This window comes from Variovorax ureilyticus (genome assembly GCF_050632185.1).
Taxonomy (GTDB): domain Bacteria; phylum Pseudomonadota; class Gammaproteobacteria; order Burkholderiales; family Burkholderiaceae_C; genus Variovorax; species Variovorax ureilyticus_A.
Genome location: NZ_CP192579.1, coordinates 798,097 through 910,117, shown reverse-complemented (window position 1 = coordinate 910,117; position 112,021 = coordinate 798,097). Strand labels below are relative to the sequence as shown.

The following is a 112,021-nucleotide window of genomic DNA, read 5'->3' as shown; positions in this document are numbered from 1 at the left end:
GCCGTCGAACAGGCCCGCATGCACACGCGCGTCCTGCCGCACCGCGAGCGATCCATCGGCGCCGTCGGGCGAGATGATCAGGCGCAGGCGGCCGCGCTTCTCGGCGTCGTCGAAGCGCTTCTGCTGGTAGCGCGGCTCGGCGCCGCGTTCGCTCGGCACGATCCAGATCTGCAGGAAGTGCACCGGCTCGTCCTCGGAATGGTTGAACTCGCTGTGTTGCACGCCGGTGCCGGCGCTCATCATCTGCACGTCGCCGGGACGGATGACCGAGCCGGTGCCCATCGAATCCTTGTGCGCCAGGGCGCCTTCCAGGACGTACGAAAAGATCTCCATGTCACGATGGCCATGGGTGCCGAAGCCCTGCGACGGCGCGACCCGGTCGTCATTGATCACCAGCAGGTCCGAGAAGCCGATCTGCTGCGGATCGCGGTAGTGGCCGAACGAGAAGGTGTGGCGGGAGTTCAGCCAGCCGTGGTTGGCGTGGCCCCGGTGGCTGGCTTTGCGGACTTCGATCATGTTGCTTCTCCTTGCAGGATTCGATGGAATTCACGCTGGTGGATGTGGAAGAGAAAGCTCTTTTCCTGCAACCACTTAGGCGTTGCGATGGACGAAGTATCGAAGCCCGGAAGCGGCTTCATGTTGAAAGGTTTCGGCGCTCATCATCGATAATTTCGACGATGCTGAAACTCACTCTCGAAGCCATCGAACTGGTGGATGCAATTGCCCGCCACGGCTCCTTCGCGGGCGCGTCCGAGCGCTTGCACAAGGTGCCTTCGACCATCTCCTATGCGGTCGCCAAGCTCGAGGAGCACCTTGGGCTGGCGCTCTTCACCCGCAACGGGCCGCGCGTCACGCTCACGCCCGCCGGCGAGGAACTGATCAAGGAGGGCCGCTGGCTGCTCGCTGCGGCGCGGCAACTCGAATCGCGCATGCGGCAGATCGCCACCGGCTTCGAGACCGAGCTGCGGCTGGTGCACGACTCGCTGATCCCCACCTCCGCATTGAACGAGGACGTCCGCGCCTTCGAGGACCTGGATTGCGGCACGCGGCTGCGCATCGGCTGCGAGGCGCTCACCGCCACCTGGGAGGCGCTGCGCGAAGGCCGCGCCGACATCGTGATCGCGGCAGGCGAAGGACCCGCGGGCGGCGGCTACAAGGCGGTACCGGTGGGCACGCTCGATTTCGTCTTCTGCGTGACGGCCACGCACCCGCTGGCACGCCTGCAACGCCCGCTCACGCGCGGCGACCTGCTGGAACACACGGCCATCGTGGTCGGCGACGGCGCGCGTTCGCTGACCGACCGCACCGTGGGCCTGCAGTCGGGCCAGCGCCGCATCACGGTGCCCTCGATGCAGGCCAAGATCGCCTGCCGGGCCGCAGGCCTCGGCCATGGCTTCGTGCCCCGGGCCTGCGTGCGCGTGGAGCTGGAGACCGGCATCCTGGTGGAACTCCAGGTCGATGAGCCGCGCCCGCCCGAGACCTTCTGGCTCGGCTGGCGCACCGAGCACATGGGGGAGGCGCTCAAGTGGTGGCGCCACCGGCTCGACCGGCCGCTGCTGCCGGGCATCCTGCCGTACTGAGCGCGTCGCGGCGGCACGTCCGGCTCACAGCGCCATGCGGATGATCGTGAAGTCGTCATCCAGCGCGCCCGGCCCGTGCGCCTCGCGCGCCAGTTCCAGCAGCGCGTCGAGCTCGGAATGCCCCTCGGCCACCGGCCGCGCGAGGAGATCGCTCATCGCCGAGAACGGCTGCATCGAGCCGTCGGGCCGGGTGATCTCATAGGTGCCGTCGCTGAAGACGAAGAGCCGCGCGGGCGATCGCAGCGTACAGGCTTCCTCCTGGTAGCGCGCCGCCGGCATGATGCCGATGCACGGGCCGCCGGCCGGCAGCGAGTGGCCTTCGCAGGCGCAGCCCGCCGGCCCGTTCACCAGCAGCGCCGGCGGATGGCCGGCCGAGGCGTAGCGAAGCTGCCCGCTCGCCCGGTGGTAGACGCCGTACCAGACCGTCGAGAACAGCTCCCCGTGGCGCTCCATCTGGTAGGCCCGGTTGAGCGCCGCGAGCACTTCACCGGGATGATGGAAATCGGTGCGCGAGAGCGCCTCCGAGCGCAGCGTGTTCGCCACCGCCACCGCCAGCAGCGACGAGCCCACGCCATGCCCGCACACATCGACCAGGTAGATCGCGAAATGCTCGTCGTCCACCCAGTGGTAGCCGAAGGAATCGCCGCCGAGCTCGGTCGAGGGCACGAAGCGCCAGTCCACGTCCAGCGGCGCGGACAAGGGCTCCGGCAGCGTGGCGCGCACGTAGCGCTCGGCGTCGCGCAGCTCGTGCTGGAGCCGGTCGTGCGTCGCCTGCAGCGCCTCGCGCGATGCCGCGAGATCGCGATGCGCGCGCGTCAGCTCGTCGTTGGCCGCTTCGAGCTGCGCGATGAGCCGTGCCTCGCGCTGGCTCAGCAGCGTCATGTCGTAGGCCTTCTGCTGCACGAGGCGGGCTTCCTCCCACTCCGCCGTCACGTCGAGAAGCAGCACCCAGACCCGGTCGTCGTCGGCAAAGAAATGGACGTCCGCGACGCGGCCGCTGGGCATCGCAAGCGAGCGGATCAGAAACGGCGTCTCCACGAGCGGCAGCAGTCCCTCGATGAACGGCAGCTGGTCGGAAGCCGGACTGCCGGCCTGCAGCCCGTCCAGCCCATAGTGCGCCAGATGGCCGCCGGACTGCACGAGGTTCTGCGCCTCGTCGATGACCAGATGCGCGAGCACGCGCTGCCCTTCGAGCAGTTGCAGCAGCGAATCCGCGACGCGGGTCGGCAGGTCGAGCATGGCTATCGCGCGAGGCGGGCCGCGAGTTCCTGGAAGGCTTCTTCGACGCCGATGCCGGTCTTCGCGCTGGTGCGGCGGAAGGTCCAGCCTTCGGCCTCCAGCGCCTCGATGCGCGCGGGCGAAAGGGCCCAGTCTTCCTGCAGGTCGGACTTGTTGAGCAGCACGAAGAACGGCACCTGACCCAACTCCGCGACGATGCGCCGCTGGATCGACTCGGCGGTGTCCAGTGTCTCGGGCCGCGTGCCGTCGACCACGAGCAGGTAGCCGGCCGCGCCGCGCAGGTAGGTCACCCGCACTGCGGCGACCTCGTCCTCGCCCGCGATGTCCCAGAGGATCAGCGCCATTTCCTCGGCGCCGACGGTCACCATCTTCTTGTCGATCTTCACGCCGACGGTGGTGAGGTAGGTGTCCGAGAAGATGGTGTCGACGTAGCGCCGCACCAGGCTGGTCTTGCCGACGCCGAAGGCGCCGAGCAGGCAGATTTTCTTTTGCAGCATGGGCGCCTGGGTCTCCTAGTCTCCGGTGCTCACGCCGAACGACACGCGACGGTTCATCGAGAGCTCGTCCTCGCTCGCGCCGGGGCTCAGCGGCTCCAGCGGGCCGGCGCCGCGCACGAAGAGCACCGTCGGGTCCACGCCGCGCGCGCGCATCATGGAGCGCACGACCTCCGCACGGCCAACGCTGAGCGCAAGGTTGGACATGTCCCTGCCGGTGGCATCGGCGTGGCCGACGATCGTCACCTTCACCGGGAAGCCATGGTCGCGCGCCACCTGCACCAGCTCGCGCATCTGCGCGGCGATCTCGTCGATCTTGCCTTCCTGCCCCGCAGCGGGCCGCGGCACGCTGAAGTCGAAGTGGATGAGCTGGGCCTGGATGGCATCGCGCAGGCGCACGTAGTCGGGGTCCTGCACATCCTTGACCGCGCTGAGGTCCACCTTGGGCGCACCCGCGGGCATGCTCAGCAGGTAGGCGCGGGCCTTGTCGAGCCAGCGCTGCGAGGCACTGCCGGTGACGCGGATGCTGCCCGCCTCCTGCACCATGCCGATGGTCTCCGGCGGGTCGAGGGTCGCCTGCAGGCGCTTGAGCACCAGCGCCGGATGCAAGGCCTGGTAGGGCTCCCATCGGCCGGTGACGTGCGAGGGGTCCAGCTTGCTCGGCAGCAGGGTTTCGGGCACCACCGCCAGCGGATCGCGCAGGCCCGACACCACCCACTTGCCGTCGCGCCGCTCGAAGCCGGTGACGACGATGCCGGGCTGGTCCTGCAGCGCACCGACGTAGGCATTGACGCGGGTGCGCTCGATGAGGCGTTCGCCGACCCACCAGCCCAGCGCAGCCAGCAGCGCCAGCGGAATGAGCCACATGAACGGCGAGAGCTTGCGGTGCGCGTCGGCGGTCTGCGAGAGCAGGCATGGCCGCAGGCGCGATTCGACTTCCTCGAAGGGCGCGGTGTCGCCGTTGAATTCCTCCAGCGGCAGATGCCAATGGTCGTGGATCTGCCCGAGCGCTTCGCCCAGGCGCGTGCGCACCATCGGCGGAGGACTGCCGTGGATCACGGCGGCGAGGAACGCCGACGGGCCTTCCTCGCACCACAGCAGCAGGTCGCCCAGCCGCAGGCTGTCGACGCTGCGGCTGGCCGTGTCGCCGGCGCCGGACTCCTCGAAGGAATCGCGCACGAAGTCCTGGATCGCGGACAGCATCGCCGAGACCAGTTGGGGATCGCGCGTGGTCGCGTCATCGCGCGCCACATGCGCGATCAAGAGGCCGGTCTTGCGATGGATCAGGAACAGGTGCTCGACACGGAATTCCGCCGTGTGCTTGAGCACCACGTCGGCGAAGCTGCTGCCGGTACGCCACGCCTCGATGCGCCACTTGAGCCCGCGCCACGACAGGCTGTGCTTGAACGCGAGATTGAGTGACTGGAAAGTACCTTCGAGCGTCTCGGCAATGGCCTTGCGGATGGCCGGCCCCATGACCGGATACAGGATGTCGACCATCGTTCGCGGGTTCTTCTGGATCGACGCCTGCGTGGCGCGCTCCATCGCGGGCGCGATGGAGTGGCCGAGCCGTTCGTCCCGCACCGCCACCGAGAAGGCTTCGGGCAGCACCGCGCCGATCGCGTCGGCGAATTCCTGAGGGTCGTCGACCTTGCGCTGCAAGCGCGCGAGCGTGACCTGTTCGCGCTCGAACAGCATGTCGCGCATCGCATCCAGCCGCGGATCGGCCTGGAGGCGGCTCGGGATCTCCGCCGCCACCGTCGGATCGACGCAGCGCGCCAACTCCAGCAGCAACCCGGCGAGCCGTTTGCTCGGGTCCTCCTCGTTGGCGGCGTCGCCGGGCGCGCGCGTCGCGACCGGCGACAGGCGGGCGTTCACCCTGCCCTCTCGCCGGCCGTGATGGCGCCCGATCGCACAGAGCGGCTCGCCCGCCCTTTCAGCCGCTCTGGCCGCCGTTGACGCCCTTCGGCGCTACGTCCTGATTGAGGCATTTGGCAATCTCCACAAACAGGCCGGCGAGCAGGTTGCGATCGGTCTTGACGTTGCTGAGCTCGGCGAACATGCGCTCCGTGGTCGCGCGCATGTCGTCCTGCCGGCGCCGCATCTCGTCGCGCAAGGCCTGCACCTCGTGGTTCAGTCGCTCGGTGAAATCACGCTCCTGCCGCGCAAGCTGATCGGAGACCTGCGCGAGCCGCTTCTCCAGGGCCTGCGTGTGGTCGCGCAGGCTGCGCTCGAGCTCCTTGTCGGCATCGGCACGCAAGTCCTTTTCCTCGCGGAACTGGCCGGCGACCGATTCGAGCTGCTTCTTGATGGTGCTTTCGAGGCCACCCAGGCTGCGCGAGGACTCCGACTCGAGGTCGCGCAATTTCAGCTGGAAGCGTTCCTCCATGACGGAGAAGCGCTTGTCGTAGTCCTGCATCTGGTTGCCGAACAGCAGTTCGCGCATCTTGTCGACACCGGAGGTGTCGGCAGAGCCGTTGCCACGGGTTGCCAGTGCCGCCTGCGCTGCCAGCGCGGCTTGAGGATCAATGCTTGGTACGGGCTTGGCTGTAGTTCCCATCGACGTATCTCCTCGGTTGTGTATTGAACGGATCGAAAACGGATCGAACGGCCGACGATCAGGGCGGCGCCGCGGCGCGGAAAAGAAGCGTGAGGCGATTGCGGCCATCCTCGTGGCGGTAGCGCACGCCGTCGGAAAAATGCCGGACCATCGGAATGCCCCAGCCGCCGACCTTCGCGTCGCGCAGGCTGGTGGCGCGGGCGGGTTCGGGAACCTGCCGCAAGTCGAACGCGCGCCCTTCGTCCACGACTTCGAGGGCCACCTCGTCGCCCTGCCAGCCCAGGCGCAGCAGGATGCTTTGCGCGCCGTCGCCGGCCGCGTGCGTCATGATGTTCGTCACCACCTCGGTCGAGCAGAGATCGAGGTTGTGCGCCACCCGCTCCGGCAGGTGCTGGCCCTCGGCCCAGTCGTGCACCCAGGCGCTGATGCGCGGGAGTTCGCACAGGGCGTTGTCGACGATGAGGGAAGCGCGAGGCTCCCCGGCGGCGGGTGTCATCAGCGGCTTTCGGCAGACGACGCCATCAGCGCGCTGAAGGCGGAGTCGACGTCGGGGTACACCGGGATGATCGAATCGATGCCTGCCATCTTGAGCACCTCCGCCACCACGGGCTGTGGGTTTGCCAGCGCCATCACGCCGCCGCGCAGCGACTGCGCCCTCGCATTGACGACAAGCGTGCGGATACCGATGGAGGCCAGGAACGAGACTTCCGACATGTCGACCACCGCAAACAGCTTGCGGCCCGCCACGAGTGCGGCCAGACGGGTGTTGATGTCGTGGCCGCCGACGCTGTCCATGCGGCCGACGAGACTGATCTTCTCGACGCCCTCGGCCAGTTGTTCGCTCCTCAGATCCATACACGCTCCGCGGTCGATATCGATGGTGCTGAACCGGTCTGCCGCCGCAGGGTTGAGCTGCTTCGCAAGTTCCTCTTGTTCGCCTAAGAGAACAAGCACGCCTTGCTGTCCGGGGTAGAACCTTTTTCTAGCTTACGCTCAAATTTCCGGCGCGTATACCACCCCTTTAGGGGAGGAACCAAGGGGAGTGGCGTCAGCGCTCGTTGCGGGCCGGCGCGTTGCCCAGCGCCTCGACCAGCCGGTCCACGCGGATCGGCTTGGTCAGGTAGTCGTCCATGCCGGCGGCGATGCAGGACTCCCTGTCGCCCTGCATCGCGTTGGCGGTCATCGCGATGATGTGGGGCCGCTGGCCGGGGCCGAGCAGCGCGCAGATCCGCCGGGTGGCGTCGAGGCCGTCGAGCTCCGGCATCTGCACGTCCATCAGCACCACGTCGTAGACCTGCCGCTGCACCGACTCCACCGCCTCGATGCCATTGGAGGCGAGGTCGGCGCGGTAGCCCATCTGCTGCAAGAGGCGCAGTGCGAGCTTCTGGTTCACCACGTTGTCTTCGGCCAGCAGGATGCGCAGCGGATGGCGCTGCGCCATCGACGCATCGATCTGCGGCTTGGGCGCGGCGCTTGCGACCGGCCGCGCCGGTGCCTCGTGCGCGAGCAGGTTCACCATCGTGTCGAAGAGCTGCGACTGGTGGATCGGCTTCGAGAGGTAGGCGTTGAAGAGCGATCCGGTGTCGCCCGCCTCGCGGCGGCCCAGCGAGCTGAACAGCACCAGCGGCAGCCCGGCATGGTTGACCCGGATGCGCCGCGCGAGATCGATGCCGTCCATCTCCGGCATGTGCATGTCGAGGATCGCGAGGTCGTAGCGCTCGCCGGCGTCGAGCCAGCGCAGGGCTTCGACCGGCGACTCGGTTTCGCGCGGGCGCATGCCCCAGCGGCCGGCCTGGAGCGAGAGCACGCGGCGGTTGGTGGCGTTGTCGTCCACGATCAGCACGCGCTTGTCCTGCAGCTCGTGCTGCACGCCGGCGGAGACGGAGCGCTTGCTCGGCGGCGCCTCGGCCACCGGCGCCTCGATGGTGAAGAAGAAGGTGGACCCGGCGCCCGGCCCGGCGCTCTCGACCCACATGGTGCCGCCCATCAGCTCGGCCAGCCGCTTGCTGATCGCCAGTGCCCAGTCCGGTGCCGCCGTACTTGCGCGTGGTGCTCGAATCGGCCTGCGAGAACGACTGGAACAGCCGGCTCTTGCCTTGCTCCGACAGGCCGATGCCGGTGTCGCGCACCGCGAAGGTCAAGCGGACCTCGCCATTGGGCAAGCTTTCCGAACTGACCGCGAGCACCACCTCGCCCCGCTCGGTGAACTTCACCGCGTTGCTCAGCAGGTTCAGCAGCACCTGCCGCAACCGGGTGAGATCGCCGGACACGCCCACCGGCACGTCGCCCTCGAAGACATAGGCGATCTCGAGCTTCTTCTCCGTCGCGCGCGCGCTCACGAGGTCGAGCGCCGATTCCACGCAGTCGCGCAGATCGAAGGGATGCGATTCGACATCCATCCGCCCGGCCTCGATCTTCGAGTAGTCGAGGATGTCGTTGATGATCGTCAGCAGCGCATCGCCCGATTCGCGGATGGTGGAGACATAGTCCTGCTGCTCGGCATCGAGCGGCGTATCGAGCAGGAGCCCGCTCATGCCGATCACCGCGTTCATCGGCGTGCGGATCTCGTGGCTCATGGTGGCGAGGAAGGCGCTCTTGGCCTCGTTGGTGGCCTCGGCGGCGGCACGCGCTTCCTTGGCCTCGTTGAACAGGCGCGCGTTCTGGATCGCGATCACCGCCTGGTCGGCGAAGGTCTCCAGGAGCTTGATCTCCTTGTCCTCGAACGGCCCCGGCGGCTGGCGCGCGACGTGGATCGAGCCGATGTAATGGCCCTCCCAGATCAGCGGCGCCAGCATGACCGCGTAGTTGCCGATGCGCTCGGCCAGCTCGCGCATGAAGGGTGGGAGTTGCGGTTCTGCGAGCGCATCCGGCAGGTGAAGAACCTCCGGGCCGGCCATGGCCTCGCCCATCGGCGAGTGGTCGATCGGCCGCGGGTAGTAGCGCTCCAGCTCCGCGCGCGCCGAACCGCTGTGCGCGGCCAGATGCATCATGCCGTCGCCACCGACCAGCGAGATGCCGAGCTGGGTGCCCGCGAAGAGGCGCTGGCAGCTCTCGAGGATCTTGTCGAACACCGGCTGCGCGTCCTCCATCGATTCGCTGATCACCTGCAGCACCTCCGCCATGGCGGTCTGGCGCTCCAGCGTCTCGCGGGTCTCGTTGGCGAGCCGCGCGTTCTCGATCGCGATCACCGCCTGCTCGGCGAAGAGATCGAGCAGGTCGATCTGCCGCTGCGGCGACTTGCCCGGCTGCGGCCACGCGGTGGTGATCGCGCCGATCGGCACGCCGTCCCTGAGCAGCGGCGCGGCGATGATCCGCCGCCGCACCTCGACGTCCGCGAGCGCCGGGTCATAGTCGGGGTCCGCCCAGGCGTCGTCGTTGCTCAGCGACCGGCGCTCCAGGATCACCCGGCCGTTCATCTGGTGCGGATCGGGTGGCGCGGGCCACACGGTGCGGGCCACTTCCAGCGCCCTTGCCGACCAGTTGCGTGTCGCGGCGAGATGCACCAGCCGTCCATCGAAGGTGAAGATCGCGGAAGCCGGGCCCTCGAAGAGCCACATGGTGCAATCGAGAATGGCCTCGAACACCGGCATCGCATCGGTGGGCGACTCGCTGATCGCGCGCAGCACGTCGCTCACCGCCGTCTGGTATTCGAGCGACTCGGTCAGCTCGGCGGTGCGCTCCTCGACCTTGTGCAGCGCCGCCTGCGTCTCGTTGAACAGCCGTGCGTTCTGGATCGCGATGACCGCCTGGTCGGCGAAGGTCTTGAGCAGCGCGCGCTCGCTCGGCCGGAACGGGCCGGTCTGGGCGCGCTGCATGCTCAGGATGCCGATGCCACGGCCTTCCCAGAGCAGCGGCGCCGCGAGATTCGCGAAACTGGTGCCCGCCAGTTCGGCATTGCGGCGCAGGACCGGTGGCACGCCGGGATCGTTCGCGACGTCGGCGAACTCCACGACCTCGCCCGTGCGGAAGCAGATCTCGGCCGAAGTGCCCGCGATCGGCATCGGATAGCTGGCCTGCATCGCCGCGACGAGCCCGGCCGAGCGCTCTTCGCCGATCGCGGCGCGGCCGGCCGCCGTCACCAGCCAGCGGGTCAATGCGAGCCTGCCGTCGGCGCCCTGCATCATCAGCGCGAAGGAGCTGCCTTCGAACAGGCGCTCGCAGCACTCGAGGATCTTGTCGAACACCGGGGCGGGATCGGCCACGGAACTGCCGATGACCCGCAGCACCTCGGCGGCCGCCGTCTGGTGCGCCAGCGCCTCCTCCATCTCGCGGCTCTGGCGACGCGTCTCGTCCATCAGGCGCGCGTTCTCGAGCGCCAGCCCCAGGCTGCCGGCGACGGTCTCCAGGAGGCGGATCTCGTCGGCGCCGAAAGCGTATTCGCGCTCGTGGTTCTGCAGCACGATGACGCCGAGCGCCCGTTCGCTGCCGATGATCGGCACGGCCACGATCGAATGCGCCCAGTCGGTTCCGGGTGCGGGACGCACGCCGGCCCGCGTCTGGTCCTCGCGGGTGTTGGCCACTGCCGTCTCACGCCGCTTCAGGATGCCCGAGAGGAACCCGTCCGGCTTCAGCGGCCATGCCGGCGGCAGCGGAAGCGGCAGGTTGTGCTCGTAGCGGTAGAACACCTGCACGAGGTTCGTCTTGTCGTCCCACCAGAGAATGTTGAGGTCGCCGGAGCCGAACAGCTCGCGCAGCTTGTCGCCCACCATGTCGACGATCGCCTGGAACTCCATCCGGGCCGCCATGCCCTTCTGGATGCCATTGATGAGCATGACCAGCAGCTTGCCGTCGAATGGTTCGCGCAGGGCGCTGCCGGCGCGCGGCGCGTCTTTCAACAGGGGGCGAGACCGGGACGGGGCCATGGGGATCTGCCTTCTGCAACCAGCGGTTGGATGCGCGGCGGGGCGCACACGGCGTGGAGTCTAGCGGTGATGGACGAATCGCGGCGGACGGAGAAATCCGGAGCCCCGCGCCCGAGGACCGCCGGCGACCGCCATGGCCATCCCCGGAGGTCGGACGCCGGAGTCTCGCCACTCGTCGATCTGAGCGTGGCAGCCATCGAGTCCTTCCGCCTCAAGCCGGATTTTCAGTGGATGCATTCGTTCGGCTGGACAACAATGTCGGCGAACGCGGGTTCTGACTGCCCCGGGGCCCGCGGGCTAGCGGAACCTCCCCTGTGCGGACCTGCGGTTGCACAACGGCCGGGACGAGGAGATCTGCATGGCGGGCAAGCGGCCCACGGAAATCGCAAAGAGTGATTCGGACCCTTCAGCGTCTGAAGGCCGAATAGCCTGCCATGCCTGCAGGGCACTGAACCACCAGAGCCATCGCTTCTGCCTGAATTGCGGGCTGCCGCTCCAGTGGAAATGCGCACGTTGCGGAGAGCTCGTGCAGGGCGGGGCCAGGTACTGCGGGGCGTGCGGCACACCGGTCGCCTCGCAGCCGGCGACCGATCTTGAGGTTCCGGCGGCCGAGTTCAAGCAAGCCACGGTGCTCTTCGCCGACGTGGTGAGCTCGACGCAATTGGTGTCCGCGATGGACGCGGAACAGACGATGCAATTCCTCGCTCCGGTCGTGGAGGCCATGACACGGGCGGCCGTACGTTACGAAGGGACCATCGCTCGCACGCTCGGCGACGGAGTGATGGCCGTCTTCGGCGCTCCTTACGCCCACGAGGGCCATGCGCTTCTCGCCTGCCAGGCCGCGATCGAGATGCATGCAGCGACCTCGCATTTCACCGGCATCCAATTGCGCATCGGCCTCCATTCCGGCGAAGTCGTGTTCGATGCACTCGCGGCCGGCGGCGAGCGCGAGCGGCAACTGCATGGCGTTGCGATCCACCTCGCGAGCCGGATCGTGAACATGGCGGAGCCGGGCGCAACCTACCTGACCAGCCACAGCTTCGCGCTCGCCTGCGGACGCTACGAAGCCGTCAGCGTCGGCGTCAGACAGGCCAAAGGCTTCGACACACCCGTGCAGGTCTACCAGCTGCTCGGCTCCAAGGCTCAGGTCGGTGTAGTGCGGCGCAGCGCACGTCAGGCGGCTCTGCGCGGCCGAAAGCGTGAACTGGAGGCGCTGCGCAAGGCGCTCGACGAGGTGGAGTTCGGGACCAGCCAAATCGTCGGGATCGTCGGGGAGCCCGGCGCCGGCAAGAGCCGGCTTTGCCATGAATTTGCACTGGGGTGCCGTGGCCGCCTGATCCCGGTCCTGGAAGCCCGCGCGCAACTTTACGGACACGCAACGCCGTTGCAGCCGGTGCTCGAATTCCTTCGCTCGGCCGTCTTCCGGATCACGCCCAGCGATGACGCCTCGACGGTGCGCAAGCGCATCGCGCAGTACGTCCAGGAGATGGGCGAGACGTTCCAGCAAGACCAGGCGTTGCTCAACGAGTTTCTCGGCGTGCCCGAAGACGACGCCGAGCCTTCGAGGCTCAGCGGCCCGGCACGGCGTGACCGGCTTCTCGAAGTCGTGGGCCAGATGGTCCGTCATCTGGCCGCACGAACCACGGTGATCCTCATCGAGGACCTGCACTGGCTCGACGCGGCCAGCGCCGACTTCCTCACCACCCTCGTCGGTGCGGTTGCCGGAACACCGACGCTGCTGCTCGTGAACTATCGGCCCGGCTACACGGCGCCATGGATGAAGTCTCCCGCGTTCACAGAGATCGCCCTGCGCGATATCGAAGAGGGCAGCATGGTCGAACTCGTCGAAGAGCTCATCGGCGCCCGCACGGAAGTTCACGAGCTCGCCGTGCGCGTCGCGCAGCGCAGCGGCGGCAACCCCTTCTTCGCGGAAGAGCTGGTTCGCGTCCTGACGGCCGGCGGCACGCTGGCGGGCGCGTCGGCGCGGTTCTCGCTCGGCGAAAGGGCGCCGTCCGCGGCACTGCCGGCCACGGTACAGGCGGTCATCGGCGCACGGATCGACCAGCTCAGCGACACGCGCAAGGCACTTCTTCAGCTGTGCGCGATCGTCGGCAAGGACTTCCCTCGGCCGTGCTCGAGCACGTGATGAAGATCAGGCCGAAGGACCTTCACGGACAGCTGCGCGAACTGTGCGCCCTCGAATTCCTGGTGCCGCAAGCGGATGCCGATGGCGACTGGTATTCCTTCCGCCACCCATTGATCCAGGAGGTCGCCTACCGAACGCAGTTGAAGCTGCGACGCGCGCCGTTGCACGCGCTGGTGGCCAGCGCCATGGAGACGTTCTACGAGCATCGGGGGATGAGTTCGCGGGCCTGATCGCCTACCACTACGAGGCGGCCGGGCAGGCGCTGAATGCGGCCCGGCATGCGGCCCGGGCGGCGACCTGGATCAGCGCGACCGACACGTCCCAGGCGATCAGGCACTGGCAGAGCGTGCGACAGCTCATGCAGGACCAGCTCGACTCGCCCGAGAACAACGTGCTTCGCAGCCGGGCCAGCACACAGATCGCCTGGCTCGGATGGCGCCAAGGCGTCACCGTCGATCAAGCGAGGCCATTGATCGACGAAGCGCTTGCGTGGGCACGCCAGAGCGACCCACGGATGATTCCGATGCTGCTGTTCCTGGAAGGCCGCATTCTTGTCGCAAGCGGTGGGGCTGCCGACGACTACGTCGAGCGCGTCAAGCGGGCGCTCGGCATGCCCGGGGGTCACGACCATCCAGGCCGGGTTGCGACACTCAATGCCGCGCTTTGCCATGCGTTGGGCTGGGCGGGGCTTCTGAACGAGGCGCTTGCGGCCAGCACGGCGGCTCTGGAGAGGATCGGTGAAATCGAACTATCCGACCAGCAGTTCCTGGGCTACAGCGTCGAGCACTGGTCCACCAGTCTTCGCGGGCGCATCCTCGTGCGGATGGCTCGATTCGGCGAGGCGCAAGGCTGCCTGGACCGGATGTTCGCGGTGCCCGACCGCGATCTCGATCCGACGGTCCGTTTCATTGCCCACATGGGCTCGCTCGAGATCGCGGCAGCCAAGGCCCGGATGGATGTCGCCGCCGAGCACGCCCGCCGGATCGATCAGATCGCCCAGCATCACGGCAGTCCCTACTTGCGCGTCTTCGCGCTGGCCTCACGGGGCATGGCCGCCGCCGTCGCCGGCGACTTCAAGGGAGCCATCGCTGCTCACGGCGAAAGCCTGGCCTTGTTGCGCACATCGCGCGCCGCGATGGAGTATGAGTCGGAGCTGCTGGCGAGCCTGGCCGAATGCCACCTGCGGCTCGACCTTCGTGGCGATGCCCGCGAAGCGGCGACGCAGGCGCTGGCGGTTGCGCGCAAGCAAACCGCCCGGCTGCCACAGTGCCGCGCGTATCTGGTGCTCGCGGAGCTCGCCATGCGGTCCGGGCCCATCGATGATCTGGCGATTGCGTCCCTTCTGAGCCAGGCCGAACAATTGATCGAGCGCACCGGCGCCGCGCTCTATCGTCCTCAACTGGACGCGCTGCGCGCCCGCATTTCCGCACGCTGATCGAGAGAGGGCTTCACGAGGAGCGTGAACTCCCGAAGCCCGTAGTCCTCGACGAGCTGCGCTTCGCAGCCGAGTTCCGAACGACAGTGCTCCATCCAGCGCTCCGGCTCCGTCACGTAGAGTCCGCCTGCCGCCGCAGGTCGATCCGACAGGGCGCCGGGCGTCATGAAATTGACCGCGAAGCCCCTTCGGCTTCCGCCATGCATCGCTGCAAGGGTCAGTGCCACGTGACGCTCCCAGGCATCCCGCGCATGATCGAGCTTGACGTTGAAGATCCCGCTCGCAACGCAATAGTCCGAGACCGGCGTCGAGGCCGGTGCCACCACAAAATCGACATTCTTGCGACGCCGCCACCGACTGCGCGCACGCCGGATCATCTCGCCGGACACATCGGAGCCGATGTAGCGGATGTCCGCATCGGCATGCCGATCCGCCAGATGCGCCAGCAAGGCCCCGTAGCCGCAGCCTACGTCATGCAACGAGAACGCCGAGCGCCAGTCGATCACCTTGAGCAACTGCACGAACCGGAGGCGCTGGCTCATCACCGAAATCCAGTCGACCCCTTCCGGCGTAGCGCCGTACTTGCGCACCTTGGCGGTGTAATAGTGCTCGATGCTTTCGAGGGGAGCGGGCGCTTCCATGCACAACGCCGTGCCCGGCTAGATTCGTGCCTTCATGGGAAGGGAGATCACCAGGAAGTCCCTCCGGATGTAGTAGACGGGGCGCTGGCTGGGATGGATCAGCACCCTCGCGCCGCCGTCCTGGGTCGACGAGTCATGCGCCTTGAAGTAGACCGGATCAGGATCAAGGGTCTTGGCCGTATCGAGATGGCTGATCAGAGCAGCCACGATCGCCACGCCGCCAGTGAGGCCGACAACGTTGGAGGGATAGTCGTCAAGACGGGCCAGAAGCTTGTACCACTTCTTCTTCATGGGGTGGTTCCAAACGCCACCCACGCCGAGCGCTCTCAGACTTTGAACCAGAGGCCTGCCGGCCTTGAAGAGTTCGAACTCCGTCTGAATGGCCTGGATCTCCCGGATCCCATTGACACCCAGCCTCATGTTGGTCTCGGCCGGCGTCAATGGATGCGTTTCACCCTGTCCATCCAGAACATCCGGGTACGTACCGAAGTAGAGATTCATCATCTCCAGCAGTCCAGGAATGTAGGAATCGTCTTCCTTCATCAACATGCCCATGGGGTCCTCCAGTTGTTGGTGTTTCGCGAGGCGCTGCCGAAATCGGCGCGCAAGAATACCTGTGCGCTACCTCATCCGCAAGCGCGGTCGAAGTGCACAGTTTCTCCTCCGAAAAACGTTCTGCGCCATCACCAACCTGTTGGTTGACAGGCACGGCCATTGCAGTTTCCAGCCCCGGGAATACCCCCAGAGCAAACAGCCAAATCTTGCCTACATTGCTTGTATGCAAGAAAGCGAATGTCTTGCATGCAACTCAACACGGAGAGCCTCCATGCCCCGATTCGCCAAATCCTTTTTCGGTCAGGTCGTCATCGCACTGGTGCTCGGTGTGATCGCCGGCCTCTTCTTTCCCGACTTCGCCATCAAGCTCAAGCCGCTGGGCGACGGGTTCATCAAGCTGATCAAGATGATCATTCCGGTCCTGGTGTTCTGCGTGGTGGTGCACGGCATCGCCGGCGCGGGCGACCTGCGGCGCGTGGGGCGGGTCGGCGTCAAGGCGCTGATCTACTTCGAGGTGCTCACCACCGTGGCGCTGGGGCTGGGCCTGTTGCTCGCCTTCGTGTTCGAGCCCGGCGTGGGCATGAACGTCGATACGTCGAAGCTGGACGCCAACGCCATGAGCGCCTATGCGTCGACCGCCGACAAGCTCACCGGCGGCGGCACGGTCGACTTCATCATGAAGCTGATCCCGACGACGGTGATCAACGCCTTCGCGACCGGCGACGTGCTGCAGGTGCTGCTCTTCGCGGTGCTCTTCGGCTGCGCGCTGACGCTCCTGGGCGATCGCGGCAAGCCGGTCGCGGCGGTGGTGGATGCCACGGCCCTCGTGATGTTCAAGATCATGGGCATCATCATCAAGCTCGCACCGCTGGGCGTGCTCGGCGCGATCGCGTTCACCGTGGGCCAGTACGGCGTCGGCTCGCTCAAGCAGCTGGGCATGCTGGTTGCGCTGTTCTACGTCGCGGTGCTTCTCTTCGTGTTCGTCGTCCTCGGCATCGTCATGCGGCTTTCGGGCTTCAGCCTCCTCAAGCTGCTGCGCTACCTGCGCGAGGAACTGACCATCGTCTTCGCGACCACCTCGTCGGACAGCGTGCTGCCGCAGATCATGGGCAAGCTGCGCCACATGGGCATCCGCGATTCGACGGTCGGTCTCGTGATTCCGACCGGCTATTCGTTCAACCTCGACGCCTTCTCGATCTACATCACGCTGGCCGCGGTGTTCATCGCGCAGGCGACCAACACGCCGGTCTCGATGACCGACCTCTTGACCATTCTCGCGATCGCGCTGGTCACCTCCAAGGGCGCGCACGGCGTGCCGGGCTCGGCGATCGTGGTGCTCGCGGCGACGCTGCACGCCATTCCGGCGATTCCAGCGATCGGCCTGGTGCTGGTTCTGTCGGTCGACTGGTTCATGGGCATTGCCCGCGCCCTCGGCAACCTGATCGGCAACTGCGTGGCCACCGTCGCGATCGCGGCATGGGAGGGCGATATCGACCGCGAGCGCGCCCACGCGGTGCTCAACGGCACGCACTCGCCCGAGGACGAGCCGCTGCGCGAAGCGGGAACGGCCGCGGGGGACACGGCAGAATCCCCAGCCGTCATCCAGCCAGCGAACTGAACACCACCATGACCGACGTCACGCCCACCACCATCGCCGAGCGCGTGGTCGAAGCCATCCTCGCGCAGAAGCTTGCGCCCGGCGAGCGGCTCGGCGAGCAGGCGCTGGCGGAGAACTTCGGGGTGAGCCGCACCATGGTGCGCGAGGCGCTCATGCAACTCCAGGCGCGCGGCTTCGTCGAGGTGCAGTCGCGCCGCGGCTGGTTCGTGGTGGAGCCCTCGCCCGAGGACGCGCGCGACGCCTTCGCCGCGCGCCGCATCGTCGAAGCCGGCATCCTCGCCGAAGCCGGCCGGCCATTGTCGAAGGTCATCCGCAAGCTGCGCGAACACATCGCCGACGAGAGGCGCGCCATCGCCGGCGCCGATGCGGCCACCCGCGCCTTCCTGCTCGCCGACTTCCACGTGTGCCTCGCCGACCAGATGGGCCACCGCCTGCTGTGCGACGTCCTGCGCGACCTCACCGCGCGCACCACGCTCGCAGCGACCCTCTTCCAGTCGAAGCACGAGGCCGCCCAGTCCTGCGCCGAACACGCGGCCATCGTCGCCGCGCTGGAAGACGGCGACACCGTCCGCGCGCGCCAGTTGATGCTGGACCACATCGGCAACGTCGAAGAGGCCCTGCAGGTCGAGGCCGCCGCCGACCCCACGGAGAACGAGCGCCTGCGCGCCACCCTGGCCCCGGTCGCCCTGCCCCGCGCCGCGCGCTGAACGCCGCGGCTTTCGGGTGGTACGCTGGCCGCACCATGGAATCAGCTGCAGCCTCCACCTTCGACGAAGCCTATTACCAGCGCTACTACTTCAACAAGAAGACCCGCGTGGTCGACCCCCGGCACGTGGAGCAGCTGGGTGCCTTCGTCTGCGCATACCTGCAGTACCTGCGCGTGCCGGTGCGGCGGGTCCTGGACGTGGGCTGCGGCATCGGCCTGTGGCGCGACATCATCGCGCGGCACTTTCCGCAGGCCAGCTATCACGGCATCGAGTTCAGCGAATACCTGTGCGAACGCTACGGATGGGAGCGTGGCTCGGTGGTCGACTACCGCGCCAGGAAGCCCTTCGACTTCGTCATCTGCCAGGGCGTGCTGCCGTACCTCGCCGTGGCCGACCTCAAGCAGGCGATGCTCAACCTGGGCTCGTTGAGCCAGGGCGCGCTGTACGTGGAGGCCGTCACGCGCGAGGACTACGCGCGCGACATCGTGGACGAAGACCTGACCGATCCGCGCATCTTCCGCCACCGCGCCGAGGTATACCGGCGCGGGTTGTCGGAATCCTTCCTGGAGATGGGTGGCGGGCTGTGGCTCAGTCGACGGTCCGAGGTGCCGGTGTTCTCGCTGGAATGCACGGGGTAAGAGCGAGGCTGGGAGAGAATTTCACGATGAACTCGCCCGCCCTCCAACGCGCCGTCTTCCTCTTCCTGCTCGCGGTCGTCACGCTCGCATTCGGCTGGATCCTTCTCCCCTTCTTCGGCGCGGTCATGTGGGCGGTCGCGCTGGCGATCCTCTTCACGCCGTTCTACCGCTGGATGCTCCTCAAGGCGAAAGGCCGCCGCAATCTCGCCGCGTTCGCCACGCTGCTGCTCGCGATGATCCTCGTCATCATCCCGCTCGTGGCGATCACCCTCGCGTTGATCGACGAGATGGCCCTCGTCGCGCAGAAGGTCCGCTCCGGCGACATCAGCTTCGCCAACTACTTCCAGCAGATCGTCAACGCCCTGCCTCACTGGGCGATCGAGCAGCTCAACCGCTTCGGCCTGACCAACATCGAGGGATTCATCAGCCGCTTCTCGGCCTCGGCCCTGCGGGGCAGCCAGGTCATCGCGACGCGCGCGGTCTCCATCGGCCAGAACGCCTTCGAGTTCATCATCGCGTTCGGCCTGATGCTCTACATGCTGTACTTCCTGCTTCGCGATGGCCGCGAGCTGTCGAAGACGGTGCGCGCGGCGCTCCCGCTCGCCCGGGCGCACACCAATCACCTGTTCGCCAAGTTCGCCACGGTGATCCGCGCCACCATCAAGGGCAACGTCGCGGTAGCCGTGGTGCAGGGCTTCCTCGGCGGCGTGACCTTCTCGCTCCTCGGCGTGCAGGGCGCGTTGCTCTGGGGTTCGCTGATGGCCTTTCTCTCGCTGCTGCCGGCCGTCGGCGCGGCACTGATCTGGATCCCGGTGGCGATCTACTTCCTCGCCACCGGCACCATCGTGAAGGGACTGGTGCTGATCTTCGTCGGCGTCTTCGTGATCGGGCTGATCGACAACATCCTGCGGCCGATCCTGGTCGGCAAGGACACGCAGATGCCCGACTACATCGTGCTGATGTCCACCATCGGCGGCATCGCGCTGTTCGGCATCAACGGCTTCGTGATCGGGCCGGTGATCGCGGCGCTGTTCATGGCGGCGTGGGATCTTTTCGCTTCCTCGAGCGTCGAAAATGACGCCCCGCCTTCGCCGCACTGAATAAACGGCGCCATGGCGCAACCATCCGGAATCCAAGTTCAATGAATCGAAGCGGACGCAGCGTCCAGTACGCGACCAGCCCCCTGCTCACGAGCAAGACACCTGTCTGGCGCAGCAGACTCATCGTGGCCGGCATCGCAGCGGGCTTTCTCGTGCTGGCCGTGCGCGCCTTCTATGTCCAAGTGATCGACAACAAGTTCTTCCAGCACCAGGGCGAAGTGCGCTTCGCCCGGACGCTCGAGCTGCCCGCCAACCGCGGCCGCATCCTCGACCGCAACGGCGACATCCTCGCATCCGACATTCCGGCACCGAGCATCTGGGCGATTCCGGAAGACGTGGACCCCGCCGACCCGGCCGTGCAGCCCAAATTGAAGAAGCTGGCCGAATTGCTCGGAATCCCGCAGGCCGAGCTCACGCGCAAGCTGGACGACGACGACAAGAGCTTCGTCTGGCTCAAGCGGCAGGTGGACGAACCGGTCGCCAAACAGATCGCCGCGCTCGACATCAAGGGCATCTACCAGCGACGCGAATACAAGCGCCAATACCCCGAGGGCGAAGCCGCCGCGCACGTGGCCGGCTTCACCAATGTCGAGGATGTCGGCCAGGAAGGCATCGAGCTCGCGTTCGACAAGGAACTCGCCGGCAAGGCGGGTTCGCGCCGCGTGATCAAGAACCGCCTGGGCGCCGTGGTCGAGGACGTGGGCGAACAGATCCCGCCGGTCGAGGGCCACGACATCCAGCTCAGCCTGGACGACCGCATCCAGGCCGTGACCTACGAGAAGCTGCGCGACGCCGTGGTCGCGAACAAGGCCAGGGCGGGCAGCGCGGTGGTGGTCGACGCCAACAGCGGCGAGTTGCTCGCGATGGCCAACTACCCGAGCTTCAACCCCAACGACCGCCACAACCTCAACGGCGAGCAGCTGCGCAATCGCGCCATGACCGATGTCTTCGAACCCGGCTCGACGATGAAGCCCGTGACCGTGGCCACCGCGCTCGAACTCGGTCGCGTCACGCCGCAAACGATCATCGACACCAACCCCGGCCGGATCACCGTGTCCGGCGCGACCATCCACGACGACGAGAACTTCGGCGTGCTGACGGTCGAAGGCGTGATCCAGAAATCGAGCAATGTCGGCGCAACCAAGATCTCGCAGCGCATGACGGCCAAGGAGATGTGGGATTCGTTCACCTCGCTCGGCTTCGGCCAGAAGCCGCAGACGGTCTTCCCGGGCGCCGTGACCGGGCGGCTGCGGCCGTACAAGTCGTGGCGTCCGATCGAGCAGGCCACGATGTCCTACGGCTACGGCCTGTCGGCGTCGCTGTTCCAGATCGCCCATGCCTACACGGCGTTTGCCAACGGCGGCAAGGTCATTCCGATCACCCTGCTGAAATCGAGCGAGCCGCCGGTGGGCGTGCCGGTGTTTTCATCGGTGGTGGCGAGCGAGGTGCGCAAGATGATGCACATGGCCGCCGCGCCCGGCGGCACCGCGCCGCTCGCGCAGACCGAAGGCTATTCGGTGGGCGGGAAGACCGGCACCGCCCACAAGCAGGTCGGCAAGGGCTACGCCAGCAACAAGTACCGCGCCTGGTACACCGGCATGTCGCCGATCGACAAGCCGCGCGTCATCGTCGCCGTGATGATCGACGAACCGAGCGCGGGCAAGTACTTCGGCGGGCTTGTGGCGGCGCCGGTGTTCAGCCAGGTGGTGCAGCAGACGCTGCGGATTCTCAATGTGCTGCCGGATCTGCCGGTGGCGTCGCAGGCGCATTGAATGTTGCTCGCCCCCAGGTTGGCTCACTTCGTGTAGCCGCCCACCCCTGCCGGGGGCGCAGTCAGCGGCCCGGCGAAGCCGGTTCCGCGACTGCCCGCGAACGGGCCTGCGCTGCGCGCGGCCGGCGCGACTTTCGCGGCGCGCCTATTTCTTCCACCATTGGCCGCCGAACCGCCCTTGCAGGAAGGCGACGAAGCTCGACACCTTGCCGGGCACCAGCTTCGGCGAGGGGAACACCGCGTGGATTTCCTGCTCGGCGAGGCCGTGGTCGGACAGCACTTCCACCACCTGGCCCGCCGTGAGCGAATCGCTCGCCACATAGCGCGGCATCAGGGCAATGCCGAGCCCCGCGCGCGCGGCGGCCAGCACCGCCGACACGTTGTTCGAACGCAGCCGGCCCGATACCGGCACCGAGACCGGCTCGCCCTTCGGCGTGTGCATGTGCCACACGTCGTCGCCCACCACGCTGCTGTAGATCAGCGCCACATGCGCGCTCAGGTCCTGCGCCTTCTTCGGCGTGCCGTGCTTCTTGAGATAACCGGGTGCCGCGACCATCACCCACGGATTCATTCCCAGGTAGCGCGCACCCAGCGATGAATCCGCCAGCTTGCCCATGCGCACCGCCACGTCGATGCCCTGCGCGACGAGGTCCACGTAGCGGTCCTCGAAGCTGAGATCGACCTGCACCTGCGGATGCCGTGCCATGAACTCGAGCGCCAGCGGCACGATGATGCGGCGGCCGAACGCGGTCGAGGTGCCGATGCGCAGCAGCCCCTGCGCCTGCGACTGCCGCAGCTTGACGATGCTGTCGGCCTCCTCCGCGTCGCGGACGATCGATTTGCACTTCTCGTAATAGAGCGCGCCCGCTTCGGTGAGGCTCACACCGCGCGTGTTGCGGTTGAGCAGCCGCACCTTCAGCCGCGCCTCGGTCGCCGCGACCTGCTTGGTCACGGTGGGCTGGGTGGTGTTGAACTCGCCGGCGGCTTTCGAGAAGCTGCCGGTTTCCACCACGCGCACGAACATTTCCATTGCAAGCAGACGGTCCATAGGGCCGGATCGTAGTCCGACTTATTCCGCCATGGAATAGGCTTTATGGCCCCATGCCGTCTTCTGCCGAGTGGCCCCGATTCCTACAGTGGAGTCCATCCCAAGGAGACTTCAAATGGCAAAGATGACTGCGGCCCAGGCCGCCGTGCTGGTGATGGAAAAAGAAGGCATCACGCAGGCCTTCGGCGTGCCCGGCGCCGCCATCAACCCGCTGTATTCCGCGCTGCGCAAGCAGGGCAGCATCGCCCACATCCTCGCGCGCCACGTCGAAGGCGCATCGCACATGGCCGAGGGCTACACCCGCGCGGTCGCCGGCAACATCGGCGTGTGCATCGGCACCTCGGGCCCCGCGGGCACCGACATGATCACGGGCCTGTACTCGGCATGGGCCGATTCGATCCCGATCCTCTGCATCACCGGCCAGGCGCCGCGCGCGCGTCTCTACAAGGAAGACTTCCAGGCGGTCGACATCGAGTCGATCTCCAAGCCGGTCACCAAATGGTCGGTCACGGTGCGCGAGCCCGGACAGGTGCCGCAGGTCTTCCAGCAGGCCTTCCACCTGATGCGCTCGGGCCGCCCGGGCCCGGTGCTCATCGACCTGCCCTTCGACGTGCAGATGGCGCAGATCGAGTTCGACATCGACACCTACCAGCCGCTCCCGGCCTACAAGCCCGAGGCCACCCGCGCCCAGGTCGAGAAGGCGCTTCTGATGCTCAACGCCGCCGAGCGCCCGCTGATCGTGGCCGGCGGCGGCATCATCAATGCCGATGCGAGCGACCTGCTCGTGCGCTTTGCCGAGGCGACCGGCGTGCCGGTCATCCCCACGCTGATGGGCTGGGGCACGATCCCCGACGACCACCCGCTCATGGCCGGCATGTGCGGCCTGCAGACCAGCCATCGCTACGGCAACGCGACGATGCTCGCGAGCGACTTCGTGCTCGGCATCGGCAACCGCTGGGCCAACCGGCACACGGGTTCGGTCGAGGTCTACACCAAGGGCCGCACCTTCGTGCACGTCGACATCGAGCCCACGCAGATCGGCCGCGTCTTCACGCCGGACTTCGGCATCGTCTCGGATGCCAAGGCCGCGCTGAAGCTCTTCGTCGAGGTGGCCGAGGAGATGAAGGCCAAGGGCCAGCTGCCCGATCGCGCGAAGTGGGCCGGCGAATGCCGCGACCGCAAGAAGACCCTGCTGCGCAAGACCAACTTCGGCGACGTGCCGATGAAGCCGCAGCGCGTGTACCAGTGCATGAACAACAACTTCAGCCACGACACCTGCTACGTGAGCACCATCGGCCTGTCGCAGATCGCGGCGGCGCAGTTCCTGCACGTCTACAACCCGCGCCACTGGATCAACTGCGGGCAGGCCGGCCCGCTGGGCTGGACGATTCCCGCGGCCCTCGGCGTGCGCGCCGCGGACCCCGCCCGCAAGATCGTCGCGCTCTCGGGCGACTACGACTTCCAGTTCATGATCGAAGAGCTCGCGGTGGGCGCGCAGTTCAAGCTGCCCTACATCCACATCGTGGTCAACAACTCCTACCTCGGCCTCATCCGCCAGGCGCAGCGCGGCTTCGAGATGGACTACTGCGTGCAGCTCGGCTTCGACAACATCAACGCTGGCGAGGACGCGGGCGTCGAGCGCAGCTACGGCGTGGACCACCTCAAGGTGGTCGAAGGCCTCGGCTGCAAGGCGATCCGCGTGACCAGGCAGGAAGAGATGACGCCCGCCATCCAGCAAGCCGAGCGGCTCATGGCGCAATTCCAGGTGCCGGTGGTGATCGAGGTGATGCTCGAGCGCGTGACCAACATCGCGATGGGCACAGAGATCGACGCCATCAACGAATTCGAGCCGCTGGCCGAGAGCGTCGCGGACGCACCCACGGCCATCGCCGCAGCGATGCTCGACTGATTCCCGAGGAGACAAGCAACATGCCCAAATTTGCAGCCAATCTGACGATGCTGTTCAACGAGCTGCCGTTCATGCAGCGTTTCGAAGCCGCCGCCAAGGCCGGCTTCAAGGCGGTGGAGTATCTCTTCCCTTACGCCTACAACAAGAAGGAACTGGCCGCCGCACTGAAGGACAACGGCCTGATGCAGGTGCTGCACAACCTGCCGGCCGGCGACTGGGACGCCGGCGAGCGTGGCATCGCCTGCCACCCGGATCGCGTCGGCGAATTCCGCGAAGGCGTGGGGCGTGCGATCGACTACGCGACCGCGCTGGGCTGCCCGAAGGTCAATTGCCTGCTCGGCAAGCTTCCCGCGGGCGTCACCGCTGCCGATGCGCGCAAGGTGGTGGCCGACAACCTGCGCTTCGCCGCGAAGGAGCTGCAGAGCGCCGGCATACGGCTCTTGATCGAGCCGATCAACACCTTCGACATTCCCGGCTTCTATCTGAATCGCACCGACCAGGCGCTGTCGATCCTCGACGAGGTCGGCTCATCGAATCTGCTGGTGCAGTACGACATCTACCACGCGCAGCGCATGGAAGGCGAGCTCGGCAACACGCTGTCGAAGCACATCACGCGCATCGGACACATCCAGCTCGCCGACAACCCCGGCCGCGGCGAGCCGGGCACGGGCGAGATCAACTACCCGTGGCTCTTCAGGCACATCGATTCGATCGGCTACGACGGCTGGATCGGCTGCGAATACAAGCCGCGCGGCACCACCGCCGAAGGCCTCGGCTGGCGCACCGCGCTCACGCAATAACGAAGTCACACACCAGGACAAAAGGAAAGCTCGCAACATGTCGAACACGAACGTACAGAAGATCGGCTTCATCGGCCTCGGCATCATGGGTGCGCCGATGGCGGGGCACCTGCTGGAGGCCGGTCACCAGCTCCATGTGAACACGCGCGGCCGGGTCCCGGAGCCCTTCGCTTCGAAGGCGTTGGTCTGCGCGACGGCCACCGAGGTGGCCAGGCAGGCGGACGTGATCTTCCTGATGGTGCCGGACACGCCCGACGTGGAGAAGGTGCTGTTCGGCGAAGGCGGCGTCGCCGCCGGGTTGACGAAGGGCAAGGTGGTGGTCGACTGCAGCTCGATCGACCCGATCGCGACGAAAGAATTCGCCAGGCGCATCCTCGACCTGGGCTGCGGCTACGTCGATGCCCCGGTCTCCGGCGGCGAAGTCGGCGCGAAGGCGGCGAGCCTCACGATCATGTGCGGCGGCGACGAAGGCACCTTCGCGCGCGTGCGGCCGCTGCTGGAGAAGATGGGCAAGAACATCACGCTGGTCGGCAACGTGGGCGACGGGCAGGTTTGCAAGGTCGCGAACCAGATCATCGTGGCGCTCAACATTGCGGCCGTGGGCGAAGCGCTGGTGTTCGCCTCCAAGGCCGGCGCCGATCCGGCCAAGGTGCGGCAGGCGCTGATGGGCGGCTTCGCATCGTCGCGCATCCTGGAGGTGCATGGCGAGCGGATGATCAAGCGCACCTTTGCGCCGGGTTTCCGCATCGCGCTGCACCAGAAGGACCTGAACCTGGCGTTGCAGGGTGCCCGCTCCCTGGGGGTCGCATTGCCCCAAACCGCGAGTGCCGCCCAACTCATGAATGCGTGCGCGGCCTTGGGATACGCACAGGAAGACCACTCGGCTTTGGTTCGCGCGCTAGAAGCAATGGCTGCCCACCCCGTAGCCCAGGGGTAATCTGCGCGAAGTCGAAGACGAGTCCCCCGCTTGATCGGCCCCCGAGCCCGGTTGGCGGTGCGGGGCTGGGGGCGCCTCTACGCCGCCGAGGAGCGCAGCCCCCAGCCCCGCACCGCCAACCGGGCGGACGTCCCACAGAAAAAACAACCCATGCCTCCCGCCAGCCCCATCCATGAAAATCCCGCATCGATTCAACAGCCAATCCAAGCGCTTCACCCTCGTTCAAGCCACGACTTTGCGTTAGCCTCTCTCCTGAGCCAGGAAGCAAGGAGACACTGATGGCCAACAAAGAACTTTCCCCCGCCGAACAGGCACTGCGTGACGCGGCTCGCGAATACCACCGCTCGCCGGTCAAAGGCAAGATCTCGATCTCGCCCACCAAGCCCCTTCTCAACCAGCGCGACCTGTCGCTGGCCTACTCGCCCGGCGTCGCCTACCCCTGCCTCGACATCGAGGCCGACCCGGCCCTCGCTGCCGAATACACCTCGCGCGGCAACCTCGTCGGGGTCGTCACCAACGGCACCGCCGTCCTCGGCCTCGGCAACATCGGCCCGCTCGCCAGCAAACCGGTGATGGAAGGCAAGGGCTGCCTCTTCAAGAAGTTTGCCGGCGTCGACGTCTTCGACATCGAGCTGGCCGAAACCGACCCCGACAAGCTCGTCGACATCATTGCCTCCCTCGAGCCCACCCTCGGCGGCATCAACCTCGAGGACATCAAGGCGCCCGAGTGCTTCTACATCGAGAAGAAGCTGCGCGAGCGCATGAACATCCCCGTCTTCCATGACGACCAGCACGGCACCGCCATCATCTCGGCCGCCGCACTCCTCAACGGCCTCGAACTCGTCGGCAAGAAGATCGAGAACGTCAAGATCGCCGTCTCCGGCGCCGGCGCCGCCGCCATCGCCTGCCTCGACGTCATGGTCGGCCTCGGCGCCAAGGCATCGAACATCCACGCCGTCGACTCCAAGGGCCTGATCTACATCGGCCGCCCTGGCGGCTTCGACGATTCGAAGACCCGCTACGCCCAGAAAGACACCGGCGCCCGCACCCTCGCCGACGTCATGAAGGACGCCGACGTCTTCCTCGGCTGCTCCGCGCCGGGCGTGGTCACGCAGGACATGGTCAAGAGCATGGCCAGCCAGCCGATCATCCTGGCGCTCGCCAATCCCGAGCCCGAGATCCGCCCCGAGTTGGCCAAGGCGGTGCGCCCGGACTGCATCGTCGCCACCGGCCGCTCCGACTACCCGAACCAGGTCAACAACGTCCTGTGCTTCCCGTACATCTTCCGCGGCGCGCTCGACTGCGGCGCCACCAAGATCACGGAAGAAATGAAGCTCGCCTGCGTGCGCGAGATCGCCGACCTCACCAAGGCCGACATCAGCGAGGAGGTTGCCACCGCCTACGCCGGCCAGGAACTGGCCTTCGGCCCCGACTACATCATTCCCAAACCCTTCGATTCGCGGCTCATCCTGCGCATCGCACCGGCCGTTGCCAAGGCCGCGCAGGACTCGGGCGTCGCCACCCGGCCCATCGAGGACCTCGAGGCCTACCGCCAGCACCTCACCCGCTTCGTCTACCAGACGGGCATGTTCATGCGCCCGGTGTTCACCGCCGCCAAGTGCGCGACCCGCAAGCGCGTCGCCTTCGCGGAAGGCGAGGACGACCGCGTACTGCGCGCCGCCCAGCTCGCGGTGGATGAAGGCCTCGCCAAGCCCATCCTCGTCGGCCGCCCCGCGGTCATCGAGGCGCGCATCAAGAAGGCCGGCCTGCACATCCGTCCGGGCACCGATGTCGAATGCGTGGACCCCGAAGACGATCCGCGCTTCCGCACCTACTGGGAGGCGTACCACAAGATCATGGGCCGCCGCGGCATCACGCCGGAGGCATCGAAGGCCATGGTGCGCCGCTCGAACACCACCATCGCTTCGCTGATGGTCCACCTTGGCGACGCCGATGCGATGCTCTGCGGGCTGGTCGGCCGTTTCGACAGCCACCTGCGCATCCTGCAGAATATCCTCGGCCAGAAACCCGATGCACCGGGCTTCGCGACACTCAACGCGCTCACGCTCGAGAAGTACACCCTCTTCATCGCCGACACCAACGTGCATGAAGACCCGAGTGCCGAAACGCTGGCGAAGATCGCGGTCATGGCCGCCGAGGAAGTACGCCGCTTCGGCCTGCCGCCCAAGGTCGCCTTCCTGTCGCACTCGAACTTCGGCACGTCGGAGCGCGGCTCGGCCCGCAAGATGCGCCAGTGCCCGCGAGCTGTTCGCCAAGATGGCGCCCGACATCGAATGCGACGGCGAAATGCACGGCGACGCCGCCCTGTCCGAGGAAGTGCGCCGCAAGGCACTGCCCGACTCCACGCTGACCGGCGAAGCCAACCTGCTGATCTGCCCGAACCTCGATGCGGCCAACATCCTCTTCAACGTGCTGAAGATGACTGGCAGCAACGGCGTGACTGTCGGCCCGATCCTGATGGGCGCGGAAGGCCAGGCGCACATCCTGACCCCCTCGGCGACCGTGCGGCGCGTGGTCAACATGACCGCGCTCGCGGTGGCGAACGCGAACTCGGCACGCTGATTTCACGCACCAGAAAACGCCCCGCCGCGGTGCACGCGACGGGGCGTTTTTCATGTTCCGCCTTGCGGACGAGGGATGCTCGCAGGCGGCGTCATGCACCTCATTGGCACATCGGAAGGGTTCGCACCAAGTGCGTGCGGGCACCTTTTTTGCTTGAATTCGTTACACCTTTGAACGGAATCCGAATGAACAAGCGCCAACTGCTCCAGTCCTTCCTTGCCGCATCGGCCCTCAGCTTCGGCCTCGGCACCGCCTACGCCCAAACCACGCCGATCAAGTTCCAGCTCGACTGGCGCTTCGAAGGACCCGGCGCGTTCTTCACCCACCCCGCCGCCAAGGGCTACTTCAAGGCCGCCGGCCTCGACGTGACGGTTGACGCGGGCAACGGCTCCGGCGGCGCGGTCACGCGCGTGGCCTCGGGTGCGTACGACATGGGCTTCGCCGACCTCGCGGCGCTGATGGAATTCCACGCCAACAACCCCGACAGCCCGAACAAGCCGGTGGCGGTGATGATGGTCTACAACAACACGCCGGCCTCGGTCATGGCGCTCAAGAAGAGCGGCATCACCAAGCCCGCCGACCTCACCGGCAAGAAGCTGGGCGCCCCGGTGTTCGATGCCGGCCGCCGCTCGTTCCCGATCTTCGCCAAGGCCAACAACATCGGCGCCGTGACCTGGACCGCGATGGACCCGACCCTGCGCGAAACCATGCTGATGCGCGGCGACATCGATGCGATCACCGGCTTCACCTTCACCTCGCTGCTCAACCTCGAAGCGCGCGGCGCGAAGGCTGCCGACGTGGTGATCCTCCCCTACCCCGACTACGGCGTGAAGCTCTACGGCAACGCGATCATCGCGTCGCCCAAGCTGATCAAGGAGAACCCGGCGGCGGTGAAGGCCTTCCTGCTGGCTTTCACCAAGGGGGCGAAGGAAGTCATCGCCAATCCCGCCGTGGCCATCGAGTCGATCAAGGCGCGCGACGGCATCGTCAACAGCGAACTCGAAACGCGCCGCCTGAAGCTCGCGATCGACACCGTGGTGAACACGCCCGACGCGCGGGCCGAAGGCTTCGGACAGGTTAACGCCGGGCGTCTCGCGCTGATGGCCTCGCAGGTGTCCGACGCCTTCGGCACCAAGACGCGCGTGAATCCGGATGCGGTGTGGAACGGATCGATGCTGCCGAGCGCCGCCGAACTGAACATCCTGCGCAAGTAATGCGGGAACAGCAGGACAAGACGCCCTTCGTCGATTTCCAGGACGTCTGGCTCGCCTACAACGAAGAGCTGCTGCGCGCGAACCACTTCGCGGTCGAGGCCATCGACCTCCAGGTGAAGCGCGGCGAGTTCATCGCGATCGTCGGGCCCTCGGGCTGCGGCAAGTCGACCTTCATGAAGCTCACGACGGGCCTGCGCATGCCGTCGATGGGCAAGATCCGCATCGACGGCCAGCCGGTCACCGGGCCGCTGAAGATCTCGGGCATGGCGTTCCAGGCGCCGTCGCTGCTGCCCTGGCGCACCACCGTCGACAACGTGCTGCTGCCGCTGGAGATCGTGGAGCCCTATCGCTCCACCTTCAAGGCCAGGCGCAAGGAGTACGTCGAACGTGCCCGCCGCCTGCTGCAGAAGGTCGGCCTCGGCGGCTACGAGGACAAGTTCCCGTGGCAGCTCTCGGGCGGCATGCAGCAGCGCGCGAGCATCTGCCGCGCGCTCATCCACGAGCCCAAGATGCTGCTGCTCGACGAGCCCTTCGGCGCGCTCGACGCCTTCACGCGCGAGGAGCTCTGGTGCATCCTGCGCGACCTCTGGACCGAACAGCGGTTCAACGTGATCCTGGTCACGCACGACCTGCGCGAATCGGTGTTCCTCGCCGACACGGTGTACGTGATGAGCAAGAGCCCCGGCCGCTTCGTCGTCAAGCGCGAGATCGACCTGCCGCGACCGCGCGAGCTGGAGATCACCTACACCAAGGAATTCACCGACATCGTGCTCGAGCTGCGCAGCCACATCGGCGCGATCCGCAGCCAGGGCGCCAACTCCGCTGCCACCGCGATCCCGCAGTAAGCCCATGAAGAACAAGAAGCTCATCGAACGCTGGTCGCCCTGGCTGCTGCTGGTCGCCGTCATCGTGCTGTGGCAGATCATCTGCTCTGCCTTCGAGGTGTCGGAGTTCATCTTCCCGAGCCCGTGGCGCATCTGGACGCAGTTCTGGGAATTCAAGGAAGTCATCGCCGGCCACGCCCGGCGCACCTTCTGGGTCACGATGGCGGGCTTCGGCATCGCGATCGTGGTGGGCGTGCTGCTGGGCTTCGTGATCGGCAGTTCGCGCGTGGCCTACGCGGCGGTGTATCCGCTGATGACCGCCTTCAACGCATTGCCCAAGGCGGCCTTCGTGCCGATCCTCGTCGTGTGGTTCGGCATCGGCATCGGGCCGGCGATCCTCACCGCCTTCCTCATCAGCTTCTTCCCGATCATGGTCAACATCGCGACCGGCCTCGGCGACGCTCGAACCCGAGCTGGAAGACGTGCTGCGCGTGCTCGGCGCCAAGCGCTGGGACGTGCTCGTGAAGATCGGCCTGCCGCGCTCGCTGCCGTACTTCTACGGCTCGCTCAAGGTCGCGATCACGCTCGCCTTCGTCGGCACCACGGTGTCGGAGATGACCGCCGCCAACGAAGGCATCGGCTACCTGCTGATCTCCGCGGGCTCGTCGATGCAGATGGGCCTCGCCTTCGCGGGGCTGATGGTGGTGGGTGCGATGGCGATGCTGATGTACGAACTCTTCAGCGCGGTCGAGAAGCACACCACCGCCTGGGCGCACCGGGGCTCGCAAGGTGAATGACGAACAGAAGCTGAAGGCCCTGCGCCGCGCCAACGAGGTCGCGCGGCGTGCGATGGCGATGGGCCGCCACCCCTTCGGCGCGGTCCTGGTCGCGCCGGACGGAGAAACGGTGCTCGCCGAGCAGGGCAACATCGACACGGTGCATCACGCCGAGGCCACGCTCGCGCGCACCGCATCGCTGAACTACCCGGCCGACTACCTCGCGCAGTGCACGCTGGTCACCACCTTCGAGCCCTGCGCGATGTGCGCGGGCACGATCTACTGGGCCAACATCGGGCACGTGGTCTATGGCGCGGAGGAGAGCGCGCTGCTCGCACTCACCGGCGACCATCCCGAGAACCCGACGCTGTCGCTGCCCTGCCGCGAGGTGTTCGCGCGCGGGCAGAAGAACATCACGGTCGATGGCCCGGTGCCCGAGGTCGCTGAGGAGATGATCGCGACGCACCGCGGTTTCTGGGAATCCCGCGGCCGCTGAATCCGCCGCGCCTTGTTCGCGGCTGCGCGTTCTCCTATGCTCTGGCGCTTGCCACAAGGAGACGCAACATGATCAAAGTCAGCGTGATGTACCCGCACACACCCGGGGCCCGCTTCGACCACGACTACTACCGCGATTCGCACATGCCCCTGCTCAAGCGGCTGATGGGCGAAGCGTGCAAGTCCTACACCATCGACAAGGGCCTCGGCGGCGGCGCCCCCGGTGCGCCACCGGTGTATGTGGGCATGTGCCACGTGTTCTGCGATTCGGTCGAGGCCTTCCAGGCGGCGTTCGGGCCACACGCCAAGGAAATCCTCGGCGACATCGCGAACTACACCGACATCAAGCCGGTGATGCAGATCAGCGAAGTGGTGGTGGGCTAGAACCTCGTGGCGTAGCCTACCGTCAATCCGCGCGGAAGAATCTGGACGAAGAACGGCGTCTCGTACCGCGTGGCGAAATAGCCGGTGGCGGTGCCGAGCGCCCAACCCGCGAGCACGTCGGTCTGCCAGTGCGCCTGGCCTTTCATGCGCGCGACGCCGTCGTACAGAGGCAAAAGCTCCAGCGCCCAGACCCAGGGATTGCGGTCGGCATAGTTGACGATGATGGGTGTCACGAAGCTGGCCTGCAGCGCCACTTCGCCACTCGGAAAGCTGTTGTTTCCGCGCCCCTTGAACCATGCATCGGGGCCCTCGCCGCTGATGGGCCGGGGCCGGCCCGTCGTCTCCTTGAGCACCTGCGCGGCCACGCCGGATGCGACCGACGCATCGATCGTCTGCCATAGCGTATGGCCGAACTCGTCGTCATTGCCGAGCCAGACGGCGCCCGCCACCTCGAAGAGGATGACCCCATACTGCAGGGCCTCCTGGTTGCTCCGCGACCAGATGCCGCTCTGGTTGTACTTCAGCACGCTGTCGATGCCGAGCGGTCCGCCTCCGGCATCGGCGCCGAGCGCAACGAGCCCCGGCACCAAGGCACCGATGAGTTGTCGGACGCGGCGAGCCAGCATGACGACACCGTAGGCGGCCTCGATGAGCGGAAGCTGAACGCAACGTGAAACAACGGTATCTCTATCGCTCAGACCAGCTTCGTCTCGATCTCGGTCTTCACCTCGGTCATCAGCTTGTGCACCGGGCACTTGCCCGCCACGCGCAGAAGCTCCTGGCGCTGCGCTTCGCTGAGGTTGCCCGTCACGCGCAATGAGGTGCCGAGCCGGTAGGTGCCTTTACGCTCCTCGCTGTCGTCGCGGTCGACCACGACTTCGATCTCTTCGACCGGAATGCCCTTGCGCCTGGCATAGACCAGCACGGTGAGCGCCTTGCAGGCGCCGAGCGAAGCGTCGTAGAGGTCATGCGGCTGCGGGCCGGCGTCGGCGCCGCCGCCCGCAACGTCCACGTCGACCGGAATCTCGTGGGCGCGAATGCGGACCGTGTGCCGCGTGCCGCTGACGTCGTCGCGTCGGACCGTGATGCTCATGCTATCTCCTGGCGATGGGCCACGATGGTAGCCGTCAGCGATGAATCTCGCTTTCGCCGTGCTTTGCGAGCAACTGCATCAAGTGCTTGCGGATCAGCATGCCGGGACGGTCTGACTCCATCGAATACTCCACGCCGCGCCGACGTGTGTCGACCAGCGCATCGGGGTCGGTGGATTCCAGGATGTCCTTGTCCTCGCGCGTGATCTCCTCGTCGAAGTCGATCAGCATCTGAGCCGCGCAATCGGCCTCGGTGTCGTTGCGGAACAGCCATTGGCACAGCTGGATGCGCCCATCGTCGATCGGCGTGAAGCAGTTGATGATGATGTGGCGGATGCCCGAGGGGTATTCGATGTCGAGCCGCCGCGAGAACGGCAGAAAGTAAGCATTGCGCATGTGCCGCGTGGTGATCGGGTCCGCCACGCCGCTGATCGCGCGAAACCTGGCGGGGTTCGCCGCATCGATCACCGTCTCGGCGTAGAAGCCGTTGTCGTTCTCGATCAGCTCGTACTTGCTCGGCTTGGGGCTGGCGGCCACGCCGAAGGTCGCGCGGTGCACGAAGCTGAAGTGCGAGTTGTCGAACGAGTTCTCCAGCGCGCGCATGGGGCTGGTCTGCCACTCCTCGTAGAACTGATGAATCGTGCGGAAGGCCGGATCGTCGTATTCCGGAACCGCCGGGATGCCCGCGATCGGTTCTTCCAGCGCCACCCACGCATAGCCGTAGCGCGCGGTGCAGTGATAAGCCGCCGTCTTGTACTCCGGCGAAATCGTGCGGTCGGGCTCGTATTGCGGGATCCGGATCACCTGCCCGCTGCGGTCATAGGTCCAGCCGTGGTAGCCGCACTGGATCGCTCCCTGGCCGCAGGCCTTGCCCTCGGCATCGACGCACCAGCCCTTCGAGAGCTTCGCGGTGCGGTGGCAGCAGCGGTCGCGCAGCGCCGCCGGCTGGCCGTCGGCATCGAGGAACAGGACGATGTTCTCGCCGAGCAGCGTGAAGGGCCTGGGCCCCTGCTGCAGATCGGCGAGCGGCATGACGGCATGCCAGAACTTGCGGAACACGGGTTGCTGCGTGACGAGCATGAGAAAAGACTCCTTCGGATGTGCGTGGGGACGACCATGAAAGAGCAATTTCCCACCGCGGACGGGGCCGGGCTGAACGCTTCTACTCTGTCCCGGAACCCATGCAAGTTGCGCGCCCGATGCGCTGGCATGCCGCCTGCATCACGCCGGCGGACCGTCGAGGCGTTCGGCGGCGCGCGCTGAACGTAGCATCCAGGCATGACCACCCTTCCCCCCGATTTCTTCCCGGCCGAATCCCCGCTCGACGAACGCGACGGACGCTACCTGCGCAAGGCCATCGTCTGGTCGCACGCCGCCCGGCGACGGGGCAACCGCCCGTTCGGCGCGGTGATCGTCTCCGCCGCCGGCGAGGTGCTGGCCGAGGCCTACTGCAACACCGGCGAGACGGGCGACGTGACCGGTCATGCCGAAACCAATGCGGTGCGGATGCTCGCCGAACGCAGGCTCTCGCGCGAGGAGCTGGCCGGCGCGACGATCTATTCGTCCGGCGAGCCCTGCGTGATGTGCGCCGGCGCGATCTTCTGGGCCAACATCGGCCGCGTGGTGTTCGGCATCGACGCCGTGCGGCTGCGGCTGTTCCGCGGCGAGCGGAGCGACCAGCGCGATGCAGAGCTGTCGTGCCGCGACGTGTTCCGCGCGTCGCCCCATCCGATCGAATGCATCGGCCCCGCGCTGATCGACGAGGCCGCCGCGGCGCACGACGGCGCCTGGAAGACCTGAGCACGCATCTCACGATATATTCGTTCTGACATGACGTGATCGGCCGCGATCTGCGCCCGTCGCCGGATCGTTTAACCTCCGCGCCATGAAATCCAAAGTGCAGTTCCGCCTGCGCATCTACCGCGATGAGAGCATCGCCATCGGCCCCGGCAAGATCGCGTTGCTCGAAGCCATTGCGGAGACCGGCTCGATCTCCGCCGCCGGCCGGCAGCTCGGCATGTCGTACCGCCGCGCATGGATGCTGATTGACGAAATGAACCGAGCGCTCAGCGCACCGGCAGTCAGCACCGCCACCGGCGGCACGCACGGCGGCGGCAGCGCGCTGACGCCGGTCGGCGAGCAGATCGTGCGCCACTACCGCGCCGTCGAGAGCACTGCACGCGTCGCGGCGGCGGCGGACATCACCGCGTTGACCCGCCTGCTCGCACCGTGACCATCGATCTGCGGTCCATCGGCATCGTCCACAGCCCCTTCAGCGACGTGGCGGGCATGCCGATCCAGACGGCCGGCGCGACCGACGAGCCGGGTCGCGTCTCGATCAGTTGCCCATGGTGCGGTCCGACGACCGCATGGGCTGATCCGCCGCGGGCAGCTGTCCGATCCACCGCGAGAGCACCGACTGCGAGAGCCGCTCCCGCTCCCGCGCACGCGGCGGCGGCTCCGCGATAGTTCCGACACTGACGAAGCCCGCGAGGTACTCCCCCGTTCGATACCTAGCTGCCCGGCGAGGATCGGATCGAAGCAGCGCTCTCCGCTGAGCACGATCGCCCCGTAGCCCAGCCGGTGCGCTGCCGCCAGGAGGTTGCCGAGCGCCGCACCCGCAGCGAGCCACTGGTCGCGCATCGGCACCCGGGTCCGGCGGCGCGGACAGACGACGAAGCCGAGCAGCATCGGCGCACGCTGGGCGTGCTCGCGCGCCCGCCTGAGATCGGACTCGCCGGCCAGCGGATCGCGCCGGAGCTTCTCCTGCTCGAAGCAGCGGGCCAGCATGTCGCGCGTCTCCGGCCGGAACTCGATCAGGCGCCAGGGCATCAGGCCGCCGTGATCCGGGGCGCGAAGGGCCGCCTGCACGATGGCTTCGAGCTCGTCGGCATCGGGACCGGGCGCCCTCAGGCGCTTCGGTGAAATGGATTGCCTCGACAGAAGGTCCGCCAGCCTTTGCTCGGCGAGTGTCAGCGCATCCAGCATGTCGCTCATCCTCCGCAGGCGGCGCCTGCTTTTCTGCTCAAGACGTCGCCGATGTCCTGCGCATCCGCGAGCGCGACCAGGAACGATTGCGCCTCGCCGCCGGCGGTCACCATCGAGATGACGAGGCGGCTGGAGTCCAGCTCCTGCTCGATGCGCCATTCATGGACCTCCGCAACGCGACGAAGCTCCGGCCTTCCATCGACGGAACGAACCACGGTGTCGTACTCGGGATGTCGCATGGTGTGTCTGCGCTCGGGTTCTTTGCGATATTGGCATCTTGCCGCATCGCTGTATCTGTGAGTATATGAAGATTGATCTTTTCGGGATCGCAGCCACCATCTTCGAATTCCAGATTCCCTTGTAACCATGATCTTCGGCACGTCATCTTTTCCATGTGTAACAATACCGTAATTCCTTTCAGTGCATGACGATCGCCTTCCTTTCCTCGATGGACTGGTCACCTCTGGTGCTCTCGGTCAAGGTCGCGACCTTTGCGACGCTGCTCGCACTGGTGGCCGGCGTCGTGCTGGGCTGGCTCTTCGCGCGCCGGCCGTTTCCGGGCTCCCCGGTGCTCGAATCGCTGTTCATGCTGCCGCTGGTCCTGCCCCCCACCGTGATCGGCTATGCCATCCTCGTCGCGGCCGGACGGCGCAGCCCGCTCGGCGGATGGCTGCGCGAGCATTTCGACTACACGATCATCTTCAGCTGGCACGGGGCGGTGGTGGCCTCCGCGGTGGTGGCGCTGCCGCTGGTGCTCAAGTCGGCCAGCGCTGCCTTCGAGCATGTGGACCGCTCCCTCGAAGCCGCGGCCAGCACGCTGCGCCAATCGCCCCTTTCCGTCTTCCTGCGCGTGACGCTGCCGCTCGCGTGGCCGGGCATCCTCGCGGGCACGCTGCTCGCCTTCGCGCGCGCCATGGGTGAATTCGGCGCATCGCTGATGGTCGCCGGCTCGATTCCCCAGCAGACCCAGACCCTGTCCATGGCCATCTACGACGCCGCGCAGGCCGGCAACGATGACCTCGCGCTGGTGCTGGTGGTCGTCACGTCACTGCTCTCGATCACCGTGCTTGTTCTGTCGAACCGGTTCTTCTCACTCCGCTGACGCCCAGGAGCCTCTTCATGCGCACACCCCGCCTCGCTTCCCGCCTTGCCTCCATCGTTCTCGCCCTTGCGCTGCCGGTCGGCGCGACGGCGCAGCAGCTCACGGTGTCGGCCGCGGCGAGCCTGACGGATGCCTTCAAGGAGATCGGGGCCAAGTTCGAGGCGAGCAAGCCGGGCGCGACCGTGCGCTTCAACTTCGCCGCCTCGGGTGTGCTGCTGCAGCAGATCAGCCAGGGCGCGCCGGTCGACGTCTTCGCCAGCGCCGACCAGGAAACCATGGACCGCGCCGTGCACCAGAAGCTGATCGACACCGCGACGCGCAGGGACTTCGCGACCAACAGCCTCGTGCTGATCGAACCCGCCCAGGGCGGTGCCGGCATCAAGACGCTGCAGGATCTCACCGGCCCCAACGTGAAGAAGATCGCCGTCGGCAAGACCGCCACCGTCCCGGTCGGCCGCTACACGCGCGAGGCGCTCGAGGCCGCCAAGCTCTGGGCCCCGCTCGAACCCCGCTTCGTGCAGGCCGACAGCGTGCGCCAGGTGCTCGACTACGTGAGCCGGGGTGAAGCGGAAGCCGGCTTCGTGTACCGTACCGATGCCGCCGTCATGGGCGACAAGGTGCGCGTGGTGCTCACGGCGACCGGCCACACGCCCGTGTCTTATCCGATCGCCGTGGCTGCCGGGAGCAAGGAGAAGACGTTGGCGAAGGATTTCATCGCGTTCCTTTCGACGGAGCAGGCGCAAGCGGTGCTGGTGCGCTTCGGCTTCGGCAAGCCGTGATCGACGTCGATCTGCAACTGACTGTCACCGACGGCACGCGCCGCTTCGATCTCGCGGCGCGCTTCGCCACGAACGTTCCCTTTGCCGCGCTCTACGGCCCTTCCGGCGCCGGCAAGTCGCTGACCTTCCAGGCCATCGCCGGGCTGCTGCACCCTCGGCGGGGCACGTGCGGCTCGATGGCCGGACGCTGTTCGATTCCACACAGGGGATCGACGTACCAGCACCCGCGCGGCGCATCGGCTACTTGTTCCAGAACTACGCACTGTTCCCGCATCTCTCGGTGCGCGAAAACGTCGCCTTTGGCCTCACCTCCTGGCGCAAGCGGCGTCTTTCTCGCGAAGACGAAGAGCGGGTCGACGCCCTGCTGTGCAGCTTCGACCTCGGCGCCATGGCCGACAGCCGCCCGCGCACCTTGTCCGGCGGCCAGCAGCAGCGCGTGGCGCTCGCCCGTGCGCTGGCGTGCCGCCCGCAGGTGCTGCTGCTGGACGAGCCCTTCGCGGCGCTTAACCCCATGCTGCGCAGCGCCGTGCGGCAGGACCTCGCGGCGATGCAGCGCGAATGGGGCATTCCGGTGTTGATGATCACGCACGACATCGACGACGTGCTCGAGCTCGCGGACGTCGCCTTCGTCTACGAGGCAGGCCGGGTGGTGCGGGAGGTCGACCTCCGGGACGGCACGAGCCGCTCGCTCATGGCGCAGCAGCTCGGCGTGCCTGTGCAGCACGAGGAAACGCCCGAGCGCGGCAGGCTGCGCCGTCTGCTGCAGGGCGGGTAGGCGGCAGGCCTGCCAGGGGCTGCGACCGCCGGGCGCGGCGAAGTCCCTAAACTCCAGCCATGCCCTGGCACGCGCAACTCGATCTCGACTACCGTCTCGAACAACTACGCAGCACCGCGCGATTCCGCCATGACGGCCCCTTGCGCATTCTCCAGAGCCTTTACCCGGAAGGCGACGCGGTGTGTCACAACGTGCTGGTCCATCCGCCGGGCGGCCTGGTCGGCGGCGACACCCTGGACATCCGCGTGCGCGCCGCGCCGGGGAGCCACGGGCTGATCACCACGCCCGGCGCAAGCCGCTTCTACCGCTCCGAGGGTGAGCTCGCGCAGCAACGCACCGATCTCACGCTTGAGCCCGGCGCGCGCCTCGAATGGCTGCCGCTCGAAGCCATCTGCTACAGCGGCTGCCGCGCCGAGAACCGGTTGACCCTGCGCGTCGCGCCCGGCGCCGAGCTCATCGGCTGGGACGTGACCGCGCTCGGGCTGCCCAACGCCGGCAAGCCCTTCGCGCACGGGACGCTGCAGCAGCACATCGAGGCGCCCCGCGTGTGGCTGGAGCGCGGGCGCATCGATGCCGGCGATGTCCGGCTGCTGCAGAGTCCGCTCGGCTTCGCGGGGCATCGCTGCATCGCGTCGATCTTCTTCATCGCCGGTTCGCCGATCGCGCGCGAGCGGCGCGAGGCCGCGCTCGACGCGGCGCGCTCGCTGATCGACCGCGATGCGCTGCAGGACAGCGCGGGCGTCACCAGCCCGCACGCCGAGGTCATCGTGCTGCGCGCGCTCGCGCCGGTGGTCGAACCGGCGATGCAGCTGCTGCGCCAGGTGTGGATGGCCCGGCGTGCCGAACTCTGGAAGCTCCCCGGCCAGCCGCCGCGCATCTGGGCGATGTAGCGGGGCCCGGGCGGAGCCGACATGCGCATCGAACGAAGCGACATCCCGGCCCGCCTCGATCGCCTGCCCTGGTCGCGCTGGCACTGGCGCGTCGTCCTCGCGCTCGGCGTGGCCTGGGTGCTCGACGGGCTGGAGGTCACGCTGGTCGGCTCGCTCGGCGGCGTGCTGGAGCGGACGGACACGCTGGCACTCACCGCGACGCAGGTCGGATGGTCCGGCTCGCTCTACATCGCCGGGGCGGTCGCTGGCGCGCTGATGTTCGGCCGGCTCGCGGACCGGTTGGGCCGCAAGCGGCTCTTCCTGCTCACGCTCGCGGTCTATGCGATCGCGACGCTGGCGACCGCGCTGTCGACGGGCTTTGCGTTCTTTGCCGTCTGCCGCTTCGCGACCGGATTGGGCATCGGCGGCGAGTACGCAGCCATCAACTCCGCAATCGACGAGCTGATCCCGGCGCGCGTGCGCGGACGTGTGAACCTCGCGATCAACGGCAGCTTCTGGGTGGGCGCGGCGCTGGGCGCGGGGGTGAGCCTGTGGCTGCTCGATCCGCGCGTGCTGGGCCCGGTGGCGGGCTGGCGCGTCGGCTTCGCCTTGGGCGCGCTGCTGGCGCTGGCGATCCTCCTGGTGCGGCGTGACGTGCCGGAGAGCCCGCGCTGGCTGATCGCCCACGGCCGCGCCCACGAAGCCGAAGGCATCATGGGCCGCATCGAGGCGCAGGTGGCGGCGCAGCACGGCCCGCTGCCGTCGGCGGCCGGCCACGTGGCCTTCGGCGCGCCTGCGCAGCCCGGCTGGCGCGACGTGGCGCATGTGCTGCTGCGGCGCTATCCGCAGCGCAGCATGGTCGCACTGGCGCTGATGATCTCGCAGGCCTTCTTCTACAACGCGATCTTCTTCACCTATGCGCTGGTGCTCACGCGCTTCCACGGCGTGCCCGAAGGCAGGGTGGCGCTCTACATCTTCCCGTTCGCGCTCGGCAACGTACTCGGGCCATTGATCCTCGGACCGCTCTTCGACCACGTGGGGCGGCGGCGGATGATCGCGCTGACCTACGTCTGCTCGGGCATCGGGCTCGGGCTGACGGGATGGGCCTTCATGCTCGGCCTCCTCGACGCGCGCGGCCAGGCGCTTTGCTGGTCGGCGGTGTTCTTTCTGGCGTCGGCCGCGGCGAGCTCGGCCTATCTCACGGTGAGCGAGGTCTTCCCGCTGGAGATGCGCGCGATCGCGATCTCGATCTTCTATGCGGTGGGCACCGGCGCGGGCGGCTTCGTCGCGCCGGCGCTCTTCGGCGCTCTGATCGAGACCGGCAACCGGGGCGCGGTGGCGATCGGTTATGCGATCGGCGCGGTGCTGGTCGTCGTGGCCGGGTCGATCGCATGGCGCTGGGCAGTGGATGCCGAGCGCAAGCCGCTCGAGGAGATCGCGCCACCGCTCGGATCGGCGACGCGCGAAGCGCCCGGGCCGCGCCGGTGATTCAGGCCGTCTGGGTCGGGTGGCCGGCCTCGACCCACGCATCGAGCCCGCCGGCGAGCGGCCGCGCGCGCTTCATGCCTCGCGAAGCCAGCGCCTGCGCGCCCAGCGCGGCCGACACCTCGTTCGGGCAACTGCAATAGAGCACGATCTCGCGATCGGTGCCGTCGAAGGGCAGTTCGACGCGCCTCTGCTGAATGTCCTTGAGGGCAATCGGCAAGGCACCGGGAATGCGCCGGGGATCGACCTGCACGCCAGCCTCGCCGCGCACGTCGATCACGATCGGCGGCGGCTCGCCGTCCATCAGCGTGAGCAGCTCTCCGACCGTCACGCGCGGCATGCCGGTCAGGCGCATGAACGTCCGGCGCCGCCAGTAGCGCACCGCGAGCATCGCGGCGAGCACGACGACGAGCGCCACGATCGCGAAGCTGCCCGCCTCCGACAGGACATCGAGCACCGCCTGGATCTGGTCGCGGAAGAGCCAGCCCAGCGCGAGGAAGATGCCGGTCCACAGCAGCGCGGCGAGCGTATCGAACGCGACGAAGCGCCACGACGACATTCCCAGCGCACCCGCCATCGGCGGCGCGATCACCGACACGCCGGGCACGAACTTCGCCAGCACCAGCGACATTCCGCCCCACCGGCCGATCAGCGTCTCGCTGCGCCGCACGCAGGAATCCGGCGACATCGAGATCTTGCAAAGCAGCCGCATGAAGCGGTAGCCGTAGGTCCGCCCCGCATAGAACCAGACCGCGTCGCCGAGCAGGTTCGCGAGCCACGACGCAGCCACCATCGCCACCAGCAGCGCTGGCTGCGCGATCGCCGCCAGCGCGCCGGCCACCACGAGCAGCGGCGACGCCGGCACCGGGAGGCCGACCCGCGCGCAGAAGGTGACGACGAACACGACGGCGACGGCGTGCTCCACCAGCAGCAGACTCAGTTGCTCCACGCGAGGCTCCCGGTTGGCAATGGAGGAACGACGGGAGGGATCTGCATGGCGGGCGGCTCTGGCGGTTGGAGTGGCCAGAGCGTACAGCCTTCCGGCCGACCACGGCGGCCCGCTTCGGGGAGGGCGCCTTGACGGATCGGAAAGGAACAGAATCGCCCTGTGCTTGACCGACGCCGGACGCCACTTGTTTCCCGCGCGCCGGGAATAAGGCAGCGATGCGCCGCGTCATGCAGGGGAAGACCGCCTTGAACGACCGCACCCGCCAATTCGAAACCGCGGCCCTGCCGCACCTGCACGCCGCCTACAACCTGGCGCGCTGGCTGCTGCGCGACGACCAGCAGGCCGAAGACGCGGTGCAGGAGGCCTATTTGCGCGCGTTCCGTTTCTTCGACGACCTTCGCGGCGACGATGCGCGGCCGTGGCTGCTCGGCATCGTGCGCAACGCCTGCTACGACGCGATGCGCCAGTCGCGCCATCTGGCGGATCAGGTCGAGTTCGACGAACTCCGAGACGTCGGCGCCGAGGAGGCCGGCATCGGTGCGGCGCAGCGCGACGGCGGGGACCCCGCCGCGGCATGGGAGCGGCGTGCGCTGGGCGGGCGCATCGATGCGGCCATCGAGGCGCTCGCACCGCCGTTCCGCGAGGTCATCGTGCTTCGCGAGATGGAAGACATGTCCTACGAGGAGATCGCACGCATCGCCGGCATCCCGGTCGGCACGGTGATGTCGCGCCTCTCGCGCGCCCGCGCGCTGCTGCGCAATGCACTGCGGGAGGTCGCGCCGCCCGACAACCCAGGAGCCCATCGCGATGCGACCCACTGAAGCGGACGATCTCGGCACGCTGATCCGGCAGGAAGCCACGCGCCATGCGCCGCCGCCCGCGCTGGCCGAGCGCATCCGCGCCGGGCTGCTGAACGGGGGCGACGCGCCGACCTCCGCGCCGCCGCCGCGGCCGAAGGCCCGCCCGCGGTGGCTGCAGGCACTGGCGTTGTTCGGCGCGGGCGCCGCAACGGCGTGGGGCCTCTCGTTCGTCCTGCTGCTGGGCACGGCGAGCCACGCGCTCGGCGATGCGGTCACCGACAGCCACATCCGGTCGCTGATGGCCGGGCATCTGACGGATGTGGCGTCGTCGGACCATCACACCGTCAAGCCATGGTTCACCGGCAAGCTCGACTTCTCGCCGCCGGTCGTCGATCTGGCCGCCGATGGCCATCCGCTGATCGGCGCCCGGCTCGACTACATCGAAGGGCGCCCGGTGGCGGCGCTGGTCTACCGCTCAGGACAACACATCGTCAACCTGTTCGTCTGGCCGGATTCGCGCGATGCCGCGTCCGCACCGCAACTGCTGGTGCGACGCGGCTACAACATGGTGCACTGGACCGAAGGCGGCATGCAGGCCTGGGCGGTGTCCGACCTGAACGCGGCCGAACTGCAGGCCTTTGCAAAGCTGGCGCGGTCGCAAATGGCCCCCACACCTCCCTGACGCAGCATGAAGCCAGAAACACCGTGGATCCGGCTCCGCCGGTCCACCGGTGTTGCCCCCGGGCGAGGGGGTGGGCGGCCACACGAAGTGGGCAAGCCTGGGGGCGAGCATCAGATCGCGACGAGCTGGCGCACCCCTTGCGCCTCCATGTCTTTTCCCAGCCCGCGCGCAATGATTTCGCCGCGCTCCATCACGAGGTAGTCGTCGGCCAGCTCCTGCGCGAAGTCGTAGTACTGCTCGCACAGCACGATCGCCATGTCGCCGCGGTCGGCCAGCATGCGGATCACGCGGCCGATGTCCTTGATGATGCTTGGCTGGATGCCTTCGGTGGGCTCGTCCAGGATCAGCAGCTTGGGCTTGGGCGCCAGCGCGCGGGCGATCGCGAGTTGCTGCTGCTGTCCGCCCGAGAGATCGCCGCCGCGGCGGTTGAGCATCTGCTTGAGTACCGGAAAGAGCTCATAGAGCTCCGGCGGCACCGGCGTACTGCCGGACTTGTAGGCGAGGCCCATGCGGAGGTTTTCCTCGACCGTGAGCCGCGCGAAGATCTCGCGGCCCTGCGGCACGAAGCCCATGCCCGCGCGGGCCCGTTCGTAGGGCGTGCGCTTGTGGATCGGCACGCCATCGAACTCGATGCTGCCGCTCTTGATGGGCACGAGGCCCATCAACGACTTGAGCAAGGTCGTCTTGCCGACGCCGTTGCGGCCGAGCAGCACGGTGACCTTGCCGAGGCGTGCCTCGAAGCTGACGTCGCGCAGGATGTGCGAGCCGCCGTAGTACTGATGGATGTTCTTGACCGTGAGCATGCTCAGATTCCTTACCGACCGAGGTAGACCTCGATGACGCGCTCGTCGGCCTGGACCTCGTCCAGGGTACCCTGCGCGAGCACCGAGCCGTCGCACAGCACGGTCACGATCTCCGAGATGGCGCGAATGAAGCTCATGTCGTGCTCGACCACCATCAGCGAATGCTTGCCCTTGAGCGACAGGAAGAGCTCCGCGGTGCGCGCGGTCTCCTCGTCGGTCATGCCGGCCACCGGCTCGTCGAGCAGCAGCAGCTTCGGGTCCTGCATCAACAGCATCCCGATCTCCAGCCACTGCTTCTGGCCATGGCTCAGGTTGCCGGCCATTCGCAGCACGCTGCCTTCGAGATGGATGGTCTGCAGCACCTCGGCCAGACGGTCGCACTGCGCCGAATCGAGCTTGAAGAGCATCGACGACTTCACGCCCTTGTCGGTCGCGAGCGCCAGCTCGAGGTTCTCGAACACCGTGAGGTGCTCGAACACCGTCGGCTTCTGGAACTTGCGGCCGATGCCCAGCTGCGCGATCTCGGCCTCCTTGTGCCGCAGCAGGTCGATGGTGCTGCCGAAGTACACCGTGCCTTCGTCGGGCCGGGTCTTGCCGGTGATGATGTCCATCATCGTCGTCTTCCCCGCGCCGTTCGGGCCGATGATGCAGCGCAGCTCGCCGGGCGCGATGTCCAGCGACAGCTTGTTGATCGCCTTGAAGCCGTCGAAGCTCACGCTCACGTCTTCGAGGTAGAGGATGCGGCCGTGCGTCACATCGACTTCACCGGGCGTCATCGGCCGGCCGTAGCCTGCGGCGCGTCCACCGGATTCGGTGTGCAGCGCTTGCTCGAAGGCGACATGCCGGGCGACGCGTTCGGCGCCGGCGTCCATCAGGTCGGGGGTCATGCGCGTGCTCCCTTGGGTTCGACGGCGAGCGGCGGGGTCAGCGATGCAGTCTCGACGCCCTGCTCGGCTGCGACCGAACGCTGCACCTCATGGCGGACTTCGCCGGGTTCCGCGCCGGCCTTCTTGCTTTCTCTCGACGCCAGCCTCTTCACCAGCCCCACGATGCCGTCCGGCAGGAACAGCGTGACCGCGATGAAAAGCGCGCCGAGGAAATACAGCCAGTATTCCGGATAGGCCACGGTCAGCCAGCTCTTCGCACCGTTGACGATGAAGGCACCGATGACCGGCCCCACCAGCGTCGCGCGCCCGCCAACCGCGGTCCAGATCGCGATCTCGATCGAGTTGGCCGGGCTCATCTCGCTCGGGTTGATGATGCCTACCTGCGGCACGTAGAGCGCACCGGCCACGCCGCACATCACGGCCGAGATCACCCAGATCGTGAGCTTGTAGCCCAGGGGGTTGTAGCCCGAGAACATCACGCGCGACTCCGCATCGCGGATGGCCTGGAGCACCCGGCCGAACTTGCTGCCGATGAGCCACTTCGAGAAGAGGAAGAAGGCGAGCAGCGTGAGTCCGGTGAGCGCGAACAGGAACATGCGCATCTCCTGCGTCTGGATCGGAATGCCCAGGATGCGCTTGAAATCGGTGAAGCCGTTGTTGCCGCCGAAGCCGGTCTCGTTGCGGAAGAAGAGCAGCATCGCCGCGAAGGTCATCGCCTGCGTGATGATCGAGAAGTACACGCCCTTGATGCGCGAGCGGAACGCGAAGAAGCCGAACACGAAGGCGATCAGGCCCGGCACCAGGGCGATCAGGATCAGCGTGGCGATGAAGCTGTCGCTCACCGCCCAGTGCCACGGCAGCGTCTTCCAGTCGAGGAAGACCATGAAGTCCGGCAGGTCGCTCTTGTAGTTGCCGTCGCGGCCGATCTGGCGCATGAGGTACATGCCCATCATGTAGCCGCCGAGCGCGAAGAAGAGGCCGTGCCCGAGCGACAGGATGCCGGTGTAGCCCCAGATGAGATCCATCGCGAGTGCACAGATCGCGTAGCACATGATCTTGCCGACCAGCGCCACCGCGTAGTCGCTCATATGCAGCGCGCTGCCGGCCGGCACCATGATGTTGAGCACCGGTGCGAGTGCGCAGACCACGATCGCCGCGACGAAGAAGACGGTCCAGCCCTTGCCGCTCAGGAGCGGGCCTTTGGAGGGAAGAGAAACTGAAGAACTCATGGGATTGCCGGGGTGCGAGGGTTTCTCATGCGAGGAACACCGCGGAACCGGCTTCGCCGGGCCGCCGGTGTTGTCCCTTTGAGGGGGTGCAGAGCCACACGAAGTGGGCGAGGCTGGGGGTGGTCGTCATGCCTCGGCACTCCGGCCCTTGACTGCGAAGATGCCTTGAGGCCGCTTCTGGATGAAGACGATGATGAAGACCAGCACCGCGATCTTCGCGAGCACCGCCCCGGCCCAGCCTTCGATGAACTTGTTGAGGATGCCCAGGCCCAGCGCCGCGTACACCGTGCCCGCGAGTTGGCCCACCCCGCCCATCACGACCACCATGAACGAATCGACGATGTAGCTCTGGCCGAGGTCCGGTCCGACATTGCCGATCTGCGACAGCGCGCAGCCCGCAAGCCCCGCGATACCGGAGCCGAGCGCGAAGGCGTAGGTGTCGATGCGCGCGGTGTTCACGCCCATGCACGAGGCGATCGGCCGGTTCTGCGTCACGCCCCGCACGAAGAGACCGAGCCGGGTACGGCCGATCAGCCATCCCATCGCGAGCAGCACCAGGCCCGCGAAGATGATGATGCAGATGCGGTTCCACGGCAGCGTGACGTTGCTCAGCAGGTTCAGGCCGCCGCTCATCCAGGCCGGGTTCTCCACGCCGACGTTCTGCGCGCCGAAGATCGAACGCACGAGCTGCTGCAGCATCAGGCTGATGCCCCAGGTGGCGAGCAGCGTTTCGAGCGGACGTCCGTAGAGGAAGCGGATCACGCCGCGTTCGAGCACCGCGCCGACCAAGGCGGATGCGAGAAAGGCGACCGGAATGGCCGCCACCAGGTACCAGCCGAACATCGACTCTGGCAGCAGGCGCTGGAAGATGCCCTGCATCACGTAGGTCGCGTAGGCGCCGATCATCATCAGTTCGCCGTGCGCCATGTTGATGACGCCCATCAGCCCATAGGTGATTGCAAGACCCAATGCCGCAAGCAGCAGCACCGAGCCCAGGCTGATGCCGCTGAAGACCGCATTGATGCGGTCACCCCAGACGAGCGAGCCGTCGATGCTGCGGATCGACGCAGTGATCGCTGCCTTCACGTCCGCTTCGGTCTCGTCGGCGAGCCGCTGGTTCAGCAGCAGCTTGGTCTCCGGGCTCCGGCTGTCGCCGAGCGCCCTGGCCGCATCGAGGCGCTTTCCCTTGTCGGCGCTGCCGAGCAGGCTCGCCGCGCGCACCAGTTCGAGCTGCGCCTTGATCTTCGGATGGGTCTCGGCAGCCAGTGCCTTCTCGACCATCGGCAGCCGCGATTCATCGGGCTCCTTGAACAGGGCCTGCGCGGCCTCGGCGCGCACTGCCTCGTCCTTGCTCGTGAGCTTGAGCGCGGCCTGCGCCGCATCGAGCGCGCCGCGCATCATGTTGTTGTTGACCACGTCCTCGGCATCGTCCGGCAGCTTCAGTTCCGCGCCGGTGACCGGGTCGTAGGCCTTGTCGTCCTTGATGACGAACACCTTGTCCTCGGTGACCTTCACCGCGTCATCCGACATGGCCTGGATGAAAGCGACCGTCTTCTCGTCCGCAGAAATGACAGCCTTGTTGAGCGCCGCAATGCGCGCTTCGGTATCGCCCGAGGCGATCGTCTTTGCTTCGTCGACGGTCAGCGCATGAGCAGCTGAGGCCACCAACAGAAAGACCGCCACAACCCATGAAAAGATAGAGCGCATAAAAGATCGCACCGCGTTCCAGATTCCAGAAACACCGCGGATCCGGCTTCGCCGGTCCGCTGGTGTTGCCCCCTGAAAGGGGTGTCAGAGCCACACGAAGTGGGCGAGGCTGGGGGTCAGAGAGATTTACCGGCGGGGTAATCGGGTTTCTTGTCGTTGCCCTCGATGTACGGGCTCCACGGCTTGGCCTTGACCGGGCCCGGCGTCTTCCACACCACGTTGAACTGGCCATCGGCCTTGATCTCGCCGATGAAAACGCTCTTGTGCAGGTGGTGGTTCTTCTCGTCCATCTTCGAGACGATGCCCGAAGGCGCGTTGAAAGTCTGGCCGGCCATTGCGGCGATCACCTTGTCGGTGTCGGTGCTCTTGGCCTTCTCGACCGCCTGCTTCCACATGTGGATACCGATCCAGGTGGCTTCCATCGGATCATTGGTCAGAGGACGGTCCTTGTGGCCGGGGATGTTGTGCGCCTTCGCGTACTCGCTCCACTGCTTGATGAACGCCGTGTTGGTCGGGTTCTTGATGCTCATGAAGTAGTTCCACGCCGCAAGGTGGCCCACGAGCGGCTTGGTGTCCACGCCGCGCAGTTCTTCCTCGCCGACCGAGAAAGCGACCACCGGCACGTCCTTGGCCTTCAGACCGGCGTTGCCGAGTTCCTTGTAGAACGGCACGTTGGAGTCGCCGTTAATGGTCGACACCACCGCCGTCTTGCCGCCGGCCGAGAACTTCTTGATGTCCGCGACGATGGTCTGGTAGTCGCTGTGGCCGAACGGCGTGTACTTCTCGTCGATGTCCTTGTCGGCCACGCCCTTGCTCTTGAGGTAGGCGCGGAGGATCTTGTTGGTCGTGCGCGGATAGACGTAGTCGGTGCCCAGCAGGACCCAGCGCTTGGCGCCGCCCCCTTCCTTGCTCATCAGGTAGTCGACCGCCGGGATGGCCTGCTGGTTGGGCGCGGCACCGGTGTAGAAGACGTTCTTCGAAAGCTCTTCACCCTCGTACTGCACGGGGTAGAACAAGAGGCCATTCATCTCTTCGACGACCGGCAGCACCGACTTGCGCGAGACCGAGGTCCAGCAGCCGAAGATCACCGCGACTTTGTCCTGGCCGAGCAGCTGCTTGGTCTTCTCGGCGAACAGCGGCCAGTTGGAGGCCGGATCGACCACCACGGGCTCGAGCTTCTTGCCCATCACGCCGCCCTTGGCGTTGATGTCATCGATGGCCATGAGCACCGTGTCCTTGAGCACGGTCTCCGAGATCGCCATCGTGCCGGAAAGCGAATGCAGCACGCCGACCTTGATGGTGTCCTGCGCGAATGCGGGCGCGGCCGAAAGGCCCGCCAGCACGGCGGCGGCGGTGAGCGCCTTGAGGGTGAAACGACGTTGCATGATGAGACCTTCTCCTGTGGTTTGAACGATGGGAGAAGTCTGCGGATTCACCCGTAAGGCCGAAATACGCCGGGTGGCGTACAGGATGTCGCTCGCCACGAAATCGGGAACAGCCGCGGAACCGGCTTTGCCGGGCCGCTGGCTGTGCCCCCGGTCGGGGTGCCCGAGCTACACGAAGTGGGCGAGGCTGGGGGCGAGCTAAAAGAACCCTCGGGCGTAGTTGATGGGGGCGTGGTCCGCCAGCTCGCGCAGCAGCACGGCACCGGGCTTCCACGCATGCTCCGACGCGTAGCGCGCGCGGCCCTCGACGCGATCGGCCTCGATCATGGTCGGCGCCGGGTCGTCGACGCAATCTCCGGTGAGGCAGGTGATGTAGGTCACCGCACCGGCGTGCGCGTAGAACGACAGTGCCGGCGGCAGCTGGGTGACCACGTCGCACCCATCCACCAGCCGCACGATGTCGAGGTGCGCGAGCGACGCGACGAACTCCGCGTCGCCGATGCGCGGCGAGCCGAGCGTGATCAGCATCTCGGGCTTGAGGACGCTCGCGGCCAATGTCGCGAGCGCGGCGCCGAGGCTGTGGCCGGCGAGGAGGAGACGGCTGCGCGGCTGACCCTCGCCCGCGAGCCAGTCGATCACTTGCGGCAGCACGCCGCGGATCGCCTTGGCAAAGCCGGCGTGCACGCGGCCGCCGCTTTCGCTCCATTCGATCTGCTGCGCCTGAAGGTTCGTGGCGAGGTGGCGGATCTCGTCCGGCTGCGTGCCGCGGAACGCGATGAGTGCCGTGCCGTCGCCACCGTGGATCGCCCCGAAAGCGAAGATCGCGGCATCGAGGAACAGCCTGGGTTCGCCAAAGCCCGCCTGCGCGAGTGCGGCGGCGAGGCGCTGTTGCTCGGCTTCCGACTGCTCCGCCCGGTAGTACGCGAGCCGCGAAGCCTCGACGGCCCATTGCGCCGGCGTGTAGAGGGTGCCGCGCTCGAACAGCGTCTCGTGGCGCTCCGGCGTGTAGAGCGCGGTGCGGCTGGCGTCGTAGGCGATGGTGGACATGGTCGACTCCCGCTCCCGATTTCAAGGCGTACCCCGGCCGGCGCCGAGGCGAAACTGGCGGGCCGCGAAGGCCCACACCAGCTTGGTCGCATCCGGCCCCGCCGCATCCGTGAACGGCATGCTGGCGGCACCGCCGCTCCATGCATGGCCGAGGCCCGCGATCTCGCACAGCGTGACCGCGACGCGGCCCCGGCGGGTGAAGTCAGTGATGCGCATCGGATGGCGCTTGCCGCGCTGCACCGTGCGCGTGACGCCCGCGCGCGCACCCGTGGCCATCGCCCACACCGCCGCGGTGCTGTCGGCATTGCTCGCGGACACGACGGTGTCGGCGTCGCCGTGCAGCACGAGCAGCGGCGGCAGCGTCGTGAAGACGGCTGCGGCGCCCATGGCCTTTCCGACAGCGGTGGCGGGCATCGGCGGCACGTGCTGCCCGCGCATCGCGCCCAGCGCGGTGGCCGGCGACTTGGCGGCGCCCGGCGCAACGCCCGAATGCATCGCCACGGCCTTGAAGCGCATCGGGTAGCGCGTCGCCAGCAGCGCCGCCATGCTGGCCCCGGCCGACAGCCCGGCGAGCGCAACGCGGTCGCGGTCGAGCGGATACAGCATCAAGACCTGATCGATCGCCGCCATGAGCGTCGCAGCTTCCGCGTCGGCCTTGCCGGAGCGTCGGTCATACCAGTTCCAGCAGCCCTGTGCATTGGCGAACCGGTCCTGTTCGGGGTAGAGCACCATGAAGCGTTCGCGGGCGGCGATGCGGTTCATGCGGGTGCTGATGGCGAAGTCGCGACCGGTCTGCCCGCAGCCGTGGAGCATGACCACGAGCGGCAGCTCTTCGCCGAGCCCGAGCTGGAGGTCGGGCGGCCGGTAGAGGTGATAGCGCCGCGCGCCCGCCGGTCCCAGCGCGACGCCGGGCAGCCAGTCGCCCCGGCCGGGCGGCGGCTTGAGCTGCTTCGCGGCGGCCCGCTGCACCTGGCTGGCGATGCGCTTGCCGCTGCCCAGCGTCGCCTTGGTGAGCGCCTTCAGGTTGCGCTGATACGCGCGCGTGAGCGGAGAGATTGCACTGCGGACCATCAAAGTGCGGCAAGGATCGTCCGCACACGGTAGCAGCTTCGGCCGAAGCAGGCTACCCGGACGAATGGCCGGTCAGGTCCGCGGGCGCAGCCCTCAGTACAACTCGGGCACGTACATGCTCGCCGGCACGGGATGGCGCAGATAGTCCTCATGGCGCTCGCGAGCCGGCAGGACCACGGGGGCATGCTCGACCTCCTGGTAGGGAAGCTGGCCGAGCAGGTGGCTGATGCAGTTGAGCCGCGCCTTCTTCTTGTCGACGGCCTGCACCACCCACCACGGCGCCTCGGGGATGTGGGTGCGGTCGAGCATGATCTCCTTGGCCTTGGTGTATTCCTCCCATCGGCGGCGCGATTCGAGGTCCATCGGGCTGAGCTTCCACTGCTTGAGCGGGTCGTGGATGCGGCTCAGGAAGCGCATGTGCTGCTCGTCGTCCGTGATGGAGAACCAGTACTTGATCAGCTTGATGCCCGAGCGCACCAGCATCCGCTCGAAGTCGGGCACCGTGCGGAAGAACTCCTCGTACTCGTCGTCGCTGCAGAAGCCCATCACGCGCTCGACGCCGGCGCGGTTGTACCAGCTGCGGTCGAAGAGCACCATTTCGCCGGCCGCAGGCAGATGCGCCACGTAGCGCTGGAAGTACCACTGGGTGCGTTCGCGGTCGTTCGGCGCCGGCAGCGCCGCCACACGGGCCACGCGCGGGTTGAGGCGCTGGGTGATGCGCTTGATCACGCCGCCCTTGCCCGCCGCGTCGCGGCCTTCGAACAGGATGACCACCTTCTGCCTGTTGTTCTGCACCCAGTCCTGCAGCTTCACCAGTTCGCCCTGCAGGCGGAACAGGTTCTTGAAGTAAGCCTGCCGCGCGGCCTTGTCGGCGATCTTGCCGGTTTCGAGTTCCTCGAGGCTGCGGTCTTCGATTTCGAGCTCGATCTCTTCGTCATAGCTGTCGACGAGGTCGCGCGCGATGCGCTGCATGAGTTCTTCCTGGTCACTCAGGATGCTGGGGAGCGTCATGGTCCGTCTCTGCGGAAAGCGAAAACCCCATCGTGCGGCCGCTGGATGACAGTCCTGTGACGAAACGTGAACGAAACGGCGCATGTCACATGGCCGTCACATGCACCGAGGACGATGCCGGACCCGCCCACGGGATGTTCACTCATCTGTTCTGACGCACTTTGGCACTTTCCCAGGATTGGACGTTCGGTGCCTATGGCAGCGATGAAGCAGGACTGATCTGCGGCTACCTGTTCGACGCCGGATCGGCGCGGCCGGTGCGCGCCGTCGATTCGTCGCAGGCGGCCGAATGGCTGGCCCGGGACGCCGGACATGAAGGCGGCACGGCGGATCGCGCGTTCATGTGGCTGCATTTCAACCTCAGCCATGCGCCGGCCGAGCGCTGGCTGGCACGCCACGCGGGCCTGTCCGAGCTTTTCTACGAGACGCTGAAGGACGGCCTGCACTCCACCCGCATCGAGCGCGCCGACGATTCGCTGATCGCAGTCATCAACGACGTGCACTTCGAGTTCAGCTTCGAGCCCTCGGACATTTCCACCCTGTGGATCAGCGTGGGCCCGCGGCTGGTGGTCACCGCGCGCAGCCAGCCGCTGCGCTCGGTGGACGCGCTGCGCACGGCCGTGAAGGCCGGCGACGCGCCGCGCTCGAGCACCGAACTGCTCGAGCACCTGATGCGGGTGCAGGCCGACGTGCTGGTCAAGATCGTCCGCGACGGGACGGCGCGCATCGACTCGATCGAGGACGAGCTCCTGGCCGGCCGGCTCGACCACAAGCGCGCGCGGCTGGGCATGCTCCGGCGCGTGCTGGTGCGCCTGCAACGGCTGCTGGCACCGGAGCCGGCGGCGCTGTTCCGCCTGCTGCAGACCCCGCCGCACTGGATGTCCGAATCCGACGCCCAGCAGTTGCGCGCGGCGTCGGAGGAGTTCTCGGTCGTGCTGCGCGACATGGGCGCGCTGCAGGAGCGCATCAAGCTGCTGCAGGAAGAGATCGCGGCCAACGTGAACGAGGACAACAACCGGAGCCTCTTCGTGCTGACGGTGGTGACCGTGCTCGCGCTGCCGATCAACATCACGGCCGGCCTGTTCGGCATGAACGTCGGCGGCATCCCGCTGGCGGAGCACAAGCACGGGTTCTGGATCCTCGTCGGCATCGTGGCCACGTTCACGGCCGTGGCGGCATGGCTGGCCTTCCGCAAGAAGCGCTGACACGCGCCCGCTACCCGCACAGCCCCCGGGCCGCTCGAATGCTATCTATTCGATAGCAGGCAGCGCAGATACCATGCGCCCGGCAGGCACGTTCGAGAACGAATAAGATGCTGGCGTGTCATCCATTCTCAACGCCGACCTTCACTGCCATTCCGTGGTTTCGGACGGCACGCTCACACCCGAGGAACTCGCCGCGCGCGCCGCGGCCAACGGCGTCGAGCTCTGGGCATTGACCGACCACGACGAGATCGGCGGCCAGCACCGTGCAGCCGCCGCGGCGCGCGAGAACGGCATGCGATACCTCACGGGCACCGAGATCTCCGTCACCTTCGCGGGCGAAACGGTGCACATCGTCGGCCTGGGCTTCGACGCCGACGACGCGGCCATGACCGAAGGCCTCTACGACACCCGCGGCGGGCGTGGCAAGCGCGCACAGGAGATGTCTGAAGAGCTGGCCAAGGTCGGCATTCATGGCGCCTATGAAGGCGCGCTCAGGTTCGTCGGCAACCCCGAGTTGATCTCGCGCACCCATTTCGCCCGTTTCCTGGTCGAAAGCGGCTACTGCCGCGACACGGCAGAGGTCTTCCGCAAGTACCTCACGGAAGGCAAGCCGGGCTACGTGCCGCACCGCTGGGCCACCCTGAAGGACGCGGTGACCTGGATCACCGCCGCCAAGGGACTGGCCGTGATCGCGCATCCGGGCCGCTACAGGTTCACCGCCAATGAGGAATACGCACTGTTCCTCGAATTCAAGGCCCACGGCGGCAAGGCGATCGAGGTGGTGACCGGAAGCCACACGCCGGCCGAATACGTCGAATACGCCGACAAGGCGATGGAATTCGGCTTCGCTGCCTCGCGCGGCAGCGATTTCCACAGCCCCGACGAAAGCCATTGCGACCTGGGCAAGCTTCCGTGGCTGCCCGGAAACCTCACCCCGGTGTGGGAACTGCTGGAGCACCGCATCCAGTGAGCTCCCTGCCGGCCGGCGCCACGGTCGCCACGTCAGGCGCGGGCCGCCTCGATTCCGGACGGACCCTCGCCGGCATCGGACTGGTGTTGCTCGCCGTTGCCTGCTTCGCGACGCTGGATGCCGCCACCAAGCGCTCGACCGCGGCGGTACCGATCCTCATGGGGGTCTGGGTGCGCTATGCCTTCCAGGCGGTCGCCACCACCATGGTCCTTGTGCCCCGGCACGGCACTGCCCTGCTGCGCACGCGCCATCCGCGCTACCAGCTCCTGCGCGGCACGCTGCTCCTGGCATCGAGCATCCTGGCGTTCCTCAGCCTGCGCTACATGCCGCTGGCGGAATTCACCTCGATCGTGCTGATGGCGCCGCTCGTGATCACGCTGCTGGCCGCCACCACCCTCAAGGAGCACGTCTCGCCGCTGCGCTGGGCGCTGGTGGCGGGCGGGTTTGCCGGCACGCTGGTGATCCTGCGCCCGGGCGGCGATGCCTTCAGCTGGGCCGCGCTGCTGCCCATCGGACTGGTGCTGACCAACGCCTGGTTCCAGGTGCTGACGAGCAAGCTGGCGCGCACCGAGAGCCCGCTCACGATGCACTTCTACACCGGCTGGGTCGGCACCCTGCTGACCTCGATCGCGCTGCCCTTCGTCTGGACCGCGCTGCCGTCGTGGCACTGGTGGGCGCTGCTGTGCCTGATGGGGTTCATGGGCACCATCGGGCATTTCATCCTGATCCTGGCCTACCAGCGCGCGCCGGCCTCCACGCTCACGCCCTATCTCTACGCGCAGATCGCCTTCGCGATGCTGGGCGGCTGGATCGTGTTCTCGCAGGTGCCCGACACGCTCTCGCTGGCCGGCATGGGGCTGATCGCGGTCTGCGGCGGCGCCGGCGCATGGCTCACGGTGCGCGAGCGCCGCGTGCCCATCGAGCCGGCCGAATCTTGACCACCCGACTAACGGCAGAATGGTGGGCTCCGTCGCCCGCCCCATCAGGTTTTCATGGCCCAGTACTTCGAAGTCCATCCCGACAACCCGCAGCAGCGGCTTCTCAAGCAGGCCGCGGCCCTGCTCGCGCGCGGCGAGATCGTCGCCGTGCCAACCGACTCCAGCTACGCGCTGGCCTGCCACCTCGACGACAAGAACGCCGTCGACCAGTTGCGGCGCATCCGGCAGGTCGACGAGAAGCACCACCTCACGCTGATCTGCCGTGACCTGAGCGAGCTCGCGAACTACGCTCGGGTCGACAACAAGCAGTACCGGCTGCTGAAGGCCGCCACGCCGGGGCCCTACACCTTCATCCTCGAAGCGACCAAGGAAGTCCCGCGCCGCGTGAGTCATCCGCAGCGCAAGACCATCGGCCTGCGCATGCCCGACCACAAGGTCCTCTGCGAGCTGCTCACGCTGCATGGCGAACCGCTGCTCGCCACCACGCTCATCCCGCCCGGCGAGACCGCGGCGATGAACGACGCCGCGCAGATCCGCGAACGCTTCGAGAAGCAGATCGGCGGGGTGATCGATTCGGGCGCCTGTCCGTCGGAGCCGACGACCGTGGTCGACCTCACCCCCATGGGCGCCGGCGGCGACCCGGTGCTCGTGCGGCAGGGCCGCGGCTCCCTGGCGGTGCTCGGCCTCTGAGGCCGCCCAGGGGACACACACCCGTCTGAGACAATCCACCAGTGGACATTTCCAACACTATCCAGACCGTGCTCATCTACGCCCTGCCGGTGATCTTCGCGATCACCCTGCACGAGGCCGCGCACGGCTACGTGGCCCGGTATTTCGGCGACAACACGGCCTACGTGCTCGGCCGGGTGACGCTCAATCCGATGAAGCACATCGACCCGGTCGGCACCATCCTGATGCCGCTGCTGCTGTTCTTCGCAACCTCCGGCAGCTTTCTGTTCGGCTACGCGAAGCCCGTCCCGGTGAGCTTCGGCCGCCTGCGCCATCCCAAGCGCGACATGATCTGGGTCGCGCTGGCCGGGCCGGCCGCCAACTTCCTCCAGGCAATCCTCTGGGCGCTCTTCTATGTCGCGCTTGCGGCTTTCGGCATCAGCGAGCCCTTCTTCCTCAAGATGGCGCAGGGGGCGTGCTGGTGAACCTCGTGATGTGGGCGTTCAACCTCTTCCCGCTGCCGCCGCTCGACGGCGGGCGGGTCCTCGCCGGGCTCCTGCCGCGCGGCAGCGCGCAGGAATTCCTCGCACGCATCGAGCCCTATGGCTTTTTCATCGTGATGGGCCTCGTGCTCGCCGGCATCGTCAGCACCTACTGGCTGCAACCTCTGATGGCCTTCGGCTATGCGATCGTCAACCTGCTGCTCTCCCCCATCATCGCCCTGATCCGCTGAGTTCTTTCACATGGCCTCGTCCAAACCCGACATCGTTCGCTTCCTCACCGGCATCACCACCAGCGGGACGCCGCATCTCGGCAACTACGTGGGCTCGGTGCGGCACTCGGTGCGCTTCAGCCGCCGCGCGGACGTGAAGAGCTTCTACTTCCTCGCGGACTATCACGCACTCATCAAGGTCGATGACCCGGCACGCATCCAGCGCTCGACGCTGGAGATCGCCGCCACCTGGCTGGCCTGCGGGCTCGACCCCGAGCGCGTGACCTTCTACCGGCAGTCCGACATCCCGGAGATTCCCGAGCTCACCTGGTTTCTCACCTGCGTGGCGGGCAAAGGCCTGCTCAACCGCGCGCATGCCTACAAGGCGCAGGTGGACAAGAACATCGCCAAAGGCGAGGACCCCGACGCGGACGTCAGCGCAGGCCTCTTCATGTACCCCGTGCTCATGGCGGCCGACATCCTGATGTTCAACGCCCACAAGGTGCCTGTGGGCCGCGACCAGGTCCAGCACATCGAGATGGCGCGCGACATGGCGTCGAGCTTCAACCACCTCTACGGCGAGCACTTCCAGCTCCCCGATGCCGAGATCGACGACGCGGTGGCGACCCTGCCCGGCCTCGACGGCCGCAAGATGAGCAAGAGTTACGACAACACGATCCCGCTCTTCACGCCGCGCGCCAATCTGCAGAAGCTCATCGCCGGCATCGTCACCGATTCACGCGCGCCCGGCGAGGCCAAGGACACGGAAGGCTCGGCGCTGTTCCAGATCTACCAGGCTTTCGCCGACAGCGCGGAGACCGAGACGCTGCGCAAGGCCTACGCCGACGGGATCGGCTGGGGGAGGCCAAGCAGATGCTCTTCGAGCGCATCGACCGCGAGATCGCGCCGATGCGCCAGCACTACGACGAATTGATCAACGACCCGGCGCAGATCGAGAAGATCCTTCGCGCCGGTGCCGACAAGGCGCGCGAGCTGTCCAGGCCGTTCCTCGCAGAGCTCCGCCATGCGGTCGGGCTGCGCAATCTGGCGTCGAGCGCCGGGCCGGCGGTGCGCAAGGCAGCGAAGGCCGCACGGCCGAGCTTCAAGCAATACAGGGAAAGCGATGGCCTTTTCTACTTCAAGTTTCTGGGCGCAACGGGCGCGCAACTGGTACAAAGCCGGGGGTTCGCAACGCCGCAGGAAGCCGGCCGGGCCATCGCCACGCTGAAGCAGGCGCGCGGCGCCGCGCTGACCCAGCTTGCCGAGCAGCTCGAGCCCATGGACGACAAGGCAACGAGCGAGGCGTCCGCGGCGCTGGACGCCCTGGCCGCCGAAGCGGCAAGCGAAGGCTGATTTGAGTGAGAGCAACGCGCGGCGAGGGGCACGACCCGGGCCGCGTACACAGTGAGAAAACCATGAGTATCTACGTCATCGACGACCACCCCCTGATGCGCGACGCCATCGTGATGGTGCTGCGCCGGCTTCGCCCGGCCGAGACCATCGTCGAGCTCGAACGACTCGACAAGCTCTCCGCAGCCGTCAAGCAACACGGGGCGCCGGGGCTTTTCTGCCTCGATCTGAAGCTGCCGGACACCACCGGCGTCTCCGGCGTGGTCGCGGTGAAGCATGACTATCCGGACGTGCCCGTGGCGGTCTATTCGGCGTCGCCGTCGGCCGACATGGAAGAGGCGTGCATCGAGGCCGGTGCGGACACGTACATCGAAAAATCCGCCAGCTCCGCCGAACTCACCGCGGCGCTGCGCGGCCTGCTGATGGCCGACACCGAGGTCGAGGAACCGGTGACGGCGACCAGCAACAAGCTGTCGAAGCGACAGACCCAGCTGATCGCCATGCTCGACCAGGGCATGAGCAACCGCGACATCGCGACGGAACTCGACATCAGCGAGCACACCGTCAAGGTGCACCTGTGGCGTCTGTTCCGACGCCTGGGCGTGAAGAGCCGCACCCAGGCGCTGCACCACGCCCGTACGAATGGGCTCCTGCCCGGCTAGCCGGCTGGACTTCGAAGGCGCAGGTAGCGCCGCGGACCATCGCCGGCCTCAGCCGTGGTTCAGGAACTCGCCCAGCGTCTTCTCGTCTGGCAGCGCGAATCCGGAATGCGGCACGCGGCTGGTGGCTGGAGCACCCAGGCGGCGCAGCTTGACGGCCATTTCGGCAGCCTTCACGACCACAGTCACCCCATTGACGATCGGTGCGCCATCGACGTTGGCGCCGGCATCGCCGAACAGCATCATCGGAATACCTCCGGTCGGCACGATGACGTCGGCGCCCATGTCCATCAGGTGCCGCGCCTCCCGCACGAAGACCTGCTCCAGTTCGGCCTTCTTCTCGGGCGACTCGAAGGCCTCCATCCAATCGGCCATCGTGGCGTTGACGGCCCGGATCCCGGCCACACGCTGCTGCAGGCCGTAGCGCAGTACCTGGTCGGCATGGGTCGTGATGAAGGCGTGATTGATGGCCAATAGCCCCAGCCTGCGGCCGAGCGTGCACGCATGCAGCAGGCTCGTCTCGCCGAGACCGAGCACCGGGATCTGCACCGAGGCGCGCGCCTCATAGAGGCCGACGTCCTGGAAGTGGTTCATGAAGAACACGTCGTAGTGCTCGCGCTCGGCGCGGATCGCATTGCGGATCACCTCGCGCGAGAAGCGAAACTCCGAGAGCGCGTGCACCGTCGTGACCGAAGGGGTGGTGGTGTGGAACTCCACCTCGAACTCCGGATCGACGCAGGCCTGCATGTGCGGCAGCAACTTCGAGAGATAGCTGCGGTGGCCCGCCTTGTCGGTGGCGCCCTGCGCCCAAATGCGAAACTTGGTCTTTGGAGCGTTCATGGTCAGATCACCTTTCCGGGGTTGAGAATGCCTTTGGGGTCGAGGGCTTGCTTGATGGCCCGCATCGCCGCGAGCTCGGCAGGGCTGCGCGTGTGGCCGAGTACCTTGCGCTTGAGCAGGCCGATGCCATGCTCGGCGGACACGGCGCCGCGATAGCGCCGCGTGAGGTCGTACACCACCTCCTCGATCTGCATGCGCGTTTCGGGCCGGCCGCCGTCGGCATGGGCGATCACGTGCAGGTTGCCGTCGCCGAGATGGCCGTAGACCAGCGCGATGCCCTCCGGCCAGCGCTCGCGCAGCAGGGCTTCGCATTCCAGCGCCGCGCGCCCGATGTCGGCGATCGCGAAGCTGACGTCGAACGCCGCCATGCCGGGCAGCAGGATGGGGAATTCCGCCGTCGCGTCGCGCACCGCCCACAGCGAGCGAGCGTCCGCGGCGGAGCGCGCCACCGCCGCATCCTCGATCACGCCTTCCTCGAGCATGCGCGCGAGGAAGGCCTCGAACGCTGCCGGATGATGCTCCTCGTCCGCTCCGGCGCTTTCCATCAGCACGTTCATGCCGTGGCGCCCCGGCAGCGGCGGGCGCAAGCCCTTGATCCGCTCCATCATGAAGTCGAGGTAGCTCGGCCACATGACCTCGAAAGCCGACACGCCGCCGGGCAGCTCGGCCTTCGCGCGCTGCAGCAACGTCGTCACCGATCTGAAATCCGACAGGCCGCACCAGGCGGTGCAGACCGAGCGCGGCTGCGGATGAAGCTTGAGCACCACGCGCGTGACGATGCCCAGCGTGCCTTCGGCGCCCGCAAGCAAGTGGCGGAAGTCGTAGCCGGTGTTGTTCTTGACCATCTTGTGCAGGCCGCCGACCACGCTGCCGTCGGCCAGCACCGCCTCGATGCCGAGCACCTGGTCGCGCATGGTGCCGTAGCGGATCACCCTGTTGCCGCCGGCATTGGTCGAGAGATTGCCGCCGATGGTGCAGCTGCCGCGCGCGCCCAGATCGAGCGCGAACAGGAAGCCGGCGGCCTCGGCCGCTTCCTGCACCGCCTGCAGCGTGCAGCCGGCCTGCGCGGTGAGCGTGCCCGATACCGCATCGACCTCCTCGATGGCGTTCATGCGCTCCAGGCTCAACGCGATCTCTTCGGGACCGCAGCAGGCGCCGCCCGCAAGGCCGGTCAGCCCGCCTTGGGCGACCACCGGCTGGCCGAACTCGTTGCAGATCTGCAGCATGCGGGACAGCTGCTCGGTACTGCGGGGGCGCAACAGCGCACGCGGCACGCTGGCCGGCACGCCGCTCCAGTCGCCGTGTCGCCGCTCGGGGATCGATGGACCGGTGGCGACGAGGTCGATGCCGAGCGCCTGGACCAGGGCTTCGACGGCTTGCGCAGTGCTCATGCGGAAGGTCTTTCTTGGACTGGAGGATGGTTGAAGGCTCAGGGTTGCGCCGCTTGCAGCGCCTCTGCAAAGCCGCGTGCAGCGAGGCCGATGTCATTGGCGACCACGGCGATCTCGTAGCCATCGGCGAATGCCTGCCGGGCAGCGGTCGCGTCGGAAGTGAACAGGCCGCAAGGAAGACCGTTTTGGTGCGCGACGTCGCGGATGCGTGCGCAGCAGGCCTGCAATTGAGCGGGACTCGCCCCTGACATTGACAGCTGCAGGTCACCGGTGCCGATGAAGATGAAGTCGATGCCTGGGGCGGCGCAGATCGCCTCGGCGTTCTGTGCCCCCAATGCGGTCTCGATCATGGCGCCGACGGCGACTTGCTGGTTGGCCGCCCGCATCGCCTCGATGCCCGCCAGCAGCGGCCGCACGCCGCCACCCGAGCGCTTGCCCTGCGGGGGATAGCGGCTCGCACTAGCGAGAGCGCGCGCGTCGTCCGCACTCTCGACCAATGGCGCCATGACCGCCGCGACGCCCGCATCGAGCGCGGCGCCGATGGCCGTCGCCGAAAAATCGGCCGTCCGCGCGATGACCGGAGTCCGCGGTCCGGCGATGCCCACCGCAGCCTCGAACGTCCCGCGCTCCCAAAGGCCATGCTGCAGATCGATGACGACCGCGGCGCCGGGCGCCGATCGCGCAGCAATCTCAGCCAAGGCGGGGCTGCCCAAGGCCAGCCAGATCAGCGGCAAGGCGGCACGGCGTTGCAGCCGGGGCTTGAGCGGCCGCTCGAAGGGGCTTGCTGGCGAGTTCATCGATGAAAGTGCTTTCGCGTTCGCCCCTCGAGAGGGGCGGAATCATGGTTGGAGCCGTTGACAACAGTATATTGTTTATGACACATTGAAGTCAATGTGCTTTAGGCCTAAACTAAGTGCTGTGTCGTCGCCGCAAGAACACAGCGGCTCCTGCAGAGGGAAAAACGCACATGGCACGCTCTTTGCAAACGATCTCCTCGGTCAAAGAGGCACTGCACGTTCTCATGCTTGCCTTTAAACCGTATACGGAAACTGAACCATGGCACGCACAACCGCGCCCCTGAAGGAAGCACCGGAGGCACCGCCGTCGGGCCGCCAGAGCCTCAGCGCGATCGCCTACGACGCCCTGCGCGGCCGTCTGCGTACCGGCCTCGTGACGCTGGAAGACCGAATGGTCGATCTCGAGATCGCTGCGCAGCTCGGCATGTCACGCATGCCCGTCCGCGAGGCCCTGCTGCAACTGGTTTCAGAGGGAGTGCTGGTCAGCACCGCACGCGGCTACCGCATCCCCACGCTGGACCCCAAGGACGTGATGGAGGTGTTCGAACTGCGCAAGCTGCTGGAGCCTCGTGCGGCGGCGCTCGCCGCCCGGGACCTGTCGCGCGCCGGCATCTCGCAGTTGAACGCCGCGCTGAACGAGGCCAAGGCCGCCGAGGCCTCGGAGGACTTCCCTCGGCTGTTCCGCGCCAATGTGGACTTCCGAGAAACCTCGGCTGGGCGCGGTGCGCAACAAGCGGCTGGCAGCGGTCATCATGCGCTGCTCCGATCAGGTGCTGACCGTACGCATGAGCACCCTGCGCGGACCGGAAATCCATCCGGTCGTGGTCGCCGGGCTCCAGGAGTTGTATGCGAGCTTTGCGCGCCACGACTCGGTCGCGGCCCACGACAGCATGCACAGGTTCGTCATGGCCGCCGAGAACGCCTACGCGGCCCTGCACGAAAAGAGCAAGCAGCCCGCTGCGCCCCGCAGCCGCCGCTAGTCGAAGCGGCCCCCACGAGTTCTCGCTCCCCGCCCACCCCCTTCAACCAGAGAAGACACGCACCATGACAAACTCCAAGCCCCGGGCCACCCAGGACAGCGTCGCTCCGCAACAAGTCCTGCAGGATCCGGCCAGGCGCCATCTGCTGCTCGGCGCGCTCGCCGCCGGTGCCGGCTCGCTGCTGCCCTGGCAGCAGGCCGGCGCGCAGACCGTGGACAAGTCCACCCTGGCGATCGCCTATCCCGTGGACGTACCGACCTGGGACCCCAACGCGCTGTCCATCCCCACGATCCAGAACCTGTATCAGTCCGTCTTCGATTCGCCGCTTCGCTATTCGCCGCAGCTCAAGCTCGAACCGCGCCAGGTGAAGGAATGGAAATGGCTCGACAACAAGGCCACCCGCCTCGAGATCACCTTGCGCGACGACATCCTGTTCCACGACGGCACGCGCATGACGATGGAAGACGTGCGCTATAGCCTGGCCGAGCGCGCCAAGGCCGACAAGAAGCTGCTGGTGGGCGGCATGCTCAACACCTTGGGCGATATCGAGGTGATCTCGCCGACCAAGGGCGTCATGGTCTTCAACCGGCCGACGCCGGCCGCGCCGATCTACCTGGCCTTTCTGGCCGCCTACGTGGTGCCCAAGGCCTACATGGAAAAGGTCGGACCGGAGGGCTTCAATGCCAAGCCGATCGGCGCCGGTCCTTACCGCATGGTGGAGCACCAGCGAGGCTCGCGCATCGCGCTGGAGGCTTTCGACAAGTACTGGGGCGGCGCGCCGACGATCAAGCAGGTGATCTTCCAGATCGTGCCCGAAGGCTCCGCCCGCGTCGCGCTGATCGAGTCGGGCCGGGTCGGCCTCGGCCACGCAACTTCCGATGCGTGAAGTCCAACGCCTGGGGTCGAAGTCCGGCGTCGCGACCAAGGTCTACCCGGTCTCCGAGGTCTACATGATCCGGATTCCCAACTACGTGAAGCCGATGGACAACGACCACGTGCGTGCGGCCATGCATCTGGCCATCGACACGGCAGCGCTCTCCAAGGCCTTCTACGGCGGTGTCGCCAAGCCGCTGTCCGTCATGACACCCGAGGGCACGCCGTCCTACGTGCCCGACTTCCACTTCCCGTTCGACAAGAACAAGGCCATCGAGGAACTCAAGGCCGCGGGCTTCAGCACCTCGAACCCAGTCTCCTTCACGTTCTTGACCACCAACGGCGTGTTCCCGAACGACTACGACGTGGCGCGCGCGATCACCGGCATGTGGAAGCAGGTCGGCATCAACGCCACGATCGAGGAGACCACGCCCGCCAAGCTGGTCGAGGCGGCGCAGAACGGCAAGCTGGCGGGCCCGCTGCTCTACAGCTGGGTCAACAGCACCGGCGATCCGGAGAACTATGCCGGTCGCATCTTCGATCCGCGCCTGCGCTTCTCGACCTGGAAGGACATGTCGCTGGCGCCGCGCATCGATGCTCTGATGACCGAGATCGACGAGGCAAAACGCATGGCCGGCTACAAGGCGCTCAACGTCGAATCGTCGCAGCAGTCCTGGGCCATTCCGCTCTTGCAGGCGGTGTCGACCATCGCCTATTCGTCGGCCCTGAATCCCACGCTGTTCGACAACGGCTACATCCTGCCGGCCGACATGAAGTACCGCTGAATCCAGGCCAACCTCGCGCAAGGATCGAGACATGTTCCAGATCATTTCAGCGATCGTGCTGCGCCGGCTGCTTCTGGCGATCCCAACGCTGCTTCTGCTGTCGCTGGTGGTGTTCGTCGTGCTGCGCATGCTGCCGGTCGATCCGCTCGCGATGCTGCTGCCTGCCTCGGCGACCGCGGCCGATGCGGCGGCACTTCGCCAGCAGCTCGGTTTCGACAAGCCCTTGCCGCAGCAATTCCTGATCTGGCTCTGGCAGGCCTTGAGCGGCAACCTGGGCACTTCGATCAACTTCCGCCAACCGGTCGCCCAATTGATGTTTGTTTCGCTGCCGGCGACGCTGGAGCTGACGCTGGCCGGCCTGGTGCTCGCGCTTCTGATCAGCGTGCCGGGCGGGGTGCTTGCCTATGCGCTCTACCAGCGCCGGCGCGAAACCGCTGCCGATCTCGCGGTGGCGCTGATGCAATCGATCCCGTCCTTCCTCTGGAGCCTGCTGCTGATCCTGGCCTTCGGTGTGCTGTGGCCGGTCCTGCCCTTCAGCGGGCGGGTCGGCGAAGGCGTGGTGCTGCCCGACATCACGGGCTTCGCGCTCATCGACCTGCTGCTGGTGGGCCGCTTCGACGGCTGGCTCACCGCGCTGTCGCACCTGCTGCTGCCCGCCCTGGCGCTGGCCCTTGGCTTTGCGCCGCTGGTGATCCGGGTGCTGCGCTCGAGCCTGATCGACGCTGCCAACGAACCCTACGTGGAAGCCGCACGGCTGCGAGGCCTCTCCGAAGCGCGCATCGTGTGGCGCCACATGCTCAAGAACGCGGCCTTGCCGACGATCACCATGATCGGCGTGCAGTTCGGCTTCCTGTTCGGCGGCGCTCTGCTGGTCGAAATGATCTTCGGCTTTCCGGGCGTCGGGAACCTGATGGTGCAGGCGGTCAAGGGTAACGACTTGCCGCTGATCCAGGGCATCGCCCTGATCTTCTGCGTACTGATGCTGGCGATCACCGTGGTCGTCGATGTGCTGTATGCCGTGTTGAACCCACGACTGAGAACCCAATGACCACGACCGCCACGATGAGCTCACCGGCACCGATCGTCGCCCCCTCCTTCACCGTGAGCCGCAGCGCGCTGCGCCAGCTCGCCCGTCAGCCACGCGTCTGGGTGGGCGGATGCATCCTGCTGGCCGTGCTGCTGCTGGCGGTGTTCGCACCCTGGGTTGCCCCGCACGATCCGCTCGAACAGGACCTGCTGCACATGCTGACCCCTCCCATGTGGGCGCCGGGCGGCGACGCCCTGTTCCCGCTCGGCACCGACGGCCTGGGCCGCTGCGTGCTGTCGCGCGCGATCTACGGCGCGCGCGTGGCGCTGACCGTCGCCATCGTCGCGGCGCTCGGCTCCATGCTGCTGGGCAGCACCCTGGCCATGCTCGGCGGCTACTTCGGCGGCCTCGTGGACCGCGCGATCAGCTACGTGGTCGATCTCTGGATGTCCTTCCCGCCCGTGGTGCTGTCGCTGATTCTGCTGGTCGGCCTCGGAGCCGGTGTCGACAAGGTGATCCTCGCGGTGGTGCTGGTGGATTGGACGCGCTTTTGCCGCGTGGTCCGCGCCGACGTGCTGGTGACCCGGCGCCGCGACTACGTGCTGGCGGCACAGTTGCTGGGCTTCAGCCATCTGCGCACCATGCTGCGCGAAGTGCTGCCGGCGGTCGTTCCGCTGATGATCACGCTGTTCTCGATCGAAATGGGGATCGCGATCGTGGTCGAGGCCACGCTGTCCTTCATCGGCCTCGCAGTGCCGGCGCAGGTCACGACCTGGGGCCAGATGCTGGCCGATGGCCGCGCCGACCTGCAAAGTGCGGCCTGGGTGATGCTGGTGCCGGTCGCCTGCATCATCCTCACGGTCCTGGGCTGCAACCTCTTCGGCGACGGCGTCCGCGTCGCCCTGGACCCGCGGCTGCGCCTTCGGAGCGAATGACATGCTGGACATCTCCAGTCTCACATTGACGGCCCGCCTTGGCGGCGTGAAGGTCGACCTGCTGCGCGACATCTCGCTCAGGCTGGAGCGCGGCAAAGTGCTCGGGCTGGTCGGCGAATCGGGCGCCGGCAAGAGCATGGTCGGCCGCGTGATCGCGGGCCACATTCCCGCCGGCTTCGAGATCAGCAACGGGCGCATCGTGTTCGATGGCATCGACCTGTCGACCTTGGACGCCGCTGCGCGGCGCCGGCTATTGGGGCGGCGCATCGCGTTCGTGCCTCAAGAGCCGCTCACCGCACTGAACCCGGTGCTCACGATCGCGCAGACCTTCCATGAGCATCTCGCTCACCTGGGCGTGCCGGCCGGCGAGCGCCAGCGCCTGATGCTGGAACAGCTGGCGTCCGTCCACCTGCCCGAGCCGGCCGAGTTGGCCGACCGCTTTCCGCATCAACTCTCGGGCGGCCAGTGTCAGCGCGTGCTGATCGCAATGGCCTTCGTCGCCAACCCGGCACTGATCGTGGCCGACGAGCCGACCACCGCGCTCGACGTCGTCAGCCAGGCCGTCGTGCTGCAGTTGCTCGCGGAGCAAAGGCGCATTCACCAGACCGCGATGCTGCTGATCACGCACGACCTGCGCCTCGCGGCCCACGTGTGCGACGAGATTGCGGTGTTCTACGCCGGCGAGCAGGTCGAATGCGGCCCCGCGCGCGAGGTGCTGAGCCGCTCGCGCCATCCCTACACCTGGGCGCTGGATCACGCCACGCCCGACGTGCACGGGCCGCAGCGCCGGCTGCCGGTCCTGAGCGGCCAGATGCCGGGCGTCGCCGCGCTGGGCGCGATCGCAGGCTGCCGCTTCGCGGGGCGCTGTCCGCAACGGCAGGCCGCTTGCACCGAGCGGCCGCCGGCGCTGCTTGCACCGACCGCCGGCCATTGGGTACGTTGCATCGCGCCGCTGGAATTCACCCATGACCACGCGGTTGCGGCACCCGCCGCGGACAACGAAGCCTGGAAAGCACCGGCGGGCGATGCCGCCGCGCCCCCGCTGGTGGAACTGCAGGACGCGACGTTGCGCTACACGGCACGCCGCGGGCTGCTGGGCCGTCGCAAGGTACACAACGTGGCGGTCAACCGGCTCTCGCTCAAGATCCGGCCCGGCGAGTTCGTCGGCATCGTCGGGGAAAGCGGCAGCGGCAAAAGTTCGGTGGCAAGGCTGATCGTCGGGGCCGAGCAACTCACCAGCGGCCGGCTGCTGATCGAAGGCCAGGAGCGCTCCGACCGGCACACCTTGCGACTCACGCGCGAACACGTGCAGATGATCTTCCAGGACCCTCACTCGGCTCTGAATCCCCGTCGCTCGGTGTTCCGGCTCCTCACGCAGGCCTATGAATCCGATCAGATGGCAGCCAGTGCTCGGGCGCCATCCGCGCGAGGCGCGTGCGCGCGAGCTGCAGAGCGACGTCGGCTTGCCGCACGACGCGCTGGCGCGGTTTCCCAGTCAGCTCTCGGGCGGACAGAAACAGCGCGTGAACATCGGCCGTGCCTTGTGCGTGATGCCCAGGCTGGTGGTCGCCGACGAAATCGTGTCCGGGCTCGACGTCTCGGTCCAGGCCCAGGTGCTCAACCTGTTGATCGAACTGGGGCGGCGTCACGGCATTGCGCTGGTGCTGATCTCGCACGATCTCTCGGTCGTTCGCTACCTTTGCTCGCGCGTGGTGGTGATGCAAAGTGGCAACGTGCTCGAGGAGGGCGACCCCGAAGAGGTGTTCGCCAACCCCCAGCACCCCTACACACGCCGGCTCCTCGCCTCCGTACCGCCTGCGGATGCGTCCGCCGTTTGGCCGCCTGCGCTCGCGGCAGGGTAAGCCGGTTCCGCGGGAGCCCTGGCTTGCCGGATCAGCCGACTGCGCCCGAGATTCGCGTCTGGGCCTGACTCTCGTCGGCGTCGTGCAATGCGACGCGGAACACGCTGCCCTTGCCCAGGCGCGACCGCACGCTGACCGGGTGGCCCAGCGCATGCGACAGGCGGGCCACGATCGCAAGGCCGAGGCCGAAGCCGTCCGAGGTGCCGGCATGGTCGGCCACCTTGTAGAACTCCAGGAACACGTCGCGCAGATGTTCGCGGGCGATGCCGATGCCGGTGTCCCAGACCTCCACCCGCAAGCCGTCGCGCGTCTGCCTTGACGCGAGCAGCACGCCGCCCTCGGCGGTGTACTTGATCGCGTTGGCGAGCAGGTTGCCGATCATGCGGCGCACTCGGATCGGATCGGTGAGCACCGTGCCGGGCGTCACATGCATGCGGAAAGTCAGGCCCTTGGCTTCCGCGACCGGGCGGTATTGCAGCTCGAGATCGTGCAGCAGCTGCGCGACGTCGACCCGCTCGATATGCAACCGCACCTGGCCCGAATCGATCCGGGCAAGATCGAACAGCGAATCGAAGAGCGCGTTCACCGCATGCGTGGCGCGCACGATCTTGGGCGCGATCTCGGCCACCAGTTCGGGCTCGTTTCGCAACCAGTCCGCGTAGAGCGACAGCGCGAGCACCGGCTGGCGCATGTCGTGCGCAGCGCTCGCGAGGAAGCGGTTCTTCATCGCCACTGCCGACACGGCCGCCTGCCGCTGCTGCGTGAGCGAGTTGATCAGGATGTGGTTGTGGAACAGCAGCTCGAAGCTGTTGCGCGCCGTCTCGTGGATGCGCCGGCCGGCGCGCAGCAGCAGCCACCAGTGCAGGCCCGGCAGCATCAGGAAGCCATAGTGGAAATGCGGCTTCTCGAAGTTGAGTTCGATCATCCGCAGTGCAACGGCCGCGACCATCGTGAAGAACAGCGTATTCACGTAGCGCTTGAGCAGCGGCGGATGCAGCGCGAGGCCGTTGAGCGGGAAGGTCGCGACCCCGGCGACGATGAGCCAGCTCATGAACTGGTTCACCATCGGCGTGCGCTCGAAGAAGATCAGGATCGACAAGCCCCACGCGAAGGCACTGGTGCTCCAGAGAAAGCGATAGTGGTCGACGAAGTATTGCTGGGCGGCCGAATCGCGGTCGGCGTAGTGGCGCGCATAGATCTGCTCGCCCCAGATGCGGCAGCCGGTGGCCGCGATGCCGATCGCGAGCCAGACCATGAGCTGCCAGACGGGTACATGGCCCCAGCTCAGCCCAACCATCGCCGGCATCAGCGCCGCGGCCAGCAGGTACGAGCCGCGCGAGGCCCGCATCAGGCTGCGAATCAGCTCACCGCGAACCCACGGCTCGGCCTCGTCGGCGGACGCGGGCGCCGGCGTGAGGCTGGCAAAGGACGAATTGCCCAAGCCCGCGAACGACGAATTTCCAATCATGGCAATACTGCCCCCTGTCTATCAGGCACAAAAAAAGCCCCTCACGAGGGGCCCTTAACGCGGCTTTACACCGCCAACAACAGCGGACCGCCGTGCGTGCGATCTTAATTTGCCGCGCGAAAGATCCCGGCCGATTTCTTGCCGGCGACGTGGCATGCACACAACGTGCCTCGCCCGGGCCGGCGCGGCGCAGGTCACAGCCGAAGCTGCCCGGGGGGATGGCCGAAACGCGCGCGAAAAGCGCGATTGAAGGATGACACGTCGTCAAAGCCCCAGTCGGCCGCGATGTCCGACACGGGCCGGCGCGGCTGCTCGACCAGCAGGCGCCGGCATTCGTCGAGCCGGCACTGGCGCACATAGCCGCTGAAGGTGTGGCCGCCCTCGGCCAGGATCTTGAAGAGGTAGCTGCGCGAGACACCCAGCTCCGCGCAGGCGGATTCGGGTGTGAGCGTGCGGTCCTGCAGCCGGCGACGGACCAGCGCCAGGATGCGCTCGAGCGCCTCGCCCCTCACGCGGCGTGCGCGTTCCTCCGGCAGCTCGGCCTGCTGGGCCCGCGAGAGCAGATCGCTGCAGTGGCCCACCATCAGCGACTGCACCTGCAACAGATCGTCGGGCGGCAGCTCGTGCACCAGGCGCATGTAGCTCGCGAGGATGCGGCCTGTACCACCGTCGCCGGCCAGCACCGGCGAGGCAAGGCGTCCGCGACGGCCGAGCCGCGGACGCAGCAACGCGTCGTCGATCTCGATGCAGAACATGCTGAAGCTGCTCCTGAAATCGACACGCCATGGGGAATCGCAATCGACCACGTAGACATCGCCTGGGCGGGCGAGCAGCGTCTGCCCGTCCTGCGTCACCACCGCCTCTCCGTAGCGCATCAGGTTGACGAAGAACGGCGCACCGCCGCGACGCGCCATGCCACTGGCCGAAAGGCGCACCTCGTGCGCTTCGGCAGCGATGGTGGAGCTGCGCAGCGCAGGCAGCATCAGGCCATCGATGCGGCCCGCGAATGCCGGTGCGTGTGCGCGCTCCGGCTCCAGCGGCACGTAGGCATCGGAGATCGCGTCGCGCCAGTACGCGAATTGCTCGCGCGGCGCAACGGCCTCGGTGCTGCGATGGTAGTTCGGTTCGCTCATGGGAATAGCGGCCGATCCTACCCGGCACATGCAGTGTGTGCCGAGAGGGCGAACCCCTCCCCGCCAGTGGACGGAATGCATGTCCGCGGTGGACGCTGCGCACTGGTGGCGCGCGGTAGCGCGCCGGAAGATCGCCACATCGACGCCCATCGACCATGCCGCACAAGCGGCCGCCTTCTGCAACAACGACAACGACGAGAACCATGGAGACTGCATCTTCGACGGCACCGGCCAACGAGCTGGACCAGTGGCAGGCCGCGTTCGCACGAGACGGATACGTGGTAATGCCCGAGATCATCCCGCGCCAGGAAGTGTTGGCGCTCACCGAGGCGCTGCTGCGCGTGGAGGCCGAGCATGGCTTCGGCTATGCGCGCACCTCCTTCGAGGGACTGAAGACCGTTCGCATCAACAACCTGCTGGTGCACGACCCGCTCTTCTGGCGCGTGCCGCTGCAGCCGCAGGTGCTGGCGCTGGCCGAGCGGCTGCTCGACCCCGAGCTGCTGCTGTCGTCGCTGTGCTCGCTGACCCTCGGCCCGGGACAGGAGGCGCAGCCGCTGCACGAGGACACGCAGCAGCTCCCACTGGCCCGCCCGCGCGCACCGATCGCGGTCAACGCGATCTGGGCCCTGAGCGACTTCACGCCCGACAACGGCGCCACCCACATCGTGCCCGGAAGCCACCGCGAAACTGCACCGCCGCCCTACGGCGCCGACATACCCACCGTGCAGGCCACCATGAAGGCCGGCAGCGTGATGCTGTTCGACAGCGCGCTGTGGCACAAGGGCGGCGCCAACACGACCGGCGCGCGCCGCTATGCACTGTCCTGCTACTACTGTGCCGGCTGGATGCGCCAGCAGGAGAACCTGCAGCTCGGTATTCCCGCCGAGGTCGCGCGCCGCTTTCCGCGCCGCCTGCAGGAGCTGTGCGGCTACAGCATCTACAAGGGCCAGTACGGTCATATCGACAACCGCGACCCGATCACGCTGCTCGGCGCCGAAGGGCGGCGCACCGTGTGGGAAGCGAGCGACCTCAAGAAGAAGCGCCGGGAAGGCGATGCATGAGCGGCATGCGCTCCGAAACCCCGGCGCTGGGCGTCGTGCCTGCGTCGGTTGTCCATCTGCTGCGCGACGCGGCGGCGGAATGCCCGCATGCACCGGCAATCTTCTTCGAGGGAACGCGGCTCGACTACGCGCAATACGCGGGGCTGGTCGGCGCCGTGGCACGGCGCATCGGCGCGCGTGCCGGTGCGGGCGACCGGGTCGCGATCCTGATGCGCAATTCGCTCGACCTCGCGGTTGCCACCTTCGCGGTGCACGCGCTGCGCGCACAGGCAGTGCCCCTGAATCCAGGCTACAGCGAACGTGAGCTGGCACTGATGCTCGCCGATGCCACCCCATGCATGGTGCTCTTCGACGACAGCATCACGCTGGACCTGCCCGCCCTTTGCCCGCACCTCGATGCCGGCGCCTTCTGGTGCACCGGCGACGGCAACGGACTGGCCGCACTGCTGCCCGAAGCCTGCGCACTGCCCGACGCGCTGCCGGGCCACGAAGATCTCGCGACGCTGCAGTACACCGGCGGCACCACCGGCCGGCCCAAGGGCGTGAACATCCTGCACCGGCAGATCGCCTGGAACATCGTGCAGCGCGAAGCCTGGCTGCCCACGCGGCGCGGCGCCGAGGTGGTGCTCTGCACGATGCCGCTGTTCCATGTGTCGGCGGTGTCGATGTCGCTGCACCTGTGCCTGCATGCGCACGGCGAACTGGTCATCCACCGCCGCTTCAACGCGCAGGCGGTGCTGCAGGCCATCGCTCAGCATCGGGTGACGCTGATGTCGGCGGCGCCGACGATCTTCTACGACCTGCTCAAGCAGCCGCTGGACCGCGCGCGGCTGTCCAGCCTGCGTGCCTGCTTCTCCGGTGCAGCGCCGCTGCCGCGCGAGACGCTGGAGCGCTTCGAGCAGGCCACCGGCTGCGCCATCCACGAGGGCTATGGCATGAGCGAGGCCGGCCCGTGCCTGACCTTCAACCCGATGCACCGCGAGCGACGCGCCGGTTCGGTCGGCCTGCCGGTGCCCGGCTGCGAGCTTCAGATCGTGGACCTCGCCGAAGGAACCACGCCATTGCCGACGGGCCATGCCGGTCAGATCCGCGTGCGCGGCCCGCAGGTGATGGCCGGCTACCGGAACCTGCCCGAACAGACCGCACAGGCGCTGCAGGGCGGCTGGCTCTACACCGGCGACGTCGCGCTGATCGACGAGGACGGCTACGTCTACATCCAGGGCCGGCAGCACGACACGATCAATGTGGCCGGCTTCAAGGTCTATCCGATCGAGATCGAGCAGGTGCTGTTGTCCTGTCCCGAGGTCGGCGAGGCCGCCGCCTTCGCCGCGCCGGATGCGCGCATGGGCCAGGTGGTCCACGCATGGGTGACGGCCGCGCCCGGCCGCACGGTCGACGTCGAACGACTGCAATCCCTGTGCGCCGCGCAGCTCGCCGGCTACAAGGTGCCCCGCGCCATCGGCGTGCTGGAGCGGCTGCCGCGCACCAGCGTCGGCAAGCTCGCGCGCAATACCCTGGCGCCGGTCGCCGCTGCCTGAACGAAGCCCCGACGAAGCCGTGGACGCCGGTTGATCGCGTCCGTCTCCCACAACGAAAAGGAACGAAGGACATGACCCAGAAGATCGACATCGAAGCCCTCAAGCACCAGCTCGCCGAAGAGGGCTACGCGGTGATCGAGAACGTGCTGGAAGCAGACCAGCTGGCCCACGCACGCGAGCGCGTGGCGCAGCTCATGGCGCAAGAACTCGCCGAGCCGATGCCGCGGGACGATGAGCACCACGACGACGATGCCGAGATCGAGGCCTACTACCGCAAGCACTACACCGTGAGCGACGCCGAGGCACGCCGCATGGTCGCGCGAGTGCACCAGTACCGCCGCGACAACGCCGGCACCCGCTGGCCAGTGCCGATCCAGAAGGTGTCGAAGAACTTCCTGCACCTGCCCACGCTGTTCGACAACGACCAGTCGCAGCGCGTGTGGAACCTGCTGGACAAGGCGCCGGACCTGATCCCGCTGATCGAGCACCCGGTGGTGCTGCCGATGGTGCGCCACGTGCTCGGCGAGGACTGCAACCTGCACGACTTCCAGTCGACCAGCATCGGCCCGCGCACCGGCGGCGGCGCCCGGCACGTGGACGCGCCGCTGGGCCAGATCCCCGAGCCGCTGCCGGAGTTTCCGCTCACGCTGCAGAACGTGTGGATGCTGGACGACTTCACCGCCGACAACGGTGCGACGCGCGTCATGCCACGCAGCCACAAGCTGCGCAAGGCGCCGCCCTGGGGCAGCGATCCGCTCGAAGGCGAGGTCACGCTGACCGCGCCGGCGGGCTCGGTGGCGATCTGGCTGTCGAACACCGGCATCGCTCGGGTCCGAACGACACCGGCGGCCAGCGCCGCGCGATCCTGTGCAACTACAACGTCTCGTGGCTGCGCAACTTCGCGGACTTCACGAGCACGCTGCCGGCCGAAGTGGTGCCCACGCTGTCCAACGACGCGCGCTACCTGCTGGGCTTCGGCGCCCGCGCGCCCCTCACGCGATGAGCGCGGATACCCCGCTCGTCGAAGGCCACTGCGACGCCGCCTTCGCGCCGGTGCGCGCGCTGTTCGAACGCAGCGTGGCCGCGGGTGAGGAGCTGGGCGCGTCGCTGGCGGTTGAGATCGACGGCCGCACGGTGATCGACCTCTGGGGCGGCTGGGCCGATGCGCCTGGCGGCACGCCCTGGCGGCGCGACACGATGTGCGTCGTTTTCTCCAACACCAAGCCTGCCACGGCCCTGTGCGCCCACCGGCTGGCCGAAGCCGGCGAGCTGGAACTCGACCGGCCAGTCGCGCACTACTGGCCCGCATTCGCCGCCGAGGGCAAGGAAGCCATCACGCCGCGCATGCTGCTGGACCACAGCGCCGGCCTGCCCGCACTGCGCGAGCCACTGCCCGACGGCGCCGCCTTCGACTGGACGCAGATGGTGCAGCGCCTGGAGCGCGAGCGCCCCTTCTGGACGCCCGGCACGCGCGTGGGCTATCACGCGCTCACGTTCGGCTGGCTGGTCGGCGAGCTGATCCGTCGGCTCTCGGGCCAGTTGCCCGGCGCATTCTTCCGCGACCAGATCGCAGCGCCGCTTGGGCTGGACTTCTGGATCGGACTGCCCGAATCGGAAGAACCGCGCGTCGCGCGCATCACGCCGCCGCCACCGCTCACGGTGGCGCGCAACCCCTTCGAGCACGCGCTGCTTCACGAACCGCAGAGCCCCACCGCGCTGTACATGAAGAACACCGGCGGCTGGCGGCCCAGCGGCTTCAACAGCCGCATCGGCCACGCGGCCGGACTGGGTGCGGCCGGCGGCATCACCAACGCGCGGGCGCTGGCCCGCCTCTATGGCACGCTCGCACTCGGCGGCGAGCGCGACGGCGTGCGCGTCCTGCGCGCGGGCACCCTTGCGCGCGTGATCGAGATCACCTCGGCCACGCACGACGATGCCTGCCTGCGCGTGCCCACCCGTTTCGGCGCTGGCTTCATGCGCCAGATGGACAACCGCGCCACCGGCCAGGACAGCGCCTGCTTCGGTTCCGATGCCTTCGGCCATGTCGGTGCCGGCGGCTCGCTGGGCATCGCATCGCCCGCGCGCCGGCTCGGCTTCGGCTACGTCATGAACCGCATGGGGCCCGGCGTGCTGCTCAACCAGCGCGCACACCGGCTGCTCGATGCGGTCCATGCCTGCATGGGCGGCCGGGACGTCGCCTCGTCCGCTTACTGACTGATTCACGAACTTCACAACAAAGGAGACCTGCACCATGCGTTCCATTCCCCGCCTCCATCGCCGCGGCGCGATCCTCCTGGCCGCGAGCACGCTGCTCGGCGCCGGCCTTGCCCACGCCGCCGATCCGGTCAAGATCGGCTACCTGATCCCGCTGTCGGGCAGCGCCGCCGCGTCGATCGGCAAGGACATGTCGCGCGCCACGCATCTCGCGGTCAAGCACATCAACGAAGCCGGCGGCATCAAGTCGCTGGGCGGCGCACCGCTGGAGCTGGTCGAGGTCGATTCGCGCGGCGACGCCAAGGTGGCGATCACCGAGGTCGAGCGCCTGATCACGCGCGAGAAGACACCGGTTCTGCTCGGCGCCTTCCAGAGCGGCGTCACCTTCCCGGCCACCGCGGTGGCGGAGAAGAACCGCACGCCATGGGTGGTGGATCTCGCGGCCAAGGCCGACATCACCGAGCGCGGCTTCAAGTACGTGTTCCGCCCGGTGCAGGTGCCGGCGTCCGGCAATGCCGAGAGCATGGTTGACTTCGTCAGCTATGCCGGCAAGACGACCGGCAAGCCCGCGAAGACGGTGGCGATCGTCTACGAGAACACCGACTGGGGCCAGGACATGGCGAACACCCTGCGCGCGAAGTTCAAGGCCGCGGGCGTCGAGATCGTGCTCGACGAAGGCTATCCGCCCAACTCGCCGGACCTGCGCCCGCTGGTGCTGAAGATCAAGGGCAAGAAGCCGGACATCGTGACGGTGACGTCCTATGCGGCCGACGCGGTGCAGTTGCACAAGCTGCTGGCGCAGATGCGCGTGGAGGCGATGGCCTACATCGGCAGCGCGGCCGGCCAGATCGACAGCCAGTTCATCCCGCTGGTCGGCAAGGAGGCCGCGGCCAACGTGTTCACCACCAACGGGTGGGCCGGTTACGAGTCGGCCATCACCACGCCGTTCGCCAAGCGCTTCTGGGACGAGTTCGTCGCCGCCAACAAGGTCGAGCCCAATGAGCTCTCGGTCAGCGCCTACGGCGCGGTGTGGGTGATCAAGGACGCACTGGAGCGTGCCGGCAAGGCCGATCCCGAATCCATCCGCGATGCGCTCGCCAAGACCCGCATCGAGGGCACCGACCTGAACAAGCTGCTCGGCTACGACATCGTGATCGACGAGAAGGGACAGAACCCGAAGAAGCGCTACGCGATGCAGCAGATCACGCCCGAAAGCCAGTACCGCACGGTGTGGCCGGAGAACGTGGCGTCGAAGAGCTACCGCATGGCCTGGCCGATGAACGCCGCGCCGAAGCCCTGAACGCCTGCCCCACGAGCCGGTCGGCCGCGCGCAGGCGCGGCCGGCCGCTCGCTCATTCGCAAGGACCCCACGTGTCGACCACTCTTCTCCAGGCCCTGCTGAGCGGCATTGCCAGCGGCGCCGTCTACGGACTCATCGCGCTCGGGCTCAGCCTGCAGTTCGGCGTGATGAAGATCATCAATTTCGCCCATGGCTCATTCCTGATGATGGCGATGTATGTCTCGCTCGCGCTGGCCCAGCGCGCCGGACTGCACCCGCTCGTCACCGCCCCGTTCACCGCGCTGGTGCTTTTCATCGTCGGGTACGCGGTACAGCGCTGGCTGATCGACGCCATCTACCGCAAGGAAACCGCGCGCGAGCCGATCGGCGTGCTGATCTTCAGCACCGGGCTGTGGATCTTCATGGACTACGGCTTCCTGGCGCTGGTCGGGCCGGACAGCCACACCGTCGACAGCCCCTGGGCCAACGACGTGCTCATGACCGGCGACCTGATCTTCACCTACCCGCAGATCGCCGGGCTGGTGGTGGCCTGCGCGATCACCGCCGGGCTGGCGGCCTTCCTGCGCCACACCCGCACGGGGCGCGCGATCCGCGCGACCGGGCAGGACCGCGAGGCCGCGAGCGTGCTGGGCATCGACAGTGCGCGCATCTACCAGCTGTCCTTCGCGATCGGGCTGGGCGTGCTCGGCGTGGCCGGCGCGCTGCTGCTGCCGCTGTACCCGGTCAATCCCTTCGTCGGCGACATCTTCGGCCTGCGCGCCTTCGTCATCGTGGTGCTCGGCGGCATCGGCTCGGTGGCCGGGGCCTTCTGGGGCGGGATCATCGTCGGCGTGCTCGAGTCGGTGGGCAGCCAGCTGATCCCGGTGACCTATGCCGAGGCCCTGATCTTCGTGCTGTTCCTGGCGGTCATGTACTTCCGCCCGAGCGGCCTGTTTGGCGTGGAGAACGAATGAACACGCAAGTCACCTCTTCCTCTTCCGCTTCCTCGTCGAAGCCGCGCGGCGTGCTCGCCGTCCTGCTGGTGGGGGCCGCACTCGCACCGCTGGTCGGCGGCAACCAGTACCTGTTGTCCATCGCGGTCATGACACTGCTGTATGCCTACCTGGCGCTGTCCTGGAACATCCTCGGCGGCATCGCCGGGCAACTGTCGCTCGGACACGCGGCCTATTTCGGCATCGGCGCGTACACGTCCACCTGGCTCTTCGTGAACCTCGGCTGGAGCCCGTGGTTCGGGATGTGGGTCGGCGCCGCGCTGGCGATGGTCGCGGCGGTGATCGTGGGCCTGTCGTGCATGCACCTGCGCGGCGCCTACTTCGCGCTGGCGACGATCGCCACCGCGATGGTGCTCAAAACGCTGGTGGAAAACGCGGACGCGCTGCTGGGCGGCCCGCGCGGCATGGAAGTCACGCTGCTGCGCGATGCGCCGCTGCAGTTCCAGCACACCCGCAAGGAGTTCTACTACGTGGTCGCGCTGGTGTTCACCGCGGCCGCGCTGCTGGTCAATCGCGCGATCCTTCGCAGCCGCTTCGGCTACTACCTCGCGGCGGTGCGCAACGACCAGGACGCCGCGCTCGCGCTGGGCGTGCCGGTCATGCGCTACAAGCTCGCGGCGGCGATGCTCAGCGCCGGACTCACCGCCATCGGCGGCACCTTCTACGCGCAGCTCGTTCTCTACATCAGCCCGGACAAGGTCTTCGGCGCCAACCTCGGTGTGGTGATCGCGGTGGTCTGCATCATCGGCGGGCGCGGCACGCTGTGGGGGCCGCTGGTCGGCGCCCTTCTGCTGCTGCCCGGCGAGGAACTGGCGCGTGCGCTGTCCGGCGGCATGGTGGGTGTGGACATGATGCTCTACGGCCTGCTGCTGATGCTGGTCATCCGCTGGGAGCCGCGCGGCCTGTGGGCCTTGTGGCTCGGCTGGCGCGAGCGCCGGTCGTCGACGCGCGCCACCGATGCCGCGCGCCGTGCCGGCATGAAGGAGGCGACGCGATGAACCTCCTCGAATTCCGCGGCGTCGGCAAGAGCTTCGGCGGCCTTCGCGCGTCCGACGACATCAGCTTTGCGGTGCGGCCGAACGAGATCGTGGGCCTCATCGGCCCCAACGGCGCGGGCAAGACCACGCTGTTCGCGATGGCCTCCGGCTTCCTCAGGCCGACCGACGGCCAGATCTGGTTCGACGGCCGGCGCATCGACGGCCGGGACACGGCGCACATCTGCGCGGCCGGCCTGGTGCGCACCTTCCAGATCGTGAAGCCCTTCGGCGACATGACGGTGCTGGAGAACGCCATGATCGGCGCCTTCCTGCGCCATCCCCGGCGCGACGACGCCGAGAGCGCCGCGGCCGCGGTGCTGCGCCGCGTCGGGCTCGGCGGGCGTGAACAGCAGATCGCACGCACGCTCACGCTTTCCGGCCGCAAGCGGCTCGAAGTGGCGAAGGCGCTCGCGACCGGGCCGCGCCTCTTGCTGCTGGACGAGGTCATGGCCGGGCTGACCACGGTCGAGACCGGAGAGATGGTCGATCTCGTTCTGTCGCTGCGGCGCGATGGTGTCGCGGTGCTGGTCATCGAGCACAACATGAAGGCGATCATGCGGATGTCCGACCGCATCGTCGTCGTCCACCATGGCTGCAAGATCGCCGAGGGTGAACCCAACGCGGTCGCGAACGACCCGCAGGTGGTCGCCGCCTACCTGGGAGAAGCCCATGCTTGAAGTCCGACAGCTCGATGCCGGCTACGGTGACGTCCAGGTCCTGCGCGGCGTGAGCCTCGACGTGGCCGAGGGCGAGATCGTCAGCATGGTCGGCGCCAACGGCGCGGGCAAGACCACGCTGATCCGCACCGTGATGGGCACGCTCGCGCCGATGGCTGGGGAGATCCGCTTCCTGGGCGAGCGTATCGGCGGCCGCGCGGCGCACCAGATCGCGCGCCTGGGCATGGCCCAGGTGATGGAAGGACGACGCCTCTTCGGCCACATGGGCGTGGAAGACAACCTGCGTGTCGGCGGCGACCTGCTGCGCGATGCGCGACGCGCCCGCGACAACCTCGAATGGGTCTACACCCTCTTCCCTCGCCTCAAGGAACGCCGGCAGCAACTCGCCAAGTCGTTCAGCGGCGGCGAGCAGCAAATGCTCGCGATCGGCCGCGCGCTGATGACCTCGCCGCGCCTGCTGCTGCTCGACGAACCCTCGATCGGCCTCGCGCCGATCATGGTCAAGGACATCTTCGAGAAGCTGCCGCAGATCAGCGCACGAGGCATCACGATCCTGCTCGTGGAACAGGACGTGCACCGCTCGCTCAGCTTTGCGCAGCGCGGGTATGTGCTGGAGCATGGCGAGGTGGCGATGGCCGGCCCGGCGGCGGCGCTGCTGGCGGACGAGGGGCTGCGGCGCGCGTACCTGGGCGTGTGATCCGGGGGCGTGGCGAGGGCTATGCCTCCGAGCCCCCGGAAGAGATCCGCCCGATGAAGGCGCCGGCCTCCACGTAGGCGCCTGCCTCGGCACCGCGCGCCAGCCGGCCGGCGCGGTGCGCGCAGACCTGCATTTCCATCTTCATCGCTTCCATGACGGCGATGACCTCGCCCTGTGCGACTTCGGCGCCGTCCTCGCACTTCCAGGCCCGCACCGTGCCTGCGATGGGTGCGGCAACGGCGGCGGGATCGGAGGCTGGAACTCCCTCCACGGCCGGTGCCGGCGCGGTCGCGGCGGACTGCAGGCCACGCAGCAGTTCGGCGGGCAACCCCAGCGCCACGCGGCGGCCGTCGATCTCCATCGCGGTGCGATGCAGCGCGGCGGCGGGCAGCGGCTCGGGCCGGGCCGCCACAGCCAGTTCATCGGCGAAGTCGGTCTCGATCCAGCGCGTGTGCACCTTGAAACCTTCGTCGCCCCTGAAATCCGCCTGCTGCAGCACAGCGCGATGAAAAGGCAGCACCGAGGCCACGCCTTCGATGCGGAATTCCGCCAACGCGCGGCGCGCGCGGGCGATCGCCTGTTCGCGCGTAGCGCCGGTGACGATCAGCTTCGCCATGAGCGAATCGAAGGTACCCGGCACGGTCGAACCCGACGCCACGCCCGAATCCACGCGTACACCGGGACCCGACGGCGGCTCGAAAGCAATGACACGGCCCGGCGACGGCAGGAAGCCACGCCCCACATCCTCGGCATTGATGCGGAACTCGATGGCATGGCCGCGCGGCGCCGGCGTCTCCGCGATGGAGAGCGGCAGGCCATCGGCGACACGCAGCTGCTCCACCACCAGATCGAGGCCGCTGGTTTCTTCCGTCACCGGATGCTCGACCTGCAGCCGCGTGTTCACTTCGAGGAAAGAAATGGCGCCCGAGCGGCTCAGCAGGAACTCGACCGTGCCCGCGCCGACGTAACCCGCCCTGGCGCAGACGTCGCGCGCGGCACCGTGGATGCGCTCGCGCTGTTCCTCGCTGATGAAGGGCGCAGGCGCTTCTTCCATCAGCTTCTGGTTGCGCCGCTGCAGGGAGCAGTCGCGCGTGCCGAGCACGACCACGCGGCCGTGCGTGTCGGCGATCACCTGGGCCTCGATGTGCCGCGGCCGGTCGAGGAACTGCTCGACGAAGCATTCGCCGCGGCCGAAGGCGGTGACGGCCTCGCGCACCGCCGATTCGTAGAGATCGGCCACCTCGTCCATGCGCCAGGCCACCTTGAGGCCGCGCCCGCCGCCGCCGAAGGCCGCCTTGATCGCAATCGGCAGTCCGTGCTCTTCCGCGAAGGCGAGCACGTCCTGCGCGCCACTGACCGGATCGGCCGTGCCCGCGACCAGCGGGGCGCCGACCTCCAGCGCGATCTTGCGCGCCTGCACCTTGTCGCCGAGCCGCTCGATCGCCGAGGGCGGCGGGCCGATCCAGGTCAGGCCCGCATCGATGACGGCCTGCGCGAACACCGCGCTCTCCGAGAGGAAGCCGTAGCCCGGATGCACCGCGTCCGCGCCGCAGCGCGCGGCGATGGCCAGCAGCTTGTCGATGTGGAGGTAGGTGTCGGCGGGCCGGTTGCCGTCCAGGCCGTAGGCCTCGTCGGCCATGCGCGCGTGCAGCGCGTCGATGTCGGCATCGGCATAGACCGCGACCGATTTCACACCGTAGTCGGCACAGGCGCGCACGATGCGCACGGCGATCTCGCCACGGTTGGCAATGAGGACTTTCTTCATGGGCGTCAGGGCAAAAGGATGGAAATGGCGGAGCACGCTCAACGCGGCACCGCCTCGAAAGCGGCAATGGGACGGAAGCGGATGCGCGCGCCGACCGGCAGTTGTCCCGCGCGATCGAGGTGGTAGGTGGCGACCGTGGCGATCACCGGATAGCCGCCGGTCAGCGGATGGTCGGCCATGAACAGCACGGGCTGCCCGTTCGGCGGCACCTGCAGTGCACCAAGGGCTGTTCCCTCGCTGGGCAGTTCGGCGCGCGCCATGGCTTCGGTACGCACCAGCGGCTCGTCGCCCGCGAGCCGCACGCCGACCCGGTTGGATTGCGGCGTGACGGTCCAGGTCTGGCGCGCGAAGCGTTCAACGGCCTCGGGCGTGAACCAGTCGGTGCGCGGGCCCATCACGACATCGAGCGTCACGACCGCGCCGAGCGTCGGCAGATCGTTGCGCGGCAACTCGGGCTCGCCAACGACCGCGCCGACCGGCGCCGGACGGATCGGCAACACGTCGCCCGCCACGATCGGGCGCGGGCCGATGTTCGCCAGCGTGTCGGTCGCACAGCTTCCGAGCACCGGCGCGACCGCGAAGCCGCCGCGCACCGCGATGTACGAACGGATGCCCGCGCGCGGCTCGCCGAAGACCAGCGTGTCGCCATGGGTCATCGCAACCGGCGCGTGGCGCGGCACGGGCCAGCGCGCGCCGTTGACGGCGATCAGGTCGAGGGGCGCCTCCGCACCGGTGACCGCCACGACAGCTTCACCGCGACACACGAGCTGGAAGCCGCCGTAGACCGCTTCGATGCACGCCGCGTCGGCGGGATTGCCCACCAGCCGGTTGGCAGCGCGCAGCGAGGCGCGGTCCATCGCGCCGGAAGCCGAAACACCCTGCCCGGCCTGGCCGTGCCGGCCCGGATCCTGAAAAAGCGCCTGCAATCCCGTCTGGCGGACCTCCAGCGCATGAGCGCCCTCCGTCGGCCCGAAAGCCGGCGTCGATTCGGCAGGCGCGACCGCCGGCACCGCCACAGCACGCGCACCCGCATCGACGAAGCGCACGCGCTGTCCCGGCTGCAACAACGCGGGGCGTTCACGCGAAAGATCCCACATCGGCGTGGCCGTCACGCCGATGATCTGCCAGCCGCCCGGGCTCGCCTGCGGATAGACGCCGCTGAAGGTCCCGGCCAGCCCGACCGCACCTGCGGGAATGCGCGTGCGCGGCGTCGCACGGCGCGGCAGGTCGAAGCTCGGATGGCCGCCCGTGAGATAGGCGAAGCCCGGCGCGAAGCCGGTGAACGCCACCGTGTAATCGCTGCCAGTGTGGCGGCGTATGACCTCCTGGGCCGAGATGCCGAGCAGGCGCGCGACATCCTCCAGGTCTTCGCCGTCGTAAGTGACGGGAATCTCGATGCGCTCGCCGGCCTGCTCGACACGCGCATCGAGGCTGCGGCCGCCGATGCGCTCGATCAGTTCCGCACGCGGGATCGCGGCGGGGCGGAAGTTCACCAGCAGCGTGCGCGCAGCGGGCACGATCTCGCCCACGCCTGCGATCGGCTGGACCCGCAAGGACGCCAGCAGCGACAGCGTCTGGGAAAGGTCATCCAGCTCGACGAGCACGGCGTCGAGGTTGACGGGGAGGAAGCGCATCAGCCCCCTGTCCGGCAGCGGCGGGTTCGACGAACGAACGGATGGCCACGCCCTCGCGCTCGAGCAGCCCGCGCACCTCGCGCGCCATCTCGACCGCACCCGGGCTATCGCCATGCACGCAGATCGAGTCGGCCTCGATGCGCACCGTACTGCCGTCGATCGCGGTGACCACGCCCTCGCGCGCGAGGCGCAGCATGCGCGTTGCGACCTCCTGTGGGTCGTGCAGCACCGAACCCGGCTTGCGCCGCGACACCAGCGAGCCGTCGGACTCGTAGGCGCGATCGGCGAAGGCCTCCGCGACCACGCGCAGCCCCTGCGCCTGCGCCCAGCCGATGAGCGGCGAGCCCGCGAGCGCGACCAGCACGAGCCCGGCATCGATCTCGCGGATCGCGGCGATCACGTCCTGCGCCTGCCGCTCGTCCTTCGCGATGGTGTTGTAGAGCGCGCCGTGCGGCTTGACGTAGCGCACCGTCGTGCCGGCTGCCGTCGCAAGCCCCTTGAGCGCGCCGATCTGGTAGATCACATCCGCGCGCAGGTCGGCGCTCGCCACATCCATGGGGCGGCGACCGAAGCCCGCGAGGTCCGGATAGGCCACGTGCGCGCCCACGGTGACGCCGTTCTCCCGGGCGCGGCGCAGCGTCTGCAGGATGCCGGCCGGATCGCCCGCATGAAAGCCGCATGCCACGTTGGCGCTGCTCACGATGCCGAGCATGGCGGCATCGTCGCCCATGCGCCGGGCACCGAAGCTCTCGCCGAGATCGCTGTTCAGGTCGATGTTCATTGCTGGGTTTCCTGTCTCGAGTTCAATGCAGTTGGCCGCCGGTCTCCCGCACGTCCTGCCGCACGGTGAGCGCCGTGCGCAGCAGCGTGCGCAGCCCCTCGACCTGCGTGGCCAGCGCCATGCTGGGCACGCCGGCCAGACGGGCCGCCTGCTCCGGCAGGCACGGCAGATGGACGAAGCCGCCGCGCGCCGAGGCCAGTTCGGGTCGCGTCGCGAGCCGGTGCATCAGCGCGAAGAAGACGTGGTTGCAGACGAAGGTGCCCGCCGTGTTCGACACCGACGCCGGCACGCCCGCCGCGCGCATGTCGCGCACGATGGCCTTGATCGGCAAGGTCGAGAAGTAGGCGGCCGGCGCCCCCGCGATCACCGGCTGGTCGATGGGCTGGCCGCCCGCGTTGTCCGCGATGCGCGCATCGTCGACGTTGATCGCCACGCGCTCGGGCGTGATCTCCAGGCGCGTGCCGGCGAGGCCGAGCGCCACCACGAGCGTCGGCCGGCACTCGGCCAACGCGCCATCGAGCACCTCGATCGCGCGGCCGAACGCACAGGGCAATTGAACAGCCTGCGCCTCGGCACCCTCGCACACCCACCCGTCGAGCGCACGGGCGACCTCCCACGAGGGATTGACCGTGTCGCGCTCGAAGGGCTCGAAGCCGGTGACCAGAATGCGGCGGTCCGATTCGCGTCGTGTCATGACGGGCCTTTCAACGGAACATCAGGAAGTTCAGCAGGAAAACGTTCACCGTGAGCAGCACCAGCGCCGTCGGCACCTGCACGCGGATCACCGCATTCTTGTCCGGCAGCTCCAGCAATGCAGCGGGCACGATGTTGAAGTTCGCCGCCATCGGCGTCATCAGCGTGCCGCAGTAGCCCGACAGCATGCCGACCGCGGCCATCACCGCCGGATCGCCGTGGAACACGCCCACCAGCACCGGCACGCCCACGCCGCCCGTCATCACCGGGAAGGCCGCGAAGCCGTTGCCCATGATGACGGTGAAGAGCGCCATGCCGACCACGTACACCGCCACCGCGAAGAAGCGCACGTCCATGTTGATGTAGCTGGTGGTGATGTAAGCCACCGCCTTGCCCACGCCCGCGTCGGAGAACACCAGGCCGAGCATGCCGAGCATCTGCGGCAGCACCAGCGCCCAGCCGAGCGCATCGGTCAGGCGGCGCGACTCGCGGATGCCCTGCGCAGGCGTCTCGCGGGTCAGCCAGCAGGCCAGCGCCAGCGCCACGACGCAGCCGATGCCGAGACTCACCAGCGTGGTGTTCTTCGGATCGAGCAGCGGCACGCTGGCGATCTTGAGATGGCTGGCCGAGAGCGTGCCGATCATCGTCAGCAGCGGAATCGCCAGCGCGGGAACGAAGAGCTTGTTGCCCAGCCGCTTGGCGCTGGCCGCGTACTCGGCCACCGAGCGCGCGGCATGATGGCCCACGCCGACACCGCCGAAGCCGGCGATCAGCGCCATGGCGATCGCGCCGACGCCGACCCACACGGGCGGCAATTGGTCGCCGACGAGGAACACCACCGCGTACAGCCCCCAGAACAGCGCGCTGGAATAGCGCCTGGGATGCCGGCGGTCCGCCAGCGTCATCGCGGCGGTGAGCGCGAGGATCGCGCCGACGAGATAGTAGAGATGGGCGATGGACAGCACCATGGTCACGCTCCTGCCTTGCTCGCGACGGGTCCCGCGCCGGCGGATTCGGACGATTCGCCGGAGGCGGGCCCGTTCGCCAACTCGACTGCCAGCGCCTTGTCCAGCCGACGCAGGCGCCATGCATGGATGACGAAGGCCGAAATCGCCGTCGGAATGCCCCACAACGCGACGCGGATCGGCTCGACCTCGATGCCGGCTTCGCGCAGGAAAGTCGTCATCAGCACGATCGCGCCGAAAGCCACGAACATGTCCTCACCGAAAAACAGGCCCACGTTGTCGGTGGCCGCCGAATAGGCACGCAGCTTGTGACGCACCTTCTCCGGCAGCTTGCCGTAACGCGCTTCCGTTGCGCCCTCGGCCATCGGCGCCAGCAGCGGGCGCACCATCTGCGGATGGCCGCCGAGGCTGGTCAGCCCCACGGCCGCCGTCAACTGGCGCGCGCCCAGATAAACGATGAGCAGGCGGCCGGCGGTCGCCGACTTGATGCGGCTGATCCAGTTCTGCGCATGCTGGCGCAGCCCGTGCCGCTCCAGCAGGCCGATCACGGTCAGCGGCAGCAGGATGATGAGCGGCAGATTGCGCGTCTTCACGAAGCCGGTGCCGATGGTCGCGAGGATCTTCTGCAGCGGAAAGCCGGCCGCGAAGGCCGTCACGATCGCCGTGACGATCACGACCAGCATCGGATTGAACCGCAGGACGAAGCCCGCAATGATGACGGCCACTCCGATGAGTGGCCACAGATGAACGTCACTGACCATAGGTCGCTCCTTGGAGTCATCGGTGAAAAGTGGAAGGGAACGGCGCTCGATGGTCGCAAGACGCGTGCCAATCGATCAACCATGAGCGCCATCAAATAGAACCAAAACCACCGTTTTGTTGAACAATTTAATATTGTTGTCGCACCAGTTTGATATTTTCATTGGTGCAAACACCTACGATGCACCGATGATGGGCAGACTCTGATTGGATGATTCCCCGGGGAAGGTGGAGCATTCACCCTCAGCACGCGGCCGATCTGCTACAAATCGTCCGCCACCCCAACCACCATTCACCGATGACGCGACCCGCACCCACCTCCCCTCCTCCCGTCACATTGAGCGAGCGCGTGGCCGAGCAGTTGCGGCGGATGATCACGCAGGGCGAGCTATCGCCGGGACAGCGGCTTTCCGAGCAGGCGCTCAGCGAAAGCCTGGACATCTCGCGCAATACCCTGCGGGAAGTCTTCCGGGTGCTGACGAAGGATGGCCTGCTCAAGCACGCACCGAACCGGGGCGTCTTCGTCGCCGTGCCGAGCATCGCGTCGATCATCGACATCTACCGCGTGCGCCGGCTGATCGAATGCCAGGCGCTGCGGGAGGCGTATCCGCGCCATCCCGCGAAGGCGCGCATGCGCCAGGCCGTCGAATCGGGCCTGCGCCACCGGGCCGCTTCGGACTGGCTGGGCGTCGGCACGGACAACATGGCCTTCCACATGGGCATCGTCGAACTGGCCGACAGCGAGCGGCTCAACCAGCTTTTCGCGCAGGTGCTGGCGGAACTTCGACTGGCGTTTGGCTTGCTGCGGGACCCCGAATTCCTGCATGCACCCTACGTCGACATGAACCAGAAGATCCTCGAACTGGCCGAGGCGGGCGAATTCGGCAAGGCGGCGACGGAGCTCAACGAGTACCTGGTGCACTCGGAACGCCTCGTGCTCGCGGCTTATGCGCGGCGGATCGAGGCCGAGGGCCTGAACGGCATCTGAGCCAGGCTAGAACGGCGCATCGGCATCCGTCTCGCCGTTCACCGGATCGGGCTGGGCGGCGCTGGCGGCCGGTGCACCCTTCGCGAGCAGCGCCAGGACCTGCTTGCGCAGCGCGGCATTCTCGGCGGTCAGCTTGGCGTTCTCCGCGCGCAGTTCGCTCACTTGCCGACGCAGCACGGCTGCGCCGTCATCATCGCCGCCTGTCTCCGGCGCATCGGATTGCGCCGCCGCATCCATCTCGCGCGCCGGCTTGCGCCGTGCCTCGCGCACGCGCTTGGCCGCCTGCTTGAGCTCGTCCTTGCCGGCCACCGCGGCCGCAACCTGCTCCTCGGCCGGCAAGCTGGCCACCGCGGCCGCGGCGTTGAGCGAGAGCGTTCCGGATTTCACCGCAGCCACCACTTCCGGCGCAGCGCTTCGCTGGATCTTCTCGATCATCACGACCTGGTTGCTGCGCAGTCGCGCGGCGCGGGCCACGGCTTCCCGGGTCTGCAGGGCGTCCTCGGCAGCCGACGTTTCGACCGGCGTCGCATGGACGGCCTCGCCCGAAGGCTCGGCGGGCGTCTCATCGCGCCGGGCCCGCCGCGCCGCCACGATCTCGCGCTTGCGCAGGGCCAGCACGCCGCGCTGGAAGTCGGAGATGCTTCGCCGCCCCAGGTGCTGGTCGATCATCCAGAGGTGGACATCCTCGATCGACTTGAAGCGCGTGTTCTGCACGGTCTGGAACGGCAGGCCGTGCTTGCGGCAGATCGCGTAGCGGTTGTGGCCATCCACCAGCACATCGCCCCACAGCACCAGGGCATCGCGGCAACCCTCGGCCAGCAGGCTGCGCTCCAGCGCCTCGAATTCCTCCGCCGTCAAGGGATCGATATAGGCCTTGAGTTCCTCGTTGACGACGACGTCCATGGGTAGCGGTGCGATGTTGGGAAAAGAAGCGGATAGAAAGCAAAAACGCCCCGAATGGGGCGTTTTGCAGTTCTGGAGGAGAGGGAGGGATTCGAACCCTCGGTGGGCTATGAACCCACGCCTGATTTCGAGTCAGGTACATTAGACCACTCTGCCACCTCTCCGGTGTTGGTCGAGCCCGCGATTCTAGCAGAGCTTCGGCCGGTTCTTCGTCACGGGCGCAAAACTTCGAGGCCGCCAAGGTACGGACGAAGCGCCTGAGGCACGTTGATCGACCCGTCTTCGTTCTGGTGGTTTTCGAGCACCGCGACCAGCGTCCGCCCCACCGCCAGGCCCGAGCCATTGAGCGTGTGCACCAGTTCGTTCTTGCCCTGCGCATTCTTGAAGCGCGCCTGCAGCCGACGTGCCTGGAAGGCCTCGCAGTTCGATACCGAGCTGATCTCGCGATAGGTGTCCTGTGCCGGCAACCACACTTCGAGGTCGTAGGTCTTGCTCGATCCGAACCCCATGTCGCCGGTGCTGAGCAGCACGACGCGATAGGGCAGTTCGAGCGCCTGCAACACCGCCTCGGCGTGACCCACCATGGTTTCGAGCGCTTCATAGCTCTTCTCGGGATGCGTGATCTGCACCATCTCGACCTTGTCGAACTGGTGCTGCCGGATCATGCCGCGCGTGTCGCGGCCTGCGCTGCCCGCCTCCGAGCGGAAGCACGGCGTGTGCGCGGTCAGGCGGATCGGCAGTTGCGCCTCGGGCACCACCTCGTCGCGCACGAAGTTCGTGAGCGGCACTTCGCTTGTCGGGATGAGATAGAGCGCCTGCAGGTCCGGTGCGGCCTCGCCTTCCTGACCGCCCTTCTTCGCGGCGAACAGGTCGCCCTCGAACTTGGGCAACTGGCCCGTGCCGCGCAGCGTCTCGGCGTTGACGATGTACGGCACGTAGCACTCGGTATAGCCGTGCTGCTGCGTCTGCAGGTCGATCATGAACTGCGACAGCGCGCGATGCAGGCGCGCGATCGGTCCCTTCATCACGTTGAAGCGCGAGCCCGAGAGCTTCGCGCCCGTCTCGAAATCCAGCCCCAGCGGCGTGCCGAGGTCGACGTGGTCCTTGGCCGCGAACGCCAGCGGCTCGGCCGAACCGCCCGCACCGCCCCTGGGGCTCCAGCGGCGGATTTCGACATTGGCCTGCTCGTCCTCGCCGACCGGCACGCTTGCGTGCGGCAGATTGGGCACCGCGAGCAGCAGCGCATGCAGCTCGGGCTGGAGTTCGTCGAGCCGGGTGGCCGACGACTCCTGCTCGGCCTTGAGCGCGTTGACTTCGGCCATCAGCGCATCGACCGACTCGCCCTTCGCCTTCAGCGGCCCGATCTGCTTGTTGAGGGCGTTGCGCCGCGCCTGCAATTCCTCGGTGCGGGTCTGCAGGGTCTTGCGTTCGGCCTCGAGCGAACTGAACCCGGCGACGTCGAGGTAGGGCTGGTTCTTCTTGCGGGTTTCGAGGCGCGCAACGACCGAGGCGAGGTCCCTGCGTAACAGTGTGATATCGAGCATTGCGCGATTTTAGGTGCGGCCTGAAGGGCCGGCCCTTCAGGCCAGCGTGGCAGGGTCCACGTTGGCTCCGCAGACGATGAGGCAGACCTTCTCGCCGCCCTGCGGCGCATAGGCGCCGCTCTGCAATGCGGCCAGCGGCAGCGCGGCCGCCGGCTCGACGGCAAGCTTCAGCTCCTTCCACAGCCAGAGCTGGGCGGCGCGGATCGCGTCGTCGGACAGCACCAGCGCATCCGATACATGGCGCTGCGTGATCTCCCAGGCGATGCTTCCGATGCGTCGCGCACCGAGCGAGTCGGCCGCGATGCCGCCGACTTCGACGTCCACCGGCTCAGCGGCCTCGCGCGCCTTGAACAAGGTCGGCGCCCGTTCGGGTTCGAGCGCCACGACGCGCGCCCGCTGTTCGAACCACGCGGCCAGGCCGCCGATCAGACCACCGCCGCCGACGCTGACGAGCACCGAATCCGGCACGCCGCCTTGGCGTTCGATCTCGAGTCCCAGCGTACCGGCGCCCGCGACCACTTCGGGCTGGTCATAGGCGTGGGTCAGCAACGCTCCCGTCTCGCGCTGCCGCTCGAGGCAGGCAGCCAGCGCATCGGCGTACGCATCGCCACCGACCACCACCTGAGCACCCAGCGAACGAAGCCGCGCACGCTTGGCCTCGGACGACACGTTCGGCAGGAAGACTTCGCAATGCACCCCGAGCGCCTGCGCCGCAGCCGCCGTCGCGATGCCGGCGTTGCCGCCCGAGGCGACGATCACGCCGCTCGCCGGGATCTCGTTGGCCAGCAGCCGGTTCATCATGCCGCGCGCCTTGAAGCTGCCGCTGATCTGAAGCTGCTCGAGCTTCAACCAGACTTCGACATGGCGAGCCGCAAGGCCCAGCGCCGCGCCCTGAAGCTTCCAGAGCGGCGTCTCGCGCAGGAATCCGGGCGCACGTTCACGCGCACGCCTCGACGCCGCCTCGATGTCCCCGCGCCAGTCGACCGCGCCGCCCGTCACGAGATATGTCCCGGCGCCGGCACGTCGTCGAGCTTGAGGCCCTTCGGCAGCGGGAATTTGAGCGTTTCCTGGATGCCGTCCATCTTGCGCACCGACACGGCGCCGAGCGCCTTGATGCGATCGGTCACCTCCCGCACCAGCACCTCGGGCGCCGAAGCGCCTGCGGTCAGGCCGACGCGCGTCTTGCCCTCGAACCACTCGGGCTTGAGCTCGGCGGCCGAATCGACCATGTGGCTCTCGGTGCCCAGGCGCTGCGCCAGCTCGCGCAGGCGGTTGCTGTTGGAACTGGTCGGGCTGCCGACCACGATCACCAGATCGACCTGCGGGCTCAGGAGCTTCACCGCGTCCTGCCGGTTCTGCGTCGCGTAGCAGATGTCCTGCTGCTTGGGCTCGCGCACCTTCGGAAAACGCGCACGCACGGCGGCGGAGATCTCGGCGGCATCGTCCACCGACAGCGTCGTCTGCGTGACGACCGCCAGCTTCTCCGTCTGCGAAGGCGCCACGCGCCCGACGTCTTCCACGTCCTCCACGAGATGGATGCCGCTGGAGAGCTGCCCCATCGTGCCTTCGACTTCCGGATGGCCCTTGTGGCCGATCATGATGAACTCGTAGCCTTCCTTGGCGAGCTTCGCGACCTCGACGTGGACCTTGGTCACGAGCGGGCAAGTCGCGTCGAAGACATCGAATCCGCGCTCGCGCGCCTCGGCCTGCACCGCCTTGCTGACGCCGTGCGCGCTGAACACCAGCGTCGCGCCCGGCGGCACTTCGGCGAGGTCCTCGATGAAGATCGCGCCCTTGGCCTTGAGCTCGTTGACCACATAGGTGTTGTGCACGATCTCGTGACGCACGTAGATCGGCGCACCGAACTTCGCGATCGCGCGCTCGACGATCTCGATCGCGCGATCGACGCCCGCGCAGAAGCCGCGCGGCTCGGCCAGGATGACTTCCTGGATCCTGCTCACAGCACACCGATCAGCTTGACCTCGAAGGTCACCGGCTGACCTGCGAGCGGATGGTTGAAATCGAAGCGCACCGCGGTCTCGTTCGACTCGATCACCGCGCCGGCGTAGCTGCCGGTGCCGTCCGGCGTCGGGAACTGCACCACGTCGCCGACCGCGTACTGCTCGTCCGGGTCGCCCATCTGCGCGAGCAGCTTGCGCGCGACCCATTGCTGCATGTCGGGATTGCGCTCGCCGAAAGCCGCGCCGGCCGGCAGCTCGAAGGTGGTGTGCGTGCCCTCTTCCAGGCCGATCAGCCGCTGCTCGACCGCAGGCGAAAGCTCGCCGGTGCCCAGCGACAGCGTGGCGGGCTTGTCGTTGAAGGTGTTGATGATGTCGCCCGCAGGACCGGCAAGGCGGTAGTGCAGGGTGAGAAAGGAACCGGCCGTGACGACGGCGGGCTGAGTGGTCGAGGACAAGGTGGGAGGCCGCTATAGACTGAGGAGCGTATTTTAGGGAGAGGGGCCAGAACCCCGTAGAAGCCATGTCATTCAAGGACCTGATTGCACAATCGCGGCCGCGCGAGAAGCTCATGGATTTCGGCCCCGGCGCGCTGGCCGACGCGGAGCTGGTGGCCCTGCTGCTGCGCACCGGCATTCGCGGAAAGAACGTGCTGCAGCTCGCAGAGGAACTGCTGGAGGCCTTCGGCGGCCTTCACGGCCTCCTGCACGCGGAGCTCGATGACCTCAAGCGCATCAAGGGCCTGGGAGGCACCGCCAAGCGCGCCGAGCTTGCCGCCGTCCTCGAACTCGCGCGTCGCGCCATGGCCGAGGGGCTCAAGGAGAGCCCCGTCTTCGACTCGCCCGAGGCCGTGAAGCAGTACCTGCAGCTTCACCTGTCCGCCAGGCCGCACGAGGTGTTCGCGGCGCTTTTCCTGGACGCGAGGCACCGCCTGATCGCCATGGAAGAGCTTTTCCGCGGCACCCTCACGCAAACCAGCGTCTACCCGCGCGAGGTGGTCGCCCGGTCCCTGCACCATCGCGCCGCCGCGGTGGTGCTGGCCCACAACCACCCGAGCGGCTGCACGGAGCCTTCGCGCGCCGACGAGCTCCTGACCCAGACACTCAAGAACGCCCTGGCAGTCATCGATGTCCGCGTGCTCGACCACATGGTCGTCGGCCGCGGGCACACGCTCTCGATGGCTGAACGCGGTCTGATCTGAGCGCCGGCCTGGGCTTCAGCGGCTGCAACGACAATGCGCGATTCACCCATGACCAGCCGGAACGCACCGTGGAAGACATCCTGATCGTCGACGACGACCACGCCGTCCGCGCGCGCCTGGAGCGCGTGGCCGCCGCGGCTGCGCCCCGCGCCCGCTGCGCGATGGCCGGATCGCTGGCCGAGGCGCGCGAACGGCTCGCCAGCGCGAAGTACGACCTCGCCCTGCTCGACGTCGGCCTGCCCGACGGCAGCGGGCTCGAACTGCTGCCGTGGATGCAGGCGCATGCACCCGGGGTCGACGCGGTGGTCGTCTCCAGCCTCGGCGACGATGCCACCGTGCTGCAGGCGATCCGTGGCGGCGCGGTGGGCTACCTGCTGAAGAACGGCAGCGACACCGAACTCGAGCTCTCCCTGGGCAGCATGCAGCGCGGCGGCGCACCGATCGACCCCGTGATCGCCCGACGCATCCTCAAGCTCGTGGCCGCACCGCAGCCGGCGTCATCCGCCCTTGCTACCATCACCCAAGCGCCGGTTCCGGCGGCAACCGCCGAACTGAGCGAACGCGAGATGGACGTGCTGCGACTGGTCGCACAGGGCCACAGCAATCGCGAGATCGCTCAAAGCCTGACCCTGTCGATCAACACCGTCGAATGCCACGCCAAGAACATCTACCGCAAGCTCGCTGTGCGGTCGCGTGCCGGTGCCGTGTACAGCGCGCGGGCGCAGGGTCTGCTGCCCTGATCTTCCCGGCCGGCGCGCTCTTTGCGTGGCTCGCCCTCCTCGCTTTCCTGCTCGTCCCGTCGACAGCCGCCGCAGAGACGCCAAGGCTGCAGGCCGAGGCCGCACGCTCCGCATGGGACGCCGCATCGCCGCCCACGGAAGGCTGGACGCCGGTGACGCTGCCCGACGGCTGGACCGCCCGCTGGCCCGGCTTCGACGGCGTCGTCTGGTATCGCCTGCGATGGGACGAACCCGCCGACGTGGCCCCGCCTCGGCCCGTCGGCCTCATGATCGAATACATCAACATGGCCGGTGCGGTGTACCTGAACGGGAGCCTGATCGACAGCGACAGCAGTCTGGTCGAGCCGCTCTCGCGTTCGTGGAACCTGCCGCGCTACTGGACATTCGATGCGCCGCTGCTGCGCCCCGGTGCGAACGAGCTGCTGGTGCGCGTCTCGGGCCTCGCGCCCTACCAGCCGTCGCTCGGCGCCGTGACGATCGGCGAGCCACACTCGGTGCACGCGCTGTACCGCGAGGCCGACTTCACGCGGCGCGCGATGCAGATGCTCGACATCGGCCTCACGCTGGGCATGGGGGTGCTGTACGGCATGTTCTGGCTCTTCCGCCGCAAGGAAGTGCCGTATGGCTGGTTCGGCCTGTTCTCGCTGCTGTGGGTGCTTTACTCGTACAACTACGTCGCGGTCAGCCCGTGGCCCTTCGGCAGCACCGAGGCTTTCCAGCGGTTCAATCACCTGGCGATGTTCGCGAGCGTTGGCGCCTTCCTGATGTTCGCGCTGGCCTACTGCGAGATCACGCACAAGGCGGCACATCGCGCGGCGCTCGCCTTCACCGCCGCCGGTCTCGCGACGCTGCTGCTCTCGCCGTCGTCGGTGCAGGAGCCACTGCGCAATGCCACGGTGCTCGTGACGCTGGCGACCTTCTTCGGCAGCATTGCGCTGATCATGCGCAATGCCATCCGGTCGCGGCGCACCGAGGCGGCGGTCCTCTCGCTCTGTCTGCTGATCCCGGTGGCCACCGGCGTGCACGACACGCTGGTGTTCCTCGAATGGCTGCCCGGCGGCCTCTACTACGCCACGATGTCGGCCAGCGCGACGATGCTGGGCATCGCGTTCACGCTGACGTGGCGCATGGTCAAGAGCATGCGGCTGGTCGAGAACTTCAACGTCGAGCTCCAGCAGCGCGTCGCACAGGCCACCCGCGAACTCGCCGAAGGCCTGCGCCGCCAGCACGATGCGGAGCTGGAGCAGACCCGCCTCGCCGAGCGTCTGAGCCTGGTGCGCGACCTGCACGACGGCCTGGGCATGACCCTGAGCAGCCACATCAACACGCTCGGCAATCGAGAGGATGCGCAGGACGGCATCGCGCTGTGGGCGCTGCGCGAGGTCAACGACGACCTGCGCCTGATCATCGAAAGCGCCACCTTCGATGAGGCCGACGACCTCGCGGAACGCCTGGCGCCGCTGCGCCATCGCTGCACGCGGCTGCTGGAGGCGGCGGACATCGAATGCCGCTGGACGCTCGAAGGACTGCGGGGCTGCCGGCTGGGCGGCAAGCGCGGGCTCGACTTCCTGCGCGTGGTGCAGGAAGCGCTCGCCAACGTGATCAAGCACAGCGGCGCCACGCAGGTGAGCATCCGCATCGAAGCCCGTCAGGGGAGCTGGTTTTGTCGATCCGCGACAATGGCCGTGGCTTTGCGAACGAATCGACCGCACCTGCCGGCGCGCTCGCCGGCATGGGCCTCGGCAACATGCAGGTGCGCGCAACGCGCCTCGGCGGCACGCTGGAGATCCAGTCCGGCGCCACGGGCACGGCGCTGATGCTGCGATGCCCGATCGACGTCAGCTTGGCCGTCTGACTCATTTCCCCCGCCCCGCACGCAATGTCCGCCAAACCCAGGAACCTCAAGAGCCTCGCCGACCTCAAGGACGTGCAACGCTCGCTGGCCGAGCGCCGCGAACGCGAAGCCGCCGAAGCGGTCGCCCACGCAGCAGCCGAGAAAAAGCGCGCGGCCGAGCAGGATCTCTTCGCGCGCGCCATCGGCGCCACCCAGCCCTTGCGCCGCAAGGCCGCGGTGCATCTCGCGCCCGAGCCGCCCGCGCCGCTTCCGGTGCAGCAGCAACTCGACGAACAGCGCGTTCTGCGCGAATCGCTGTCCGACGAATTCGACGTCAGCACGCTGCTCGACGCCGACGACGCGATGAGCTTCCGCCGCCCCGGCATCAACACCGACGTGACGCGCAAGCTTCGCGCGGGCGAGTGGTCCATCCAGCGCCAGATCGATCTGCACGGCATGCGCACCGACGAGGCGCGCGAGGCGCTCGGCGCCTTCATCCGAGATGCATACAAGCAGGGCCTGCGCTGCGTGCGCGTGGTGCACGGCAAGGGCCTGGGCTCGCCCGGGCGGCAGCCGGTGCTCAAGGCCAAGGTGCAGCGCTGGCTGATTCAGAAGAACGAGACGCTGGCGTTCGTGCAGGCCAAACCGGCCGAAGGCGGCGCGGGTGCGCTCGTGGTGCTGCTGGCGCCGTCGCGCCGGAACATGTAGCGCCGGCCTCGGCCGCTACCCGTTGCGGTTGCGCATCCAATCGGCCGTCTGGAAGAACGACTCGCGCAGCCGGGCGCGCAGCGCCTCGGGCACGCCGGTCTCGCCCATCGCCTGGTCCATGCAGGCGAGCCACTCGTCGCGCTCCTTGATCCCGATGGTGTGGCCGCCGATGCTCTGCGGCAGATGCCGCGCGCGCAGCATCGGGTGGCCGAAGCGGTCGGTGTAGTGCTGCGGGCCGCCGAGCCAGCCGCACAGGAACCAGAAGAGCCGCTGGCGCGCGTTGTCCAGCGACGTGCCGTGCACTGCGCGCAAGCGCGTGTAGGCAGGCTCCAGGTCCATCAGATCGTAGAAGCGCTCCACCAGCGCGTGGACTTTTTCTTCGCCACCGATCCATTCGAAGGGGGTGTCGAAGGGCGGCTTTTCCTGAATTTGCATGGACCACATTGTCCCAAGGACTTGCGGCACCATGGCGGGATGCGAGATTTACCCCCTCCTTCTTTTGACGATGCTTTGCCGGTCATCAATGTTTCCGGGCTCGCCACCGGCGGTGCGGCGCGTGACGACGTGGCGGCACGGATCGGCGCCGCTTGCCGCGCACACGGCTTCTTCTACGTGACCGGCCACGGCGTCGATCCGGCACTCGTGAAGCGGCTCGAAGACCTGAGCCATCGGTTCTTCGGGCAAGACGAGGCGACGAAGATGCGCTGGCGGATGGCGCTGGGCGGCCGGGCCTGGCGCGGCTACTTTCCTCTCGGGGGCGAGCTGACCTCGGGCCGCCCGGACTGGAAGGAAGGCCTCTACCTCGGCACCGAACTGCCCGAGGACCATCCGCTGGTGCGCGCCCGCACCCCGGTGCACGGGCCGAATCTGTTTCCGGAGATCGACGGGCTGCGCGAAACCATCCTCGCCTACATGGATGCGGTCACGCGCCTCGGCCACCGGTTGATGGAAGGCATCGCGCTCAGCCTCGGGTTGCCGGCCGACTACTTCGCGAGCCGGTACACCGCGGACCCGCTGATCCTGTTCCGGATCTTCAACTACCCGACGCAACCGGTGCCCGAGGGCATGGACGTGCACTGGGGCGTCGGCGAGCACACCGACTACGGCCTGCTCACGATCCTGCACCAGGACGACGTCGGCGGCCTGCAGGTGCGCACACCGGAAGGCTGGATCGAGGCGCCGCCCGTCGCGGGCTCGTTCGTCTGCAACATCGGCGACATGCTCGACCGCATGACCGGCGGCCTCTATAAATCGACGCCGCACCGCGTGACGCGCAACACCTCGGGGCGCGACCGGCTGTCGTTTCCGCTCTTCTTCGACCCGCATTTCGAAGCGCGCGTGCGGCGCATCGAGGGGCTCGCGGGTGCGGATGCACTCGATGACAGCGCCGCGCGCTGGGACCGGGCGAACGTGCACGCCTTCAACGGCAAGTACGGCGACTACCTGCTCGCGAAGGTGTCGAAGGTGTTTCCGCAGCTTCGGGATGAGGTGCTTTAGCCGGGGCTTGTTCGCCGGGCGCACATCACGACTTCAAAGGTGTCGAGAGGCAAAGCGGCAGCTCGATCGAAGCAGCAAGCGGGACCGAATCGATCCTCGCGGCGCTTGCGACAACGATGGCGCGGCCAGTGCAGCACGGCGAGGTCGGCGAGTGCGCGCCACAGGAAGCGGATCGAAGCGGCGTCGAGCCCGCCCGTCGGTTCATCGAGCAGCGCAAGTGCGCGCCCCGAAGCAAGCGCGGCCGCCAGCCAGACCTTGCGCTTCGACCCGGTCGAAAGCATGTACATCGGCTTGCCGAGATGCGGGGCCAGGGAGAACCCCTCGATGCAGGTTCGCCACCTGGCCTCGCTGAAGCCCGCATCGCCGGCGTTGAGCAACGCCGTGCATTCGACCGCCGTGATCTTGTCAAACGTATCGGTCTCCGGGTCGCACAAGAAGACGTTTCTTTGATAGGCCTCAGGCTCGCGGTCAAGGCGTGCACCTGCAAGGCTCAGCCGGCCCTCGGCGGGCAGCTCGCCCGCCATCAAACGGAGAAGCGTCGACTTTCCGCTGCCGGTGTCGCCATACAGCAGCGTGACCCCGGCGCCGACGGATACGCTCCATCCAACCGCGAGCGCCGGCTGGCCAGGGTGCCCGAAATACAAGTCCTTGATGTCGAGAATGGGGGCGGATGCTGTGAGGTTCATGTCGTGACCCTACAGCAACGGCGCGCGAGGGGTTCCCAATCCTTGCTCCACCGCGCGTTCCCCGAGCCGCTATTCGGCCGCCTGGCGCAAGGTGGCGACCACCGGCCGCCGCAGCACTTCGCGCAAGCCCCACCAGCCGGCTGCCCACGCGAGCACCGCACCCGACAGCGCACCGGCGATCGGCACCAGCGGCGATGCGGTCCAGCTGAAATCGAACACGTAGCGCGCGAGTCCCCACCCGATCGCCGAAGCCACGATGCTCGCGAGAAAGCCCGCCAGCAACCCGACGCCCGCCAGCTCGGCACGCTGCACCTGCCGCAGCAGGCTGCCGCGCGCGCCGACCGCGCGCATCACCGCGAACTCGCGCGCGCGCTCCTCGCGGGTAGCGGTGACCGAGGCGAACAGCACCACCAGCCCGGCAGCGAGCGTGAAGCCGAAGAGGAACTCCACCGCGCGGATCACCTGGTCCAGCACGCGCTGCACCTGCCCGATGGTGGCGCTCATGTCGACGTTGGTGATGTTGGGATAGGTCCGCACGAGCGCGTTGTCGAAGCCCTTCACGTCCGGCGCACGGAACGCGCCCATGTAGGTGACCGGCACGTCGGCCAGTTCGGGCACGGTGTACATCACGAAGAAGTTGGCGTGCATCGAACCCCAGTCCACCTTGCGCAGCGAGGTGATGCGCGCGTCGTTCTGCAGGCCGCCAATGTCGAAGCGCAGCACGTCGCCGAGCTTCAGGCCGAGCGTTTCGGCCAGGCCCTCCTCCACGCTGACTTCGCCCGCCGCGCCTGGCGTCCACGTGCCGGCGGTGATCATGTTGTGCGGCGGCGCCTCGGCGCTGTTGCTGAGGTTGAATTCGCGATCGACCAGCCGCTTCGCGCGGTCGTCGGCGTAGTCGTCGGGCGAGACCGCGCGGCCGTTGACCGAGACCAGCCGGCCCCGAATCATCGGATACCAGTCGAACTTGCGCACGCCCGCGTCGCGCAGCGTCTTCTGGAACACCTCGCTCTGGTCCGGCATCACGTTGATGACGAAGCGGTTCGGCGCATCGGGCGGCGTGGCCTTGCGCCAGCTCGACACGAGGTCGGTGCGCAGCAGCACGAGAAGGATCAGCGCCAGCAGACCGACCGCCAGCGCGCTGACTTGCACCACCGCATAGGCAGGACGCGCCGAGATCTGCCGCGTGGCAAGCACCAGCCAGCGCGGCGCGGTCGTCTCGTTGACGCTGCGGCGCAGCACCCGCACGGCAAGCCAGCTCAGCAGCGCGAACACCGCCACCGCGCCCGCGAAGCCGCCGACCGCGATCAGCCCCAGCTTGAGGTCGCTGCTGGCGGCGACCAGCAAGGCCGCAAAGCCGGCCACGCCCAGCGCAAGCACCGCGATCGACGCCGGTTTCAGATTGCCGACGTCGCGGCGGATGACGCGCAGTGGCGGCACTCGCGCGAGCTGAAGCACCGGCGGCAGGCCGAAAGCGAAGAGCAGCGTGAGCCCGACGCCCAGACCGAAGGCCACCGGCCAGAGGGTCGGCGCGGGCAGCGAGTTCTCGACCAGCCCCGCCAACAGCATCACGAAGGCGTAGTGCACCCCGAAGCCGATCGCGACGCCGAGCACGCTGGCGATCACGCCGACGACCGCGAACTCGAAAGCATAGGCACCGGCAATGGTGCGCTGGCTCTGCCCGAGCACGCGCAGCATCGCGCAGTCGTCGAGATGGCGCGCCGCGAAGCCGCGCGCCGCCAGGGCGACCGCCACCGCCGACAGCAACGCAGCCAGCAGTGCGACCAAGTTCAGGAATTTCTCGGCGCGGTCCAGCGTCTGCCGCATCTCGGGGCGGCCGCTCTCGAAAGACTCGAGCCGCGCGCCGCGGATCTCGCCGCGCTTGAGCGTCTCGGTCGCCCAATCGCTGAATCGCGTCACCGCGGCGGGTTCGCCGGCCACCGCGAAACGGTAGCTCACGCGGCTCGCCGGCTGCACGAGGCCGGTGCGCGGCACGTCGGCCTGGTTGATCATCACGCGCGGCGCGAAGCTCATGAAGCCGGCGCCGCGGTCGGGCTCCAGCGTGATCACGCGCGCGATGCGCAGGCCCGCGTCGCCGAGCAGCAGCGTGTCGCCGACCTGCAGGCCCAGCGCTTCGAGCAGCGAGCCGTCGACCCAGGTGTCGCCGGGCGCCGGTATGTCGTGCGTCGGCTGGCCCGGCGAGGTGGTGTCGCTGCTGACCAGCAGGCTGCCGCGCAGCGGATAGCCGGCGGTGACGGCCTTGAGCGCCACCAGCTTGGTCGCGCCGCCCTGCGCATCGCTCGCCCGCGCCATGGTCGGGAAGCCGTAGTTCGAGGTGGTTTCGAGCCCCAGCGCACGCGCACGGTCGATGAAGGCGGCAGGCGTCGGGTTGTCGCTGGCAAGCACCGCGTCGCCACCGAGCAACTGGCGCGCATCGCGCTGGAGACCGCCCTTGAGGCGGTCGGCGAAGAACCCGACGGCGGTCAGCGCCGCGACGGCGAGCAGCACGGCCACGATGAGCAGCCGGAGTTCGCCCGCGCGCAGGTCGCGCCAGAGCGTGCGCCAGCCAAGGCGGAGGGAAGCGTTCATGGACGAAACGATAGCCGAGCGGCCAACGCCCGCCAAACTGAAGGATTTAGGCGCTCAGGCCGCCGCGGGCTGCCGCGCACCGGCCAGTTGCGGCTGGAGTTCCAGCCGGTCGGCGCCCGCAAAGCAGAGGAAGCGCCGGTTGGTCGCGCGGCCGATGGCGCACAGGCCGACGCGGCCGGCGACCTCGTGCCCCATCTGGGTGATGCCGCTGCGCGAAACCACGATCGCGACCCCCATCTGCGCCGACTTGATGATCATCTCGCTGGTCAGCCGGCCGGTCGTGTAGAACACCCGCGCGCCACCGAGCTCGTTCGCGGGCTGCATCGCGATCCAGCCGGCAATGGTGTCGATCGCGTTGTGGCGGCCCACGTCCTCCACGAAACAGCGCATGCGCACGCCCTCGCCGCCTTCGTCGAGCGTGAACAGCGCGCAGCCGTGCACCGACCCGGCCGACTTGTAGGTGCTCTCCTGGACGCGGATGGTGTTGACCAGCGCATAGAGCTGCGCCTGCGTGATGCGCGTGTCGGGCAGGCGCAGGCGCTCGATGCCGGCCATCAGTTCGCCGAAGACACTGCCCTGCCCGCAGCCGGTGGTCACGACCTTCTTGGCGGTGCGCTCCTCGATGCGGTCGATGCCAGTGTGCGTGCGCACCGCCGCGCCGCCGACGTCCCAGTCGACGGTGATCGACTCGACGTCCGAGGCCGATTCGATGAGCCGCTGGTTCAGCAGGTAGCCCAGCACGAGCAGTTCGGGCTCGGCGCCGAGCGTCATCAGCGTGACGAGTTCGCGCCGATCGACGTAGACCGTGAGATCCCGTTCGGCGGGGATGGAGACAGTGCCGCGCTCGCCGTGCTCATCGACGATTTCGACCTCGCGCGTGAGCGGCGCCCGGGCCCTCGTCAGGCGCGGGAGTGTCACTGCTTGGGCGCGGGGGCGCCTCGGCCGAAGGCTTCGCCTCCTCGGGCGCAGCGAAAGCGAACGGGCCAGGGTCGGCGCAAGGCGGCGTCGGCGTCGGGGTGGGCACCGGCTTGCCGGCGGCGACCAGCCCGTCGCGAACATGGGCCACCACGCGCTCCTGCGCCGGGCAGAGCTGGAAGGTATCGACCTTCGCCGACCAGGCCGCCTTTTGCGTTGCTTCGGCGGCCTTGAGCTTGGCGTCGGGCGTGGCGGCCGGCGCGGGCAACTTGGCGAAGGCAGCCGGCGCAGCGAACAGGGCCGCCAACAGGCCGCAGAGGATCAGCGACTTCTTCATGAGGGACTCCCTTCGACGCGGGCGCCGGCGACCGGTGCGTGGGCGGCAGCGCGGGCCTCGGCACTGCGCTCGGCCGGGATCTTGCCGGCAGCGATGTCGTCGTACCAGAGTTCGTGATGCTCCTTGGCCCAGGTTTCATCGACGTAGCCTTCGCGCATCGCAGCGTACGCGCCGCGCATGCCCAGCGTGCCGAGGTAGATGTGGCCCATGATCAGCGCGATCATGAGCAGCGTCGCGGTCGCATGGATCATGTGGGCGATCTGCATTTCGCCGCGCGTGTAGACGAAGCCCGGAAGCAGCTTGTCGAGGAAGAGCCCGGACCCGATCACGAAGCTGCCGAGCAGGAGCACGCCACCCCAGAACACGACCTTCTCGCCGGCATTGAAGCGGTGCGAGCGCGGCTCCCTGCCGCCGAACAGCCCGCCGCCGCGGCGGACCCATTCCATGTCGTAGCCGTGCGGCAGGTTGTCTCGGAAGAAGGTCACGATCATGAAGAGCGTGGTCAGGACGAACAGCGGGCCGACGAAGTTGTGCACCGTCTTGAGCACGTAGGTCAGCCAGCCGAAAAGCGCACCGCCGAGGATCGGCAAGAGGAAGAACTTGCCGAAGGCCATCACCATGCCCGAGATCGCGAGCACGATGAAGGCGATCGCGTTCGACCAGTGCGTCGCACGCTCGAAGGGCGTGAAGCGTTCGATTTTGTGGCCGGTCTCCCTTTCATGCAGGTCGATCGTTCCGCGCGTGAAGTAGTAGATCGTCACCGCGAGCAGCGTCACGAAAAGCAGTGCTGCGCCGTAGGGAATGATCAGGTTGTTGCGCGCCTGGCGCCAGGCTTCCCCGGCGTTGGTGTAGTGCGAGCCGGGGTACGTCACGAAGCGCTGGATCAGGTTTCCGGCCTCCGGCGCCTGCTCGACCGGCAGGCTGCTGACGCCGGTGACGCCACCGCTCACCTGCCGCCACATCGGGGCGTTGTTACCGGGCTGGACACGCTGGCGCTCGCCGTTGGTCTGGTCGAGGTAGCCGGGATCCTGGCTCGCATCGGGCTTGACCTCGAAGATGTTCTGGCTGCGGATGCCGCTGTCGGCCTGGGCCGGCGCAGCGGGCGCCGCTGCCGGCGCGGCGGTCGTGGCCGGCGCCTGCGTCTGCGCGCCGGCGAGGCCGCAACCCAGCACCGCGGCGACGACCAGCGCGTTAAGCACGTGTCTCATACGGCCTCCGCTTCAGTTGATCCGCGTGTATTCGTTCTGGCTGAACTGCATGCGCGCTTTGAGATGCTGTTCCCAGGAGTTACGGTCGCCGGGCTGCCAGCCGCTCGCCGTGAAGGCCGTGCCGGTGTTCGGTTGCGCCCCGCTGCCAGTCCACGGCGGCGCGTCGAACCGCACGCCGTGCTGGTTGGTCTGAGGCCTTTCGCCGCAGGCGCCGACGAGCAGCGCGACGGCGAGGAAAACGACAGTCGAAAGTGCGCGCTTCACTTGGTGCCTCCGTTCGTCGGCGTGCCGGCCTGGCGCGAACCGTAGGCCGTGCCCCAGCCCCAGACTTCCGCCCCCTTGCCGCGCTGGACCACGCGCGTGCGGAAGATGTCCGCCACGACATCGCCGTCGCCCGCGAGCAGGGCCTTGGTCGAGCACATTTCGGCGCAGGCGGGCAGCTTGCCTTCCGCGAGGCGGTTGCGGCCGTATTTCTCGAACTCGGCCTCGGAGCCGTTGGCTTCGGGACCGCCGGCGCAGAAGGTGCACTTGTCCATCTTGCCGCGCGCACCGAAGGTGCCTTGCGACGGGAACTGCGGTGCGCCGAACGGGCAGGCGTAGGAACAGTAGCCGCAGCCGATGCAGACGTCCTTGTCGTGCAGCACCACGCCTTCCTCGGTGCGATAGAAGCACTGGACCGGGCACACCGCCATGCAAGGCGCGTCGGAGCAGTGCATGCATGCGACGGAGATCGAGCGCTCGCCCGGCACGCCGTCATTGAGCGTGACGACGCGGCGGCGGTTCACGCCCCACGGCACTTCGTTTTCGTTCTTGCACGCGGTGACGCAACCGTTGCATTCGATGCAGCGCTCGGAGTCGCAGATGAATTTCATTCGGGCCATGTCATGCCTCCTGCCGAGCCGCCTCAAAGGAGGCATGCGCCCCCTCGGGGGGCAGCGAATACATCAAATGATGAGCGTGGGGGTTCATGTTCTTCTCCTTCACGCTCTCTCGACGTTGCAGATCGTCGTCTTGGTCTCTTGCATCATGGTCACGCTGTCGTAGCCATAAGTGGTCGAGGTGTTGATCGCCTCGCCGCGCACGATCGGGTGCGCACCCTCCGGGTAGTAGGCCAGCAGGTCTGCGCCCTGCCAGTGCCCCGAGAAGTGGAAAGGCAGGAACACCGTATCGGGCCCGACGCGCTCCGTCACCAGGGCCTGCACGTTCAGGCGCGCGCCGGTCGGGGTCATCACCCAGGCGCGCTCGCCGTTTCTAATGCCCTTCTCGGCCGCGACCTTCGGGTTGATCTCGATGAACATCTGCTGCTGCAGTTCGGCGAGCCACGGGTTGGAGCGGGTTTCCTCGCCGCCGCCCTCGTACTCGACCAGACGCCCCGAAGTCATGATGTAGGGGAACTTCTCCGAGATCTTGTCCGCGATGTTGCGCTGCTGCACGGTCTTGTAGAGCGTCGGCAGGCGCCAGAAGGCCATCTTGTCGTCGTGGGTCGGGTACTTCGCGGCGAGGTCCGGCCGGGTGCCGTAGAGCGGCTCGCGATGCTGCGGGATCGCATCCGGGAAGTTCCACACCGTCGCACGCGCCTTGGCATTGCCGAAGGGATGGCAGCCATGGTTCTTCATGAACACGCGGATCATGCCGCCGGAGTTGTCGGTCTTCCAGTTCTTGCCGTCGGCCTTGGCTTTCTCGTCGGCGGTGAGTTCGTCCCACCAGCCGAGCCGCTTGAGCAGCAGGTGATCGAGCTCAGGGTAGCCGGTGGTGATGGCCGCACCCAGCGAATGCGAACCGTCCTCGGCGAGCAGGTTCTTGCCGTTGCGCTCCACGCCGAAGTTCGCGCGAAAGTTGCCGCCGCCGTCCATCACGTGCTTGGAGGTGTCGTAGAGGTTCGGCGAGCCGGGGTGCTTGAGCTCCGGCGTGCCGTAGCAGGGCCACGGCAGGCCGTAGTAGTCGCCCGCGATGTCGTAGCCGTTGACCTTGTCCTTGACCGAAGCCTTGGCCCTGAGCGTGACCACGTCGAAGGCCGCCATGTTGCGCATGTGCGCCTGAAGGCGCTCCGGGCTCTGGCCGGTGTAGCCGATGGACCAGCAGTTCTTGTTGATCTCGCGCAGGATGTCGTCGGGCAAGGGCTCATCCATGCCCTTGACCTTCTGCATCCTGTAGTTCTTGGTCAGTTCCTTGCCGAAGCCGAGGCGGTCGGCGAACTGCTGCATGATCATGTGGTCGCTGCGGCTCTCCCAGAGCGGCTCGATGACCTTCTCGCGCCATTGCAGCGAGCGGTTCGATGCGGTGCACGACCCGCTGGTCTCGAACTGCGTGCAGGCCGGCAGCAGGTACACGGCGCGGTTGGGGTTGAGGTCCTCCGGCTTGCCCGGCATCGCCGCCATCGCCGCCGTCGCGGACGGATACGGGTCGATCACGACCAGCAGGTCGAGCTTGTCCATGGCCCGCTTCATTTCGAGGCCGCGCGTCTGCGAGTTCGGCGCATGGCCCCAGTAGACGACGCCGCGCAGGTTCGAGTCCTGGTCGATCAGCTCGTTCTTCTCGAGCACGCCGTCGATCCAGCGCGACACGGTGATGCCCGGCTTGGTCATCATCGCAGGCGAGGCGTAGCGGCTCTTGATCCACTCGTAGTCGACGCCCCAGCTCGCCGCGAAGTGCTTCCACGAGCCTTCGGTGAGGCCGTAGTAGCCGGGCAGCGAATCCGGGTTCGGGCCGACGTCGGTGGCACCCTGCACGTTGTCGTGGCCGCGGAAGATGTTGGTGCCGCCGCCCGAGGTGCCCACGTTGCCGAGCGCGAGCTGCAGGATGCACGAGGCGCGCACGATGGCGTTGCCGATCGTGTGCTGGGTCTGGCCCATGCACCAGACGACGGTGCCCGGACGGTTCTCGTGGAGCCAGGTCGCGACCTTGAGGACCTGCGCCTCCTTGACGCCGCAAGCCTCCTCGACCTTGTCGGGCGTCCACTTGGCGAGCACTTCGGCGCGCACTTCGTCCATGCCGAAGACGCGATCGTTGATGTATTTCTTGTCTTCCCAACCGTTCTTGAAGATGTGGTGCAGGATGCCGAACAGGAACGGAATGTCGGAGCCCGAGCGGATGCGCACGTACTCGTCGGCCTTGGCGGCCGTGCGGGTGAAGCGCGGGTCGACCACGATCATCTTGCAGCCGTGCTCCTTGGCGTGGAGCATGTGCAGCATGCTGACCGGATGCGCCTCGGCCGCGTTGGAGCCGATGTACATCGCGACCTTGGCGTTGCGCATGTCGTTGTACGAATTGGTCATGGCGCCGTAGCCCCATGTATTCGCAACGCCCGCGACGGTGGTGGAGTGGCAGATCCGCGCCTGGTGGTCGCAGTTGTTGCTGCCGAAGAAGCTCACGAACTTGCGCAGCAGGTAAGACTGCTCGTTGCTGTGCTTGCTGGAGCCGATCCAGTAGATCGAGTCGGGGCCGCTGGCCTTGCTGAGCTCCTTGAGCACTGGCGGTGATCTCGTCGAGCGCCGTGTCCCAGCTGATGCGCTGGTATTTGCCGTTCACCAGCTTCATGGGGTAGCGCAGGCGGTATTCGCCATGGCCGTGCTCCCGCAGCGCCGCGCCCTTGGCGCAATGCGCGCCGAGGTTGATCGGCGAGTCGAACACCGGCTCCTGGCGCACCCAGACGCCGTTTTCGACCACGGCATCCGAAGCGCAGCCCACCGAGCAGTGCGAACACACCGTGCGTCGGACTTCGACCTTGCCGGCACCGATCGCGGTGGGCTGGCCGTCGGCCGCCTTGGCTTTGCGGATCAGCGTGAGCTGGCCCGCCGCCAAGCCGACGCCGACCCCCAATCCGGAGCGGCGCAGGAACGCGCGCCGGTCCATGGTCGGCAAGGCATTGGAAAGTCCGCGCCGAAGGCTGTGCACGAACGGCGACGCGGGGTTCGAGGCAATCGCGGGCGTCGCAGCGCCGTCACGCGACGCGCCGCCTGCTTTCTTGGTCAATAGCATGGGGTTCACCTCCGTCGTCAGGCAGACGCGGTCTTGTAGTAGCGCTTGACGTGCTCGCTCAGCGTATAGCCGCCCCCCTTTTCGGGCGCGGGCTTGGGCTCGGGCGCGGCGCCGGAGGCATCGGGCACCTCGGCGACCTTGGGCAGCACCGTGACGGCCGCTGCGGCTGCGCCGACCGTGGCGGCGCCGAAAAGAATCCCCGACGGGAAGCCGGCCGTGGGCCGGAAGCTTGGCTGTCCTGCATGACGAACTCCAGGATTGGCTGACGCACCAGTCAGATATGAAACAAGTTACATAAGTTCGAATAGTAGTCGAGACCCTGATGCCGCGGGTCTGGGATTCCCTCCGAGATTTCCCCCGTTCTCGGTCAGAGCATGTCGAAGCCCTGGGCCTCGACCTCGCCGAAGGCGCGCGTGAGCGCCGCCAGCGCGGCGTAGAAACGGGCCTTCGGGTGCCGCGACACGGCATCGCACATGGCCGCAAGCCAGGGCTGGATGTGGGCCGAGAAGAACGCCCGTTGATGGGTCAGGTTGGCCACCTCGACGTCCTCGCCCGCGATCAGATAGCGCATCACCTCGAACAGGAAGGCGATGTGGTCCTCGGTTTCGGGCACGGTCTCCTCGCGCGCGAGGCCGAGCCGGTCGAGGTCGTTGCGCAGCTTGGCCAGCGGCTTGTCGTTGAGGAAGCCGCTCAGGTAGTGCGAGCCGAACAGAAAGACCTCCGGCTTGCCGATGCCACCGAAGAGCGCGTCGTATTCGTCGCCGAGCGCGGCGGCATCCATGCCACGCCCGACACCCACGAGGTGCCGCCACGGTTCCTCGAGAAAGGCGCCGGCCGCCGGGGCCTCGGTCGGCGCGACCTGGAAGGCTTCGAGCAACTCGGCATCCGGTGCCGCATACCAGAGCCGCGCGAGCAGCCCGTAGAGTTCCGCGCGCGCGATTTCTTCGTCGAGGGCCGAGGTCGCAGGGAAGGTCTGGCTCATTGTTGCGTGATCCTGGTGATCTTGATTTCGTCCTGCGCGCTGTACAGGTCGATGACCCGGCAGTCGCTGCACATCTTGAGGCGATCCAGCGCCTCGCCCTGGAACATCGCGTGGCCAGCCAGCTTGACCAGCATCGCCTCGATGGCCTTCTGCGTGCCGAAGGGCTTCCCGCAGCGGATGCAGGCCCACGGCCCGGCCTCGTTGAGCACCGTCGGCTGCTTGCGCGCGGGCGAGGCCAGCAGGCGCGGCATGAGATCGATCGCATCTTCCGGGCATGTGGTTGCGCAAAGCCCGCACTGGACGCAGTTCTTCTCGATGAACCGCAGCTGCGGCGATTCCCTGTTGTCCTGGAGCGCGCTCGCCGGGCAGGCGCCGACGCAGGCGAGGCACAGAGTGCACTTGTCCTTGTCGACCGTGATGGCGCCAAAGGGTGCGCCTTCGGGCAACGGGACCGCCAGCGGCACATCGGCCGGCGTCTTCAACGCGGGCGACTCCTCCATCAGGTGATCGAGCGCCAGTTCGAGTGTGCTGCGCTTTTCCGCACCGACCGCGAAGCGCGCGGCCTTGGACGGCACGATTTGCCGGGTCTCGCGCAAACCGGCCAGCGCGATGTCGAGCGCCGCCGGCGATGCCGCTTCGATGAGCCTGAAATGCGTGCCGGTGTAGCCGAGGCCGTGCAGAAGCGCCTGTGCGATCTCCGCCTGCTTCTTCAGCGCCGCGACATATTGCGGCGCTTCTTCGCCGGTCGCCAGCACGCACACCTGCGACGCGCCGAACGCGACCGCACTCAGCCAGAGATCGATGCCCGTGCTGGCTGCATGGTGGAGCGCCACCGGGATCACGTTCGCAGGAACGCCGTGCGCCTTGCGAAGCTGCGCCGCCCGGCCGAGCTGCTCGACCAGCGCGCGCCCGCCCTCCTCGCTATGCAGCAGCAGCGCCGCATCGCGTCCGCCGGCGGCGGCGTAGGTCGCGAGCAGCGTGCGCAGCTTGAGGCCCTGGTCCGGGGTGCGCGGATAGGTGTAGCCGAGCGCGCCGGTCGGGCACACCGTCGTGCAGGCGCCGCAGCCGACACAGAGGTTCGGGTTGACGACGATGCGCTGGCGCTCCTTGTCGCTCTCCACCGCGTGGGCCGAGCACACCTCGATGCAGGCGTTGCAGCCGACGACTTCGTTGCGGCTGTGTGCGCAGAGCTTCTGCCTGTAGTCGAAGAATTTCGGCTTCTCGAATTCGCCGACCAGCTCGCGCAGCCGCATCAAGGTCTGCGCGGCCTTCGGATGCGCCATGCCGCCCGGAAGGTGGAAGTAGCCTTGCGGCGGCGCATGCCAATCGATGAGCGGCGCCGCGCCCAGATCGAGCACGAGGTCGAAGGCGGCGTCCTGAGGCTCCGGCGCGCGATCGAACCGGATCGCGCCGGCCACGGAGCAGGCGCGCTCGCAGTCGCGGTGCGACGTGCACTTCGCGGTGTCGATCTGGTAGTCGAGCCCGATGGCCTGCTCGGGGCAGGCGCTCACGCAGGCATTGCAGCGCGTGCACAGGTCAAGGTCGATCGGGTTGCCCTGCGTCCACTGCAGCTCGAACGCGCCGAGCCACCCGGCGAGCGCATCGATGCGTCCTGCGATCACGGGCCAGCGCCGCTCCTGCGCGCCGCCGGCGACGCCGGGCCCGCGCGACAAGATCGTGACCTCGAGCGCATCGGCCACCAGCGCAGCGGCCTGCTCGGCTTCGTCGAGGGCCCCGACGATCAGCAGCCGGCCCTGGCTGGCATAGCCCACGGTCGAAACCGGATCGGGCTCGGGCAGCCCCGCGGCCGCCAGCAGCGCGGCGATCTTCGGCATCGCGCTCTTCGCGTCGCGGCTCCAGCCGCCGGTCTCGCGGATGTTCACGAAGCGGATCGGGGAGGTCGCTTCGGGCGTCTGCTGCGCCAGCGCGCCGAAGAGTCTCTTTTCCTGCGTGCACGCGACCACGACGTCGTCACCGGACTGGATCGCCCGCTGGAACGAGGGCGCTTCGCGACGGCAAAGTGCCGAATGCAGTGGGAGGGATTCAGTCAGCGCGGCCCCGAGCGCCTTCGGCTCGAGGGGCATCGTCTGGTTGCAGTCGCAGATCAGCGTCGTGGTCATCAGTCTTTTGGCTGGCAGGTTGCGCATCGGCCACCGGCGGGCAGGGAAGATCCCCGGAATGTTCGGACTTTGCCACGGCGTCCAATCCATCACCCTTGGGAGTTTCTTCGGGGTGCAAAGGGTCTTCGTCGAAGAGCTTCAGAAACTTCGCGC

102 protein-coding genes, 1 tRNA gene and 11 pseudogenes (2 of these 114 running past the window's edge) are annotated in these 112,021 nt (G+C 67.6%); 58 read left to right on the top strand and 56 right to left on the bottom strand.

Annotated elements, in window-relative coordinates; genetic code table 11:
- Positions 1 to 516, bottom strand: partial view of a pirin family protein gene (locus ACQ858_RS04390; RefSeq protein WP_431275579.1) — the 5' portion only. Its footprint begins 204 nt before the window's first position; the window shows 516 of its 720 coding nt (coding positions 1-516); it begins with the start codon at positions 514 to 516; its stop codon lies off the left edge, out of view.
- A 161-nt stretch (positions 517 to 677) separates the two neighbouring features.
- Between ACQ858_RS04390 and ACQ858_RS04385 the strand changes: the two genes are divergently transcribed.
- A complete protein-coding gene (locus tag ACQ858_RS04385) occupies positions 678 to 1,580 on the top strand; it encodes a LysR substrate-binding domain-containing protein (RefSeq protein ID WP_431275578.1) in 903 nt (300 codons plus the stop codon).
- Positions 1,581 to 1,604: 24 nt separating this feature from the next.
- On the opposite strand, the gene ACQ858_RS04380 is transcribed toward ACQ858_RS04385, so the two are convergent.
- The 8 genes and pseudogenes from ACQ858_RS04380 to ACQ858_RS04345 all read right to left on the bottom strand — a co-directional run.
- Entirely contained in the window at positions 1,605 to 2,819 is a 1,215-nt protein-coding gene (locus ACQ858_RS04380; RefSeq protein ID WP_431275577.1) for a PP2C family protein-serine/threonine phosphatase, read from the bottom strand.
- A 2-nt stretch (positions 2,820 to 2,821) separates the two neighbouring features.
- Positions 2,822 to 3,316 (bottom strand): Rab family GTPase, encoded by a 495-nt coding sequence (locus tag ACQ858_RS04375; RefSeq protein ID WP_431275576.1) that lies wholly within the window; start codon positions 3,314 to 3,316, stop codon positions 2,822 to 2,824.
- Between the two features lie 15 nt (positions 3,317 to 3,331).
- A complete protein-coding gene (locus ACQ858_RS04370; protein WP_431275575.1) occupies positions 3,332 to 5,191 on the bottom strand; it encodes an OmpA family protein in 1,860 nt (619 codons plus the stop codon).
- 58 nt (positions 5,192 to 5,249) lie between these two features.
- The gene (locus ACQ858_RS04365) at positions 5,250 to 5,873 is read right to left on the bottom strand and encodes a hypothetical protein (protein ID WP_431275574.1); all 624 of its coding nucleotides are present in this window, start codon (positions 5,871 to 5,873) and stop codon (positions 5,250 to 5,252) included.
- 58 nt (positions 5,874 to 5,931) lie between these two features.
- A complete protein-coding gene (locus ACQ858_RS04360) occupies positions 5,932 to 6,369 on the bottom strand; it encodes an ATP-binding protein (protein WP_431275573.1) in 438 nt (145 codons plus the stop codon).
- Positions 6,369 to 6,728 (bottom strand): STAS domain-containing protein, encoded by a 360-nt coding sequence (locus ACQ858_RS04355; RefSeq protein WP_431275572.1) that lies wholly within the window; start codon positions 6,726 to 6,728, stop codon positions 6,369 to 6,371. The genes ACQ858_RS04360 and ACQ858_RS04355 overlap by 1 nt, the downstream gene beginning before the upstream one ends.
- Positions 6,729 to 6,921: 193 nt before the next feature.
- Positions 6,922 to 7,848, bottom strand: a complete 927-nt coding sequence (locus tag ACQ858_RS04350; protein ID WP_431276783.1) for a response regulator — start codon at positions 7,846 to 7,848, stop codon at positions 6,922 to 6,924.
- A pseudogene (locus tag ACQ858_RS04345) lies at positions 7,829 to 10,606 on the bottom strand (GAF domain-containing protein); the annotation flags it as partial. The pseudogene ACQ858_RS04345 and the gene ACQ858_RS04350, both read right to left, overlap by 20 nt.
- Before the next feature lie 487 nt (positions 10,607 to 11,093).
- Here ACQ858_RS04345 and ACQ858_RS04340 point away from each other — a divergent pair.
- The 4 genes and pseudogenes from ACQ858_RS04340 to ACQ858_RS04325 all read left to right on the top strand — a co-directional run.
- Positions 11,094 to 11,237: pseudogene (locus tag ACQ858_RS04340) on the top strand (hypothetical protein); the annotation flags it as partial.
- A gap of 24 nt (positions 11,238 to 11,261) precedes the next feature.
- The gene (locus ACQ858_RS04335; RefSeq protein WP_431276782.1) at positions 11,262 to 12,881 is read left to right on the top strand and encodes an ATP-binding protein; all 1,620 of its coding nucleotides are present in this window, start codon (positions 11,262 to 11,264) and stop codon (positions 12,879 to 12,881) included.
- Positions 12,881 to 13,111 (top strand): hypothetical protein, encoded by a 231-nt coding sequence (locus ACQ858_RS04330; protein ID WP_431275571.1) that lies wholly within the window; start codon positions 12,881 to 12,883, stop codon positions 13,109 to 13,111. Before ACQ858_RS04335 ends, ACQ858_RS04330 begins: the two co-directional genes overlap by 1 nt.
- 128 nt (positions 13,112 to 13,239) lie before the next feature.
- The gene (locus tag ACQ858_RS04325) at positions 13,240 to 14,316 is read left to right on the top strand and encodes a hypothetical protein (RefSeq protein ID WP_431275570.1); all 1,077 of its coding nucleotides are present in this window, start codon (positions 13,240 to 13,242) and stop codon (positions 14,314 to 14,316) included.
- On the opposite strand, the gene ACQ858_RS04320 is transcribed toward ACQ858_RS04325, so the two are convergent.
- Positions 14,277 to 14,957 carry a methyltransferase domain-containing protein gene (locus ACQ858_RS04320; RefSeq protein WP_431275569.1) on the bottom strand — a complete coding sequence of 227 codons (681 nt, stop codon included), beginning with the start codon at positions 14,955 to 14,957 and terminating at the stop codon, positions 14,277 to 14,279. The genes ACQ858_RS04325 and ACQ858_RS04320 overlap by 40 nt on opposite strands.
- Positions 14,958 to 14,975: 18 nt before the next feature.
- A complete protein-coding gene (locus tag ACQ858_RS04315; protein WP_431275568.1) occupies positions 14,976 to 15,512 on the bottom strand; it encodes a hypothetical protein in 537 nt (178 codons plus the stop codon).
- Between the two features lie 271 nt (positions 15,513 to 15,783).
- On the opposite strand from ACQ858_RS04315, the gene ACQ858_RS04310 reads away from it, so the two are divergent.
- From ACQ858_RS04310 to ACQ858_RS04290, 5 genes are read left to right on the top strand one after another with little or no spacing between them, the layout of a single operon-like run.
- Complete coding sequence (locus ACQ858_RS04310; RefSeq protein WP_431275567.1) at positions 15,784 to 17,130, top strand: C4-dicarboxylate transporter DctA; 1,347 nt, start codon at positions 15,784 to 15,786, stop codon at positions 17,128 to 17,130.
- A gap of 8 nt (positions 17,131 to 17,138) precedes the next feature.
- Positions 17,139 to 17,837, top strand: a complete 699-nt coding sequence (locus ACQ858_RS04305; protein WP_431275566.1) for a GntR family transcriptional regulator — start codon at positions 17,139 to 17,141, stop codon at positions 17,835 to 17,837.
- 35 nt (positions 17,838 to 17,872) lie between these two features.
- Entirely contained in the window at positions 17,873 to 18,475 is a 603-nt protein-coding gene (locus tag ACQ858_RS04300) for a class I SAM-dependent methyltransferase (RefSeq protein WP_431275565.1), read from the top strand.
- A 26-nt stretch (positions 18,476 to 18,501) separates the two neighbouring features.
- Positions 18,502 to 19,575, top strand: a complete 1,074-nt coding sequence (locus ACQ858_RS04295) for an AI-2E family transporter (protein ID WP_431275564.1) — start codon at positions 18,502 to 18,504, stop codon at positions 19,573 to 19,575.
- Between the two features lie 41 nt (positions 19,576 to 19,616).
- A complete protein-coding gene (locus ACQ858_RS04290; protein WP_431275563.1) occupies positions 19,617 to 21,347 on the top strand; it encodes a peptidoglycan D,D-transpeptidase FtsI family protein in 1,731 nt (576 codons plus the stop codon).
- A 144-nt stretch (positions 21,348 to 21,491) separates the two neighbouring features.
- On the opposite strand, the gene ACQ858_RS04285 is transcribed toward ACQ858_RS04290, so the two are convergent.
- Positions 21,492 to 22,394, bottom strand: a complete 903-nt coding sequence (locus ACQ858_RS04285) for a LysR substrate-binding domain-containing protein (RefSeq protein ID WP_431275562.1) — start codon at positions 22,392 to 22,394, stop codon at positions 21,492 to 21,494.
- Positions 22,395 to 22,509: 115 nt separating this feature from the next.
- On the opposite strand from ACQ858_RS04285, the gene gcl reads away from it, so the two are divergent.
- The 9 genes and pseudogenes from gcl to ACQ858_RS04240 all read left to right on the top strand — a co-directional run bounded on the left by gcl (position 22,510) and on the right by ACQ858_RS04240 (position 32,316).
- Positions 22,510 to 24,303 (top strand): glyoxylate carboligase, encoded by a 1,794-nt coding sequence (gcl, locus tag ACQ858_RS04280; protein ID WP_431275561.1) that lies wholly within the window; start codon positions 22,510 to 22,512, stop codon positions 24,301 to 24,303.
- A 20-nt stretch (positions 24,304 to 24,323) separates the two neighbouring features.
- The gene (hyi, locus tag ACQ858_RS04275) at positions 24,324 to 25,103 is read left to right on the top strand and encodes a hydroxypyruvate isomerase (RefSeq protein ID WP_431275560.1); all 780 of its coding nucleotides are present in this window, start codon (positions 24,324 to 24,326) and stop codon (positions 25,101 to 25,103) included.
- A gap of 37 nt (positions 25,104 to 25,140) precedes the next feature.
- Positions 25,141 to 26,040 carry a 2-hydroxy-3-oxopropionate reductase gene (locus ACQ858_RS04270; RefSeq protein WP_431275559.1) on the top strand — a complete coding sequence of 300 codons (900 nt, stop codon included), beginning with the start codon at positions 25,141 to 25,143 and terminating at the stop codon, positions 26,038 to 26,040.
- Positions 26,041 to 26,318: 278 nt separating this feature from the next.
- A pseudogene (locus tag ACQ858_RS04265) lies at positions 26,319 to 28,623 on the top strand (NADP-dependent malic enzyme).
- 185 nt (positions 28,624 to 28,808) lie between these two features.
- The gene (locus ACQ858_RS04260) at positions 28,809 to 29,837 is read left to right on the top strand and encodes an ABC transporter substrate-binding protein (RefSeq protein ID WP_431275558.1); all 1,029 of its coding nucleotides are present in this window, start codon (positions 28,809 to 28,811) and stop codon (positions 29,835 to 29,837) included.
- Positions 29,837 to 30,682, top strand: a complete 846-nt coding sequence (locus tag ACQ858_RS04255; protein WP_431275557.1) for an ABC transporter ATP-binding protein — start codon at positions 29,837 to 29,839, stop codon at positions 30,680 to 30,682. The genes ACQ858_RS04260 and ACQ858_RS04255 overlap by 1 nt, the downstream gene beginning before the upstream one ends.
- 4 nt (positions 30,683 to 30,686) lie before the next feature.
- Positions 30,687 to 31,458, top strand: a pseudogene (locus ACQ858_RS04250) (ABC transporter permease).
- Between the two features lie 52 nt (positions 31,459 to 31,510).
- Positions 31,511 to 31,933 carry a nucleoside deaminase gene (locus tag ACQ858_RS04245; protein ID WP_431276781.1) on the top strand — a complete coding sequence of 141 codons (423 nt, stop codon included), beginning with the start codon at positions 31,511 to 31,513 and terminating at the stop codon, positions 31,931 to 31,933.
- Positions 31,934 to 32,001: 68 nt separating this feature from the next.
- Positions 32,002 to 32,316: an EthD family reductase gene (locus ACQ858_RS04240; protein WP_431275556.1), complete on the top strand. Its 315-nt coding sequence runs from the start codon at positions 32,002 to 32,004 to the stop codon at positions 32,314 to 32,316.
- On the opposite strand, the gene ACQ858_RS04235 is transcribed toward ACQ858_RS04240, so the two are convergent.
- From ACQ858_RS04235 to ACQ858_RS04225, 3 genes are all read right to left on the bottom strand, one after another.
- A complete protein-coding gene (locus ACQ858_RS04235; protein WP_431275555.1) occupies positions 32,313 to 32,942 on the bottom strand; it encodes a phosphatase PAP2 family protein in 630 nt (209 codons plus the stop codon). The genes ACQ858_RS04240 and ACQ858_RS04235 overlap by 4 nt on opposite strands.
- Before the next feature lie 68 nt (positions 32,943 to 33,010).
- Positions 33,011 to 33,409 carry an OsmC family protein gene (locus ACQ858_RS04230; protein ID WP_431275554.1) on the bottom strand — a complete coding sequence of 133 codons (399 nt, stop codon included), beginning with the start codon at positions 33,407 to 33,409 and terminating at the stop codon, positions 33,011 to 33,013.
- A 34-nt stretch (positions 33,410 to 33,443) separates the two neighbouring features.
- Complete coding sequence (locus ACQ858_RS04225) at positions 33,444 to 34,487, bottom strand: Rieske 2Fe-2S domain-containing protein (RefSeq protein ID WP_431275553.1); 1,044 nt, start codon at positions 34,485 to 34,487, stop codon at positions 33,444 to 33,446.
- A 198-nt stretch (positions 34,488 to 34,685) separates the two neighbouring features.
- Here ACQ858_RS04225 and ACQ858_RS04220 point away from each other — a divergent pair, with 198 nt between their 5' ends.
- Positions 34,686 to 35,207, top strand: a complete 522-nt coding sequence (locus ACQ858_RS04220) for a nucleoside deaminase (protein ID WP_431275552.1) — start codon at positions 34,686 to 34,688, stop codon at positions 35,205 to 35,207.
- A gap of 85 nt (positions 35,208 to 35,292) precedes the next feature.
- A complete protein-coding gene (locus ACQ858_RS04215) occupies positions 35,293 to 35,640 on the top strand; it encodes a winged helix-turn-helix domain-containing protein (RefSeq protein WP_431275551.1) in 348 nt (115 codons plus the stop codon).
- On the opposite strand, the gene ACQ858_RS04210 is transcribed toward ACQ858_RS04215, so the two are convergent.
- Together ACQ858_RS04210 and ACQ858_RS04205 are read right to left on the bottom strand one after the other, a co-directional pair.
- Entirely contained in the window at positions 35,562 to 36,395 is an 834-nt protein-coding gene (locus ACQ858_RS04210; RefSeq protein WP_431275550.1) for a nitroreductase family protein, read from the bottom strand. The genes ACQ858_RS04215 and ACQ858_RS04210 overlap by 79 nt on opposite strands.
- A 5-nt stretch (positions 36,396 to 36,400) precedes the next feature.
- The gene (locus ACQ858_RS04205; RefSeq protein WP_431275549.1) at positions 36,401 to 36,634 is read right to left on the bottom strand and encodes a hypothetical protein; all 234 of its coding nucleotides are present in this window, start codon (positions 36,632 to 36,634) and stop codon (positions 36,401 to 36,403) included.
- Positions 36,635 to 36,819: 185 nt separating this feature from the next.
- Between ACQ858_RS04205 and modB the strand changes: the two genes are divergently transcribed.
- The 5 genes and pseudogenes from modB (at position 36,820) to ACQ858_RS04180 (ending at position 41,408) form a co-directional block, all read left to right on the top strand.
- Positions 36,820 to 37,497, top strand: a complete 678-nt coding sequence (modB, locus tag ACQ858_RS04200) for a molybdate ABC transporter permease subunit (RefSeq protein ID WP_431275548.1) — start codon at positions 36,820 to 36,822, stop codon at positions 37,495 to 37,497.
- Positions 37,498 to 37,514: 17 nt separating this feature from the next.
- A complete protein-coding gene (gene modA / locus ACQ858_RS04195; RefSeq protein WP_431275547.1) occupies positions 37,515 to 38,276 on the top strand; it encodes a molybdate ABC transporter substrate-binding protein in 762 nt (253 codons plus the stop codon).
- Positions 38,273 to 39,051, top strand: a pseudogene (locus ACQ858_RS04190) (ABC transporter ATP-binding protein). Before modA ends, ACQ858_RS04190 begins: the two are co-directional and overlap by 4 nt.
- A 59-nt stretch (positions 39,052 to 39,110) precedes the next feature.
- A complete protein-coding gene (locus ACQ858_RS04185) occupies positions 39,111 to 39,941 on the top strand; it encodes an urease accessory protein UreD (RefSeq protein ID WP_431275546.1) in 831 nt (276 codons plus the stop codon).
- A 21-nt stretch (positions 39,942 to 39,962) separates the two neighbouring features.
- Entirely contained in the window at positions 39,963 to 41,408 is a 1,446-nt protein-coding gene (locus ACQ858_RS04180; protein WP_431275545.1) for an MFS transporter, read from the top strand.
- A 1-nt stretch (position 41,409) separates the two neighbouring features.
- Here the strand turns inward: ACQ858_RS04180 and ACQ858_RS04175 are convergent, their stop codons facing one another.
- Positions 41,410 to 42,354, bottom strand: coding sequence for a VTT domain-containing protein (locus ACQ858_RS04175; protein ID WP_431275544.1), 945 nt, complete (start codon positions 42,352 to 42,354; stop codon positions 41,410 to 41,412).
- A gap of 245 nt (positions 42,355 to 42,599) precedes the next feature.
- On the opposite strand from ACQ858_RS04175, the gene ACQ858_RS04170 reads away from it, so the two are divergent.
- Positions 42,600 to 43,175: a sigma-70 family RNA polymerase sigma factor gene (locus ACQ858_RS04170; protein WP_431275543.1), complete on the top strand. Its 576-nt coding sequence runs from the start codon at positions 42,600 to 42,602 to the stop codon at positions 43,173 to 43,175.
- Complete coding sequence (locus ACQ858_RS04165; protein WP_431275542.1) at positions 43,162 to 43,836, top strand: anti-sigma factor family protein; 675 nt, start codon at positions 43,162 to 43,164, stop codon at positions 43,834 to 43,836. The genes ACQ858_RS04170 and ACQ858_RS04165 overlap by 14 nt, the downstream gene beginning before the upstream one ends.
- A 110-nt stretch (positions 43,837 to 43,946) precedes the next feature.
- Here ACQ858_RS04165 and urtE read toward each other — a convergent pair whose 3' ends face one another.
- The 8 genes from urtE to ppk2 all read right to left on the bottom strand — a co-directional run bounded on the left by urtE (position 43,947) and on the right by ppk2 (position 52,976).
- The gene (gene urtE, locus ACQ858_RS04160; protein ID WP_431275541.1) at positions 43,947 to 44,639 is read right to left on the bottom strand and encodes an urea ABC transporter ATP-binding subunit UrtE; all 693 of its coding nucleotides are present in this window, start codon (positions 44,637 to 44,639) and stop codon (positions 43,947 to 43,949) included.
- A gap of 11 nt (positions 44,640 to 44,650) precedes the next feature.
- Positions 44,651 to 45,526 carry an urea ABC transporter ATP-binding protein UrtD gene (gene urtD, locus ACQ858_RS04155; protein ID WP_431275540.1) on the bottom strand — a complete coding sequence of 292 codons (876 nt, stop codon included), beginning with the start codon at positions 45,524 to 45,526 and terminating at the stop codon, positions 44,651 to 44,653.
- Positions 45,523 to 46,755, bottom strand: a complete 1,233-nt coding sequence (gene urtC / locus ACQ858_RS04150) for an urea ABC transporter permease subunit UrtC (RefSeq protein ID WP_431275539.1) — start codon at positions 46,753 to 46,755, stop codon at positions 45,523 to 45,525. The genes urtD and urtC overlap by 4 nt, the downstream gene beginning before the upstream one ends.
- A gap of 126 nt (positions 46,756 to 46,881) precedes the next feature.
- The gene (gene urtB / locus ACQ858_RS04145; protein WP_431275538.1) at positions 46,882 to 48,462 is read right to left on the bottom strand and encodes an urea ABC transporter permease subunit UrtB; all 1,581 of its coding nucleotides are present in this window, start codon (positions 48,460 to 48,462) and stop codon (positions 46,882 to 46,884) included.
- Positions 48,463 to 48,578: 116 nt separating this feature from the next.
- A complete protein-coding gene (gene urtA / locus ACQ858_RS04140; RefSeq protein WP_431275537.1) occupies positions 48,579 to 49,847 on the bottom strand; it encodes an urea ABC transporter substrate-binding protein in 1,269 nt (422 codons plus the stop codon).
- Between the two features lie 198 nt (positions 49,848 to 50,045).
- On the bottom strand, positions 50,046 to 50,894 hold the full coding sequence (locus ACQ858_RS04135; RefSeq protein ID WP_431275536.1) for a lipase family protein: 849 nt from the start codon (positions 50,892 to 50,894) through the stop codon (positions 50,046 to 50,048).
- Between the two features lie 21 nt (positions 50,895 to 50,915).
- Positions 50,916 to 51,965, bottom strand: a complete 1,050-nt coding sequence (locus tag ACQ858_RS04130) for an extracellular catalytic domain type 1 short-chain-length polyhydroxyalkanoate depolymerase (protein ID WP_431275535.1) — start codon at positions 51,963 to 51,965, stop codon at positions 50,916 to 50,918.
- Positions 51,966 to 52,058: 93 nt separating this feature from the next.
- On the bottom strand, positions 52,059 to 52,976 hold the full coding sequence (gene ppk2 / locus ACQ858_RS04125; protein WP_431275534.1) for a polyphosphate kinase 2: 918 nt from the start codon (positions 52,974 to 52,976) through the stop codon (positions 52,059 to 52,061).
- 161 nt (positions 52,977 to 53,137) lie between these two features.
- Here ppk2 and ACQ858_RS04120 point away from each other — a divergent pair, with 161 nt between their 5' ends.
- From ACQ858_RS04120 to ACQ858_RS04090, 7 genes and pseudogenes are all read left to right on the top strand, one after another.
- Entirely contained in the window at positions 53,138 to 54,181 is a 1,044-nt protein-coding gene (locus ACQ858_RS04120) for a transporter (RefSeq protein WP_431275533.1), read from the top strand.
- Between the two features lie 115 nt (positions 54,182 to 54,296).
- Entirely contained in the window at positions 54,297 to 55,151 is an 855-nt protein-coding gene (locus ACQ858_RS04115; RefSeq protein ID WP_431275532.1) for a 3',5'-nucleoside bisphosphate phosphatase, read from the top strand.
- A gap of 5 nt (positions 55,152 to 55,156) precedes the next feature.
- Complete coding sequence (locus ACQ858_RS04110) at positions 55,157 to 56,089, top strand: DMT family transporter (RefSeq protein WP_431276780.1); 933 nt, start codon at positions 55,157 to 55,159, stop codon at positions 56,087 to 56,089.
- Between the two features lie 54 nt (positions 56,090 to 56,143).
- Entirely contained in the window at positions 56,144 to 56,779 is a 636-nt protein-coding gene (locus ACQ858_RS04105) for an L-threonylcarbamoyladenylate synthase (RefSeq protein ID WP_431275531.1), read from the top strand.
- Between the two features lie 41 nt (positions 56,780 to 56,820).
- A pseudogene (locus ACQ858_RS04100) lies at positions 56,821 to 57,491 on the top strand (site-2 protease family protein).
- Between the two features lie 10 nt (positions 57,492 to 57,501).
- Positions 57,502 to 58,823: pseudogene (locus ACQ858_RS04095) on the top strand (tryptophan--tRNA ligase).
- Positions 58,824 to 58,885: 62 nt separating this feature from the next.
- Entirely contained in the window at positions 58,886 to 59,482 is a 597-nt protein-coding gene (locus ACQ858_RS04090) for a response regulator transcription factor (RefSeq protein WP_431275530.1), read from the top strand.
- Positions 59,483 to 59,530: 48 nt separating this feature from the next.
- On the opposite strand, the gene ACQ858_RS04085 is transcribed toward ACQ858_RS04090, so the two are convergent.
- From ACQ858_RS04085 to ACQ858_RS04075, 3 genes are read right to left on the bottom strand one after another with little or no spacing between them, the layout of a single operon-like run.
- Positions 59,531 to 60,319 (bottom strand): aspartate/glutamate racemase family protein, encoded by a 789-nt coding sequence (locus ACQ858_RS04085; protein ID WP_431275529.1) that lies wholly within the window; start codon positions 60,317 to 60,319, stop codon positions 59,531 to 59,533.
- Positions 60,320 to 60,321: 2 nt separating this feature from the next.
- On the bottom strand, positions 60,322 to 61,710 hold the full coding sequence (locus ACQ858_RS04080; RefSeq protein ID WP_431275528.1) for an FAD-binding oxidoreductase: 1,389 nt from the start codon (positions 61,708 to 61,710) through the stop codon (positions 60,322 to 60,324).
- 38 nt (positions 61,711 to 61,748) lie between these two features.
- Positions 61,749 to 62,444, bottom strand: coding sequence for an HpcH/HpaI aldolase family protein (locus ACQ858_RS04075; protein WP_431275527.1), 696 nt, complete (start codon positions 62,442 to 62,444; stop codon positions 61,749 to 61,751).
- A gap of 322 nt (positions 62,445 to 62,766) precedes the next feature.
- Between ACQ858_RS04075 and ACQ858_RS04070 the strand changes: the two are divergent.
- The 8 genes and pseudogenes from ACQ858_RS04070 to ACQ858_RS04035 form a co-directional block, all read left to right on the top strand.
- Positions 62,767 to 63,162, top strand: a pseudogene (locus ACQ858_RS04070) (GntR family transcriptional regulator); the annotation flags it as partial.
- Positions 63,163 to 63,196: 34 nt separating this feature from the next.
- The gene (locus ACQ858_RS04065) at positions 63,197 to 63,487 is read left to right on the top strand and encodes an FCD domain-containing protein (protein WP_431276952.1); all 291 of its coding nucleotides are present in this window, start codon (positions 63,197 to 63,199) and stop codon (positions 63,485 to 63,487) included.
- Positions 63,488 to 63,551: 64 nt separating this feature from the next.
- Positions 63,552 to 64,373, top strand: coding sequence for an ABC transporter substrate-binding protein (locus ACQ858_RS04060; RefSeq protein ID WP_431275526.1), 822 nt, complete (start codon positions 63,552 to 63,554; stop codon positions 64,371 to 64,373).
- The gene (locus ACQ858_RS04055; protein WP_431275525.1) at positions 64,366 to 65,145 is read left to right on the top strand and encodes an ABC transporter substrate-binding protein; all 780 of its coding nucleotides are present in this window, start codon (positions 64,366 to 64,368) and stop codon (positions 65,143 to 65,145) included. The genes ACQ858_RS04060 and ACQ858_RS04055 overlap by 8 nt, the downstream gene beginning before the upstream one ends.
- A 31-nt stretch (positions 65,146 to 65,176) precedes the next feature.
- Positions 65,177 to 66,193: an ABC transporter permease gene (locus tag ACQ858_RS04050; RefSeq protein ID WP_431275524.1), complete on the top strand. Its 1,017-nt coding sequence runs from the start codon at positions 65,177 to 65,179 to the stop codon at positions 66,191 to 66,193.
- Positions 66,190 to 67,107 (top strand): ABC transporter permease, encoded by a 918-nt coding sequence (locus ACQ858_RS04045; protein WP_431275523.1) that lies wholly within the window; start codon positions 66,190 to 66,192, stop codon positions 67,105 to 67,107. The genes ACQ858_RS04050 and ACQ858_RS04045 overlap by 4 nt, the downstream gene beginning before the upstream one ends.
- Position 67,108: 1 nt before the next feature.
- Positions 67,109 to 68,449 (top strand): annotated as a pseudogene (locus ACQ858_RS04040) (oligopeptide/dipeptide ABC transporter ATP-binding protein); the annotation flags it as partial.
- Positions 68,450 to 68,489: 40 nt separating this feature from the next.
- Positions 68,490 to 68,969: an ATP-binding cassette domain-containing protein gene (locus ACQ858_RS04035; protein WP_431276779.1), complete on the top strand. Its 480-nt coding sequence runs from the start codon at positions 68,490 to 68,492 to the stop codon at positions 68,967 to 68,969.
- A gap of 31 nt (positions 68,970 to 69,000) precedes the next feature.
- Here ACQ858_RS04035 and shkS read toward each other — a convergent pair whose 3' ends face one another.
- On the bottom strand, positions 69,001 to 70,437 hold the full coding sequence (shkS, locus tag ACQ858_RS04030) for a surface-behavior sensor histidine kinase ShkS (protein ID WP_431275522.1): 1,437 nt from the start codon (positions 70,435 to 70,437) through the stop codon (positions 69,001 to 69,003).
- Positions 70,438 to 70,631: 194 nt separating this feature from the next.
- On the bottom strand, positions 70,632 to 71,570 hold the full coding sequence (locus tag ACQ858_RS04025; RefSeq protein ID WP_431275521.1) for an AraC family transcriptional regulator: 939 nt from the start codon (positions 71,568 to 71,570) through the stop codon (positions 70,632 to 70,634).
- A 203-nt stretch (positions 71,571 to 71,773) separates the two neighbouring features.
- On the opposite strand from ACQ858_RS04025, the gene ACQ858_RS04020 reads away from it, so the two are divergent.
- From ACQ858_RS04020 to ACQ858_RS03980, 9 genes are all read left to right on the top strand, one after another.
- A complete protein-coding gene (locus tag ACQ858_RS04020) occupies positions 71,774 to 72,631 on the top strand; it encodes a phytanoyl-CoA dioxygenase family protein (protein WP_431275520.1) in 858 nt (285 codons plus the stop codon).
- A gap of 5 nt (positions 72,632 to 72,636) precedes the next feature.
- Positions 72,637 to 74,169, top strand: coding sequence for a class I adenylate-forming enzyme family protein (locus tag ACQ858_RS04015; protein WP_431275519.1), 1,533 nt, complete (start codon positions 72,637 to 72,639; stop codon positions 74,167 to 74,169).
- A 71-nt stretch (positions 74,170 to 74,240) separates the two neighbouring features.
- Positions 74,241 to 75,260, top strand: a complete 1,020-nt coding sequence (locus ACQ858_RS04010) for a phytanoyl-CoA dioxygenase family protein (RefSeq protein ID WP_431275518.1) — start codon at positions 74,241 to 74,243, stop codon at positions 75,258 to 75,260.
- Positions 75,169 to 76,383 carry a serine hydrolase domain-containing protein gene (locus ACQ858_RS04005; RefSeq protein WP_431275517.1) on the top strand — a complete coding sequence of 405 codons (1,215 nt, stop codon included), beginning with the start codon at positions 75,169 to 75,171 and terminating at the stop codon, positions 76,381 to 76,383. Before ACQ858_RS04010 ends, ACQ858_RS04005 begins: the two co-directional genes overlap by 92 nt.
- Positions 76,384 to 76,420: 37 nt before the next feature.
- The gene (locus ACQ858_RS04000; RefSeq protein ID WP_431275516.1) at positions 76,421 to 77,683 is read left to right on the top strand and encodes an ABC transporter substrate-binding protein; all 1,263 of its coding nucleotides are present in this window, start codon (positions 76,421 to 76,423) and stop codon (positions 77,681 to 77,683) included.
- 71 nt (positions 77,684 to 77,754) lie between these two features.
- Positions 77,755 to 78,636, top strand: coding sequence for a branched-chain amino acid ABC transporter permease (locus ACQ858_RS03995; RefSeq protein WP_431275515.1), 882 nt, complete (start codon positions 77,755 to 77,757; stop codon positions 78,634 to 78,636).
- Positions 78,633 to 79,673: a branched-chain amino acid ABC transporter permease gene (locus tag ACQ858_RS03990; RefSeq protein WP_431275514.1), complete on the top strand. Its 1,041-nt coding sequence runs from the start codon at positions 78,633 to 78,635 to the stop codon at positions 79,671 to 79,673. The genes ACQ858_RS03995 and ACQ858_RS03990 overlap by 4 nt, the downstream gene beginning before the upstream one ends.
- Positions 79,670 to 80,389: an ABC transporter ATP-binding protein gene (locus tag ACQ858_RS03985; protein WP_431275513.1), complete on the top strand. Its 720-nt coding sequence runs from the start codon at positions 79,670 to 79,672 to the stop codon at positions 80,387 to 80,389. Before ACQ858_RS03990 ends, ACQ858_RS03985 begins: the two co-directional genes overlap by 4 nt.
- Positions 80,382 to 81,086, top strand: a complete 705-nt coding sequence (locus ACQ858_RS03980; protein ID WP_431275512.1) for an ABC transporter ATP-binding protein — start codon at positions 80,382 to 80,384, stop codon at positions 81,084 to 81,086. The genes ACQ858_RS03985 and ACQ858_RS03980 overlap by 8 nt, the downstream gene beginning before the upstream one ends.
- 19 nt (positions 81,087 to 81,105) lie before the next feature.
- On the opposite strand, the gene ACQ858_RS03975 is transcribed toward ACQ858_RS03980, so the two are convergent.
- Genes ACQ858_RS03975 through ACQ858_RS03950 form a run of 6 tightly spaced genes read right to left on the bottom strand, consistent with a single transcriptional unit; the run spans position 81,106 to position 87,685 of the window.
- Entirely contained in the window at positions 81,106 to 82,851 is a 1,746-nt protein-coding gene (locus tag ACQ858_RS03975; protein WP_431275511.1) for an acetyl/propionyl/methylcrotonyl-CoA carboxylase subunit alpha, read from the bottom strand.
- A 38-nt stretch (positions 82,852 to 82,889) separates the two neighbouring features.
- Positions 82,890 to 84,485, bottom strand: a complete 1,596-nt coding sequence (locus ACQ858_RS03970; RefSeq protein ID WP_431275510.1) for a 5-oxoprolinase/urea amidolyase family protein — start codon at positions 84,483 to 84,485, stop codon at positions 82,890 to 82,892.
- Positions 84,436 to 85,266, bottom strand: a complete 831-nt coding sequence (locus ACQ858_RS03965; protein ID WP_431275509.1) for a LamB/YcsF family protein — start codon at positions 85,264 to 85,266, stop codon at positions 84,436 to 84,438. The genes ACQ858_RS03970 and ACQ858_RS03965 overlap by 50 nt, the downstream gene beginning before the upstream one ends.
- Before the next feature lie 22 nt (positions 85,267 to 85,288).
- Positions 85,289 to 85,960 (bottom strand): pyroglutamyl-peptidase I, encoded by a 672-nt coding sequence (gene pcp, locus ACQ858_RS03960; protein ID WP_431275508.1) that lies wholly within the window; start codon positions 85,958 to 85,960, stop codon positions 85,289 to 85,291.
- Between the two features lie 10 nt (positions 85,961 to 85,970).
- Positions 85,971 to 86,927: a DUF979 domain-containing protein gene (locus ACQ858_RS03955; RefSeq protein ID WP_431275507.1), complete on the bottom strand. Its 957-nt coding sequence runs from the start codon at positions 86,925 to 86,927 to the stop codon at positions 85,971 to 85,973.
- Positions 86,928 to 86,929: 2 nt separating this feature from the next.
- On the bottom strand, positions 86,930 to 87,685 hold the full coding sequence (locus ACQ858_RS03950) for a DUF969 domain-containing protein (protein ID WP_431275506.1): 756 nt from the start codon (positions 87,683 to 87,685) through the stop codon (positions 86,930 to 86,932).
- A 296-nt stretch (positions 87,686 to 87,981) separates the two neighbouring features.
- Between ACQ858_RS03950 and ACQ858_RS03945 the strand changes: the two genes are divergently transcribed.
- Complete coding sequence (locus ACQ858_RS03945) at positions 87,982 to 88,671, top strand: GntR family transcriptional regulator (RefSeq protein ID WP_431275505.1); 690 nt, start codon at positions 87,982 to 87,984, stop codon at positions 88,669 to 88,671.
- Between the two features lie 6 nt (positions 88,672 to 88,677).
- Here the strand turns inward: ACQ858_RS03945 and ACQ858_RS03940 are convergent, their stop codons facing one another.
- The 6 genes from ACQ858_RS03940 to ACQ858_RS03915 form a co-directional block, all read right to left on the bottom strand.
- Complete coding sequence (locus ACQ858_RS03940; protein WP_431275504.1) at positions 88,678 to 89,574, bottom strand: plasmid replication/partition related protein; 897 nt, start codon at positions 89,572 to 89,574, stop codon at positions 88,678 to 88,680.
- Positions 89,575 to 89,647: 73 nt separating this feature from the next.
- Positions 89,648 to 89,738, bottom strand: a tRNA-Ser gene (locus tag ACQ858_RS03935).
- Between the two features lie 48 nt (positions 89,739 to 89,786).
- The gene (serS, locus tag ACQ858_RS03930; protein WP_431275503.1) at positions 89,787 to 91,118 is read right to left on the bottom strand and encodes a serine--tRNA ligase; all 1,332 of its coding nucleotides are present in this window, start codon (positions 91,116 to 91,118) and stop codon (positions 89,787 to 89,789) included.
- A 36-nt stretch (positions 91,119 to 91,154) separates the two neighbouring features.
- On the bottom strand, positions 91,155 to 92,117 hold the full coding sequence (locus ACQ858_RS03925) for a threonine/serine dehydratase (RefSeq protein ID WP_431275502.1): 963 nt from the start codon (positions 92,115 to 92,117) through the stop codon (positions 91,155 to 91,157).
- On the bottom strand, positions 92,114 to 93,079 hold the full coding sequence (gene ispH, locus ACQ858_RS03920) for a 4-hydroxy-3-methylbut-2-enyl diphosphate reductase (RefSeq protein ID WP_431275501.1): 966 nt from the start codon (positions 93,077 to 93,079) through the stop codon (positions 92,114 to 92,116). The genes ACQ858_RS03925 and ispH overlap by 4 nt, the downstream gene beginning before the upstream one ends.
- Positions 93,076 to 93,534, bottom strand: coding sequence for an FKBP-type peptidyl-prolyl cis-trans isomerase (locus ACQ858_RS03915; protein ID WP_431275500.1), 459 nt, complete (start codon positions 93,532 to 93,534; stop codon positions 93,076 to 93,078). Before ACQ858_RS03915 ends, ispH begins: the two co-directional genes overlap by 4 nt.
- Before the next feature lie 65 nt (positions 93,535 to 93,599).
- Between ACQ858_RS03915 and radC the strand changes: the two genes are divergently transcribed.
- From radC to ACQ858_RS03895, 4 genes are all read left to right on the top strand, one after another.
- Positions 93,600 to 94,277 (top strand): RadC family protein, encoded by a 678-nt coding sequence (gene radC / locus ACQ858_RS03910; protein ID WP_431275499.1) that lies wholly within the window; start codon positions 93,600 to 93,602, stop codon positions 94,275 to 94,277.
- A 68-nt stretch (positions 94,278 to 94,345) separates the two neighbouring features.
- Positions 94,346 to 95,017: a response regulator gene (locus tag ACQ858_RS03905; RefSeq protein WP_431275498.1), complete on the top strand. Its 672-nt coding sequence runs from the start codon at positions 94,346 to 94,348 to the stop codon at positions 95,015 to 95,017.
- Positions 94,927 to 96,834 (top strand): 7TM diverse intracellular signaling domain-containing protein, encoded by a 1,908-nt coding sequence (locus ACQ858_RS03900; protein WP_431275497.1) that lies wholly within the window; start codon positions 94,927 to 94,929, stop codon positions 96,832 to 96,834. Before ACQ858_RS03905 ends, ACQ858_RS03900 begins: the two co-directional genes overlap by 91 nt.
- Positions 96,835 to 96,896: 62 nt before the next feature.
- Positions 96,897 to 97,559, top strand: coding sequence for a Smr/MutS family protein (locus ACQ858_RS03895; protein ID WP_431275496.1), 663 nt, complete (start codon positions 96,897 to 96,899; stop codon positions 97,557 to 97,559).
- A 15-nt stretch (positions 97,560 to 97,574) separates the two neighbouring features.
- Here the strand turns inward: ACQ858_RS03895 and ACQ858_RS03890 are convergent, their stop codons facing one another.
- Positions 97,575 to 97,994: a group II truncated hemoglobin gene (locus tag ACQ858_RS03890; protein ID WP_431275495.1), complete on the bottom strand. Its 420-nt coding sequence runs from the start codon at positions 97,992 to 97,994 to the stop codon at positions 97,575 to 97,577.
- A gap of 75 nt (positions 97,995 to 98,069) precedes the next feature.
- Here ACQ858_RS03890 and ACQ858_RS03885 point away from each other — a divergent pair, with 75 nt between their 5' ends.
- Positions 98,070 to 99,056, top strand: coding sequence for an isopenicillin N synthase family dioxygenase (locus tag ACQ858_RS03885; RefSeq protein WP_431275494.1), 987 nt, complete (start codon positions 98,070 to 98,072; stop codon positions 99,054 to 99,056).
- Here the strand turns inward: ACQ858_RS03885 and ACQ858_RS03880 are convergent.
- The 12 genes and pseudogenes from ACQ858_RS03880 to ACQ858_RS03825 all read right to left on the bottom strand — a co-directional run.
- The gene (locus ACQ858_RS03880; protein WP_431275493.1) at positions 99,053 to 99,742 is read right to left on the bottom strand and encodes an ABC transporter ATP-binding protein; all 690 of its coding nucleotides are present in this window, start codon (positions 99,740 to 99,742) and stop codon (positions 99,053 to 99,055) included. The genes ACQ858_RS03885 and ACQ858_RS03880 overlap by 4 nt on opposite strands.
- Before the next feature lie 69 nt (positions 99,743 to 99,811).
- Positions 99,812 to 102,328, bottom strand: a complete 2,517-nt coding sequence (locus ACQ858_RS03875; RefSeq protein WP_431275492.1) for an ABC transporter permease — start codon at positions 102,326 to 102,328, stop codon at positions 99,812 to 99,814.
- A gap of 54 nt (positions 102,329 to 102,382) precedes the next feature.
- Positions 102,383 to 103,246: a formate dehydrogenase accessory sulfurtransferase FdhD gene (locus tag ACQ858_RS03870; protein ID WP_431275491.1), complete on the bottom strand. Its 864-nt coding sequence runs from the start codon at positions 103,244 to 103,246 to the stop codon at positions 102,383 to 102,385.
- Positions 103,182 to 103,580 (bottom strand): hypothetical protein, encoded by a 399-nt coding sequence (locus ACQ858_RS03865; RefSeq protein WP_431275490.1) that lies wholly within the window; start codon positions 103,578 to 103,580, stop codon positions 103,182 to 103,184. Before ACQ858_RS03865 ends, ACQ858_RS03870 begins: the two co-directional genes overlap by 65 nt.
- On the bottom strand, positions 103,577 to 104,788 hold the full coding sequence (locus tag ACQ858_RS03860; protein ID WP_431275489.1) for a formate dehydrogenase subunit gamma: 1,212 nt from the start codon (positions 104,786 to 104,788) through the stop codon (positions 103,577 to 103,579). Before ACQ858_RS03860 ends, ACQ858_RS03865 begins: the two co-directional genes overlap by 4 nt.
- Positions 104,789 to 104,800: 12 nt before the next feature.
- Positions 104,801 to 105,052, bottom strand: a complete 252-nt coding sequence (locus ACQ858_RS03855; RefSeq protein WP_431275488.1) for a hypothetical protein — start codon at positions 105,050 to 105,052, stop codon at positions 104,801 to 104,803.
- Positions 105,049 to 105,669, bottom strand: a complete 621-nt coding sequence (gene fdh3B, locus ACQ858_RS03850) for a formate dehydrogenase FDH3 subunit beta (protein WP_088955992.1) — start codon at positions 105,667 to 105,669, stop codon at positions 105,049 to 105,051. The genes ACQ858_RS03855 and fdh3B overlap by 4 nt, the downstream gene beginning before the upstream one ends.
- A gap of 99 nt (positions 105,670 to 105,768) precedes the next feature.
- Positions 105,769 to 108,766: pseudogene (locus ACQ858_RS03845) on the bottom strand (formate dehydrogenase subunit alpha).
- A 17-nt stretch (positions 108,767 to 108,783) separates the two neighbouring features.
- Positions 108,784 to 109,010, bottom strand: a pseudogene (locus ACQ858_RS03840) (formate dehydrogenase).
- A gap of 123 nt (positions 109,011 to 109,133) precedes the next feature.
- On the bottom strand, positions 109,134 to 109,748 hold the full coding sequence (locus ACQ858_RS03835) for a TorD/DmsD family molecular chaperone (protein ID WP_431275487.1): 615 nt from the start codon (positions 109,746 to 109,748) through the stop codon (positions 109,134 to 109,136).
- The gene (locus ACQ858_RS03830; RefSeq protein WP_431275486.1) at positions 109,745 to 111,868 is read right to left on the bottom strand and encodes a 4Fe-4S dicluster domain-containing protein; all 2,124 of its coding nucleotides are present in this window, start codon (positions 111,866 to 111,868) and stop codon (positions 109,745 to 109,747) included. The genes ACQ858_RS03835 and ACQ858_RS03830 overlap by 4 nt, the downstream gene beginning before the upstream one ends.
- Positions 111,792 to 112,021: the end of a DUF3306 domain-containing protein gene (locus tag ACQ858_RS03825; protein ID WP_431275485.1), read on the bottom strand. Its footprint extends 394 nt past the window's final position; 230 of the gene's 624 nt are visible here — the last part of the coding sequence; its start codon lies beyond the right edge, outside the window; it ends in the stop codon at positions 111,792 to 111,794. The genes ACQ858_RS03830 and ACQ858_RS03825 overlap by 77 nt, the downstream gene beginning before the upstream one ends.

Excerpts from the sequence above, each read along its gene's own strand:
- ACQ858_RS04385 (WP_431275578.1), top strand. The coding sequence starts at position 678 with ATGCTGAAACTCACTCTCGAAGCCATCGAACTGGTGGATGCAATTGCC.
- ACQ858_RS04380 (WP_431275577.1), bottom strand. The coding sequence starts at position 2,819 with ATGCTCGACCTGCCGACCCGCGTCGCGGATTCGCTGCTGCAACTGCTC.
- ACQ858_RS04375 (WP_431275576.1), bottom strand. The coding sequence starts at position 3,316 with ATGCTGCAAAAGAAAATCTGCCTGCTCGGCGCCTTCGGCGTCGGCAAG.
- ACQ858_RS04365 (WP_431275574.1), bottom strand. The coding sequence starts at position 5,873 with ATGGGAACTACAGCCAAGCCCGTACCAAGCATTGATCCTCAAGCCGCG.
- ACQ858_RS04360 (WP_431275573.1), bottom strand. The coding sequence starts at position 6,369 with ATGACACCCGCCGCCGGGGAGCCTCGCGCTTCCCTCATCGTCGACAAC.
- ACQ858_RS04355 (WP_431275572.1), bottom strand. The coding sequence starts at position 6,728 with ATGGATCTGAGGAGCGAACAACTGGCCGAGGGCGTCGAGAAGATCAGT.
- ACQ858_RS04350 (WP_431276783.1), bottom strand. The coding sequence starts at position 7,848 with ATGTGGGTCGAGAGCGCCGGGCCGGGCGCCGGGTCCACCTTCTTCTTC.
- ACQ858_RS04330 (WP_431275571.1), top strand. The coding sequence starts at position 12,881 with ATGAAGATCAGGCCGAAGGACCTTCACGGACAGCTGCGCGAACTGTGC.
- ACQ858_RS04325 (WP_431275570.1), top strand. The coding sequence starts at position 13,240 with ATGCAGGACCAGCTCGACTCGCCCGAGAACAACGTGCTTCGCAGCCGG.
- ACQ858_RS04320 (WP_431275569.1), bottom strand. The coding sequence starts at position 14,957 with ATGGAAGCGCCCGCTCCCCTCGAAAGCATCGAGCACTATTACACCGCC.
- ACQ858_RS04315 (WP_431275568.1), bottom strand. The coding sequence starts at position 15,512 with ATGGGCATGTTGATGAAGGAAGACGATTCCTACATTCCTGGACTGCTG.
- ACQ858_RS04310 (WP_431275567.1), top strand. The coding sequence starts at position 15,784 with ATGCCCCGATTCGCCAAATCCTTTTTCGGTCAGGTCGTCATCGCACTG.
- ACQ858_RS04305 (WP_431275566.1), top strand. The coding sequence starts at position 17,139 with ATGACCGACGTCACGCCCACCACCATCGCCGAGCGCGTGGTCGAAGCC.
- ACQ858_RS04300 (WP_431275565.1), top strand. The coding sequence starts at position 17,873 with ATGGAATCAGCTGCAGCCTCCACCTTCGACGAAGCCTATTACCAGCGC.
- ACQ858_RS04295 (WP_431275564.1), top strand. The coding sequence starts at position 18,502 with ATGAACTCGCCCGCCCTCCAACGCGCCGTCTTCCTCTTCCTGCTCGCG.
- ACQ858_RS04290 (WP_431275563.1), top strand. The coding sequence starts at position 19,617 with ATGAATCGAAGCGGACGCAGCGTCCAGTACGCGACCAGCCCCCTGCTC.
- ACQ858_RS04285 (WP_431275562.1), bottom strand. The coding sequence starts at position 22,394 with ATGGACCGTCTGCTTGCAATGGAAATGTTCGTGCGCGTGGTGGAAACC.
- gcl (WP_431275561.1), top strand. The coding sequence starts at position 22,510 with ATGGCAAAGATGACTGCGGCCCAGGCCGCCGTGCTGGTGATGGAAAAA.
- hyi (WP_431275560.1), top strand. The coding sequence starts at position 24,324 with ATGCCCAAATTTGCAGCCAATCTGACGATGCTGTTCAACGAGCTGCCG.
- ACQ858_RS04270 (WP_431275559.1), top strand. The coding sequence starts at position 25,141 with ATGTCGAACACGAACGTACAGAAGATCGGCTTCATCGGCCTCGGCATC.
- ACQ858_RS04260 (WP_431275558.1), top strand. The coding sequence starts at position 28,809 with ATGAACAAGCGCCAACTGCTCCAGTCCTTCCTTGCCGCATCGGCCCTC.
- ACQ858_RS04255 (WP_431275557.1), top strand. The coding sequence starts at position 29,837 with ATGCGGGAACAGCAGGACAAGACGCCCTTCGTCGATTTCCAGGACGTC.
- ACQ858_RS04245 (WP_431276781.1), top strand. The coding sequence starts at position 31,511 with ATGGCGATGGGCCGCCACCCCTTCGGCGCGGTCCTGGTCGCGCCGGAC.
- ACQ858_RS04240 (WP_431275556.1), top strand. The coding sequence starts at position 32,002 with ATGATCAAAGTCAGCGTGATGTACCCGCACACACCCGGGGCCCGCTTC.
- ACQ858_RS04235 (WP_431275555.1), bottom strand. The coding sequence starts at position 32,942 with ATGCTGGCTCGCCGCGTCCGACAACTCATCGGTGCCTTGGTGCCGGGG.
- ACQ858_RS04230 (WP_431275554.1), bottom strand. The coding sequence starts at position 33,409 with ATGAGCATCACGGTCCGACGCGACGACGTCAGCGGCACGCGGCACACG.
- ACQ858_RS04225 (WP_431275553.1), bottom strand. The coding sequence starts at position 34,487 with ATGCTCGTCACGCAGCAACCCGTGTTCCGCAAGTTCTGGCATGCCGTC.
- ACQ858_RS04220 (WP_431275552.1), top strand. The coding sequence starts at position 34,686 with ATGACCACCCTTCCCCCCGATTTCTTCCCGGCCGAATCCCCGCTCGAC.
- ACQ858_RS04215 (WP_431275551.1), top strand. The coding sequence starts at position 35,293 with ATGAAATCCAAAGTGCAGTTCCGCCTGCGCATCTACCGCGATGAGAGC.
- ACQ858_RS04210 (WP_431275550.1), bottom strand. The coding sequence starts at position 36,395 with ATGCTGGATGCGCTGACACTCGCCGAGCAAAGGCTGGCGGACCTTCTG.
- ACQ858_RS04205 (WP_431275549.1), bottom strand. The coding sequence starts at position 36,634 with ATGCGACATCCCGAGTACGACACCGTGGTTCGTTCCGTCGATGGAAGG.
- modB (WP_431275548.1), top strand. The coding sequence starts at position 36,820 with ATGACGATCGCCTTCCTTTCCTCGATGGACTGGTCACCTCTGGTGCTC.
- modA (WP_431275547.1), top strand. The coding sequence starts at position 37,515 with ATGCGCACACCCCGCCTCGCTTCCCGCCTTGCCTCCATCGTTCTCGCC.
- ACQ858_RS04185 (WP_431275546.1), top strand. The coding sequence starts at position 39,111 with ATGCCCTGGCACGCGCAACTCGATCTCGACTACCGTCTCGAACAACTA.
- ACQ858_RS04180 (WP_431275545.1), top strand. The coding sequence starts at position 39,963 with ATGCGCATCGAACGAAGCGACATCCCGGCCCGCCTCGATCGCCTGCCC.
- ACQ858_RS04165 (WP_431275542.1), top strand. The coding sequence starts at position 43,162 with ATGCGACCCACTGAAGCGGACGATCTCGGCACGCTGATCCGGCAGGAA.
- urtE (WP_431275541.1), bottom strand. The coding sequence starts at position 44,639 with ATGCTCACGGTCAAGAACATCCATCAGTACTACGGCGGCTCGCACATC.
- urtD (WP_431275540.1), bottom strand. The coding sequence starts at position 45,526 with ATGACCCCCGACCTGATGGACGCCGGCGCCGAACGCGTCGCCCGGCAT.
- urtC (WP_431275539.1), bottom strand. The coding sequence starts at position 46,755 with ATGAGTTCTTCAGTTTCTCTTCCCTCCAAAGGCCCGCTCCTGAGCGGC.
- urtB (WP_431275538.1), bottom strand. The coding sequence starts at position 48,462 with ATGCGCTCTATCTTTTCATGGGTTGTGGCGGTCTTTCTGTTGGTGGCC.
- urtA (WP_431275537.1), bottom strand. The coding sequence starts at position 49,847 with ATGCAACGTCGTTTCACCCTCAAGGCGCTCACCGCCGCCGCCGTGCTG.
- ACQ858_RS04135 (WP_431275536.1), bottom strand. The coding sequence starts at position 50,894 with ATGTCCACCATCGCCTACGACGCCAGCCGCACCGCGCTCTACACGCCG.
- ACQ858_RS04130 (WP_431275535.1), bottom strand. The coding sequence starts at position 51,965 with ATGGTCCGCAGTGCAATCTCTCCGCTCACGCGCGCGTATCAGCGCAAC.
- ppk2 (WP_431275534.1), bottom strand. The coding sequence starts at position 52,976 with ATGACGCTCCCCAGCATCCTGAGTGACCAGGAAGAACTCATGCAGCGC.
- ACQ858_RS04105 (WP_431275531.1), top strand. The coding sequence starts at position 56,144 with ATGGCCCAGTACTTCGAAGTCCATCCCGACAACCCGCAGCAGCGGCTT.
- ACQ858_RS04090 (WP_431275530.1), top strand. The coding sequence starts at position 58,886 with ATGAGTATCTACGTCATCGACGACCACCCCCTGATGCGCGACGCCATC.
- ACQ858_RS04085 (WP_431275529.1), bottom strand. The coding sequence starts at position 60,319 with ATGAACGCTCCAAAGACCAAGTTTCGCATTTGGGCGCAGGGCGCCACC.
- ACQ858_RS04080 (WP_431275528.1), bottom strand. The coding sequence starts at position 61,710 with ATGAGCACTGCGCAAGCCGTCGAAGCCCTGGTCCAGGCGCTCGGCATC.
- ACQ858_RS04065 (WP_431276952.1), top strand. The coding sequence starts at position 63,197 with ATGTGGACTTCCGAGAAACCTCGGCTGGGCGCGGTGCGCAACAAGCGG.
- ACQ858_RS04060 (WP_431275526.1), top strand. The coding sequence starts at position 63,552 with ATGACAAACTCCAAGCCCCGGGCCACCCAGGACAGCGTCGCTCCGCAA.
- ACQ858_RS04055 (WP_431275525.1), top strand. The coding sequence starts at position 64,366 with ATGCGTGAAGTCCAACGCCTGGGGTCGAAGTCCGGCGTCGCGACCAAG.
- ACQ858_RS04050 (WP_431275524.1), top strand. The coding sequence starts at position 65,177 with ATGTTCCAGATCATTTCAGCGATCGTGCTGCGCCGGCTGCTTCTGGCG.
- ACQ858_RS04045 (WP_431275523.1), top strand. The coding sequence starts at position 66,190 with ATGACCACGACCGCCACGATGAGCTCACCGGCACCGATCGTCGCCCCC.
- ACQ858_RS04035 (WP_431276779.1), top strand. The coding sequence starts at position 68,490 with ATGAATCCGATCAGATGGCAGCCAGTGCTCGGGCGCCATCCGCGCGAG.
- shkS (WP_431275522.1), bottom strand. The coding sequence starts at position 70,437 with ATGATTGGAAATTCGTCGTTCGCGGGCTTGGGCAATTCGTCCTTTGCC.
- ACQ858_RS04025 (WP_431275521.1), bottom strand. The coding sequence starts at position 71,570 with ATGAGCGAACCGAACTACCATCGCAGCACCGAGGCCGTTGCGCCGCGC.
- ACQ858_RS04020 (WP_431275520.1), top strand. The coding sequence starts at position 71,774 with ATGGAGACTGCATCTTCGACGGCACCGGCCAACGAGCTGGACCAGTGG.
- ACQ858_RS04015 (WP_431275519.1), top strand. The coding sequence starts at position 72,637 with ATGCGCTCCGAAACCCCGGCGCTGGGCGTCGTGCCTGCGTCGGTTGTC.
- ACQ858_RS04010 (WP_431275518.1), top strand. The coding sequence starts at position 74,241 with ATGACCCAGAAGATCGACATCGAAGCCCTCAAGCACCAGCTCGCCGAA.
- ACQ858_RS04005 (WP_431275517.1), top strand. The coding sequence starts at position 75,169 with ATGAGCGCGGATACCCCGCTCGTCGAAGGCCACTGCGACGCCGCCTTC.
- ACQ858_RS04000 (WP_431275516.1), top strand. The coding sequence starts at position 76,421 with ATGCGTTCCATTCCCCGCCTCCATCGCCGCGGCGCGATCCTCCTGGCC.
- ACQ858_RS03990 (WP_431275514.1), top strand. The coding sequence starts at position 78,633 with ATGAACACGCAAGTCACCTCTTCCTCTTCCGCTTCCTCGTCGAAGCCG.
- ACQ858_RS03985 (WP_431275513.1), top strand. The coding sequence starts at position 79,670 with ATGAACCTCCTCGAATTCCGCGGCGTCGGCAAGAGCTTCGGCGGCCTT.
- ACQ858_RS03980 (WP_431275512.1), top strand. The coding sequence starts at position 80,382 with ATGCTTGAAGTCCGACAGCTCGATGCCGGCTACGGTGACGTCCAGGTC.
- ACQ858_RS03975 (WP_431275511.1), bottom strand. The coding sequence starts at position 82,851 with ATGAAGAAAGTCCTCATTGCCAACCGTGGCGAGATCGCCGTGCGCATC.
- ACQ858_RS03970 (WP_431275510.1), bottom strand. The coding sequence starts at position 84,485 with ATGCGCTTCCTCCCCGTCAACCTCGACGCCGTGCTCGTCGAGCTGGAT.
- ACQ858_RS03965 (WP_431275509.1), bottom strand. The coding sequence starts at position 85,266 with ATGAACATCGACCTGAACAGCGATCTCGGCGAGAGCTTCGGTGCCCGG.
- pcp (WP_431275508.1), bottom strand. The coding sequence starts at position 85,960 with ATGACACGACGCGAATCGGACCGCCGCATTCTGGTCACCGGCTTCGAG.
- ACQ858_RS03955 (WP_431275507.1), bottom strand. The coding sequence starts at position 86,927 with ATGGTGCTGTCCATCGCCCATCTCTACTATCTCGTCGGCGCGATCCTC.
- ACQ858_RS03950 (WP_431275506.1), bottom strand. The coding sequence starts at position 87,685 with ATGGTCAGTGACGTTCATCTGTGGCCACTCATCGGAGTGGCCGTCATC.
- ACQ858_RS03945 (WP_431275505.1), top strand. The coding sequence starts at position 87,982 with ATGACGCGACCCGCACCCACCTCCCCTCCTCCCGTCACATTGAGCGAG.
- ACQ858_RS03940 (WP_431275504.1), bottom strand. The coding sequence starts at position 89,574 with ATGGACGTCGTCGTCAACGAGGAACTCAAGGCCTATATCGATCCCTTG.
- serS (WP_431275503.1), bottom strand. The coding sequence starts at position 91,118 with ATGCTCGATATCACACTGTTACGCAGGGACCTCGCCTCGGTCGTTGCG.
- radC (WP_431275499.1), top strand. The coding sequence starts at position 93,600 with ATGTCATTCAAGGACCTGATTGCACAATCGCGGCCGCGCGAGAAGCTC.
- ACQ858_RS03900 (WP_431275497.1), top strand. The coding sequence starts at position 94,927 with ATGCCACGCCAAGAACATCTACCGCAAGCTCGCTGTGCGGTCGCGTGC.
- ACQ858_RS03895 (WP_431275496.1), top strand. The coding sequence starts at position 96,897 with ATGTCCGCCAAACCCAGGAACCTCAAGAGCCTCGCCGACCTCAAGGAC.
- ACQ858_RS03890 (WP_431275495.1), bottom strand. The coding sequence starts at position 97,994 with ATGCAAATTCAGGAAAAGCCGCCCTTCGACACCCCCTTCGAATGGATC.
- ACQ858_RS03880 (WP_431275493.1), bottom strand. The coding sequence starts at position 99,742 with ATGAACCTCACAGCATCCGCCCCCATTCTCGACATCAAGGACTTGTAT.
- ACQ858_RS03875 (WP_431275492.1), bottom strand. The coding sequence starts at position 102,328 with ATGAACGCTTCCCTCCGCCTTGGCTGGCGCACGCTCTGGCGCGACCTG.
- ACQ858_RS03865 (WP_431275490.1), bottom strand. The coding sequence starts at position 103,580 with ATGAAGAAGTCGCTGATCCTCTGCGGCCTGTTGGCGGCCCTGTTCGCT.
- ACQ858_RS03860 (WP_431275489.1), bottom strand. The coding sequence starts at position 104,788 with ATGAGACACGTGCTTAACGCGCTGGTCGTCGCCGCGGTGCTGGGTTGC.
- fdh3B (WP_088955992.1), bottom strand. The coding sequence starts at position 105,669 with ATGGCCCGAATGAAATTCATCTGCGACTCCGAGCGCTGCATCGAATGC.
- ACQ858_RS03835 (WP_431275487.1), bottom strand. The coding sequence starts at position 109,748 with ATGAGCCAGACCTTCCCTGCGACCTCGGCCCTCGACGAAGAAATCGCG.
- ACQ858_RS03830 (WP_431275486.1), bottom strand. The coding sequence starts at position 111,868 with ATGACCACGACGCTGATCTGCGACTGCAACCAGACGATGCCCCTCGAG.